This window comes from Verrucomicrobiia bacterium (genome assembly GCA_019634625.1).
Lineage (GTDB): Bacteria > Verrucomicrobiota > Verrucomicrobiia > Limisphaerales > CAIMTB01 > CAIMTB01.
Window position 1 is genome coordinate 1 of record JAHCBA010000012.1, and the last position, 115,343, is coordinate 115,343.

General features: G+C 65.9%; 96 protein-coding genes, 4 tRNA genes and 3 rRNA genes (1 of these 103 running past the window's edge). 59 read left to right on the forward strand and 44 right to left on the reverse strand.

The window, feature by feature from the left end:
* Window positions 1-45: 45 nt before the first annotated feature.
* A complete protein-coding gene (locus KF833_09145; GenBank protein ID MBX3745465.1) occupies window positions 46-669 on the forward strand; it encodes a DUF1080 domain-containing protein in 624 nt (207 codons plus the stop codon).
* Window positions 670-675: 6 nt separating this feature from the next.
* Here KF833_09145 and KF833_09150 read toward each other — a convergent pair whose 3' ends face one another.
* Window positions 676-1,530, reverse strand: a complete 855-nt coding sequence (locus KF833_09150; GenBank protein ID MBX3745466.1) for a hypothetical protein — start codon at window positions 1,528-1,530, stop codon at window positions 676-678.
* Window positions 1,531-2,264: 734 nt separating this feature from the next.
* Between KF833_09150 and pxpB the strand changes: the two genes are divergently transcribed.
* From pxpB to KF833_09165, 3 genes are read left to right on the forward strand one after another with little or no spacing between them, the layout of a single operon-like run.
* On the forward strand, window positions 2,265-2,936 hold the full coding sequence (pxpB, locus tag KF833_09155) for a 5-oxoprolinase subunit PxpB (GenBank protein MBX3745467.1): 672 nt from the start codon (window positions 2,265-2,267) through the stop codon (window positions 2,934-2,936).
* A complete protein-coding gene (locus tag KF833_09160; protein ID MBX3745468.1) occupies window positions 2,933-3,820 on the forward strand; it encodes a biotin-dependent carboxyltransferase family protein in 888 nt (295 codons plus the stop codon). Before pxpB ends, KF833_09160 begins: the two co-directional genes overlap by 4 nt.
* Complete coding sequence (locus KF833_09165; GenBank protein MBX3745469.1) at window positions 3,817-4,581, forward strand: LamB/YcsF family protein; 765 nt, start codon at window positions 3,817-3,819, stop codon at window positions 4,579-4,581. Before KF833_09160 ends, KF833_09165 begins: the two co-directional genes overlap by 4 nt.
* On the opposite strand, the gene KF833_09170 is transcribed toward KF833_09165, so the two are convergent.
* A complete protein-coding gene (locus KF833_09170; GenBank protein MBX3745470.1) occupies window positions 4,538-4,837 on the reverse strand; it encodes a Dabb family protein in 300 nt (99 codons plus the stop codon). The two genes, KF833_09165 and KF833_09170, sit on opposite strands and share 44 nt — an antisense overlap.
* On the opposite strand from KF833_09170, the gene KF833_09175 reads away from it, so the two are divergent.
* Window positions 4,836-5,960, forward strand: a complete 1,125-nt coding sequence (locus KF833_09175; protein MBX3745471.1) for an alpha/beta hydrolase — start codon at window positions 4,836-4,838, stop codon at window positions 5,958-5,960. The two genes, KF833_09170 and KF833_09175, sit on opposite strands and share 2 nt — an antisense overlap.
* Window positions 5,961-6,027: 67 nt before the next feature.
* Window positions 6,028-6,990: a DUF3616 domain-containing protein gene (locus KF833_09180; protein ID MBX3745472.1), complete on the forward strand. Its 963-nt coding sequence runs from the start codon at window positions 6,028-6,030 to the stop codon at window positions 6,988-6,990.
* On the opposite strand, the gene xth is transcribed toward KF833_09180, so the two are convergent.
* The 4 genes from xth to KF833_09200 form a co-directional block, all read right to left on the reverse strand.
* Entirely contained in the window at window positions 6,984-7,751 is a 768-nt protein-coding gene (xth, locus tag KF833_09185) for an exodeoxyribonuclease III (protein ID MBX3745473.1), read from the reverse strand. The genes KF833_09180 and xth overlap by 7 nt on opposite strands.
* Window positions 7,752-7,815: 64 nt before the next feature.
* Entirely contained in the window at window positions 7,816-10,080 is a 2,265-nt protein-coding gene (locus KF833_09190) for a carboxy terminal-processing peptidase (GenBank protein ID MBX3745474.1), read from the reverse strand.
* A gap of 416 nt (window positions 10,081-10,496) precedes the next feature.
* Window positions 10,497-10,973 (reverse strand): hypothetical protein, encoded by a 477-nt coding sequence (locus KF833_09195; GenBank protein ID MBX3745475.1) that lies wholly within the window; start codon window positions 10,971-10,973, stop codon window positions 10,497-10,499.
* 822 nt (window positions 10,974-11,795) lie between these two features.
* Entirely contained in the window at window positions 11,796-12,653 is an 858-nt protein-coding gene (locus tag KF833_09200) for a DUF4338 domain-containing protein (GenBank protein ID MBX3745476.1), read from the reverse strand.
* Window positions 12,654-12,866: 213 nt separating this feature from the next.
* On the opposite strand from KF833_09200, the gene KF833_09205 reads away from it, so the two are divergent.
* The 4 genes from KF833_09205 to KF833_09220 are packed head-to-tail and all read left to right on the forward strand — an operon-like array spanning window position 12,867 to window position 20,397.
* Window positions 12,867-18,062: a LamG domain-containing protein gene (locus KF833_09205; protein MBX3745477.1), complete on the forward strand. Its 5,196-nt coding sequence runs from the start codon at window positions 12,867-12,869 to the stop codon at window positions 18,060-18,062.
* 16 nt (window positions 18,063-18,078) lie between these two features.
* Complete coding sequence (locus KF833_09210; protein MBX3745478.1) at window positions 18,079-18,468, forward strand: hypothetical protein; 390 nt, start codon at window positions 18,079-18,081, stop codon at window positions 18,466-18,468.
* Window positions 18,469-18,518: 50 nt separating this feature from the next.
* Window positions 18,519-18,917: a YjbQ family protein gene (locus tag KF833_09215; GenBank protein ID MBX3745479.1), complete on the forward strand. Its 399-nt coding sequence runs from the start codon at window positions 18,519-18,521 to the stop codon at window positions 18,915-18,917.
* Window positions 18,877-20,397: an amidohydrolase family protein gene (locus KF833_09220; GenBank protein MBX3745480.1), complete on the forward strand. Its 1,521-nt coding sequence runs from the start codon at window positions 18,877-18,879 to the stop codon at window positions 20,395-20,397. The genes KF833_09215 and KF833_09220 overlap by 41 nt, the downstream gene beginning before the upstream one ends.
* A gap of 228 nt (window positions 20,398-20,625) precedes the next feature.
* Here KF833_09220 and KF833_09225 read toward each other — a convergent pair whose 3' ends face one another.
* The 5 genes from KF833_09225 to KF833_09245 form a co-directional block, all read right to left on the reverse strand.
* The gene (locus KF833_09225) at window positions 20,626-20,865 is read right to left on the reverse strand and encodes a hypothetical protein (protein MBX3745481.1); all 240 of its coding nucleotides are present in this window, start codon (window positions 20,863-20,865) and stop codon (window positions 20,626-20,628) included.
* A gap of 489 nt (window positions 20,866-21,354) precedes the next feature.
* Entirely contained in the window at window positions 21,355-22,203 is an 849-nt protein-coding gene (locus KF833_09230; GenBank protein ID MBX3745482.1) for a hypothetical protein, read from the reverse strand.
* Between the two features lie 550 nt (window positions 22,204-22,753).
* The gene (locus KF833_09235; GenBank protein ID MBX3745483.1) at window positions 22,754-24,109 is read right to left on the reverse strand and encodes a Gfo/Idh/MocA family oxidoreductase; all 1,356 of its coding nucleotides are present in this window, start codon (window positions 24,107-24,109) and stop codon (window positions 22,754-22,756) included.
* A 4-nt stretch (window positions 24,110-24,113) separates the two neighbouring features.
* On the reverse strand, window positions 24,114-24,944 hold the full coding sequence (locus KF833_09240) for a sugar phosphate isomerase/epimerase (GenBank protein ID MBX3745484.1): 831 nt from the start codon (window positions 24,942-24,944) through the stop codon (window positions 24,114-24,116).
* A 130-nt stretch (window positions 24,945-25,074) separates the two neighbouring features.
* Entirely contained in the window at window positions 25,075-26,058 is a 984-nt protein-coding gene (locus KF833_09245; protein ID MBX3745485.1) for a PmoA family protein, read from the reverse strand.
* Between the two features lie 116 nt (window positions 26,059-26,174).
* Between KF833_09245 and KF833_09250 the strand changes: the two genes are divergently transcribed.
* The 11 genes from KF833_09250 (at window position 26,175) to KF833_09300 (ending at window position 39,995) form a co-directional block, all read left to right on the forward strand.
* Window positions 26,175-27,203, forward strand: coding sequence for a helix-turn-helix transcriptional regulator (locus tag KF833_09250; GenBank protein ID MBX3745486.1), 1,029 nt, complete (start codon window positions 26,175-26,177; stop codon window positions 27,201-27,203).
* A gap of 56 nt (window positions 27,204-27,259) precedes the next feature.
* Window positions 27,260-27,997 carry a UMP kinase gene (gene pyrH / locus KF833_09255; GenBank protein MBX3745487.1) on the forward strand — a complete coding sequence of 246 codons (738 nt, stop codon included), beginning with the start codon at window positions 27,260-27,262 and terminating at the stop codon, window positions 27,995-27,997.
* Window positions 27,998-28,050: 53 nt separating this feature from the next.
* A complete protein-coding gene (gene frr / locus KF833_09260) occupies window positions 28,051-28,614 on the forward strand; it encodes a ribosome recycling factor (protein ID MBX3745488.1) in 564 nt (187 codons plus the stop codon).
* 96 nt (window positions 28,615-28,710) lie between these two features.
* Window positions 28,711-30,030, forward strand: a complete 1,320-nt coding sequence (locus tag KF833_09265) for a hypothetical protein (protein MBX3745489.1) — start codon at window positions 28,711-28,713, stop codon at window positions 30,028-30,030.
* Window positions 30,031-30,043: 13 nt separating this feature from the next.
* Window positions 30,044-32,326 (forward strand): C1 family peptidase, encoded by a 2,283-nt coding sequence (locus KF833_09270; GenBank protein ID MBX3745490.1) that lies wholly within the window; start codon window positions 30,044-30,046, stop codon window positions 32,324-32,326.
* 482 nt (window positions 32,327-32,808) lie between these two features.
* Entirely contained in the window at window positions 32,809-34,884 is a 2,076-nt protein-coding gene (locus KF833_09275) for a methyl-accepting chemotaxis protein (protein MBX3745491.1), read from the forward strand.
* Window positions 34,885-34,961: 77 nt separating this feature from the next.
* The gene (gene pheA / locus KF833_09280) at window positions 34,962-36,026 is read left to right on the forward strand and encodes a prephenate dehydratase (protein MBX3745492.1); all 1,065 of its coding nucleotides are present in this window, start codon (window positions 34,962-34,964) and stop codon (window positions 36,024-36,026) included.
* A gap of 31 nt (window positions 36,027-36,057) precedes the next feature.
* Window positions 36,058-36,564: an META domain-containing protein gene (locus KF833_09285; protein ID MBX3745493.1), complete on the forward strand. Its 507-nt coding sequence runs from the start codon at window positions 36,058-36,060 to the stop codon at window positions 36,562-36,564.
* Between the two features lie 186 nt (window positions 36,565-36,750).
* Window positions 36,751-38,973 (forward strand): fused MFS/spermidine synthase, encoded by a 2,223-nt coding sequence (locus KF833_09290; protein ID MBX3745494.1) that lies wholly within the window; start codon window positions 36,751-36,753, stop codon window positions 38,971-38,973.
* A gap of 331 nt (window positions 38,974-39,304) precedes the next feature.
* Window positions 39,305-39,760, forward strand: a complete 456-nt coding sequence (locus KF833_09295; protein MBX3745495.1) for a VOC family protein — start codon at window positions 39,305-39,307, stop codon at window positions 39,758-39,760.
* A 49-nt stretch (window positions 39,761-39,809) separates the two neighbouring features.
* Window positions 39,810-39,995 carry a hypothetical protein gene (locus KF833_09300; GenBank protein MBX3745496.1) on the forward strand — a complete coding sequence of 62 codons (186 nt, stop codon included), beginning with the start codon at window positions 39,810-39,812 and terminating at the stop codon, window positions 39,993-39,995.
* On the opposite strand, the gene crtI is transcribed toward KF833_09300, so the two are convergent.
* Window positions 39,983-41,494, reverse strand: coding sequence for a phytoene desaturase (gene crtI, locus KF833_09305; GenBank protein ID MBX3745497.1), 1,512 nt, complete (start codon window positions 41,492-41,494; stop codon window positions 39,983-39,985). The two genes, KF833_09300 and crtI, sit on opposite strands and share 13 nt — an antisense overlap.
* A gap of 64 nt (window positions 41,495-41,558) precedes the next feature.
* Window positions 41,559-41,634: transfer RNA gene (locus KF833_09310), tRNA-Lys, on the reverse strand.
* A gap of 326 nt (window positions 41,635-41,960) precedes the next feature.
* Here KF833_09310 and KF833_09315 point away from each other — a divergent pair.
* Both KF833_09315 and KF833_09320 read left to right on the forward strand, forming a co-directional pair.
* A complete protein-coding gene (locus KF833_09315) occupies window positions 41,961-42,734 on the forward strand; it encodes a 1-acyl-sn-glycerol-3-phosphate acyltransferase (GenBank protein ID MBX3745498.1) in 774 nt (257 codons plus the stop codon).
* Window positions 42,721-43,443 carry a GNAT family N-acetyltransferase gene (locus tag KF833_09320; GenBank protein ID MBX3745499.1) on the forward strand — a complete coding sequence of 241 codons (723 nt, stop codon included), beginning with the start codon at window positions 42,721-42,723 and terminating at the stop codon, window positions 43,441-43,443. Before KF833_09315 ends, KF833_09320 begins: the two co-directional genes overlap by 14 nt.
* A 227-nt stretch (window positions 43,444-43,670) precedes the next feature.
* Here KF833_09320 and KF833_09325 read toward each other — a convergent pair whose 3' ends face one another.
* From KF833_09325 to KF833_09340, 4 genes are all read right to left on the reverse strand, one after another.
* A complete protein-coding gene (locus KF833_09325; protein MBX3745500.1) occupies window positions 43,671-44,318 on the reverse strand; it encodes a phosphoribosylanthranilate isomerase in 648 nt (215 codons plus the stop codon).
* A 10-nt stretch (window positions 44,319-44,328) separates the two neighbouring features.
* Window positions 44,329-45,063 carry a 4-hydroxy-tetrahydrodipicolinate reductase gene (dapB, locus tag KF833_09330; protein MBX3745501.1) on the reverse strand — a complete coding sequence of 245 codons (735 nt, stop codon included), beginning with the start codon at window positions 45,061-45,063 and terminating at the stop codon, window positions 44,329-44,331.
* A gap of 34 nt (window positions 45,064-45,097) precedes the next feature.
* Window positions 45,098-45,976 carry a 4-hydroxy-tetrahydrodipicolinate synthase gene (gene dapA, locus KF833_09335; GenBank protein MBX3745502.1) on the reverse strand — a complete coding sequence of 293 codons (879 nt, stop codon included), beginning with the start codon at window positions 45,974-45,976 and terminating at the stop codon, window positions 45,098-45,100.
* A gap of 62 nt (window positions 45,977-46,038) precedes the next feature.
* Complete coding sequence (locus KF833_09340; GenBank protein ID MBX3745503.1) at window positions 46,039-46,905, reverse strand: type II secretion system protein; 867 nt, start codon at window positions 46,903-46,905, stop codon at window positions 46,039-46,041.
* A 136-nt stretch (window positions 46,906-47,041) separates the two neighbouring features.
* Here KF833_09340 and KF833_09345 point away from each other — a divergent pair, with 136 nt between their 5' ends.
* Complete coding sequence (locus tag KF833_09345) at window positions 47,042-50,149, forward strand: LamG domain-containing protein (protein MBX3745504.1); 3,108 nt, start codon at window positions 47,042-47,044, stop codon at window positions 50,147-50,149.
* A gap of 144 nt (window positions 50,150-50,293) precedes the next feature.
* Here the strand turns inward: KF833_09345 and KF833_09350 are convergent, their stop codons facing one another.
* The 3 genes from KF833_09350 to KF833_09360 form a co-directional block, all read right to left on the reverse strand.
* The gene (locus tag KF833_09350; GenBank protein ID MBX3745505.1) at window positions 50,294-51,106 is read right to left on the reverse strand and encodes a diaminopimelate epimerase; all 813 of its coding nucleotides are present in this window, start codon (window positions 51,104-51,106) and stop codon (window positions 50,294-50,296) included.
* 209 nt (window positions 51,107-51,315) lie between these two features.
* Window positions 51,316-51,906, reverse strand: coding sequence for a CHRD domain-containing protein (locus tag KF833_09355; GenBank protein ID MBX3745506.1), 591 nt, complete (start codon window positions 51,904-51,906; stop codon window positions 51,316-51,318).
* 285 nt (window positions 51,907-52,191) lie between these two features.
* The gene (locus tag KF833_09360; GenBank protein MBX3745507.1) at window positions 52,192-53,133 is read right to left on the reverse strand and encodes an FAD-dependent oxidoreductase; all 942 of its coding nucleotides are present in this window, start codon (window positions 53,131-53,133) and stop codon (window positions 52,192-52,194) included.
* Between the two features lie 477 nt (window positions 53,134-53,610).
* On the opposite strand from KF833_09360, the gene KF833_09365 reads away from it, so the two are divergent.
* Window positions 53,611-54,597 (forward strand): malate dehydrogenase, encoded by a 987-nt coding sequence (locus KF833_09365; GenBank protein MBX3745508.1) that lies wholly within the window; start codon window positions 53,611-53,613, stop codon window positions 54,595-54,597.
* A 42-nt stretch (window positions 54,598-54,639) separates the two neighbouring features.
* On the opposite strand, the gene KF833_09370 is transcribed toward KF833_09365, so the two are convergent.
* The 4 genes from KF833_09370 to miaB form a co-directional block, all read right to left on the reverse strand.
* Window positions 54,640-56,889, reverse strand: a complete 2,250-nt coding sequence (locus KF833_09370; protein MBX3745509.1) for a CotH kinase family protein — start codon at window positions 56,887-56,889, stop codon at window positions 54,640-54,642.
* A 100-nt stretch (window positions 56,890-56,989) separates the two neighbouring features.
* On the reverse strand, window positions 56,990-58,690 hold the full coding sequence (locus tag KF833_09375; GenBank protein MBX3745510.1) for a CotH kinase family protein: 1,701 nt from the start codon (window positions 58,688-58,690) through the stop codon (window positions 56,990-56,992).
* A gap of 246 nt (window positions 58,691-58,936) precedes the next feature.
* Window positions 58,937-59,491, reverse strand: coding sequence for a hypothetical protein (locus KF833_09380; GenBank protein ID MBX3745511.1), 555 nt, complete (start codon window positions 59,489-59,491; stop codon window positions 58,937-58,939).
* Window positions 59,492-59,506: 15 nt separating this feature from the next.
* Window positions 59,507-60,871, reverse strand: a complete 1,365-nt coding sequence (miaB, locus tag KF833_09385) for a tRNA (N6-isopentenyl adenosine(37)-C2)-methylthiotransferase MiaB (protein ID MBX3745512.1) — start codon at window positions 60,869-60,871, stop codon at window positions 59,507-59,509.
* Between the two features lie 148 nt (window positions 60,872-61,019).
* On the opposite strand from miaB, the gene KF833_09390 reads away from it, so the two are divergent.
* From KF833_09390 to KF833_09420, 7 genes are all read left to right on the forward strand, one after another.
* Complete coding sequence (locus tag KF833_09390) at window positions 61,020-61,430, forward strand: YlbF family regulator (protein MBX3745513.1); 411 nt, start codon at window positions 61,020-61,022, stop codon at window positions 61,428-61,430.
* A 403-nt stretch (window positions 61,431-61,833) separates the two neighbouring features.
* Window positions 61,834-63,414 (forward strand): 16S ribosomal RNA (locus KF833_09395).
* A 133-nt stretch (window positions 63,415-63,547) separates the two neighbouring features.
* A tRNA-Ala gene (locus KF833_09400) sits at window positions 63,548-63,623 on the forward strand.
* Window positions 63,624-63,634: 11 nt separating this feature from the next.
* Window positions 63,635-63,711 (forward strand) — tRNA-Ile (locus KF833_09405).
* Between the two features lie 111 nt (window positions 63,712-63,822).
* Window positions 63,823-66,690 (forward strand): 23S ribosomal RNA (locus KF833_09410).
* 88 nt (window positions 66,691-66,778) lie between these two features.
* A 5S ribosomal RNA gene (gene rrf, locus KF833_09415) occupies window positions 66,779-66,894 on the forward strand.
* Together the 16S, 23S and 5S rRNA genes with 2 tRNA genes alongside form the textbook arrangement of a ribosomal RNA operon.
* Before the next feature lie 124 nt (window positions 66,895-67,018).
* On the forward strand, window positions 67,019-68,698 hold the full coding sequence (locus KF833_09420; GenBank protein MBX3745514.1) for an aminoglycoside phosphotransferase family protein: 1,680 nt from the start codon (window positions 67,019-67,021) through the stop codon (window positions 68,696-68,698).
* Between the two features lie 10 nt (window positions 68,699-68,708).
* Here KF833_09420 and KF833_09425 read toward each other — a convergent pair whose 3' ends face one another.
* The 3 genes from KF833_09425 to KF833_09435 all read right to left on the reverse strand — a co-directional run bounded on the left by KF833_09425 (window position 68,709) and on the right by KF833_09435 (window position 72,259).
* Window positions 68,709-69,569 carry a type II secretion system protein gene (locus KF833_09425; GenBank protein ID MBX3745515.1) on the reverse strand — a complete coding sequence of 287 codons (861 nt, stop codon included), beginning with the start codon at window positions 69,567-69,569 and terminating at the stop codon, window positions 68,709-68,711.
* A 100-nt stretch (window positions 69,570-69,669) separates the two neighbouring features.
* A complete protein-coding gene (locus KF833_09430; protein MBX3745516.1) occupies window positions 69,670-71,079 on the reverse strand; it encodes a hypothetical protein in 1,410 nt (469 codons plus the stop codon).
* 61 nt (window positions 71,080-71,140) lie between these two features.
* Entirely contained in the window at window positions 71,141-72,259 is a 1,119-nt protein-coding gene (locus tag KF833_09435; protein ID MBX3745517.1) for an exo-alpha-sialidase, read from the reverse strand.
* Window positions 72,260-72,376: 117 nt separating this feature from the next.
* Between KF833_09435 and KF833_09440 the strand changes: the two genes are divergently transcribed.
* A complete protein-coding gene (locus KF833_09440) occupies window positions 72,377-74,092 on the forward strand; it encodes a beta-lactamase family protein (protein ID MBX3745518.1) in 1,716 nt (571 codons plus the stop codon).
* Here KF833_09440 and KF833_09445 read toward each other — a convergent pair.
* The 3 genes from KF833_09445 to KF833_09455 all read right to left on the reverse strand — a co-directional run bounded on the left by KF833_09445 (window position 74,030) and on the right by KF833_09455 (window position 75,771).
* On the reverse strand, window positions 74,030-75,028 hold the full coding sequence (locus KF833_09445) for a HipA domain-containing protein (GenBank protein ID MBX3745519.1): 999 nt from the start codon (window positions 75,026-75,028) through the stop codon (window positions 74,030-74,032). The genes KF833_09440 and KF833_09445 overlap by 63 nt on opposite strands.
* 44 nt (window positions 75,029-75,072) lie before the next feature.
* Entirely contained in the window at window positions 75,073-75,318 is a 246-nt protein-coding gene (locus KF833_09450; GenBank protein MBX3745520.1) for a helix-turn-helix domain-containing protein, read from the reverse strand.
* Between the two features lie 376 nt (window positions 75,319-75,694).
* Window positions 75,695-75,771, reverse strand: a tRNA-Asp gene (locus tag KF833_09455).
* A 282-nt stretch (window positions 75,772-76,053) separates the two neighbouring features.
* Between KF833_09455 and KF833_09460 the strand changes: the two genes are divergently transcribed.
* The 7 genes from KF833_09460 to KF833_09490 all read left to right on the forward strand — a co-directional run bounded on the left by KF833_09460 (window position 76,054) and on the right by KF833_09490 (window position 84,240).
* Entirely contained in the window at window positions 76,054-77,739 is a 1,686-nt protein-coding gene (locus tag KF833_09460) for a 30S ribosomal protein S1 (GenBank protein ID MBX3745521.1), read from the forward strand.
* A gap of 78 nt (window positions 77,740-77,817) precedes the next feature.
* Window positions 77,818-78,822: a hypothetical protein gene (locus KF833_09465; GenBank protein ID MBX3745522.1), complete on the forward strand. Its 1,005-nt coding sequence runs from the start codon at window positions 77,818-77,820 to the stop codon at window positions 78,820-78,822.
* A 120-nt stretch (window positions 78,823-78,942) separates the two neighbouring features.
* The gene (locus KF833_09470; GenBank protein ID MBX3745523.1) at window positions 78,943-79,338 is read left to right on the forward strand and encodes a BlaI/MecI/CopY family transcriptional regulator; all 396 of its coding nucleotides are present in this window, start codon (window positions 78,943-78,945) and stop codon (window positions 79,336-79,338) included.
* Entirely contained in the window at window positions 79,335-81,656 is a 2,322-nt protein-coding gene (locus KF833_09475) for a hypothetical protein (GenBank protein MBX3745524.1), read from the forward strand. Before KF833_09470 ends, KF833_09475 begins: the two co-directional genes overlap by 4 nt.
* A 509-nt stretch (window positions 81,657-82,165) precedes the next feature.
* Complete coding sequence (locus KF833_09480) at window positions 82,166-82,510, forward strand: Uma2 family endonuclease (GenBank protein ID MBX3745525.1); 345 nt, start codon at window positions 82,166-82,168, stop codon at window positions 82,508-82,510.
* A gap of 93 nt (window positions 82,511-82,603) precedes the next feature.
* The gene (gene fabD, locus KF833_09485) at window positions 82,604-83,542 is read left to right on the forward strand and encodes an ACP S-malonyltransferase (protein MBX3745526.1); all 939 of its coding nucleotides are present in this window, start codon (window positions 82,604-82,606) and stop codon (window positions 83,540-83,542) included.
* Complete coding sequence (locus KF833_09490; GenBank protein ID MBX3745527.1) at window positions 83,539-84,240, forward strand: DNA/pantothenate metabolism flavoprotein domain protein; 702 nt, start codon at window positions 83,539-83,541, stop codon at window positions 84,238-84,240. The genes fabD and KF833_09490 overlap by 4 nt, the downstream gene beginning before the upstream one ends.
* Here KF833_09490 and KF833_09495 read toward each other — a convergent pair.
* Complete coding sequence (locus KF833_09495; GenBank protein ID MBX3745528.1) at window positions 84,210-84,779, reverse strand: ribonuclease H-like domain-containing protein; 570 nt, start codon at window positions 84,777-84,779, stop codon at window positions 84,210-84,212. The genes KF833_09490 and KF833_09495 overlap by 31 nt on opposite strands.
* An 82-nt stretch (window positions 84,780-84,861) precedes the next feature.
* Here KF833_09495 and pssA point away from each other — a divergent pair, with 82 nt between their 5' ends.
* Both pssA and KF833_09505 read left to right on the forward strand, forming a co-directional pair.
* Entirely contained in the window at window positions 84,862-85,881 is a 1,020-nt protein-coding gene (gene pssA / locus KF833_09500; protein ID MBX3745529.1) for a CDP-diacylglycerol--serine O-phosphatidyltransferase, read from the forward strand.
* A gap of 27 nt (window positions 85,882-85,908) precedes the next feature.
* A complete protein-coding gene (locus tag KF833_09505) occupies window positions 85,909-86,847 on the forward strand; it encodes a LysE family transporter (protein MBX3745530.1) in 939 nt (312 codons plus the stop codon).
* A gap of 24 nt (window positions 86,848-86,871) precedes the next feature.
* Here KF833_09505 and KF833_09510 read toward each other — a convergent pair whose 3' ends face one another.
* The 8 genes from KF833_09510 to KF833_09545 form a co-directional block, all read right to left on the reverse strand.
* A complete protein-coding gene (locus tag KF833_09510) occupies window positions 86,872-87,300 on the reverse strand; it encodes a hypothetical protein (protein ID MBX3745531.1) in 429 nt (142 codons plus the stop codon).
* 53 nt (window positions 87,301-87,353) lie between these two features.
* The gene (locus tag KF833_09515; protein MBX3745532.1) at window positions 87,354-88,223 is read right to left on the reverse strand and encodes a type II secretion system protein; all 870 of its coding nucleotides are present in this window, start codon (window positions 88,221-88,223) and stop codon (window positions 87,354-87,356) included.
* A 415-nt stretch (window positions 88,224-88,638) separates the two neighbouring features.
* Window positions 88,639-89,655 (reverse strand): flippase-like domain-containing protein, encoded by a 1,017-nt coding sequence (locus KF833_09520; protein ID MBX3745533.1) that lies wholly within the window; start codon window positions 89,653-89,655, stop codon window positions 88,639-88,641.
* A 29-nt stretch (window positions 89,656-89,684) separates the two neighbouring features.
* The gene (locus KF833_09525) at window positions 89,685-90,296 is read right to left on the reverse strand and encodes a hypothetical protein (GenBank protein MBX3745534.1); all 612 of its coding nucleotides are present in this window, start codon (window positions 90,294-90,296) and stop codon (window positions 89,685-89,687) included.
* A 39-nt stretch (window positions 90,297-90,335) separates the two neighbouring features.
* Window positions 90,336-91,718 (reverse strand): FAD-binding protein, encoded by a 1,383-nt coding sequence (locus tag KF833_09530; protein ID MBX3745535.1) that lies wholly within the window; start codon window positions 91,716-91,718, stop codon window positions 90,336-90,338.
* On the reverse strand, window positions 91,715-91,939 hold the full coding sequence (locus tag KF833_09535) for a DUF2007 domain-containing protein (GenBank protein MBX3745536.1): 225 nt from the start codon (window positions 91,937-91,939) through the stop codon (window positions 91,715-91,717). Before KF833_09535 ends, KF833_09530 begins: the two co-directional genes overlap by 4 nt.
* A 600-nt stretch (window positions 91,940-92,539) precedes the next feature.
* On the reverse strand, window positions 92,540-92,962 hold the full coding sequence (locus KF833_09540; protein MBX3745537.1) for a PIN domain-containing protein: 423 nt from the start codon (window positions 92,960-92,962) through the stop codon (window positions 92,540-92,542).
* Window positions 92,959-93,204: a hypothetical protein gene (locus KF833_09545; protein ID MBX3745538.1), complete on the reverse strand. Its 246-nt coding sequence runs from the start codon at window positions 93,202-93,204 to the stop codon at window positions 92,959-92,961. Before KF833_09545 ends, KF833_09540 begins: the two co-directional genes overlap by 4 nt.
* A gap of 68 nt (window positions 93,205-93,272) precedes the next feature.
* On the opposite strand from KF833_09545, the gene KF833_09550 reads away from it, so the two are divergent.
* Window positions 93,273-94,172, forward strand: coding sequence for a DUF4143 domain-containing protein (locus tag KF833_09550; GenBank protein ID MBX3745539.1), 900 nt, complete (start codon window positions 93,273-93,275; stop codon window positions 94,170-94,172).
* Between the two features lie 272 nt (window positions 94,173-94,444).
* Here the strand turns inward: KF833_09550 and KF833_09555 are convergent, their stop codons facing one another.
* Window positions 94,445-94,882, reverse strand: coding sequence for a hypothetical protein (locus tag KF833_09555; protein ID MBX3745540.1), 438 nt, complete (start codon window positions 94,880-94,882; stop codon window positions 94,445-94,447).
* A 1,160-nt stretch (window positions 94,883-96,042) separates the two neighbouring features.
* Between KF833_09555 and KF833_09560 the strand changes: the two genes are divergently transcribed.
* The 6 genes from KF833_09560 (at window position 96,043) to KF833_09585 (ending at window position 99,765) form a co-directional block, all read left to right on the forward strand.
* On the forward strand, window positions 96,043-97,059 hold the full coding sequence (locus KF833_09560; protein ID MBX3745541.1) for a TerC family protein: 1,017 nt from the start codon (window positions 96,043-96,045) through the stop codon (window positions 97,057-97,059).
* Between the two features lie 357 nt (window positions 97,060-97,416).
* Window positions 97,417-98,259: a hypothetical protein gene (locus KF833_09565; GenBank protein MBX3745542.1), complete on the forward strand. Its 843-nt coding sequence runs from the start codon at window positions 97,417-97,419 to the stop codon at window positions 98,257-98,259.
* A gap of 33 nt (window positions 98,260-98,292) precedes the next feature.
* Window positions 98,293-98,562, forward strand: a complete 270-nt coding sequence (locus KF833_09570) for a hypothetical protein (GenBank protein MBX3745543.1) — start codon at window positions 98,293-98,295, stop codon at window positions 98,560-98,562.
* Window positions 98,563-98,688: 126 nt separating this feature from the next.
* Window positions 98,689-98,937, forward strand: a complete 249-nt coding sequence (locus KF833_09575) for a hypothetical protein (protein MBX3745544.1) — start codon at window positions 98,689-98,691, stop codon at window positions 98,935-98,937.
* Window positions 98,938-99,110: 173 nt separating this feature from the next.
* Window positions 99,111-99,356, forward strand: coding sequence for a ribbon-helix-helix protein, CopG family (locus KF833_09580; protein ID MBX3745545.1), 246 nt, complete (start codon window positions 99,111-99,113; stop codon window positions 99,354-99,356).
* A complete protein-coding gene (locus KF833_09585; protein MBX3745546.1) occupies window positions 99,349-99,765 on the forward strand; it encodes a PIN domain-containing protein in 417 nt (138 codons plus the stop codon). The genes KF833_09580 and KF833_09585 overlap by 8 nt, the downstream gene beginning before the upstream one ends.
* On the opposite strand, the gene KF833_09590 is transcribed toward KF833_09585, so the two are convergent.
* Window positions 99,717-100,100: a hypothetical protein gene (locus KF833_09590; GenBank protein MBX3745547.1), complete on the reverse strand. Its 384-nt coding sequence runs from the start codon at window positions 100,098-100,100 to the stop codon at window positions 99,717-99,719. The genes KF833_09585 and KF833_09590 overlap by 49 nt on opposite strands.
* 5 nt (window positions 100,101-100,105) lie before the next feature.
* On the opposite strand from KF833_09590, the gene KF833_09595 reads away from it, so the two are divergent.
* The 5 genes from KF833_09595 to KF833_09615 all read left to right on the forward strand — a co-directional run bounded on the left by KF833_09595 (window position 100,106) and on the right by KF833_09615 (window position 101,844).
* Window positions 100,106-100,309 carry a hypothetical protein gene (locus KF833_09595; GenBank protein MBX3745548.1) on the forward strand — a complete coding sequence of 68 codons (204 nt, stop codon included), beginning with the start codon at window positions 100,106-100,108 and terminating at the stop codon, window positions 100,307-100,309.
* A gap of 35 nt (window positions 100,310-100,344) precedes the next feature.
* Complete coding sequence (locus KF833_09600; protein ID MBX3745549.1) at window positions 100,345-100,491, forward strand: hypothetical protein; 147 nt, start codon at window positions 100,345-100,347, stop codon at window positions 100,489-100,491.
* 157 nt (window positions 100,492-100,648) lie between these two features.
* Entirely contained in the window at window positions 100,649-101,056 is a 408-nt protein-coding gene (locus KF833_09605; protein MBX3745550.1) for a transposase, read from the forward strand.
* Between the two features lie 120 nt (window positions 101,057-101,176).
* Window positions 101,177-101,419, forward strand: a complete 243-nt coding sequence (locus tag KF833_09610) for an antitoxin (protein MBX3745551.1) — start codon at window positions 101,177-101,179, stop codon at window positions 101,417-101,419.
* Window positions 101,416-101,844, forward strand: coding sequence for a type II toxin-antitoxin system VapC family toxin (locus KF833_09615; GenBank protein ID MBX3745552.1), 429 nt, complete (start codon window positions 101,416-101,418; stop codon window positions 101,842-101,844). The genes KF833_09610 and KF833_09615 overlap by 4 nt, the downstream gene beginning before the upstream one ends.
* Window positions 101,845-102,063: 219 nt before the next feature.
* On the opposite strand, the gene KF833_09620 is transcribed toward KF833_09615, so the two are convergent.
* Together KF833_09620 and KF833_09625 are read right to left on the reverse strand one after the other, a co-directional pair.
* Window positions 102,064-104,709, reverse strand: a complete 2,646-nt coding sequence (locus tag KF833_09620) for a hypothetical protein (protein MBX3745553.1) — start codon at window positions 104,707-104,709, stop codon at window positions 102,064-102,066.
* Window positions 104,702-105,052 carry a PadR family transcriptional regulator gene (locus tag KF833_09625; protein ID MBX3745554.1) on the reverse strand — a complete coding sequence of 117 codons (351 nt, stop codon included), beginning with the start codon at window positions 105,050-105,052 and terminating at the stop codon, window positions 104,702-104,704. Before KF833_09625 ends, KF833_09620 begins: the two co-directional genes overlap by 8 nt.
* Before the next feature lie 130 nt (window positions 105,053-105,182).
* Between KF833_09625 and KF833_09630 the strand changes: the two genes are divergently transcribed.
* Window positions 105,183-105,929, forward strand: a complete 747-nt coding sequence (locus KF833_09630) for a sigma-70 family RNA polymerase sigma factor (protein ID MBX3745555.1) — start codon at window positions 105,183-105,185, stop codon at window positions 105,927-105,929.
* Between the two features lie 66 nt (window positions 105,930-105,995).
* Window positions 105,996-109,496, forward strand: a complete 3,501-nt coding sequence (locus KF833_09635; GenBank protein ID MBX3745556.1) for a protein kinase — start codon at window positions 105,996-105,998, stop codon at window positions 109,494-109,496.
* 116 nt (window positions 109,497-109,612) lie between these two features.
* On the opposite strand, the gene KF833_09640 is transcribed toward KF833_09635, so the two are convergent.
* A complete protein-coding gene (locus KF833_09640; protein MBX3745557.1) occupies window positions 109,613-111,034 on the reverse strand; it encodes an ATP-binding protein in 1,422 nt (473 codons plus the stop codon).
* Between the two features lie 237 nt (window positions 111,035-111,271).
* Here KF833_09640 and KF833_09645 point away from each other — a divergent pair, with 237 nt between their 5' ends.
* The 3 genes from KF833_09645 to KF833_09655 form a co-directional block, all read left to right on the forward strand.
* On the forward strand, window positions 111,272-112,252 hold the full coding sequence (locus tag KF833_09645; GenBank protein ID MBX3745558.1) for a peptidyl-prolyl cis-trans isomerase: 981 nt from the start codon (window positions 111,272-111,274) through the stop codon (window positions 112,250-112,252).
* A gap of 28 nt (window positions 112,253-112,280) precedes the next feature.
* On the forward strand, window positions 112,281-113,996 hold the full coding sequence (locus tag KF833_09650; protein ID MBX3745559.1) for a hypothetical protein: 1,716 nt from the start codon (window positions 112,281-112,283) through the stop codon (window positions 113,994-113,996).
* A 67-nt stretch (window positions 113,997-114,063) separates the two neighbouring features.
* Window positions 114,064-115,343: the 5' portion of a hypothetical protein gene (locus tag KF833_09655; GenBank protein ID MBX3745560.1), read on the forward strand. 10,540 nt of this gene lie beyond the right edge of the window; 1,280 of the gene's 11,820 nt are visible here — the first part of the coding sequence; its start codon is at window positions 114,064-114,066; the stop codon falls past the right edge of the window.

A 115,343-nucleotide genomic window follows, 5' to 3' on the forward strand; every position in this document is an offset into this window, starting at 1 on the left:
AGGCTGGACTGGCCATTGGCCATGGGTTCCGGCAGCGTCCTTCCCATGAACGCCCCCTTGGTCGCCGCAGCCTGCCTCGCGTTTGCCACCCTTGCTTCACACGCCGGTATCGAATCGCTTTTCGATGGCCATTCCTTCAAGGGCTGGGATGGCGACACCAACAAGACTTGGCGCATCGAGTACGGGGCCCTAGTCGGCGGGTCCCTCACTGACACCGTCCCCCGGAACGAATTCCTCGCCACCACCGAGCGCTATACGAACTTCGTCCTGCGCCTCAAGGTCCGCCTCCTCGGCACCGAGGGCTTCGTCAACTCGGGAATCCAGATTCGCAGCGAACGCGTCCCCAACCACCACGAAATGATCGGGTATCAGGCCGATGTCGGGAAGGGTTGGTGGGGCGCCCTCTACGACGAGAGCCGCCGCAACAAGATCCTGGCCAAGCCCGAGGAAGGAGTGGCCGAGCGCGCCGTCAAGGAGGGCGAATGGAACCATTACGAAATGCGGGCCGAAGGACGCCGCGTGGTGCTCACCATCAATGGGGTCCAGACCATCGACTACACCGAACCCGATGAGTCCCTGGCCCAGTTTGGACGCATCGGCCTCCAGATCCATGGGGGCGGCAAGGGTCTGGTGGCATTCAAGGACATCAACCTCGAGCGCCTGCCCTGACCGGGGTCAGGGCGCCAATGGCAACGCCGTGGCCAAGGCGGTGTCGTCCGCCCATAGGCGCAGATCGCCGCCCGTTTCCCGCATCCGCATGTGGAGAGTGGACCATAGCTTCCGGCCCCGGATCTCAGCCATGGCGTGGCGGTTGAACCAGACATCCTCCTTGCCGCGATCGCGCTCGACGGTGAGGCGGAAAAAATCGAGCGCCCCCAGCAGTCCTCCCCACATCCGCACGGCGCCTTCCGTGTGAGCCTCCGCCCGGGCGATCTCGAACTCCGTTTCATCGATCCAGACCGTTCCGTGCAGGCGATTGATAATCCGGTCCATCAACCGCTCCTCCGGAAGCGGGCCCGTTTTCGGCCGGAAGATCAGGACATGGCATCCCCGACCCCGCACTTCTTCACGGCGGTCCCAAGTGAACTTGAACCGCTCGAAAAGCTCTTCGTTGACCAACTGATCCATCCGGTCCGTTGAGGATTGCCCGGGCCCGACCGCGTACTTGTCGCGCCATCTTCGTTCCCGCTCGGACAACGCGGAACTCTCCTCGTCCGACAACCGTTTGCCATTCAAGGCCATCAACCGGTTGTGCGTCATCCCCCGGGTGAGTGTCACTTGGTACTCCTTCTCCACCGTTCGTCGGACGGTTCCGCCACCATCGAGGTTCTCGACGACGGACCACTTGCGGTGGGTGTACACCGGGGCACTGGCGGCCTCGGAGAGGGCCTTGGCCCGCTCGAAGGTGCGCCGCAGCAATCCTTCGACATCCGGCGTCACGGCATCTCCGCCCGTCCCATCTGCCGTCGTTCCCGGGATAAAGTGCAGCATGAGCGCCAAACCCAGCCAGATGGAATGCCGCCCAGACATGGCAACCACCTTCCGGTTCCGTTACCCGGTGCGCAAGGCAGCAAGCATGGGCCTTGGGGCTCAATTAAATAATAGGACTGACAAAATACTGCCGACCGAAATCGTTTAAATAGCCTGTCCATTTATCTTATTGTTTATCGTTGACTGTCCGCGATCAGGTCATCCCCAGCGGTAGAGGGTAGGATGGGATTTCTGGCGGGATACTGGGGAAAATCGAATAGTCCACAATCACATGCCTGACCCGTAGAATAATAGGCCTGACAAACTGAAGTTGACTAAAATCATATAATATGACCGGCCTTTGATTATTGACTTTCTTAAAACATAAATATAATAGGACTGACAAGCTAATGTTGACCGAAATCGTATAAGAAGACCGACAGTGAATTATTGACGGTCCGCGATCAGGTCATCCCCAGCGGCAGGATGGGATTTCTGGTGGGGTACTGGGGAAAAGCGCATAGTCCACAATAAAATGGCTGCCGCTATACTATTTGGTTTTGCGGGTTGGGGGGGCGGAACGGCGGGAATGGGGGGATCTGACGTGATTCGGGCAGGACGGCGGCCGGGGGGGGGGTACCGCTCGGACAGGTCCCGCGGTTGCGGGGATTCAGTTTCCTGTTGTTCGCATAGGCGTTGAATATTTGGGGCAGCCCAAAGAAAAAAGAACTCGCCCGGGGGCCGCTTCCGCGGCTACGAGACGGGCGCGGTCTTGTTCGCCTGCGTCTGTGAGCCTGCGAATCGACAACTACGGACCGGATGCCTGCCTGGTGCGGTTCGCCGACCGGGTGGATGACGAGGCATTCCAACGGTCCCAGGCGCTGTGGCGGCGCCTCGATGAGCATCCGCCGGTGGGTTTGCTCGAGGCGACTCCGGGGTTCACCACGCTCCTGCTTGAATTCGAACCCGGCACACGCCCTGAGGCCGCGTCGATCTCAGGCCTTCTGGAACCGGCCCTCCGCCCCGCCCGCAAGCCGTCTCCACCGCCCCATGCGATCGAAATCCCGGTGATCTACGACGGACCCGATCTGGAACGGGTCGCGGCGGCGGCCCAATTGTCGGTGGCCGATGCGATTACGCTCCACACCCAGGGACAGTACCGGGTGCTGGGGTTGGGATTTGCGCCGGGCTTCGCCTACCTGGGCGGGCTTGACCCGCGCCTGCACACGCCCCGGATCGAGACCCCCCGGGTGAAGGTGCCGGCGGGTTCGGTAGCCATTGGCGGCCCTTTCACCGCGGTGTACCCGTGCGCCACAGCCGGCGGCTGGAACCTCATAGGCCGCACCGAACTGCCCATTCTCGATCCCGTCCGCGCCGCCGCGGGAGTGGCCGCCGCCTTCCGACTCCACCCCGGCGACGCTGTCCGGTTCGTTCCGGTGGCTTCCCAAGCTCCGACGCCGTCATGAACGAGGCTGTCCTCGAACTTCTCGATCCCGGACTGGGGGTTTCCTTTCAGGACCTGGGTCGTCGGGGTTGGAGACGGTTCGGAGTGCCGCCCGGAGGGGCCCTCGACGACCATGCGTCGCGTTGGGCCAACCGGCTTCTCGGCAATCCCCTTGGGGTTCCGGTTCTGGAGGTGCTCCTGCACGGCGCCCAATGGCGGGCCTTGCGCCGTGTCGAGGTGTCCGTTGCCGGCGCGTCGGTTCCCCACGATCCGGCCCAACCGGATCGCTGGCACACGCGGACTCTTGAGGAAGGCGATCGCTTTTCCATTCCGCCTTCGCCGTCCGGCGTCTGGTCGTACCTCGGTGTGCGTGGCGGATTTGTCGCCGATCGCTGGTTCGGCAGTGTCAGCGCCTTTCCCCGCGGCGGCCTTGGGGAACCGTTGTCCGCCGGGGCAGTCCTCTATCGCCGGGCGCAGGCGTGGCCTTCGTGGCCGAGCGGCGTGGGCCAGCGCTGGCTCGATCCCGCCGAGCAACGCGACTACGCCAGCCCTCCGCCGCTCCCGGTCTGGCCGGGGCCCCAATGGAATCTCTTCCCCCAGGCTGCACGGGACGCCCTGTTCGACACCGAATGGCGCGTCAGTTCGCGCTGCGACCGCACGGGCTACCGCCTGGAAGGGGAGCCTCTCCCGGTACCCGGGGAATCCATTCTGAGCGAACCCGTCCTTCCAGGATCGCTCCAGGTGCCGCCCGACGGCCGGCCGATTGTCACGCTGCGCGATGGTCCCACCGTGGGAGGATACCCGAAGATCGCCCTGCTCGATCCCCGCTTCCTCGCATGGCTGGTCCAGTGTCGGTCGAGCCAGTCGATCCGGTTTGTGCCCGTTGGAGATGGTACGAAGTCATGAGCATGCCCACTCCCGCCCTCGGCTGCGATCTCGGCGAAGGCGAGGATCCCGCGCTGACCGCCAGGCTCATGGCACGTCTCGATGCCGTTCACATTGCGTGCGGCGGGCATGCGGGCGACATGGCCTCCATGGCCGTCTGTTTGGAACTCGCCCGCGCCCATGGTGTCCGGGTCGGGGCCCACCCGGGCTGGCCGGACCCAAAGGGATTTGGGCGTCACCCTGCCTTGGCCCCGGACCCTGCCATCTGGCCCGCCCTGCTGCGCGACCAGGTTCGCGCTCTCCAGTCCCTGACGCAGGGCGCCGGTGTACGCCTGCACCATGTGAAGCTCCACGGCGCCTGGTACCACGCCACGGACAGCGACGACGCCCTGGCTGTGGCGCATGTCAGGGCCGTGGCTGATTTGGATCCGGGCCTGGTGATTGTGGCCCGCGCGGGCGGGCGGGTGGCGGCCATGGCGCGGGCGCAGGGGCAACCGGTCTGGGAAGAAGCGTTTCTCGACCGCGGCTACTGCGACGACGGCACGCTGGTGCCGCGTGACGAACCGGGGGCGCTTCTCGAAGATCCCGCCCTCGCGGTGAGGCGCCTGCGCGAACTCCTCGCCCGGGGCGGCTGGCCGGGACGGGGCGGGGCGTGGATTCCGCTCCGCGCCCGGATTCTCTGTGTCCACGCCGATTCCCCGGGGGCCCTCGCGCTGCTGGAGGCCGCGCGGGAAGAACTCAGGCGAAGTCGTACACCACGGCCTTCCGGCACACCCGTTTGAAGACCTTCTCGACGAACTCGACATGCCGCGGATGGTCCTGATAGGCGTCCTGCGTCGCCTTGTCCGGAAACACGAGGTTCAGGGCAACCTGGTAGCTTTGGTCCACGACCGGCCGATGACTGGGCACCATGCGGCCGACATGGAAATGAAGGATTCCGGGCAGGTCACGCAGGTAATGATGGAGCCCTTCGATCAACGTATCCGCCGCCCCCGGCTGATCGGGATCCGTCCAGAAAATCACCACGTGCGAGAACATGACTTCACGCTATCGAGCTGACCCCGCCCGGGCCAAAGCAATTCCGCGGCGCACCGCCCTCGGCCGGCTGGCGGCCCTCCCCATCCTCCCATCCCTCCTGGCGGCCGCGGCGCCGGACCCGGCGGTGCCCCGGCTGCCCCGGGATCAACTGCTCCTCTACCGCACCCGTTCGGGGGCGATTCGGACGGCCCGTTCCGCGGCCGAATGGCGCCCGCGCCAGGAGGAGATCCGGGCGGGATTCGAGGCCATCGCCGGTCCGGATCCCCGTCCGCACCCGGGCACGCCTCCGCCCTTCACCATCGAAGAGGAGACCGATTGTGGTGACTACGTCCGCCGCCTCGTCACCTTCGCGGCCGATCCCGGGGGGCGGGTGCCGGCCTGGCTGCTCGTACCGCGTGCTGCACTCGATGGCCGCCGCTGCCCGGCCGCCCTGTGCCTCCACCAGACTCATGCGGCCGGGTTTCGCACCGTGGTCGGATTGGCGGACAGTCCCGACGACGAATACGCCGTCGAGCTTGCACGGCGGGGGATGGTTTGCCTGGCGACGCCCTACCCGCTGCTGGCGGACTACCATCCCGACCTCTCCGGCCTCGGCTACGCCAGCGGTGTCCGGCTTGCCACCTGGAACAACCGGCGCGGCATCGATCTGCTCCAGTCGCTGCCCTTCGTCCGGCCCGGCCCGGTTGGCGCCATCGGCCATTCGCTGGGCGGCCATACCGCCCTCTTCACCGCCTTTCTCGACTCCCGCATCGGCGTCGTGGCCACCAGTTGCGCCTTCGACTCCTTTGTCGATTACATGGGGGGCGATCTCACCGGCTGGACCCAGACCCGCTATTTTCCGCGGCTCCGCAAATATGTCGGGCGACCCGGGGAGGTGCCGTTCGATTTCCATGAACTGATCGCCGCTCTCGCCCCGCGGGCCCTGTTCGTCAGCGCGCCGCTTCACGATACGAATTTCCGTTGGGAAAGCGTTGGCCGGGTTGCGGCCGCCGCCCGTCCGGTGTACGCCCTTCATCATGCCGCTCATCGTCTGCGGGTTCGCCACCCCGATGTTCCCCATCGGTTTCCGCCCGAAATCCGCCGCGAGGCCTACGACTTCATCGACGAGCACCTCGGGGTCTGAGCCGCACAGCGTGATTGCGGAGTGGCCCGCTTCAGGGGCATGGACCGCCCGGCGGATCGCCGGTGCCATGGCCCTGGTTCTCTTCCTCGTGCTTCTCCAGCCGTCGTTGGGGGCCGCGGAACAGCGCACCTATACCGGTTGCTGCGACGCCTCGGCCGCCGCCCTGGTCAATGAATCGCTCTTTGCCGTGGCCAGCGACGAGGACAACGTCCTCCGCCTGTACCGGCGCGATCAAGGCGGGCCGCCTGTTCGCACCGTCGATGTCTCGTCGTTCCTGGGCCTCCGCCGGCGCGACGAGGCCGATTTCGAGGGGGCCACCCGGCTGGGGGATCTCCTCTTCTGGACCGGTTCGCATTCCCGGAATCCCGCCGGGCAACCCCGTCCGTCGCGCCATGTCCTGTTTGCCACGGTGGTCCGGGGCGAAGGACTTGAGGCGACGCTGGTGCCCGTGGGGGCGCCTTACCGCACGCTGGTGGGAGATCTTGCGGCAGACCCCCTTTACCGCGAGTTCCGGGTGGCCGACGCCGCATCGCGTCCCCCCGAGGCCCCGGGCGGCTGGAACATCGAAGCCCTCGGCACCGGGCCCGACGACTCGTTGCTCATCGGCCTGCGCAATCCCGTTCCCGACGGGCGGGCCCTCATCGTGCCGCTCCTGAATCCGCGCGACGTCATCGAACGGCGGCCCGCCCGGTTCGGTCCGCCGCTCCGTCCCGACCTCAACGGGCTGGGGCTGCGGGCCATGGATCGGGCCGGCTCGATCCATCTTCTGGTGGGGGGCCCGGCGGAAGGCGGGGGACGGCATCGGATGTTTCTGTGGGACGGCGTCTCGGAGCGACCGGAGGCGCGGCCGCAGCTCATTCCGCGCGGATTTCAGGCCGAGAGCGTGCTCTTCCTGGAAGGGAATGCAGCCGGGGGACGATTGGCCGAGTTGTTGAGCGATGACGGCGGCACCCGGATTGGCGGACAGCGCTGTCAGGACATTGCGGACCCGGCGCGGCGTCGTTTCCAGGTGCTGCGGGTCCGCTACTGAAGGGCATCGGGTTCGAGTTCGACCCCGACGGGACAGTGGTCGGACCCCATGATCTCGTTCCGGATGAAGGCGCTCCTCAACCGAGGCCGGAGTGCGGCGGAGACCAGCACGTAATCGATGCGCCAGCCCACGTTCCGCGCCCGGGCGCCCGACATCGGACTCCACCACGTATAGTGGCCGCCACCGGGTTCGAATTCGCGGAAGGTATCGACGAAGCCGGCCTCGATCAGCGACTGGAAGCCCGCGCGTTCCTCGGGTGTGAAGCCGTGATTGCCCACGTTCGACTTCGGATTCGCCAGGTCGATCTCCGTGTGGGCCACGTTGAAATCACCACAGCACACCACCGGCTTGCGCCGCCCCAGCTTCATCAGGTACTTGCGGAAATCCCGGTCCCACGTCTGCCGGTACGGCAGTCGGGTCAGACCGCGCTGCGCGTTGGGCACGTACACATTCACCACGAAGAACTGATCGTACTCCGCCGTCACCACGCGGCCTTCGCGGTCGTGCTCCTCGATGCCGAGGCCGCGCCTGACCGACACCGGCCGCTGTTTCGTGAACACCACCGTTCCGCTGTATCCCTTCCGCTCGGCCGCATCCCAATATGTCGTGTAGCCCGCCGGCCAGAGCGCCTGGACGTCGTCCGGACCGGCCTTGGTTTCCTGAACGCAGAGGATGTCCGGGTCTTCGGCGGCGAGGTATTCCAGGAAGTTCTTTCGCAGCACCGCCCGGAGCCCGTTTACATTCCACGAGATCAACTTCACGCGGCGCAGGCTACCGGAGGGCAGCGGCGGATGCAGGCTCCGCCATCAGTCCCCCTATGCGGACCTATTTCTGGGCGGTGGCGGACCGGCCATCGAAGACCAAACGCTGCCCCTTGGCGGCGAGGAGATCGAGATAGTCGCGCAGGATGTCGAGGGTCTCGCGCAACTGGGGTTCGAGGCGCTCGGGTTCGTCCCCGGCCTTGTCGGCCTTGTCCGCCTCGTCCTCGACCTCTGTGCCGCTGGCGGCGGCGAGGAGCGGTTCGTCGTCCTTGGCGGCCGCTGCGGTGAGCAGCCGGGCGGGTTCATTCCTGGCCACCATGTCGAGGGTCACCTCGAAGATGGGCAGGGGCTGGGGATCGAACTCGCGGCGTTCCTTCTTCCGAGCCTCCTCGCGGGTCTTGCGCTCCTCCTTCTCGGCGAGGCGGACCTGTTCATTGAGGGAGACCGACGGATCCTCGCGCCGGCGTTTGAGTTCCTCGATGTCTTCGAGGATGTAGGCGTATTCGCGGCTGACGGCGACGCGGTTGGCCGAGCGTTCGCGGAGAACGGCGAGGTAGGGATCCACGTGGTCCATCCGCTGGAAACGGAGCGGGGTGGTGCGGTCGGCCGGCAGGCAGTTTGGCAGGTAGGATTCGCCCAGTTCCATGTGGTCAAGGATGGTGGGAAGGGCGATGTCGGGAGTGACGCCGTACTTCTGGGTGGTTCCGCCGGCGATGCGATAGAACTTGGAGACGGTGAACTTGAGCTTGCCCGCATACGGCCCGACGGTGCGCTGACTGAAGAACTGGGTCAGCGGGATCAGGGTCTGTACGGTGCCCTTGCCGTGGGTGGCGGAATCCCCGACGACGACGGCGCGCCCGTAATCCTGAAGGGCGGCGGCGACGATTTCGGAGGCCGAAGCGCTCTGATGTCCGACGGCAATGGCGATCGGGCCGTCCCACACAATCTTCGGATTGTCGTCCTGAAGGAGCCGGGTGTGGCCGTTCTGGTTCTTCACCTGAACCACCGGTCCCTGGGGAATGAAGAGGCCGGTCAGGGCGATGGCTTCCTCGAGGATCCCTCCGCCGTTGCGGCGCAGGTCGAGCACCAGGCCTTCGACCTTCTCCTCCTTCAGGCGATGGATGAGCTTCTCCACGTCCCGGGCGCAGTTTTCGTAAAACTGGGGCAGGATCACGATTCCGAGGCGCGTGACCCGGCCATCCTCTCCCGGGAGGTCCACCAGACGTGCCTTGGCGAACTGCTCGGTCAGGGGGATGTCGTCGCGAATCAGGCGGATCTCACGGCGGGCACCGTCCTCGGAATCGGCCGGAATGATGGTGAGGCGGACTTCGGTGCCCTTCTGGCCGCGGATGAGTTCGACGACCTTGTTGAGGCGCATCTCGACGACATCGACGGGTTCGCCGTCGCCCTGGGCGACGAGGACGATGCGGTCCTTGGGTTTCAACTGACGGCTGCGCTCGGCGGGTCCGCCGGGGACGAGGCTGCGGATGCGGGTGTAGCCGTCATCCCATTCGAGGAGGGCGCCGATGCCGGTGAGGGAGAGTTTGACGTTGCTGATCTCGAACTGGCGGGCCTCGGAGGCGCTCATGTAGTCCGAGTGGGGATCGAAGGCGTTGGCCAGGGAGGTGAGGTAGAGGGAGAGGATCTCCTCGCCGTCGTACTCCTTCATGGTCTTGAGGAGGCGCTGGTAACGCTTGGTCAGGTTGGTGACCACCTGCTGGGGATCGTCGTTGGCAAGCCGGCCCTGGAGGAGATCGAACTTCACCCGCAGACGCCAGAGTTCCTCCGCCTCCTTCTCATTGCGAGGCCATGGGCCCTTCGAACGTTGGGGGTTGAACCGCTCGTCCGTCGTGAAATCCACCGGGGCGGCAAGTTGTTCGAGGGCGAAGGCGGTCCGACTTTCGAGGCGTTCGAGGTAGCGCTGGAAGATCACGTAGGCCGGGGAGGCGTCGTTGGCCTGGGTCAGGTTGTCCAGGCTCTCCGCATAGCGCCGCCCGAACTCGTCCACGTCCTCCTGGGTGAAGACCAGCCGGCTGTAATCCAGGGTCGAGAGGTAGTTGGTGAAGAAGGTGCGCGACATCGCATCGTCGAAGGGCGCCTGCCGGTAGTGGCCCTGGACGAGCACCTCGGCGGTCGCGCGGGCGATCCGGCCGGCCTCGGAGGCGGTGAGGCTGACCGCACGCGGTCCGGAGGCCGGGGGCGGAACGGATTCGAGAAGGGGCTGGTCGCGAGACCCGGAGACCTGCGCGTGTTGGGGCGAGCGCGACTGGGTGAGGCCCGCCAGGGAGATCGCCGCCACCAGCATCGCTTGGATCACAAGGGTGTTCATGCGAAGTACGCCGGCAATCTGCCGCCATCGGGGGAGGAAGCAATCATCGATCTCGGGGGGGGCCTTGGGATCCGGTGCTTCCCGGAGGAGTGGGTGGGGAGGCGGCGAATCGGAGGGACGATCACTGCGAGTCCTCAACCCAACGCTCCCCAACGCTCCACACCGTTGCGGCCTCGTGGAACCCGGCCCTCCGAAACGACGGTTCGCGAGGTTCGCACCTCCCCCCACAACGCCGGGATGCACGGCCTGGGTCAGCAGTTCTCATTTTGGAAGAGTGGCCTGAGCGCGAGGGTGGACGCGTGGGTAGTGGAAGGGTGGCGTGATCGACGAGGAGGGCCCTGGACGAGGGCGGAGGGGAGATTCGGGCAGGCGCAAGCCCCGCGGACCGAAAGGCCGCGGTGGGGCGGAGAACCCGGTCAGGCTTTTTTCGAGTACGGCCCCAGTTCGAGGCCTCGCATCATGAAGTCCAGGAGTTCGCTCCAGCCGGGAAAGTGGATGTAGAGGGTCAGGGCCCGGACATGTTCGAAAGAACGTCCGGCGGAGAGCCTGGCGCGCAATAACCTGTAGGGCTCATCGAGCCAACCCAGCGCGGCATGCACGAGAGGCCAGGGTTCAAGGAGGTGAGGACCGCTGCCAGTGCTTCTTGCCGTATTCAAGTTGTGATCGAGATGATAGCCCTTGGTCTTGAGGGTGTTGTTGTTCTCGTTCTCGATCTTTAACAGGCTAATGCCGAGGCTGCCAGGCTGGCGACGTTGGTTTCGTCGATCTTCCAGTCGTTGACCCAGGCATTGTAGTGATCTCGTCTGGCCTTGGGGGTTTGGTGACGCGAAGCTCCGAACCAGTTGACCTTCAGAGCATCTTTCCCCCTCGGCCAAAGGGGCGCCGTGGGTCATCGGTAGGTGTAGGTGAGCGTTTCGGCGCTTCTCGCGAACGCGCATCGCAAGGTGCGCGGTCGGTCAGGTTGGAGATCGATCCAACGGTAGAGGGCGATATGGGACGAGGGCTTGGCGGTGAAGAGGAAATGGCCGTCGTGGAGGAGGACCACTGACGGCAGAAGGGTTTGATGGGCACAGATGTCGTCGCCCAGAACCGTGACGGGTCCGCGTGGCGACGGTAGAGTTCGAAGTTGGCCTGGAGCCAGCGCTTGGCGGCAGCGATCTCGCAATCCTGCTTCTCGTGGCCGTCCTGGGGGCGATGTATTCGGGACGCAGGCGAAGACTTCGGCACGACCGGGAGCCACCATGACCGAGGGTCAGGGCCGTGTGAAAATAGATCCGCGGTCCCTTCTCGGGAGTGAGGTGCGAGCAACACGGTCCGTGGACCTTCGCCGAAGAACGGTAGCCGGTGCCGTCCAGCGCGATGAGGCGATGGACTGGTGGACCCCGTGAAAGTCCTCCAGCAATCCTCGTCCCACCAGAGCATCAGGACCCGGTCGGAAAATCGGATGCAGCCTCAGGGGACCGGATCGAGCATCTGTCGGACCTGGTTGTCGCTGGGAATACGGGTGATGCCGAAGAGGCTCTGGGCGTTGTCGCAGCCACGTGCCTGGCGCATCGCCTTCTGGTAGGCGAGAAGGAGGCGACTGGGTGAAAAAACCGCGAGGCGCTCAAGCCGAAGTCCTCCATCGCGTAGGACTTGTTGGTGCGCGACGCCGGGTCATGGCGGCAGCAGTGCCTCGCGCAGGTGATCCCGCCGCCGATTGAAGAAGGGTGGGTTCATGGGCAAAGGCGCTGGCGCCAGTGCAAGCCCAGCGGGCGTACGAACACTTCCTTGGCGGTGGTGGAGGCGGTGTCGGAGGGGCCATTGCGTCCCCACTGCCGGTGGTTCGCCCCAACGGCAGCCGCGGCGGCGGTGCGAGGTGCCGGCAAAGCGGGATCGACGAAGGTCTCCACCAGGTCACGCCTTGTCCGTAGCGTTGGCGCCAATCCGGTCAGACGGCCGAGGACCCGGGCCAGGACATGGCTGGCCAGGTGGGGCACACGCACCCAGGCCGGGATGAGGAAGCGGGTATTGTTGGTCAGTCGCCAGCGATGCCGATGACGTTGTTCCTCGTTCAGCCGATGAAGGCGTCGCGCGGCCTGACAATGCCAGGCGGCCAGGCGAAAACGCGCCGCCAGGGCGCCCGGTCCGGGACAGACCAGGTAGCCGATGTTTTCGCCGACGCGGTTGCGAAAACCCAGGTAGTGATGGCGCTGGAGCGGTGCCCGAAGAGCGTCTTCGCGCGAACCTGGAGCCACGGGATCGATGCGCACCGGCTCAGGCTCGCCAGAATCGGCTTCCAGAACGCTGCAGTCAGCTCGATCTGGACCAGTTGCCGGTTGCGTCGATCGTTGACGCTGGGACGTTGACGCGAAGGCAGCCGAATCCAGCCACGAGCCTCCAACTTGAGAGCGAGCTGCGGCAGGCCATATCTTTGGGACGCTGGCGTGTCGGTGTGCCAATCCCAACGCTGGCAGAGCTCTCTGTGAAATCCGGGTTCCGATGCCAATCCGGATGGTCGGCGAGCAGTTGCGGATCTCGGCCAGTTCCGCCGGGGTCAATCGCCGCCCCTGGATGACTTCGTCGACGACCACGGGCCTTGGCTATATCCGAGGAAGGGGTGTGAGTCCCGCAAAAAGTGAAAAAACTTTGGGAACACCGGCGTCCCATGGCCCGATCCCTCTGCTCGTCCACCCTCGCGCTCAGGCCACTCTTCCAAAATGAGAACTGCTGGGCCTGGGTTCGGGCGCGTTGCATTCTCATCCGGTTGGGTGACACCCTTCACCCACGGCCTCCCCTCCCCTGCCATGTCGTCGTTCCATCCGATTGCCCCGGCGCTGCTTCTCCTGCCCGTCGCCGTTCTCGCGCTTTCCCTTCCGACCCTTGCCCAGCCAGCCATGCCGCATCGCGTGGCCACCGACGCCGGTGGCGGAAATCTTCCGGGCGTGAGCGGGTTCGAGTTGTTCCGGAACGGGATCTACTGGTGGAAGAGCGGTGCCCAGAACAGCGAAGTGGCCCGGCGTGAGGGCACCCTGGTGGTGAATGCAGCCCTTGGGATCCGCGCCCCGATCGAGTGGGTGGCCCCCGCCTCGCGTTACCTGGGCCGGGGATATGACTTCTCGATCGACGGCGCGGTGCGGGACGATCTGTTCATCCACTACGCCGCCAACGGACTTCTGCGCCGCAAGCCCATTGCCTCCGACTTCACCGATGCCCTCGCCGACTCCACCCGGTTCCTGGTGGACCGGTTCTCCGGCAACCCGCCCCAGTTCAGCCGGGTGCCCGTCGCGGCCAACGGGGCCGTCCTCCTGTGGCGTGGTGACCTCTGGTCCTCGCACGCCGCCAACGGCCAGTTCACCATCCATCGTCCGGGTCCCCTGACGAGTTTCGTGTCCTTCTCGGCTGCCGGTGGTCCGGTGAAACGGATGGCGGTCGTGGAAGTGCTCCAGAACAACGGCTCCCGGCTGAAGGACTCCCTGCTGGTCCTCACCCAGGACCGGCTCCTGTACCTGTTTGACCTCGATCCCTTCAACGGCACCCCGCACCTGCTGGCCCGCAACGTCTGGGACTTCGGGGTCCGCAACGAATCCACCCTCGGCGGCGGCGGCCTGATCATCGCCCGCAACCACACCACCGCGATCTACGCCGCCACCGGGGACCTGTCGTCGTCGCGCATCAACGGACGACTCCTCCGCTTCTCCGCCCGCGACCGCACCTTCACGGTCGCCTACAACACGCAGAGCCCGAACCTCCAGGTCCGCGGCGTCGCCGTCACTGCCGACCGGCTCTACCTCACCGTGACCCCCCTCGACTGCGGGGGTGGCTTCGGCTGTCGGTACCGGGATCACGATGCCCAGATCCTCAGTCGCCATGCCCCGGCGCACAGCGACTTCGTATCCGGCAGTTTCGGCACCATCGCGGATCGCCTCACCGCCGGCGGATCGCTCGAAGGGTTTCACCTCCGTTCCGACCGGCGTTGGCTGTACTGGACCACCGGCGACGACATCTGGCGCATTCCCGCCGACGCCCAGCCCATCGAACGCGACTTTGAGGTCCTCGGCCTCGAGGTTGTGCAGACGACGCAGGATCTGGACAACTCCACGCGCCTGGTGGCCAACCGGCCCACCGTGGTCCGCGCCTATGCCCGGCTGGCCCGGGACACCACCGGCGTCGGACGCTATGCGGTCAACGGTCAACTGCGCGTATTCCTCGACGGGCAGCCCCTGCCCGGCTCGCCCCTTTCGCCGATCAACCAGCCCACGATTGGTGCCACCGGCAATCTCGCCACACTCCGGTCCGGGGCGGACAACGGCTTCCTCTTCGAACTCCCCGCCCACTGGGTCCAACGGGGCCGCCTCCGGGTCGAGTTCACTGTCAATCCCGGCATGGGCATCCCCGAGACCGGTCCGAATCCGCTCGGCAACAACACCGTTCCCTCCGCCGACATCGAAGTCCTGCAAAGCGGCTCGCCCTGCCTTGTCTTCGTCCCCGTCCACACCGCCGCCCCCAATTACGACCCGCGCGACCCGGCATCGGGATTCGGTGCGATCCTCGCCCGCGCCCATTCCCTCCTGCCGGTGGACCGCTTCCGGTTTGCGCTCAAGGGGGACCGCATCAGCCGGCCGGTCGTGAGGATCAAGTCCGGGCCGCTGGGACTCCCCTACCCCGCCATCGACTACGAGCCGTTCGATGTTTCGGGCGGGTACGAGGACGTCATGACCTGGCTCTCGCTCTATTCCGCCTTCGAACGCGACCCCCGCGACTGCGGCGACACCCACTACGTGGGAACCGTCCACTGGCTCGCCAACACCACCTCGGCCGCCGGATCCGTGGCGCTCGGCCTCGCAAATCGCCCGGACACCGGGGTGGGCGTCGATCTCGTCGTCAAGATGGAACCGCCCGGCGTCATCCCGGGTGTCCCCCCGTGGGGAGATCCCCGGGGCGGCGAAACCCTGGCCCACGAACTCGGCCACAACTACACCCTCCGCCACATCGACCAGACCCTGTCGCCCCTGGGCTGCGACGGCGGACGTCCCCTCCGGGCCGGTGCCTATCCCCTCGACGCCTGCACCATCGGCATCGTGAATGCGGCGACCCTGACCTCGGAACTCGCCGACCGCACCACCCAGTACGGGTTCGATCCCCTGACCGGCAACGTCATCGGCCCCACCAACGCCGCCGACCTGATGAGCTACCGGTCCTCCACCTGGCTGTCCAAACCCACCTTCGACACCCTCCTCGGACGCATCCCCGGCGTTCGAGGCGCCGCCGCACCGCACCTCGCGAATGCCCGCATCGAACCCCTTCCCGAGACCGTCGTGCTGGTCCACGGAACGCTCGATCTCCTCCTGAACACCGCGGTCTTCCGCCCCTGCTACCGGCTCCCCACCGCGACCTTCGACCCCGCCAAGGTCGCTTCCTCCCTCCATCCGCCCCCCGTCGCCCACGACTGGAGGCTTCTCTGGGTGGATGCCGGCGGAACTCCGCTGGGCGAGTTCCCGCTCCTCTGGGAACGCGCCGAGGACGGCGACCCGAACCGGGCCGTGTGGACGCAGTTCCTTCCCGACCGGCCCGGGGCCGCCCACCTCGAGATCCGCCGCGGCGGGGTCCTCGTCGCCGAGTGCCGGCCGTCGGGCGCCTCGCCCTCGGTCAAGCTGCGTCCGCCGTCCCTCGATGCCGCCACCCATCGGCTCACGGTGGAATGGCAGGGCTTCGATCCCGACGGCGACCCGCTCGTCTATGCCATCCAGTTCAGCGCCGATGACGGGGCTGCCTGGCAGACCCTGCAGGTCGGTTATCCCTACGAAAGTTTCGCCACCGACACCCGGCTCCTGCCGGGCGGCCACGCCTGCCGCCTCCGGGTTGTCGCCAGCGACGGTTTCCACGCCGGGTGGACCGAGTCCGAACCGTTCTCCCTCCCGCGTCATGCGCCGGTGGTGGTTCTGAACGGCATCCAGGACGGCGAACGGTTCCCGTTCGGTGCCGTCCCGCGACTCACCGCGGTGGCGTACGACGCCGAGGACGGCAGCCTCGATCCCGCCCGGCTCCACTGGCAGCTCGACGGTCCCCAGGCCCGCACCGAAATCGGAACGGCCGTCGCCCTGCGCGATCTGCCGCCCGGCCCCTATGTCATCCAGGTGACCGCGGTGGATGCCGACGGCCAGGCCGGCCAGGCCTCCGTCTTCTTCGAGATCGAACCCATCATCATCCCCGCCACTGCCGCGCCGGTCCTCGACGGCGATTGCGGGGACCCTGCCTATGCCGACGCGCCCCTCGTGCGCCTGGCGCTCGCGAACGGCGGGTACGTCAACGGACGCATGATCCAGGCCGACGGCGCGCTTCATGCCTGCGTCTCCGACCTGCGATTCGGCGTCTCGTCGGCAGCACCCGCCAGTGTCGGCCTTCGTGTGGACCGGCGGGCGAATCGCGAGGCCCCCCCGGAACCCGCGGATCTGCCCGGGTTCTTTGTGGACGAGTACGGAACGCCCTTCGTGCGGCACGGCGACGCCATGGCCACCCCGGAGACGGGATTCGTCGGCGTTGTCGTGCGCGGTGAGTCCCGTTGGAGCGCCGAACTCCGGATCCCGAATGCCCTGCTCGGCGGCTGGAACCGGGAGACCTCCGTGCTCCTGATCCATGCCGGCTCCTCCGATCCCGTCGCCGATCGCACCTGGCCGCCGGACGCACGCGGGGACCGACCCGAACGCTGGTCCCCGGCGTCGCTGGGTCCCCGGGCGACACCCGCCAATCGTTCGCCCGTCGCCGTCGCCAGGGGACCGTCCATGGGCGTCCCGATCGCCGGCGCCCGCGTCCACCTCGACGGCACCGGCAGCTTCGATCCGGACGGTGACCCGATCGCCTACGAATGGACTCAAGTCGCCGGCCCCACGGTGGCGCTCGACGGCTCGTCCACCGCCGCCCCGTCGTTCGTGGCGCCGGACCTACCCGGGGAGACGGCATTCCGATTCCGGCTCGTCGTGCGCGACGCCACACTCGCCAGCGAGCCCGCCGAGGCGACCGTTGTCTCAGTCCCCGTGGTGGCCGCGCCGGCACCGGTGCCGGCGGGGGGTTCGAACGCCGCCGGGCTTCCGGGCGAAGGCACCCCGTTCACCCTACTCTGGCCCGGCGCCCCGGGAGACCGGTGCGCCATCCAGGCCAGCCACAACCTCATCGACTGGGAGGCGTCCGGCTTCGCCACCGTCGATTACCTCGGTCGCATCCGGTTCTTCGTGGCCGCGGCGGACCGGTCCGGGCACCGGTTCTACCGTGCCGTCGCGGCCCCCCTGCCCATCCCGACCGATCCCCTGGGCGCCCTCGCCTTCAACGGCGTGGACGGCTTCGTGGAAGTCGCCCATCGCGCCGAACTCAACGCCTACCCCCTCACCCTGGCCGCCTGGGTCCGGACCTCCCGCAACGAGCCCATGGTGGACGGCATCGTCGGCAAGTATGCCGACGGCTCGTTGAACGGGTACGCCCTGTTCCTTCACGCCGGACGACTCCGCGCCTTCTATTTCGGGCCCCAGGGCGGCCGGATCTGGGACGGTGGCCTCGGTCTCGACGGCGGTCCCGTTGCCGACGGCGAATGGCACCATGTCGCCCTGGTGGTCGATGCGGCAGGTGGACGACTGATCGTGGACGGAACCCAGACCGCCTCCCTCCCCTGGACCGGGACGCCGGGCCCGCCCACCACCACCGCGCCCTTGCGAATGGGCCGCTATCACACCTATCCCAACGCGCTCCTCGGCCACCTCGATGAAGTCGTTCTGTGGAACGTCCCCCGCACGGCCGCCGATCTCGACGCCCTCCGCCACCTGCGGCTCTCCGCCGATGCCCCGCCGCAACCCCTGGCCCTGTGGCACTTCGACGAAGGCGAGGGACTGTCCACCGTGGACGCCACCCCCAACGGTTTCCTGGGACTTCTTCGGGGCGGCGTCGAGTGGATACGATCGGAAGTGCCCCTGGGTTCGGGATCGGACTGGCCCACGGGCGGCGGATCCTGGTAACCTGCGACCCGCGCCCATGCGCACGTTCCAGATCATCTTCAATCCGACCAGCGCCGCGGAACTCGCGGCCATGCCCAAGAATCTCCAGTTGCACATCCTGGGGGAGTTCCGGGGCCTGCCGACCGAGGCCATGAGCACCGACCTCGAGCGGTTCGGGAAGCTGGAACGCGACGGCCGGGTCCTGCACCGGATGCGGCTCGGCGACTACCGGATCTACTTCGAGCGGCATCCGCTCGGCCTGGTCGTTCACCGCATCCTCGGGCGGAATTCGCTCAAGGACTTCCTGTTCCGCTCCAGCCTCCCCACCGGTGAGGACGAGGTCCTGCAGGCGAACCCGAAGTTCTGGGAACTGATCGAATCCGCCCGGCACAAGGAAGCGCCCCGCTCACCGGCGGCCCAGGCGTGACGGGTCCGCAGTAACGGGTCCGGCGCAGCGGGGTCCGCGAGGGCCTCTGCCTGGTCAACGCCATGCACATCACCGCGAGCGTCTTCATCAACGACGACGAGTCCGGCCTGCACCATGACTACGAGACCTGGCTCGAAACCCTGGCGCCCCATGCGCCAACCACCCGCTACCAGCACAACCGGACCGGCGAGGACAACGCCGACGCCCACCTGAAGCGCCAGATCATGGGGCGCGAGGTGGTCGTCGCCATCACCGGAGGCAAGCTCGATTTCGGGCCCTGGGAACAGATCTTCTACGGCCGGTTCCAACACCCCGATTGGGTTGTCCAGGGATCTCACCCTCCCGCCTCACCCATCATGGCCGATGCTCGACACTTGGGCGGCGACGGGCGTATTCCTCGCCCATCCCATGAAAACCCCCGCGAAGCGAAAGGGCTGGTCGCGCCGTGAAGCGGTGGCCGGGTCCGGCCTGGCCGCGGTCTCCCTGTTCGGTCTGGGGGGCACAAGGGCCGGGCACGCGGCAGGCGCGCCAGGCACGGAGGGCGCCGCACCGGCGGATCCGTTGTCCGAGGCGGTGGCCTCCACGCCCTTTGCCGACACCCACGAGCATCTGGTCGAGGAACAGCGCCGGACGGGTTGGACCCAGCCGGTGCCGCTGCTGCCCTGCGCCGACTGGGCCCTGCTGTTCAGTCATTACCTCAATTCCGATCTGCGCGTGGCCGGGATGTCGGCCGCGGATCACCAGCGGTTCCTTGCCCCGGACACCCCCAGCGACGCGAAGTGGCGTCTGCTGGCTCCCCACTGGCCAGGGGTCCGTCACACCGGGTACGGCCGCGCCGTCCGCCTCACCGCCCGCCAGTTGTATGGGGTGGACGATTTCGAGGAACGGACGGTCCCGCAGTTGGCGGAACGGTTCCGGGCGATGGTGAAGCCGGGCTTCTACGAGACCGTGCTGCGCGACCAGGCCGGGGTGGAGTCGTGCCAGGTCAATTCGCTCGAGTCGTACTTCATGGAATCGCGGCAGCCGCAGCTCCTCCTCCAGGATCTGAGCATCGTGCATTTCGGGGCGTTCTCGGGATCGAACTGGACCCGGATGACCGACGCCGATGGCGGTCTGGCCGGCGATCTGGCCGGGTGGCACCGGGTCATTGACCACGCCTTCGACCGGCACGGACCCTACGCGGTGGCCGTGAAGTCCCAGACCGCCTACCAGCGGCGCCTCGATTTCGCCGACGTTCCGGCCGAGACCGCCGCGCCGGTCTTCGCCAGACTCCGCAACAACGACCCGGTCACCCCCGCCGAAAGGAAGGCCTTTGACGACCACATCTTCTGGTACTGCGTGCGCCGGGCGACGGCGATGGGACTGCCGGTCAAACTGCACACCGGCTACTTCGCCGGACAGAATGGAATGCCCCTCGAGCGGGTGGGGTGGAATCCGGCGGATGCGGCCGAGCTGCTGCGGCGTTCACCGGACACCACCTTCGTGCTGATGCACATCGGCTACCCCTATCAGGAGGCGATGCTGTCCCTTGCCAAGCACTACTCCAATGCGGTGCTCGACCTGTGCTGGGCGTGGATCATCAACCCCGAGGCCTCGGCCCGGTTTCTGCGCGATTTCCTGGTGACCGCGCCGCTGAACAAGGTCCTGACGTTCGGGGGCGATTACATCCCGGTCGAACCCGTGGTCGGTCATGCCGCCATCGCCCGGGACGGACTTCTGCGCACCCTGCGGGGACTGGTCCACGATGGCTGGATGACCCTGCCCGAGGCGGTGGACCTGGTGGACCCGCTGATGCGCGGCACCGCCCGCCGGCTGTTCCGCATCGAGGAGAAACAACGCCGCCTCGCCCGGGCCCCCTGGATGCTGCGCGCCGGGCGGTCGCGTCCGAAACCCTCCGAGACCGGCTGGCATCCGGAGGAGCTGGGCTGAAGCGGCCGCCACGAATCGCTGCCATGCATCTGCGGCGCCTCCTTCGTGGTGCAATCGGATCTTCCCGGACGAGCTTGCCCGGGGATCCGGTTCCATTCCCGAAGCGAACGAAGAAAACATCTGCCTTGTCACCTGCAGTGCCCTTGTCCGCGCAGGCAACGTAAAGGTGGCCGGCCTTGGAGCCGGCCTCCATTCCCGGACACGGGAGAACCTCTGTGCTGCGCGAACTCACTCCAAGAGCCCGATCACCCGGATGAACCGGGTCGTACCGCCGATCGTGTTCGTGACGCTCGTGGCGGTGGTCGGCTCGCCCACGTCCTGCCACGGCTGGCCCACCGCGGCGGTCTGCTGAAGCTGGTAACGCGCGAACCCGGGGTTCCACTCGACCACCACCTGATTGCCGTCGAGGCGGATCCCGCGCATCAGGACACCGGTTGCCGGCCGGAGGCGAAAGGATTGCAGACCCATCAGTGGCCTTGGGAGTGACAGGTGTCCATGAGCCGCGCTGAGTGCGTAGAACAGAGGCGATTCGCCAAAACCGCCCAATCCCCTGGCAACGACTTCCTCGTAGGTCGCACCCAACCGTGCATCCCACGCGCGCACCTGTAGCCAGGCGTAGCCTCCACCTCCGACGTCAAGCACGAGGACACCGGTTCCCACAAAGTACCCTCGAGTTATCAGCGGCGCGCTCGCCCTCTGCCAAAGAACCTCAGCCAGGGCGGGAGCCATGGTCTCTGGTCTGGCGCCTCCGTACAATTCGGCCAAATAGTTGGTTCCTTCGAGAGGGATTCCTCGCGCGTCGAGAATCGGAGCGTCAAGCCCATCTCCCCGCGAGATGTTGCGAAAAGAAAAGTACCCCTGCGCCAGTCCAGACTGCGCGATGAGCAGGCCAAGCATTCCACATTTGAGGAGAGTCATTGCTTTCGCCGGGTTGGGGTTTTCGTTGCGAGGCAACGCCTATTGGGGCCAAGTCAGTCGAGCAAATCGAATATCGCTTTGATTTCGACCGTAAAGAGTGCCTTGGGCTGTGAGCCGATAATCGGTCCAGGTGACGTAAACGTAGGAGCTATCAGCCCACGCGCCGTTGTACTCGCCAACATGACCCTGATAGGCCGGTTCTGTAACGGTGAGCACGTCGTCATCCCACTCCGGATAGTGCCAGTGAAGGTTCACACCTCCCGGCGGATAAACCGGATCGTAATGGCCATTCGTCTTGTTCGCCGCCAAAGTTCCCGCAAATACCGGCGGAAAACTTTGCGTCGTGATCCGAAACTCGGTGCCGAAGGTCACGCTGCCGCCGCTCGCAATCGTCCCCCAACGGCCATACACGTCGATCAGGGAGTTGTTGGACGAGTCATTCCGCCGGTCGTACCAGGCGACGAACAGCCTGGTGCCATCCGGCTTGACGGCGATCACCGGCATCCACTGATCGTTGCTGGCGACACTGTTCACGCGGAGGGGACTGGTCCAGCTTGCGCCGCCGTTGCTGGAGCACACGAAGAAGACATCCGCCCTGTCACTGCCTGTTCCCTTGTCCGCGTAGGCAACGTAAAGGTGGCCGGCCTTGCTGGAAGTCGGATTGGCTGCCGGCACGGGAAAGGGAAAGACGCGAAAGGTGTCGTCCGAAGCCGAAGAGTTGCTGCGCTTCAATGCCAAGTTGCCGGTGACTGCATTTGTCGTGACGAGCTGCCGAACGAGCTGTGCACTCCCAAGTGTTGCGCCCCGATTCTCCACTTTTCGCACCCTGATGTAAATGCTGGCACCGCCGGCCGCAGGCTGTTGTTCGAGCCAAAACACGTACGCCACGTGATTGGCATCGATTACCGGAATAGCCGACTGGACCTGTCCATTGGTCACAGATGCCGCGATCTCCTGAATGGTGTTCCAGTTGGCGCCGTAGTCCGTCGAAACCGTCAGCCACAGCTTCTGGGGCGATCCAAGGGTTGTAAACGTGACATAGACATCCCGCTGTCCGGTGCCCGTGGCATTATCGACGGGGCGAGATCCACCTTGTGGGGGCCAAACGGAGCGGAGAACCCACGTGGCGTCGGAATGAACTCCGGCCGTGTGCGCTGCCAGGTTCCAGTCTCGTCGCGATAGTTCAGTCCGTCCGACAGTTCCACGTAACTCGCCCGCTGCGGAGTGATCGCGCCATTGCCTCCCACGATCTCGTGAGCTGCGTCCCAACGTGTGGAGTAGGCATTGAGGATGGTTGAGCGCGCGCGTTCTTCGGCGTCGCCCGCGGCAGTCGCAGGGATTCGTTGTGCGGGGGCCGGCAACACCGAGTTGAACAGAAGGGCGCCGAAGAGGAGGGGGATGGTTTTCACGGCTTGGTTTCGGCCGATCCGGTTGCGACTCACACCGCGCGGGTGCGACCGGGCATGGCGATGGGGTAACGACCCCGGGCATCGGGCATCACCGGGGGGGGCGAATCCGGGGTGAGCGCGTCGAGATTGGGGGCGAGTTCGAGATTGGAGTTCAGGGCGTCTTCCCAGGTGATGCGCTGGCCCGATTCGCAGGCCATCCTTCCCATGATGGCGGCCAGGTTGGCGAAGGCGCACCGGCGCGTCTCGTTCCAGGGCCGGTCGTTGCGGATGGCGTCGAACAGCAGGTCGTGCTCCGTCTGGTAGGGATCGTTCCGTTCGCCTCCGAACTGCCAGAGGCGGTTCTCGGGGGTGGGCTGGTGACCGCGGAAGAGGCGGGGCAGGGGAACGCCCTCGCCGAGCACCGCGCAGCCGTGGCTGCCGTGGGCCTGGACGCCAAAGAACTCCCAGCATCCGTCGATCAGCCGCCCCTGGGCCACCATGCGGGTGCCGTCCCGGAACGTGTATTCGGCCATGTAATGATCGAAGAGCTGGTCCGGTTCGTCCCGCACCTGGCGGCCGCCCATGCCCTGCACCGACACCGGCCAGTCGTCCTTGACCCAGCAGGCCACGTCGATGTTGTGGATCAGCCAGTCCACCAGGAAGGAACCGTTGAGCCAGGTGAAGCTGCTGTAGTTGGCGATCTGCCAGGCCAGCTCGTTCCAGCCGGGATCGCGCGCCAGCGTCTTGACCGTCCCATGCACCCGGTACGGCCAGACGGTCACCACGTTCCCGATGGCCCCATCGTGAATGCGCTGGACCGCCTCGCGGTTCATGGCGCTATGGCGGGTCATCAGGCCGCCCGCGATCTTCAGGTTGCGCCGTTCGGCCTCCTCGCCGGCGGCCAGGATGCGGCGAATGCCGGGTCCATCGACGGCGAACGACTTCTCCATGAAGACATGGAGACCGCGCGCCACCGCGTACTCGAGGTGGATCGGCCGGAAGGCCGGCGGCGTCGCCAGAATCACCACGCTGCCCCGGCTCAGGCTGTCCATCGCCTGACGATAGCCGTCGAGGCCGACGAACCGGCGGTCCGGCGGGACGTCCACGCGGTCCGGGGACTGGGCCCGGAGGATCTCCAGACTGGTGCTGAGGCGGCGTTCAAAGAAGTCGGCCATGGCCCGCAGCCGCACCGGGCCCTGGGTGGCCATGGCCTGGGCGGCGGCCCCGGTGCCCCGTCCGCCGCACCCGATCAGCGCGACGTCGAGGGTGTGGCTCTCCGCCGTGTACCCGGCCCGCGGCAACGCCCCGGCGAGGGCGGCCCCGGCAACCGCCCTGCCGGATTGACTGAGGAACTGTCGGCGCGGGAGCGGTCCGCCCTGCCGGGAGGGATTCGGAATCGGCTTCATGGGGTCACGCATTGAGCAGGGGACGCAGATGGTCTGCGGACCGGGCGGCCTGATCCACGGTGCCGCATTCGACCGAGAAGACGAGGTCGCGGGGGCATTCGCGGCAGAGGGCGATGACGCGTTCCCAGTCGATCAGTCCGTCGCCGCAGGCACAGCCGACGGGGGTGCCGGTGACCTTGCCGCGCTCGGCTTCGGAGTGCTGCAGGGAGATGTCCTTGGCATGGAGGTGAACCAGGCGGGGGACGATGCGCTTCAGCCATCGGTAAGGATCCTCGCCGGCGAGGTAGCTGTTGCCGGTGTCGAAATTGATCCCGATGGCGGGGCTGCGGACCAGGCGCACGATGCGGTTCAAGCCCGACGGCGTGCGGCTGTACTGCTGATGGCATTCGAGGCCGATGAGGAGTCCGCGCGGTTCGGCAACCTTGGCGGCCTCCATCAGGGTGTACCGCATGAGCACATGGTCTTCTTCCTCGGTGGTCCACGGCTGCTTGGGCCCCTCGTCCGTGTTCACCACCGGCGCTCCGCAGTCCGCCGCGAAGCGGATCGCCTGCTTCAGGTACTCGACACCGATCTCGGGTTTGGTGAGGGGCGTGTGGGCGGACAGGCCGGAGAGAAGGACCCCGTGCTTTTCGCAGCAGCGCCGGACGCGGAACGGGTCGTCGAGCATCGAAACGCTGTGGAAGTAACCCGCTTCGCTGAGGAGTTCCCGGCCCCAATGGACCATCGGCTCGACGTGCGTGTAGCCGAGTTCGGCCGCGGTGCGGACCCCCCACTCGAAGGGCTTGTCGGCGTGACGCACGAACTCGAGGTTGATGCCAAGGTGGATTCGGCCCATCGACGTAAGGAGGTTAAGGGTTCAATTCGAGGTTCGTGGAAACCGGCATCGTCGGGAATCGGGCCCGGGGCGAATCCGTCGATGGCCTTCCCCCCCCCGATGCGCCATGCGTCATGCTTCCATTGCGGTTTCATGGGGAGGGGGGGGCTTCCCGCCACCGTTGCGCCCGGGCGCCGACGGCTTCGGGGGACCAGGGCCCGGCCGATACGAGAACGAGATAGTCCAAACGGAACCGTTCCCCGGCGCTCAGCAGAAGTGGTTCCCGTTCGAGGCCCAGCGTGGCGGAGAGGTAGGCAAAGGGGCTTGCCATGGCGAAGAACGCCGGATCCCCCCGCGGGTTCGCCGGGTGGCCGACCACCGCCACCGTCACCGGCTGCCCGGGCCGCACGAAGGAAACCCCGCTCCACGGATGCACACCCACCTCCTGTCGGCCGCCCGCCAAGTCCGGGGAACCGCCCGCCCGGAAATGCCGCGCCACGGGATCCAGGTCCGCCGCGAACCGCAGGCCCAATCCGAAATAACTCGATCCGGTGAGGGTGACCGTTTCGGCGCGGCCGCCGACCACGAACTCCGAACGCCAATGCAGCGCCACCTCTCCGCGGGCCGGATCCGGGACCAGCGTCAGGGTCCGTTCCTCCACCAGCAGCGCATGGCGGGCATCGTCGGGGAGGAACGCCTCCGACGAGGCCAGCCAGTGAAGCGTCTGGCGCAGGCGCGCCCGGGGTTGCCCATGGGGGCCGGTTCCCAGTTCGGGCGGCGCAGTGGCCACCGGTTTCTGGATTCCGGACCCCGAGACCTCCTCCCAGAAGTTCAAGCCGTTCACCCCGATGGCGTACATCAGGCCGTGGTGGTGCAGGTGATCGGACGGGGCGTCGCGCAGAAGGTTCTCGCCGTCGAGCGTGGCCAGAACGCGCACGTACGGCTTGTGGGCCATCCGCGGGAAGGCGTATTCGAGGATGACATGGGGACCGTAGCGGACGGTCCACGCCGTCACCTCCGTCGAGGCTTCAACGGACAGGCGCCTGTCCGCCCCCGACGCAGGCCATGGCATCAGGATGAGCACCCCTGTGAGGGCGGTGAGCAGGATGGATCGGCATCGCGTGTCGGGCTTCATCAGGACCCCTCCGGGCGCCGGCAAGTCGCGGCCCATGCACCTTGGCGCCCCCCACGATTTGTTTCGTCCGGATTCGCCCATTGGTAAATATCGAACGACGCTGTCCACCCCGCCCCATGTCCTCCCGACGCGAGCCCTCCGCCATCTTCGAAGGACCCAGTGCGACCTATCACGCGGATCGCTGCGAACCGCTGGTGCAGGCGGTGGCGCGCGGTGAGGTCCGGTTGTCCGCCCTGGCGCACCGGGGCTATCCAGGGCGTGCCCTGCCCGCCACGGTGCTCCCCGAGGTGTCCACGGTGGGCTGCTGGGACGCCCCGGGAACCCAGCGGTGGGGCCTCGATTGGCACCGCAACGAGGGCATCGAGTTCACCTTCGTCTCGCGGGGCCGCACCGCGTTCCTGGTCGAGGGCCGTCGTTATCCGCTCGGTCCCGGTCACCTCACCATCACCCGCCCCTGGCAGAAGCATCGCGTCGGGGATCCGCATATCGGGCCGAGCCGCCTGCTCTGGCTGATCCTGGATGTCGGGGTGCGGCGCCCGGACCAGCCGTGGCATTGGCCGGAGTGGCTGATGCTTGATCCCGACGAGGCCCGGCGCCTGACCACGCTGCTGCGGCACAACGAGAATCCGGTCTGGCGCGCCGACCGGGAGGTGGGCGCCTGCTTCGAAAGCCTGGCGCGCCTGGCGGATGCCGACACCCCCCGCGTGCCGCAAAGCCGGATCCGGATTGCCATCAGCGAGCTGGCCCTGGCCATCCTCGACCTCCTCGAACGCGAACGCATCCCGCTGGATGGCCGCCTGGTCTCCGTCCGCCGCACCGTGGACCTGTTCCTCCAGTCGCTGCCGGAACATCTCGACCACCCCTGGACCCTGGAGGCCATGGCCGCCCGTTGTGGCCTGGGACGAAGCCGGTTCTCCGAATACTGCCGCCAGCTTGTGAACATGACCCCGGGCCACTACCTGACCTTCCTGCGGATCGAGGAGGCCCGGCGCCTTCTCACCCTCGATCCGGAGCGCGGGATCCTCGACATCGCGCTGGCCTGCGGCTTTCAGACCAGCCAGTACTTCGCGACCGCATTCCGCAAGGCCACCGGACTGTCCCCGCGGGCCTTTGCCGACGCCCGCCAACGCGAGCTTGCCATTTGACGGGAAGGGCTTGCGGTTGCTAGGAACGTCCGGGTTTCCATCCGCCCCACCACTGCATGAGCGACGCTTCTCCCGTTCGGCCCACACCCAGGTACCGCCGCATCCTCCTCAAATTGAGCGGCGAGGCGCTCGGCACCGAAGGCGGATACGGCATCGACGCCCAGGCCCTCCTCCAGATCGCCGCCCAGATCAAGGAGGTCCGTGAACTCGGCGTCGAAATCGTGATCGTCATCGGCGGCGGCAACATCTTCCGCGGCCTCCAGGGCAGTCAGCGCGGCATCGAACGCGTCACCGGCGACCAGATGGGCATGCTCGCCACCCTCATCAATGCCCTCGCCCTCCAGGACGCCCTCGAAAAACAGGGCGTCGAAACCCGCGTCCAGAGCGCCATCAGCGTCACCCAGGTCAGTGAACCCTTCATCCGCCGACGCGCCGTCCGACACCTCGAGAAAGGCCGCATCGTCATCCTCGCCGCCGGCACCGGCAACCCCTACTTCTCCACCGACACCGCCGCCTCCCTCCGGGCCGCCGAGATCAACGCCGAGGTCATCCTCAAGGCCACCAAGGTCGATGGCGTGTACGACAGCGATCCCAAGACCAATCCCAATGCCCGCCGTTACGAGCGCATCTCCTACCTCGAAGCCGTCCAGCGTCAGTTGAAGGTCATGGACATGACCGCCTTCGCCCTCTGCATGGACAACCGCATGCCGATCATCGTCTTCAACCTCTTTGGCGAACACAACATCCGCCGCGTCGTGCTCGGCGAACAGATCGGCACGCTCGTCTCCGACTGACCGGCGGCACCCTCCACCCTTTCCCCCTCTCCCAACCCCACCCACCCATCGCCATGTCCATCGACGAAATCCTGCTCGAATGCGAAGAGAAGATGCAGAAGAGCGAGGAACATGTGGTCCTCGAATTCAACGGTGTCCGCACCGGCAAGGCCTCCCCCGCCCTCATCGAAAACATCCTCGTCGAGGTGTACGGCGGATCGCACATGCGTATCCGTGAACTCGCCGGCATCACCGCCCCCGAACCCCGGCAGCTCCTCGTCCAGCCCTGGGACGCCAGCACCGTCAGCCCGATCGAAAAGGCCATCCAGAAGGCCAACATCGGCCTCAACCCCATGGTCCAGGGCCGCGCCCTGCGGATCATGATCCCCGAACTCAGCACCGAACAGCGCGAGAAGTTCGTCAAGGCCATCCGCCACATGGCCGAGACCGGGCGCGTCGCGGTCCGCCAGATCCGCCGCGAAGCCATCGAACACCTCAAAAAGGAGCAGAAGGCCGGCGAGATCACCGAGGACGAACTCAAGCATTCCGAGAAGGAGGTCCAGGCCCTCACCGATCGGTACAGCCAGCGCATCGATGAGCATCTCCACCACAAGGAAAAGGAACTGATGACGGTCTGAGCCGTATCCCGCACGCGGTGCCAGCTTCGGAGGGACGAGCACCGCGAGTCCGCACGGGATGCCATGGATGTCGTGAACCGCGGACCCGCTCTCCCCATGAAGCCACTCCTCGTCATCCCGCTCCTCCTCCTCCTCGGCCCCGGGTGCAGCCAGCTCGCGCAGAAGCGCGCGGAACGGGAACTCGAGATGGTCGCCCGGCACTGGTGCATGACCCTGCGCGCCAGCCAGATCATCCCCACCTACCCGCTCAACGAGGACCTCCAGCCCGGGGACGTTTTTCTCACCGAAACCCCGGCGCCCCGCCAGGCCCGCGATTACAACCGGCGCGGCTATCTCGACCTCGAACATCTCCTGGTCCGGCTCAATCCCACCGGGTACCAGTCCTTCTATGGGGGCGGCTACGGCATCCCTTCGTCCCCCCAGCCACCCCGCCCCTGGCAGTTCCCGGACAGCGCCCGGTGGTCCAACGCCCCGCTGGCCGGTTTCCCGACCTACACCATCGAGGTCAAACGCGGTGGCGGCTTCAACACCGCCTTCCCCATCTCCAGCGTCCCCGTCTCGCTCGCCCTCCTCTCCAGCGCCCAGGGCCGGGCAACGGTGCAACTCACCCAGGCCCACACCTTCGGACTCGACCAGGCGTCGCTGGAGACGCCCTTCCGCGACTGGCTCGCCCGTCACCCGGATCTCATCGAGCAATACGCACGCCCGACCAACCTCCACCAGACGGCCTACCTCCGCCTCGTCACCCGCGTCTTCCTCGTCAAGTCCGTCAATGTCACCGTCACCGGCGACTCCGCGACGTCCTTCACCGGCTCAGGCGGGGTGCCCAGGGAGGTGGTCCTGTCCAGTCTCCACGACACCAACGCCGTCGCCAATTACACCAACTCGATCGGCATCCTCGACCGCATGGTGTCCACCCTCCAGGAAGGCGCCCCCGGCGGAACCCTCAAGCTCGCCGGCGCCTCGTCCCGCGCCATCTCCTTCAACGAAACCTTCGCCCGGCCCCTGGTGGTGGGCTACATCGCCCAGGATTATCCCATCCTGCCCGACGGACGCCTCGGCCATCCGGTCTCGACCAAGGAAGTCCTCGAAGGTCGCGCCCGCGATCCCCTGTCCCTCAGTCTCCAACGGCTCGAGGAGGAACAGGACATGGCCGCCCGCGTGGCCGAGGCCTGCATCGCGCGTCTCGACGCCCTCGGCCCGGATCCCCTCGCCACCGCGATCCGGGACGCGCACCGCTTCAACCTCCTCTCGGCCACCGAACGCGACACCCAGCTCGCCGTCGCCGCCCAGGATCCTCCCGCCGCCCGTCGTGCCCTCTCCGGCATTCTCCACCGCAAGGCCCGGAGCGGTGACGTCCGGGCCCGTTGTGATCTGACCGACTTCCTCGAAAGCCTCGCCCTCCTCTCACCCTGAACCCCGGCCCGCCATGGCCACCACCGACCGACGCGTCTTCCTGTGCCCGGACAATCCGGCCAATCGCCAGCAGCACAAGGACCTTGAGGACGCCAAACGTGGCGGCTGGCAGGTGACCGACGCCGCCCGGGATCCCCTCGACCCGAACCGGCTCCTGGTCACGCTCTCCTCCGGCGGAAACGCCGCCGCGCCGGCACCCGGGGAGGTGCCGTCCCTGGCAGGAGCCGCCGCCCGCCCTCGCCGCGCCGCCGCGTCACCCCAGCCCGCGATTCGCGCCGGATCCCGGTCCTACCGTCTGGATGCCCGACCCGATCCCGTCGATTTCCGCGACCGCCTCTACGAACCGACCCTGGTCGAGGTCCCCAGCGAATGGCCGCTCGAACGTTACCTCTCGGTCTGGAGCGGAAAGGGGGGACGGGCCGCCGCCCAACCCGTCCTCGACCAGGGCGAGGAAGGGGCCTGCACCGGGTTCGGCCTCGCCGCCGTGGCCCACTATCTGCTCCGCCGCCGCAAGGTCTGGCCCGACCCGACACCCGTCAGCGCCCGCATGTTCTACGAAATGGCCCGGCGCCACGACGAATGGGAGGGTGAGGACTATTCGGGTTCGAGCGCGCGCGGCGCCATGAAAGGCTGGCACAAGCACGGCGTCTGCCGCGAATCCCTCTGGCCCTATCAGGCCTCCTCCGCCCTCGGCACCCTCACCCCGGAACGCGCCGTCGATGCCCTGCGACGACCCCTCGGCGCCTACTTTCGTGTCCCGCACCGCGACCTCGTCGCCATGCACAGTGCCCTCGCCGAAGTGGGCATCCTCTACGCCACCGCCACCGTCCACGAAGGCTGGTCCCATGTCGGCCGCGACGGGCACATCCACCCGGATCCCCGCGAGACGGGTGGGCACGCCTTCGTCCTCGTGGGCTACGACGCGGAAGGGTTCTGGCTCCAGAACTCCTGGGGTCCTTCCTGGGGACATCTCGGGTTCGCGCACCTCACCTACGACGACTGGCTTGCCCACGGCACCGACGTCTGGGTGGCCCGCCTCGGGGCCCCGATGGTCTCCGCCCGACCGGCCCGCGCCGGTGGCACCCGGCTCGATCACGCCGGCGCCGCCCTCGATGTCCGCCGCGCCCACCTCCAACGCCACACCGTGGCTCTGGGCACCGACGGATGTCTCCGCCCCGGCGGCGAGGTGGGCAACCACGAGGGGGACATCCGCCGGCTGTTTGGCCGGCGCGGCGACATCGAGTCCCTCACCCGTTCCTGGTCCCCCAAACGCATCCTCCTCTACGCCCACGCCGGACTTGTCCCCGAACCGGATGCGCTCCAGCGCCTCGCCGAGTATCTGCCCGCCCTCCTCGAACACCAGACCTACCCTCTGGCGTACTTCTGGAAGTCCGACCTCTGGTCCGCCCTCGCCAGTGTCTTGAAGGAGGCCCTCCGGCAACGCCGTCCGGATGGCGCCCTCGACACCGCCAAGGGCTTCCTGCTCGAACGTCTCGACGACACCCTCGAACTGGTCGCCCGGCCGGGCGGCCGGCGGATCTGGGAGGAGGTCCGGGAAACCGCCCGACTTGCTGCGGAAAGCGCCACGGGCGGCGCCCGGCTGGTTCTCGCAAGGCTCCTCGAGTTCATCCGGCGCCATCCCGGTGTCGAAGTCCACTTCCTGGCCCACGGCGCCGGCAGTTTCCTTCTCGGACCGGTCTTTCGGGAGTTCTGCCAGGCCGGGCACCACGCCGCCTCCCTCCAACTCTGGGCCCCCGCCTGCTCCCTCGATTTCTTCCGCGCCCACTATGCCGATTCCCTGTCCGCCGGGGCCGCCCGGCGGGTCGCCCTTTACACCCTGAAGGACGACTCCGAACGCGCTGATCACTGCGCCCACCTCTACCACAAGTCCCTGCTGTACCTCGTCGCCAACGCCCTCGAAGACCGCCCCCGACGTCCCGGTCAGCCCGGCACCCCCCTGCTCGGCCTGGAAACGTCCCTCCTCGAACAGGCGGCGAGTCTGGGTATCGACTCCGACGGGGTCCGTCGTGAGGACCCGCCTGCCGTCCGGCTTCCATGGGGCCCCGATGCCTGGTGGATTCGCACCCCCAACAACCTCCCCCCGGGCGACCCTTTCGCCAGCACCGCCCGCCGTCACGGCGACTTCGACGACGACCCGGCCACCGTCCGCGGCACCCTCGCCCGCATCGTCGGGGCCGACACCGGTATCTCGTCCTCCGGCGAAGCCATCGACTTCCACCCCACCCGTTCCGGTCTCGACGCATGGCGCCGTGATCTCGATCAGGCCCTCCGGTAAGGCCACTGGACCATGATCCGCCGCACGCGCAGGTGACGGCACCATTGCGGTTACCGGTAATAAGGCAGGCGCTTTGTCGTTGACGCACCCCTCCGGGGCGCGACAGAGCGCCTGACCGCCCACGGTGGATGGATGACCTTGTCTCCCCCTCCCCATACCAAAGCAAGATGCCTGGCTACTTAATGGGAGGGTTAGTCAACAAATTAAAATTAAGTACCAGACTTTTTGACTTTCCCCATAGTCAACAAACACCCCAAGCAAGATGCCTGGCTACTTAATGGCAAGGTTAGTCAACAACTTAAAACTTAAAACTAAGAACCTGACGCTTTGATTTGGACTGTTGCGGGAAGGAAGGGAGGGAGCGGCAGGGCATCGCCCAAGGGTCCGTTCGCCCCTCGCGGGTCAAGTGGTCGCCCCGCCGGACCGATACCCTGCATGGGAGCGATTGGCGCTCACATGGGCGGCCCTTTCCCCGATGACCTATGAAGCTGCGCACGCAGATTGCCCTCCTGTCCCTGAGCCTGGTCGGGGCCAGCACCCTCGTCGTCCTCGCCACTCTGGTTTTCGAGAACCGCAGACTCGAACGGGAATCCAGCCGCATTCTCCTGCGTACCGTCGAGGATCAGGTCGGGCAGGTCACCGCTGGCGCGTACCGATCGGTCCTGGCCACCGAAGCCCGCAATCAACGGCGCCTGGACCACAGCCTCGGCGTCGCCCGTGCCCTGCTCGAATCCCATGGCAGGCTCGGGTTCGGCACAGGGGAGACGAGCTGGAAAGCGGTGAACCAGTTCACCGGAGAGGCCAGCGAGGTCTCCCTGCCGACGTTCCTTCTGGGAGGTGTCCCCATCGTGGCCAACACCGACGGCCTCACCCCCTCCCCCCTCGTTGATGACGTCCGGCGCACCACCCGCGAATTCTGCACCCTGTTCCAGCGGATCAACGACGCCGGGGACATGCTCCGCGTCGTCACCAGTGTGCTGCACACCAATGGAACACGCGCGGTCGGCACCTTCATCCCCGCCCTCCAACCCGACGGCACCCCGAATCCCGTTGTCCGCGAGGTCCTCGCCGGTCGCACCTTCCGCGGCCGCGCCAGGGTGGTCGGTGAATGGCATGCCACCGCCTATGAACCCGTCTGGGACCCGACCCGCACCCACGTGATCGGCATGCTCTACGTCGGACTCGAACTCCGCGACATCAACCGCGAGTTGCTCGCCAGCCTCCAGGCCATGCGGGTGGGTCAGTCCGGCTCGATGTTTGTCCTTGGCGCCAGCGGGGCCGACCGCGGCCGATACATCCTTTCCCCGGGCGGACGGCGGGACGGAGAAGCGGCCTTGGAGGCCCGCGATGCCCTCGGCCAACCCTACGTCCAGTCGCTCCTCGCCAAGGCCGGGAACCATGCGGAAGGGACCGTCACCCTCGACCGCTATTCCCTTCCGATCGCCGGACGGACCACCAACGCCGCCGTCCATGTCGCCGCGGTCACCTACCACGCCCCGTACGACTGGGTCATCGGCGTCGAAGCCCCCGAACAGGACTTCGCCGAAGTCCTCGACACCATGGCCTCCGCCCAGGACCGCCTTCTCCGACGGGTGTCCGCCGTCGCTGCCGTCATAGGCATCCTCGGGTTGCTCGCCGGCACGGTGCTCGCCCGCCGCATCGAACGTCCCATGGCCCGTGTCGCCAACACCCTCGAAGGCGCCTGCGTTAGCCTCACCGACGCCTCGTCCCACCTTGCCAGCGCCGGACAACAACTCGCCGAGGGAGCCAGCGAACAGGCCGCTTCGGTCGAGGAAACCAGCGCCTCCCTCGAGGAAATGGCCAGCATGATCCGCGGCAACGCCGGGAATGCCGGCCGCGCCAAGAACCTCGCCGCCTCCACCCGGTCCGCCGCCGATCGCGGCGCCCGGGAAGTCCAGCAGCTCCAGACCGCCATGGAGAGCATCCAGTCCTCCAGCGATGACATCGCCCGGATCCTCAAGACCATCGACGAGATCGCTTTTCAGACCAACATCCTCGCCCTCAACGCCGCGGTCGAAGCCGCACGCGCCGGTGACGCGGGCATGGGCTTCGGGGTCGTCGCCGACGAGGTGCGCGCCCTCGCCCAACGGAGCGCTGGCGCCGCCCGCGACACAGCCGCCCGGATCGAAACCGCTCTCGCCGCCACCGCTCAGGGCGTCGAGGTGGGCGGGCGCGTGGCCGTTGTCCTCAACGAGATCCACCAGGGCGTCCGCCAGGTGGACGAGATTGCCGCCGAGGTCGCCAGCGCCAGCCAGGAGCAGAGTCAGGGCATCGCCCAGGTCAACACCGCCCTCTCCCAGATCGACAGGGTCACCCAGGTGACCGCCTCCTCCTCCGAGGAGGTTGCCGCCTCCGCCGGCGATCTCACCTCCCAGGTCGCCACCATGCGTGAATCGCTCGAAGCCCTGCGGATCATGTTCCAGGGTCGCGATGCGCGATCCCGGGCTGCCTCCGTCCCGGTTGCCGCCACTGCGCCCCGTTCCGTCCCGCTCCGTGCCCGCGCCGGCAAACCGGCGCCCGCCCTGGCGCGCGGCTGATGCCCGGGACCGGCGGTTCCGCCTCCGCGGAAACGCCCCTTGTTCCCCGTGTCGGGTCCGGAACACACTGGGTCGCCATGACCCTTGCGGAATTGCGCCTGGCCATTGACCGATGCGACGCCGAGATCGTGCGGCTGCTCAACGAGCGAACCCGCCACGTCCTCGAGATCGGCGCCATCAAGCAGGCCGCCGGCCAGGAAATCTACGCCCCGCAACGCGAACGCATCGTCCTCCAGCGCATCTGCAAGCTGAACAGCGGTCCCATCACCGACGCCTCCCTCCAGCACATCTACCGCGAGATCATGTCGAGCGCGCTGGCGCTCGAGAAGCCGATGACCGTCGCCTACTTCGGGCCCGAGGCGACCTTCACCCATCAGGCGGCCATCCGCCGCTTCGGCTCCAGCCTCCGCTACGCGGCCATGAAGACCATCTCCGACGTCTTTACCGAGGTCGCCAAGGGCCGTGCCGACTACGGTGTCGTCCCGGTCGAGAACTCCACCGAAGGGGTCGTCACCCACACCCTCGACATGTTCGTGGACAGCGAACTCAAGATCGTTGCCCAGATCATCCTCCCCATTCAGCACTGTCTCCTCGGCAAGGTCGCCCGGCGCGAGGAGATCCGGCGCCTCTATTCCCATCCCCAGGCCCTCGCCCAATGCCGGCAGTGGGTCCAGGTCCATCTCCCCGGCGCCGAGGTCATTGAGGCCTCCTCCACCACCCGCGCCGCGGAACTGGCCGCGCGGGGCCGCCACACCGGCGCCATCGCCAGTTCCCTGGCCGCCGAACGGTACGCCCTTCGCATCCTCGATGCCGACATCCAGGACAACTCGGCCAATGCCACCCGCTTCCTCGTCCTTGGCCGCCAATGCGGCGCCGCCACCGGCAAGGATCGCACCAGCCTCATGTTCAGCGTCGTCGATGCCGTCGGCTCCCTCCACCGTGCCCTCGCCCCCCTCTCGAAGCATCGGGTGAACATGACCCGCATCGAGTCACGCCCCAGCAAACGCAAGGCCTGGGCCTACTTCTTCTTCGTGGACGTGAAGGGGCACTACGACGATCCCCCGGTCGCCCGCGCACTCGCCGAACTCGGCCGTCACTGCAGCTTCGTCAAGGTCCTCGGCTCCTACCCCGACGCCGGTTGATCTCCGCCCCATGAAGCCCCGTCGCCCTCCCATGATACACACCGTCACGAGACCCCCTCGCTTCCACCTGTTCCGATGGTTCGCCCGGCTCATGGTCATCCCTGCCCTTGCTGTGCTCACCGCCGGTTGCGCCTCGAACTCCCCGTCCGACACCGCCGCCTTCGCCCCGGCCACAGGCGCTTCGGTCGCGGCCCTGCGGGACGCCGACCTTCGCCTGGTCCGCTGGGTCGAGGATGGCAAGCGGGTGAAGCCTCCCGCCGACACACCCGTTACCGTCCGTCTGGGAGAGGCCGGACGCCTCTCGGGGCGGGGACCCGTCAACCGCTACTTCGGGACCTTCGGATTCCTGGGCGATGGTTCGGTCTCGTGGCCCAACGCGGCCATCGGTTCCACCCGCATGGCCGGGCCGCCCGAGGCCATGGACCTCGAAATGCGGTTCTTCCAGACCCTCACGCGGACCACGGCGCTCGAGACCACCCCGGACGCCGTCCGCTTCCAATCCGCCGATGGCAGGAACATTCTGGAGTTCAGCCGGTGAACCGATTGGCTCCACGCGCGGTCAGCGAGCAAGGGAATGGAATCGGAGGGCCGAGTTCAACGATGCCGCAGGAAAGTGGAGCAATGGAACGGGGACTCGCGGAGCTCGTCCCTCCGAAGGGCTGCATTTTAACCGAAACTTCGGGGAGGCACTTCGGTGAACCTTGGCGGCCGGTGTAGTCCGGCCGTGGTCACCACGCTGTACGCCCTCACGCTCGCCCTGGGTTCGGCCCTGCTCTTTGCCGCCCAACCCATGGTGGCCCGCATGGCCCTTCCCGGCCTCGGCGGCTCCCCGGCGGTCTGGAACACCTCGATGGTGTTCTTCCAGGCCGCCCTCCTCGCCGGGTACGCTCTCGCCCACGGCGTCGCCCGACGCTCTGCGCCCGCCCCGCAGGCCCTTGCCATGGCCGTCCTCCTCGTTGCGGCCATCCTTTCTCTCCCCATCGCCCTCGTTCCCGCCGACGCTGTCCCGCCCCCCGACGCGCCGGTCCCCTGGTTGCTGGCCCGCCTCGCCCTGGAAGCCGGACCCCCGGCCGTCGCGCTGGCCATGGCGAGTCCCCTTCTTCAACGCTGGTTCACCCGCGCCGCCGGCCCGGAAAGGGATCCCTATTTCCTCTACGCGGCCGGCAATGTCGGCAGTTTTGGCGCCCTGCTCTCGTACCCGTTCCTGGTCGAACCGCTCCTCACCCTCGAGGTCCAGGCACGCTACTGGAGTGTCGGGTTCGGGATCTGGTCCGGGTTCGTCCTCCTGTGTGCCCTCGCGCAACGGCGCCAGCGGGTTCCGGTTCCCGCCCATTCGTCCCTGCCTTCTCCGACGGAATCGTCGCCGGCCGAAACCCATGGGGACGTCATCCCCCTTCGGCAACGACTGATCTGGATCTTCCTCGCCGCCGTGCCGGTGAGTCTGCTGCAAGGTTGCACGCTGTCCCTGACCACCGACGTCGCGAGCGTGCCGTTGCTCTGGATCGTCCCGCTGGCGATCTACCTCCTGACCTACGTCGCCGCCTTTGCCACCCACGGGCGGCCCCTGATCCCGCCGGCCCGGCGTGCCCTTCCCTTTCTTGCCGTCGCCCTGCTCTTCGTCGTGCTGAGCCGCGCCACCGAACCGGTTGGCGTGCTGATCGGACTTCACCTCGCCTTCCTTGCCGCCGCCGGGTTGGTCTGCCACGGGGCCCTGGTTTCCAGGCGTCCGCCGCCGGCCCAACTGACGGGCTTCTACCTGGCCATCGCCTTCGGGGGCCTGCTGGGGGGTGCCTTCAATGCTCTCCTGGCGCCGCTGATCTTCTCATCCCTTGCCGAGTACCCGCTGGCCATCGCCATCGCCTGCGCCGCCCTTCCGCGGCGGCGGCACCCGCGCCATCGAACCGGCGTCGAACCGCCCGCGTCCCTGGGTGCCGATCTCGCGGGTCCCGTGGCCCTCGCCGGGGTGACCCTGGTTCTCGGCCTGCTCATCCCGTGGGCCCAGGAGGCCCCCCGCCTGCGCAGCGCCATCGTGTTCGGTCTCCCCGCCATTGCCGCCTGCGCCATGATGGACCGGCCCCGCCGCCTGGTGCTGTCGTTGCTCGCGCTCTTCCTCGCCGGTTCCTGGCTGAACCCCCGTTGGTCCGGCACCGAATACTCCGAACGAAGCTTCTTCGGCGTCACCCGGGTGACCCGCGACGCCACGGGCGGGATCCGCCAGTTGATGCACGGGAACACCCTGCACGGCCGCCAGTTCCTCGATCCCGATCGTCGCGGCGAACCCCTCGCCTATTACCACCGCGAAGGACCCCTGGGCCGCATCTTCGCCGCCCTCCGGGAAAATCCCGGACCCCGGCGCATCGGGGTCATTGGTCTCGGTGTCGGCACCATGGCCGCCTACGCCGAACCCGGTGACATCTGGACCTTCTTCGAGATCGATCCGGCGGTCATCCGGGTGGCCCGCGATCCCGCCCGGTTCACCTTCCTCGCCGACTGCCAGGCCGACGACTGGCGCATCATCGAGGGCGATGCACGCCTGCGGTTGCGTGAAGAACCCGACGCCGCCTTCGACCTGATCCTCCTCGACGCCTTCAGCTCCGATGCCATCCCCGTCCACCTGATCACCCGCGAAGCCCTTTCCCTGTACCGCGCCAAGCTCCGGACGGGCGGCTGGCTCGCCGCCCACATCTCCAACCGGTACCTGACCCTCGAACCGGTCTTCGCCGCCCTGGCCCGGGACGCCGGCTGGATCTGCCGCGCCGCCGAGGACGTCCTCGAGGACGACTTCCCCGGGAAGGAACCCTCCCACTGGGTCGTCCTGGCCGCGGCTGACAGCGATCTGGGGTCACTCCCGCGACGCTTTCCCTGGCTGCCCGCCGGCCTCGATCCCCGCGTGTCCCTCTGGACCGACCAGCGTTCCAGCGTCTTCGAGGTCTTCCAGTGGCGGTGAGTTCCTGACGCTGCCAGGCAGGAGGCCGTGCATCCCGGAGTTGTGGGTCGAGGCGCGAACTTCGCGAAGCGTTGCCTCGGAGGGCCGAGTTCCACGAGGTCGCAGGGGAGTGGAGCGTTGGATTGAGGACTCGCAGAGCTCGTCCCTTCGATTCGCTGCCTCCTCACCCACAACTCCGGGATGCACGGGGCAGGAGGCGGGCCCCTGTTCGGGCCTTGCATTTTCATGTCCCCGCCGGTGGGAATGCTTCGTCGTTGCGGGGTGGCCGATAGCGGCATGCGCCCTCGAACGAACCGCCATTGGAAGACCCTGCCGATTCCCAGGATGCACCATGAACTACCCGACCCTGAACGCCTATCTGACCGTCGAAGACGCCGCCCGTGCCATTGAGTTTTACCGGGAGGCCTTCGGCGCCAAGGAACGGTTCCGCCTGACGGACCCTTCGACCGGCCGGATAGGCCACGCGGAGATCGAGATCGAGGACGGCCTGCTGATGCTGGCGGATGAGAATCCGGCATGGGGCAACCGTTCCCCCAAGACCCTTGGGGGCAGTCCGTGCAAGATGAACCTGATCGTGGCGAATGCGGACGCGACATTCGCGCGCGCGGTGGCGGCCGGGGCCGTCGCGCAGATGCCACCCACGGACATGTTCTACGGCTTCCGCAACGCCGGGGTGCGCGATCCGTTCGGCCATGAATGGATGATCCAGCACAAGCTCCGGGACGTCAGCCCGGCCGAGATGCAGGCCGGCTGGGAGAAGATGTTGAGGACCGGGGACTGCGCCTGATCGGTTCTTCCAAGGGCGCAGCTCAAGCTCTTGTTGGCGAAACTGCTCCGTGAGCGCCGATCGGACCTGGCCGATGCTGCCCATCCATTTTGCAGAGGAAAGAGCCCGGCAGAATGAACGCGAGGAATGGGAACGATTCCAGCAAGTCGCCACCCTCGCGGGAGCCCCGATCTCCCTCGACGAGGCCCGTCAATTCACCGAGGCCCTGGAACGACGGAACGACTATTCGCCCTGAGCGGGTTGGGAATCCGGACGCAGGTCGCGGTCCCACTGGACGACCTTGCGGGCGACGAGCTGGCCGCAGAGGACGACCATGGGCATGCCGCCGCCGGGGTTCACCGAGCCGCCCACGAAGAAGAGATTGGGGTACTTGGTGCTCTGCTTCGGGGCCTTGAAGGCGAGGTTGCGGAAGCGGTCGCTGACCACGCCGTAGATGGAACCCTTGTTGGAATAGTACTGCTGGCGGATGTCGAGCGGGGTCCAGCAGTGCTCGAAGACGATGTGGCGGCGCAGGTTTTCGAGGCCCATCCGTTCGAGCTTGTCGAGGAGCCGCTCCTTGAAGGCCAGGTAGTCTTCCCGGGTGAGGGGATGGTTGTCGTCGATGTAGGGAATGTGGGGAAGGATCTTGAGGCCGTCGCAGCCCGGCGGCGCCACCGTGGGATCGGTCCGCGACGCGGCCACGAGGTAGATGGTGGGATCGGACGGGAGCTGGCGTTTCCGGAAGACGGTGTGGAAGTGTTTTCGCTGGTTCCCGGAGAAGAAGAAGTTGTGATGCGCGAGCTGGGGGTACTGCCGGTCGAGGGCCAGTTCGAGCACCAGTCCCGAGCAGGCGGGTTCGAAGCGGTCGAGGCTCCGCAGGAATGCCTTGTCCTCGCGCAGCAGGCGTTCGTAGGCGGGGATCACCTCCATGTTGGAGACCACCAGGTCCGCGGGATGAAACGTTCCGTCGGCGACGACGCCGGTGACGCGCGGGCCGTCGGTCCGGACTTCGGTGATCTCGCTGTTGAGGCGGACCTCGATCCCCAGTTCCCCGATCAGGCGTCCGAGGCCGAGGGCGATGCCGTAGAGGCCGCCGTCCACGTACCAGAGGTCATGCCGGAACTGGATGGTGGGCAGGCAGTTCATGAAGGCCGGCGCGTGGTAGGCCGAGGAGCCGACGTACTTGATGAAGTAGTCGAACACGTCCTGGAGGTACCGGGTTTTGAGGAAGCGCGCGGCGCCGCCGTGCATGGTCCGGAGCAGGTCGAACCTGGGGAACTTCGACAGGCCGTAGAACTTCCGAAAGTCGCGGGAGGTGTCGAGCCCCTGCTCGAAGTAACCGGCCTCGACCAGATCGTAGAGATCCGAGGAGTACTTCAGGAAACGCTCCACCCGGGCGGGGTCCTCGCCGACCTTGCGGGCCTCCTCCGCCATGCGTTCCGGCTCGGGGTGGAGGTCGAGGACGGTTCCGTCCTCGAAGAAATTGCGCCAGTGGGGTCGCAGGGGGCGGATCTGGAAGTAGTCGCTCATCCGCTTCCCGGACCGTTCGAACAGCCGTTCGAAGAGGTGGGGAAGGGTCAGGATCGACGGGCCGAGATCGAAGGTGTAACCGCGGTCCTTGAGGACATTGAGTTTGCCGCCGATGCGGGCGTTTTTTTCGTGGACGGTGACGGCGTAGCCCTCCTGGGCGAGGGAGATGGCGGCCGACAGGCCGCCCAGGCCGGATCCGATGACGATCACCCGCTTGGGTTGCATGGGGGTATAGGCTTTGGTGAACCGGATTCGGACGGGCCACAACGGATTCCGGGGATTCCTGAGGTGGTGGGTTGGGTGGGACTCGAACCCACGACCAACGGCTTAAAAGGCCGCTGCTCTACCGATTGAGCTACCAACCCTTTTCTGCGGCAGGTCCCGGTGGTTGGGGCGCGCCGTGTTCCGAAGAAGGGGCACGCTAGAGGGCGGGAGGATGGGGTCGCAAGGGCATTTTGTGGCCGGCCGAACGCGGAGGAACTCCTGCCTTGCTAAGCCCGACGGGCTTCTGTTTCCCTCGGCGTCAAGTGCGTTGAACTCGTCGATCTGCATCCACGCCAACAGCACCGGCTCCCCGTGCGAGAGGGTTGCGTCCCACACGGATCGGGGGGCGGTTTCGGAAGGTCCCCAGCCTGTCGCCGTCCTTGGCGCACGGGCTGCGGAGGGCACGGAGTGCGGTGCGCCGACGCCCGTGCACGGTCCCTGGCGGCTGCCGGCGCGCCGCGAGGTGTGGCGCCAGCCGATGCCGCACCTGCCGCGCTGGCGTCAGCGGTGGATCATGCGGACGATCCTGGCGTTGTTCGGGCGGGATGTGCGGGCGGTGCACGGTCGGGAACGGCTCGATGCGGCGGGAGACCCGTTCATCCTGGTGGCCAACCATAGCACCCGGCTCGAGGCGCTGGTCCTCCCGGTCCTGTTCGCCTATCTGCGGGAAGGGCGTTTGATCTCGTTTCTGGCCGATTGGAACACGGCCCTGATTCCCGGGATCGCGACGATTTTGCGGGATGGCGAGTCCATCCTGCTGGTGCGCAAGCCGGCGAAACCGGCGTTCCTCAACGTTTTCAAACCGTTGTTTCAGCGGAAGGGCCCGGCTTTTGAACGGGCGGCAGGCGCGCTGCGGCGGGGCCGGTCGGTGGGGATCTTCCCGGAGGGCACGACCAACCGTCACCCGACCCGGCTGTTGCGAGGCTTCGACGGCGCGGCGCGGCTGTCGCTGGAAACAGGCCGCCCGGTTCTGCCGGTGGGCGTGCGGTTTCCCGGGCAGGCTGCCGACCGCCCGATTCGCGACCGGACCCCGATGGAGGTCCATTTCGGCGCACCCTTGGTTCCCGACGGTCCCACCCCTGAACCCACCCGCGATCAGGTCCGAAGCTGGCATGAGCGGGTCATGCAGGAAATCGCCCGGCTGAGCGGAAAACGATGGGAAGCCGGGGCCACGCGAAGGAAATATCATGGCCTTGACTGAACGTTTGCGGGTTGTCCGCGTTGAATCCGAAGCCGAAAGGGCGTTCGCCATCGAAGTGATGCGGGCGACGTACAAGCAGGAGAAGAACTGGATCACCCGCGACGAGAAGCTGTTTCCGGACGACGAACTGGGCAATCCGGCGGTGTCGTGGTTTGTGGTGTTCGACGAGGACCGGCCGGTCGGGACGCTGCGGGTGCTCTACGATCTCCCGCTCGAGCTGTACCAGGAGTACGGCTTCAAGACCCTCGGGGGCATCGACATCGAAGAATTCATCCGCCGCAATCGCATCGCCGAGATCGGGCGGTTCGCGGTGCTGCCCGAGTATCGAAGCCGGATGGTGGTGGTGGGGACCCTGATGCGCCAGGCCAGCCTCGAGACGGTCGAGCGCGGCTATACGCATTACGTCACCGACATCTTCGAGGGCGAGGCGCACAGCCCGTACAACTTCCATACCCGTGTCCTCGGCTTCCAACCGGTGGCCACCCACGACACCGGCGAGTTGAACTGTCCCAATCGGCGCATCACCCTGATCCTCGATCTCGCCGCGGGGTACCATCGATTGAAGGCCCAGGGTGGCTGGCTCTTCCGCTTCTTCACCGAAACGTGGCCGCCTCACGTCCACGAAAAACTCGGAGCCCGCCCGCCCGGAGGCGCGCCGCCTTCCGAGTCGCGCCCGATCCTGCCGCGGGTCGTTCCAGCCCCCGTCTGATCGGCCCCGCCCCAACCGCCGCCGGCGGTGTTTAGTCCCCGGCCATTCCCGGCCGGGAAGGCGCTTTCGTGGGCCGCGTGCCTTCCGACCCGTGCATCCCGAAGTTGTGGGGAGAGGTGCGAATTTCGCGAAGCGACGTCCCGGAGGGCCGAGTTCCATGAGGCCTCAGCGGAGGGGTGCCATGGATTGAGGACTCGCGGAGCTCGTCCCTCCGATCCGCTGCCTCCTCACCCACAACTCCGGGATGCACCGCCTTCCGACCCTTTCGCTGCGGCAATGAAGTCACGTACCCTGGCGGGATCCTTTCTTCCGGGAGCGCATTCGACGCCGCTGGAGACATCGACTCCGTAGGGGCGAACGTGGAGGACCGCCCCGGCCACGTTGCCGGGGTTCAGTCCGCCCGCCAGGATCACCCGGCCCCCTCGGACCACCGCGTCCCGAGCCAGATCCCAGTTGAAGGTCCGTCCGGTCCCCCCGTGGGATCCGGCGACATAACTGTCGAGCAGCCAGGTCAGAGGACGGTAGGCCTCCATCCGGTCGAGGGCGGCGGGGCTGTCCACACGGAAGGCCTTGATGACCCTGGCCGACCCGAACCGGCGGCAGAAGTCCGGGGATTCGTCCCCATGCAGTTGGAGCGTGTCCAATCCCGCACGTTCCAGCGTCCCGGCGACGGTGGGGAAATCGGCATCGACGAAGACGCCGACCCGCGCGATCAGGGGGGGCAGGGTGTCGGTGATGGCGCGGATGGCGTCGGGGTCGAGGTAGCGCGGGCTCCCCGGGTAGCACATGAAGCCGAGGGCATCGGCGCCGGCCTCGATGGCTGTCCAGGCGTCTTCGGCCCGGGTGATGCCGCAGATCTTGACGCGGACAGGCATGGGCGGGGCGTCAGTGCAGGCCGAGGACATCCTGCATGTCGTAAAGGCCCGGGGGCTTGCCGAAAACCCAGCGGGCGGCCCGCAGGGCTCCGGTGGCGAAGGTCTCGCGGCTGCTCGCCTTGTGGGTGAGTTCGAGGCGTTCGCCGTTGCCGGCATAGATGACCGTGTGGTCGCCCACCACATCGCCGCCGCGGAGGGCATGGACACCGATTTCGGCGGATGGACGTTCGCCGACGATTCCGGCGCGTCCGTGGCGCAGGACCTGATCGAGTTGCCATTGACGCACGGCGGCCAGGGTTTCGAGCAGGGTGGTCGCGGTGCCGCTGGGGGCGTCCTTCTTGTGGCGATGGTGCATCTCCACGACTTCGAGGTCGAAGGAGGGGCCGAGAATCTCCGCCGCTTTCCGGGTCAGCCAGAAGAGGGTGTTGACGCCGGTGGAGAAATTGGTGGCGAAGACGATGGGGATGCGCGAGGCGGCCTCGTGAAGTGCGGTCTTCTCCGTCTCGCCGAGCCCGGTGGTGCCGACGACGGCCGCAATGCCCCGCTCGGCACACAGTCGCACGACCTTCGGGGTGACGGAGTGGAAGCTGAAGTCGATGAGCACGTCGGTGCCGGGAAGGGCGGCGGACAGGTCGTCCCCCACGTCGATGCCGGCGGTGACCAGCAGATCGGAGGTGCGGGCCGCACACGTCAGGAGGGCCTGTCCCATGCGGCCCTTGGAACCGTTGATCAGAATCTTGGTCATGAAATCGTGGGAGATTGGGTGGATGGGCGCGCCGTTACTTGAGCAGGCGCAGGGCGCGGAGGGTGGCGGCCAGTTGCTCGCGATGCGCGGACGCCATCGGGCACAGGGGCAGCCGGTACTCCTCCGCCATCATCCCCATCATGGCGAGGGCCGCCTTGACCGGGACGGGGTTGGTCTCGAGGAAGAGATCCTTGAAGAGGGGGTAGAGCTGGGCGTGCCGTTTTCGCGCGCCAGCGGGATCCCCCGAGGCGAAGGCTCGGACCATGCGGGATACCAGGCGGGGGGCGACATTGGCGGCCACGCTGACCACGCCCTGGGCGCCAACGCTCATGAACGGCAGGGTCAGCGAATCGTCGCCGCTGAGAATGGTGAAACGGGGTCCGCAGGCTGCCCGGAGCTGGCTCACGCGGTCGGCATTGCCACCGGCTTCCTTGATGCCGATCACGTTGCGGCAGTCGGAGGCGAGGCGGCGGACGGTGTCCACGGCGATCTCCACCCCGCATCGGCCGGGGATGCTGTAGAGGATTACCGGCAACCGGGTGGATTCGGCGATCTCGCGGAAATGGCGGTAGAGGCCTTCCGGGGTGGGCTTGTTGTAGTAAGGGGCGACCTGGAGGGTGGCGTCGGCCCCGAGTCGCGCCGCCTCTGCCGTCAGATAAACCGCCTCACGGGTGGAGTTGGCGCCCGTTCCGGCCATGACTGGGACGCGTCCTTTCGCGAACTGCACCGTGAGCTCAATGACCCGGAGGTGCTCGGAATAGTCGAGGGTGGGGGATTCCCCGGTGGTTCCCACCGGCACCAGACCGTCCACGCCCCCTTTCAACTGCGCCTCGACCAGGCGCGCGAGCGCTGCTTCATCGAGTTTGCCGTCGCGAAAGGGGGTGACGATCGCCGTATGAGTCCCGGTCAACATGGGGCCGCGAGCATGCGCCAAGGCGGGACCCCGGGAAACGGCATTCTTTGGAGGCCGCCACCCTATTCCCGACGGGTGGCCCGCTCCTGCATCCAGCCAACGTCCCGATTGTTGGGGGACGGTTGATCGAATGGAATGATGACGCCGGGGCGCAGTCCTGGGGTGGTGCGGGGATCCAGCCATTTGCGCAGCTCCGAATGGCCGTCGGCGAAGGAAAGCCCCCCCGAACCTCCGTGGTAGCTCGCCGGCAGATCGATCATCCGGAACTGTTGTGGCTGGTTCGGATGCCCGGTCATGTCCACCACGAACATGCCGTCGTTGATGCTGTCCTCACGTTCATCCAGGAAGACAAAGGTCCCGGCCGGTCCCGGGTCCGCCATGTCCGTTGTCTTCCGGTAGATCCGCCAACCCGGCCCCGACCAGCCCATGTCCCGACCTTCTCCGCGTCCGCCGACCCAGTTGAGCATGGACATGCTGCGCACCCGGGGGAGGAGAGTGCCGCGAAACCGGACGGTACTTCGGTCTCCCGGGCACTTGAAGATGCCCTCGCTTCTGCCGCAGTAGGGCCAGAGGGGGCTGGCATGGATCCAGAGCGTCGGGTCCCAGTTGTCCCGGTTGTTCCCGTCGAAATCGAGCCAGTCATTCATCCAGGCGTGGGGACCATGCTTCACGAAGGGGAGTTCCTCACGACTGTCCTCGGCGTACATCCGCCACGCCAGGAGGAGCTGGCGGTGATTGTTCATGCACCCGATGGCCTGAGCCTTCTGCCGGGCCTTCCCCAAGGCTGGGAGAAGCATGCTGGCGAGGATGGCAATGATGGCAATGACCACCAGCAGCTCGATGAGCGTGAATCCGGTTGCGGCACCGACATGCCGCCGGGCATGGGGCTGTGCCGGGGCCGGGCGGAGGTCTGCGTGACAGGGGTTCATGGCAGTTGCAATTCGGGATGAACGACAGGTGCGGCGCACGGCCAGCCGACCCCATCGTCGTTGGTGATTCTTCACGGTTCGGTCATGGTGCCGACACCCGATGGAACCAACCTAACCGTTCGAGCTTTGTTTTCCGATGCGAACTTCGAATCTTTCACGTGACATTCTCGCCGTGGTTGCGGCGGGTGTGGGATGCCTCAACCTGACCGTCAACGCCGCCATCACCGGCCAGTGGGACTTTGCGGGCGGCGACCTTGCGGCCAGCACGGGGCGGGCCTTGGAGTACCTGGACGGTGAGGGTGGCGCCACCGCAAGCCAGACGCGATTCGGCACCACCTCGGCGCTGGGAATTCCCGACATCGGCGGGCAGCCGGCGCATGTCATGGGATTTCCCCGGTCCCTGCCCAGCATGGGATACGTGGTGTATCCCAATGCCGGACCCAACGGCGGAGGCCTGTTTGTCAACCAATACACGCTGATCTTCGATCTCCTGTTTCCGGCCGAATCCTCGACCCAGTGGCGGGCGTTGATCCAGATTGACGACCCCAGCAACGCCAACGACGCCGAGCTGTTCATCAACCCGTCCGGAGCCATCGGCATCTCCGGCTCCTACCAGGGAGCCGTCCAGGCCAACACCTGGCACCGCATCGCGTTCGCCGTGGACCTCGTTGCCCCGGGCGGCCCCCAGCTTCGGAAGTACATCGACGGCACCCTGGTGGGGCAGCAAACCCTGGGCAGCGGTGTGGACGGTCGCTGGGCGTTGAGTCCCAGCGGGGGGGCGTTCGGAGAGTCGGCCCTGCTCTTCACCGACAACAACGAGGATGGCGGCCATGTGCAGCCGGGATTCGTCAGCAGCATCCAGATCCACGATGAGGCGCTGTCCTCCGCCCACCTCGCCGCCCTCGGCGCCCCCAACGGCGACCGCATTCCCGCCACGGTCTCGGTGCCCGCCTCCATCACCTCGCTGGAACCTGCGCCCGATGCCATCAACGTCATGCCCTCAGCCCCAGTCGAGGTGGTCATCGCATCCGGTTCATCCCCCGTGGCGCCGGCCTCTGCCAGCCTGACCCTCAACGACCAGCCGCTGCCGTTGTCGATCATCGAGGAGGATCGACAGTTCCGCCTTCAAGGGACCCTGCCGGCGCTGGCGGCCGGCTCCGTCAACACCCTGCGTCTCGCCTACACGGATCCCGCCTCCGGCGACGTGGTGCGGATCTGGATGTTCCGCATGGCCCCCTACGCCGAGGATCTGGTTCTGGAAGCTTCCCTGGGCACGGGTCTGGTGGCCCACTGGCCGCTCGACGAAGGCCTTGAGAATCCCCATACCACGCTCGTCACCGACGTGGTCAGTGGCAATGCCGGGACGCTGAGCAGCCCGGACCCGACAGCCGCCTGGAGCCTGGGCGCGGATGCCCGCCTGGGCGGCGCGCTGCGGGTTGATGGGGAGAATACCTACGTCGTCATCCCTGCCAGCGAGACGCTGGACCTGAACTCGGACCAGATGACGCTGGCATTATGGGTGAACCTCGCCCAGTTGCCGGCCGACCTGTCCGAGGCGTTTGGCGGCATTTTTGATTCCGTGGGCGATTCCTACGTGCTGTACCTGGATCGCGGTGCCAACGAACTCCGGTTCAAGGTGACCGCTGCCAACGGTCATGCCGCCCGGCCCGGCATTCCCGCCAACCGGCTGGCCACCGGCACGTGGCTGCATGTGGCGGCGGTTTACGATGGCCGGGCCGGTGCCACCGCGGGCGAAGCGCGGATTTACCTCAATGGCCAGCTCATGGATCGGCATGTGGGCAACGACGGGGGTGGAGGCACCGGCTTGTTGGGAGCCGTGCGTGCCGGCCAGGTCGCCGGCCTCGGCCGCAACGGCGATCAGGCCACCGGGTTCTTGAATGCCACGCTGGACGACATCGCCGTCTGGAGCCGGGCGTTGACCGACGACGAACTGGGTTACCTGGCGGCCGGCAGGGCCGTCCCGGCACCGCAAACTCCAGATCCGCTGACGATTGTCGCCCAGCCCCAGGCCGGACCGGCGCTCGAAGGAAGCCTGGTGGTCCTGCGGGTCGGAGTCGAAGGCGGCTCCGCGCCCTTCGCCTTCCAATGGCAACGCAATGGCGTGCCCGTCGCCGACGCCACCACGTCCCAGCTCGGCCTGGTGGCTGGAACGGACACCGCCGGGACGTACACCGTGGTGGTGACGGATGCCTCCTCCTCCTCCGTGGTCAGCGAGCCAACCGTGCTCACTGTCGTCGCTCTCGCCCCCGAACCCGCCCAGTCCCTGACCCAGGGGCTCGCAGCGCACTGGCCGTTCGATGATGGCGTCGCCTCCCCGCTGGCCACCAACGTCGTGGACGTGGCTCGCGGCACGCCCGCCTTTCTGACCGCATCCCAACCCCAGGACGCATGGTTGGGCGCTGACGCCGGCCGCTTCGGCGGCGCACTGCGGTTCGATGGGCAGAACGTCCATGTCACGGTCCCCTCGTCGCCCAACATGAACCTCGGTTCCGACCAGGTGAGTGTTACCGCCTGGGTGAAGCTCAGCATGCTTCCCTCCGAACTCCCGGAGGCCTTTGGCGGCGTCTTCGACTCTGTTCCGGACGACTACGTGCTCTACCTCGACCGCGGCAATCGGGAACTGCGCTTCAAGGTAACGGTGGGTTCCGGACATGCGGCGCGGCCCGGCATTCCCGAGGAACGGCTCACCCTCGACGAATGGATCCATCTGGCCGGGGTGTACGACGGGCGCGCCACCGAAGGCGCAGGGGAGGCGCGCATTTACCTCGACGGCGAATTGGTGGATGCCCATCTCGGCAATGACGGAGCCGGTGGCGCCGGACTGACCGGTCTGGTGCGCTCGGGTCAGACCGCGGCCATCGGTCGCAATGGTTCAGAGGCCCGCTATTTCCTGGAGGCGGCCATCGATGATCTGGGCATCTGGAGCCGGGCGCTCTCCGAGGCCGAAATCCAGTATCTCGCCGCCGGCAATGCCATCCCCGGTCCCATCCCGTCCGTCCCGTTGGAACTGACCGGGTTTTCGGTGGACGGCGGCTTCCTCACCTTCTCCTGGAACGGCGGTCAGCCTCCGTTCCAGGTGCAACGCCGTACCCGGTGGACCGGCTCCGAATGGGAAAACGTGGGGGCTCCGACCGAGTCCCGCATGGCCACTCTGGCGATGGACGGCGAAGCCGGGTTCTTCAGGGTGGTGGCCACGGGGACGCCCGACCCGGCCCGGCCTTGAGCCGTATCCATGCAGGAAGGGGGATGGCGATGGCGCCGCAGAGTCTCGGGCAAGCCGACGAGTGAGCGAGGCGCGTGTCGGGAACGGTGCAGGCAGCAGGCAGGACGAGAGCCCCCCTGGTTTGCCGGGCCTTCAGGGTTCGCGTCAGAGTTCGATCCGGCCCTCGAAGACGAAGGTTGCCGGGCCCTTGAGGCACACGTTGTCGAACTGGCCGTCGCGTTCTGTGAAGGACACCGACAGTTCGTCGCCGCCTTGCACCCGCACACGCACCGGTGACGGGAAACTGTGGCGCCGGGCGCTGACCAGTGCGCTGGCGGTCACCCCGGTGCCGCAGGCAAGCGTTTCCCCTTCCACCCCCCTCTCGAAAGTGCGAACCCGGATCCAGCCCGGTTCCAGCACCTCGACGAAGTTCACATTGGTGCCCGCAGGCCCGAAGTGGGGGTGGCGGCGCAGTTCAGCGCCGGTTTCGAGCACCATGGCCCGGTCCGCGTCGGGGACAAACACCACCGCGTGGGGAACGCCCGTGTTTACGAAGTCCACTTCGAGGGGTCCTCCGGAGGTTTCAATCCCATCCCCAAGCCTCAGGCCGCGAGGTGGCGTCAGCCGGATGCTGACCAGTTCCCCGTCGTAGGTGCCCTCAATGATCCCCGCGGCGGTCTCAAAGGTCACCGAGGGCCGATCCCAGCCGGTGACCTTCCGGATGAACCTGGCGAAACACCGCGCCCCATTGCCGCACATCTCGGCCGCCGATCCGTCCGAGTTCCAGAACTGCCAGGCCCAGTCCGCCCGCCCCGTCGAACTCGGAACCAGCAGCATCAACCCGTCAGCCCCGATTCCAAAGTGGCGATGGCACAGCCGCGCCACCTGCCCGCGGGTCATCACCACCTGCCCCGCCCGGTTGTCCATCAGGACAAAGTCGTTCCCCGCCCCGGTCATCTTGGTGAACTCCAAAACCATCGCGGCGGCAGGTTAGGCGTCCGCCCTGCGGAGCAAAGGGAATTATCACCGGCGGAACATCAGGCGCTTGCCCCGGGCACGGATCCCCTGTCGCACCGGGACGCCGAAATCAAAAAGCGGCCCCACAGGGGGCCGCATCGGCTTCGGGGCCTCGCGGACGAAGGGCGAGGCGTCGGACGGGAAGGTAAAGGGCTCGAAGCGCCGTCGGCTCAACGCTGCATCCAACGCCGGACGCCCACCACGGCGGCCAGTGCCGGAGCGAACAGCAGGACCATGGGCGAATGATCCGGCACCGACGCCAGGTAGCCGCGAATCTCGCCTCCAGGAAAGGTGGTCGTGTGGATGTTCACATAGGCCTTCCCGGCGAACATGGCCGCCAGCAACCCCGCCTCGGCCGTTTCCGGCGTTGACCCATGGTTGCCATAGAACGCCGCGGTGTAGCTGGCCGGATCGGAAAGGTCCCATGTCCCATTGTAGGCCCCTTCGGTGAGGCCCACAGGAAACCCGGGGAAGGTCACCGGATAGGTGGCCACTCCAACGTTCCCCGTGTTCGGCTCCGCCGTGGGCGCATGGATGTGGGCAACTGTGGTCCCCGCAACCAGGTCCGCGAAAACGATCGAGACGGTGAGCGTACGGACGTCGCCGTCGTACTTGACCACAGCGCTTCCCGTCCCCGGCGATACCACCCCTTCCGCCAGGGCGGTCAGGCTGGTTGCAAAGGTGTGACGCGCCCCTTGGGCGGATTGGCCGAGCACGCACAGCGACGCGGCCCCGAGCATGGCGATGAAGGAACGATTCATGGTGACCCGACAGGTAAGCAAATATGGTGCGAGGGGCGATCTCCCGTCCGGTACCGCCCCGATATTGCTGCATTTCCAACAAGAAAGAGTGTCCCGGGGAGCAATTCCTCCCCGGGGCGCAGTGCTCCAACTGTAAAACTTCCCGACACTCCGGCGTGGCGTCCCGTCCATGGAAGCTCTCTGCAGAGCAGGGAACCTTTTGTGTTGGATGAGCTTCTCAATGAGGGAGGACGTTCCTGGCAGGCTGTAAGGGAATACGACACCCTTCGCCATGGACCTGACAGGCTAGGTGAGGACTTCGGCAAGTGCCGCACCCGCGGCGTGCCCGGAGAGAGCGGCGGCTTCCACGCGAGGGCCCCCGAAGGCGTCACCGGCGAATCCCAAGGGCGCAGGTGCCCTCACGACCACAAACGGTTCCGGATGGACACGGAGCGGGACGCTGTATCGCCAGCGATGCAGGTAAGTCGTGGCGACCGGACTTCCCAGCCAGGGCTTTGCCGCCGCCAGCATCATCGCGGTGACCTCCGGTTCCGGCGTTTCCCAGTGGTCCCGGCTGAATTCCTGTCCCGCATGAAGGGTCACCACCGGAGTCGAGGTCGCGGAAACGCCCTTGAGGACGTTGTCCGCCATCCACAGGAGCGGTTCTCCGCTCATCCAGAGACCGCCGGGCTCAGGGATTTGGCTGGGGCTGGTTAGCGTTGCCAGCAGGGTGAGGCACGGCGCGTAGTCGATCTGAGCCAGATCCGATCCGGCAGGGTCTGGAATGGTCACATGGCCTTCCTGAAGCAAGGCGAGACTCTGGGGAACGGGCGCTGTCAGCAGCAGGGCCCGGGCAGTGTGGACAGATCCATCTTCCATCGAGACCTTCCAGCCGGACTCGGCAGCTTCGGCGCGGACGGCCTTTGCCTGGAGCCGGACGTCGAGGCCTTCGGCGAGATGTTTGGCGATGGAAGCCATTCCACCATTCCCCCGGTAGCGGGGCACCCCGTTGTCCCGAAATGTGCCGTCCGGGGCATGGAATCCGGTGGACCACTGACGGGCCACCCCTGCCTCCACCCAGTCCCGCACCAGCGCCCGGAACTGGGAATCGTGGGCGGTAAAGAACTGGGCACCAAGATCCGCCGTGTGATCACCGAGGCGGCGCGTTGCCAGGCGTCCGCCAACCCCGCGGGCTTTCTCGATCAGGCGCACCTTGCGACCCCGGTCGCGGAGCACTCGGGCAGCCACGAGTGCGGAAAGGCCAGCGCCCAGGATCAGCACATCAAGGGAATCACTGTCATTGTGGGTGTTCATGGTCTGGCGGCATGATGCGAATGGACCGCCTTCCACCCAATGTGATTCTGATCGCCCGCCGTCCGGAGTGCCCACGGGGCAGGGGTAGGACAGTTGGGTCTTCCAAACATAAAGTCAGGCATCTTATTAATGACGCCAAAACAAATGGTCAGGCAGTGTATAATGGTCAGGCAGTGTATTGATGACGCCCGATCCTCCGGGATCCACGGGGATCTGTCGCCGGGGATTCCTAAACAAAAAGGCAGGCACAAAGTTGATGACGCCAAGAGAAGGTCAGGCATATAATTGATGACGCCCCACCCTCCGGGATCCACGGGGATCTGTCCTCGTGTCCTCGTGACGCCGAGGCGCTTGCAGGTCTGTCAGGCCATCAGGTAAGCTGATGCCTCAACCGAACCTGACATTAGTTCCATGAAAACTCCCATCCGTGTCGCCGTCACCGGGGCCGCCGGCCAGATCGGCTATTCCCTCCTCTTCCGGATCGCCTCCGGCTCGATGTTTGGACCCGATCAACCGGTCATCCTGCACCTCATCGAGATCGAACCGGCGCTTCCGGCACTGCAGGGAGTGGTGATGGAACTGGACGATTGCGCCTTTCCGCTCCTCAAGGGGGTGGTGCCCACGGCCAGTCTGGACGAGGGATTCAAGGGGGTGAACTGGGCGTTGCTGGTGGGGTCGGTTCCCCGGAAACAGGGGATGGAGCGCAAGGACCTGCTGGGCATCAACGGGAAGATCTTCATCGGCCAGGGACAGGCCATTCAGCGGAGCGCAGCCACGGACGTCCGGATCCTCGTGGTGGGCAACCCGTGCAATACGAACTGCCTGATTGCCATGAACAACGCCCGGGCCATCCCTGCGGACCGGTGGCTGGCCATGACCCGTCTGGACGAGAACCGTGCCAAAACACAGTTGGCGAAGAAGGCCAGCGTGGACGTCACCGCCGTCTCGCAACTGGCCATCTGGGGCAATCACAGCGCGACGATGTACCCGGACTTCTTCAATGCACGAATCCACGGCAGGCCGGTGCCCGAGGTCATCGGGCACCATGAGTGGCTGCATGGCGAGTTTATCACCACGGTGCAGCAGCGCGGCGCCGCGATCATCAAGGCCCGGGGCGCCTCCTCCGCCGCCAGTGCGGCCAATGCGGTCGTCGATACCGTGCGCTCCGTGGTCCAGCCCACCGCCTCCGGTGACTGGACCAGCATCGCGGTTTGCTCGGACGGCAGCTACGGACTGGAGAAGGGCCTCATCTGTTCGTTCCCCATCCGCAGCGACGGGCGACGGTTGGAGATTGTGCAGGGCGTCCCGCTGAATGAGTTCTCCCAAGCCCGCATTGCGGCCACCGTGAACGAGCTGAAGGAGGAACGGGAGATGGTCCGGGAATTGATACCGGCCTGAAGGACTTCAAGGACTTCCCGCCAGGGGAGGCCGCTCGGGGCCTCAGCGATTCGGCTGGCCGGGCGTTGGCCTCATGAACTCCCAACGTCCGGCTTCCCGCGCCGACCGCCCGTACGCGACGTCCCTCCGCTGCGGACCAAAGGCCACGAAGTCCATCACCGCGTTGCCTCGGTCGTCGCGATCGACCAGCAGTATCTGCTCACCGTCCGCGGACAGCTTGAAATTGGCGTGCAGGCCGGGTTGATCCCCGCCGTCCTCATCGGCCCAGACCAGGAGGAAGCCCCCGGGCGCAAGGGTCGTTCCATCGGGTATCCGCCACTTGCGCGGGCGTTCGGGATTGTCGCTGAGGAACCAGCCGGACAGGTCCACAGGTGCGTCCGTCCGGTTCCAAAGCTCGATCCAGTCGTCGAAATGACCCTGGGGGTCGGCCAGGGTCGTCCCGTTCGACGCCATCAGTTCGTTAATCAAAACTGGGCTGCCCCCGGCCACAGGGGGCGCGAAGGTGATCTCGAAGGTCTCCTGCTCCGCCCGGGCCGGCGCGAAGGAGGCGGCATGGGCGGCATTTCCTGAGCGGGCCTCCACATAGTAGCGAATGCGGGTGCTCACCGGCGCCGGCGGCAGCTCCACCTCGAAGTCCAGCGTTTCCCCGCCGCTTTCCCCCGAACTGCCGGGCCCGCCTGCGACCATGGCAACCGGTGTGAACGGGCCGGTGTCACCCTCGCGGCGGTGCAGCCACACCGAGTCGATGCCCTCCCCTCCGTACGGTCGAATCGTGGCCACAATGCGTGCAGCCCGGGAGGAGTCCGCCAGGGAGGGGCCCATCACCGACACGATGGACGGTGGAATCGGGCGGATTTCCACGTGGTTGGCAAGGTAGGCATGACGCAGGCGGACGTGATTGGTCAACGCGGTCAACGCGGTGCGGAACGCCGCCATCGTGAAGCCACGCCGCGTATCCCCCTCGAGGGCGTCCTCGATCAGGGCCCTCTGGCGGTCCATCAGGGGGACGACGGTCTCCACCCGGAACGACTCGTCCAGCACCGTGCGGAGGTGGGCCAGGTAGCGTTGACGGAGTTCCGGGATGGCGAGAAGGCGGCTGATCACCGGGCGATTCGCATTGCCCACGCCTTGCAGGGGGTTGAGTTGGGCGCGGGCTGTTCCGAACGCCTCATTGCCATCGTGCTGGAGTGGATGGAGTCGCCCGCTCTCCGGCTCGAAGTAGATCCCGTAGTCAGCCCCCTTGTTCCAGTAACTGTCGTCGTCCGTGTACACATTCTCGACCGCCAGGAACCACAACCAGCGATCGACCGCCAGGACCTCCTCCACCCGGTCGCGGAAGGCCTCGGCCGGGGCGTTGTTCAGAACGTCGGCGGCATGAATCAGGTTGGCCCAGGCGTTGGAGGTGCCGTCCTTCTTCAACTCGTAAAGCGCCTGATAGCGGGCCGGGTCGTCGCCCAGGTACATCAGGGCCCGTTGGCCGCTGGCAAATCCCCCTCCTCCCCCGCCCCCCGGTCCTCCTCCTCCACCCCCTCCGCCGCCCCCGCTGGGCGCCTTCCAGCGGTCCCCGCGGTTGCTGGCGAAGTATTCGCGGATCAGTTCGCCGTCCGTCTGTTGGGCCAGCACATAGACACCCCAATATTCGTCGTTGATATACAGTTGTGCGAAACCCGCCCGAGGCCCCACGGCGTATTGCCGGAGCGCGTTGAAATAGAGGGGCTCGCGCATCAGCGTCGAATCGCTGAAGGCGTTGTTGAGGTTCAGGGTCCGGTAGCCCTCCAATGCCCGGTCCGGATCGGAGTAGTCGATCTCGATGTTCAAGGACTTCTTGGCGCCGCTGAGAAAATAGGAGGTGTTGCCCTTGTACCGGACCCCCACGCCGGCGTACTGCACGCCTTCGAACTCGAGATCTGCCGCCAGGTTGATCGCCGTGGCGTAGTTGGCCGTCAGGCGGGAACGCCAGTCGGCCTGGGCGAACCGCAGGTGGAACGTCCGGAGTACCGCCGCGTCGTACAACCCTTCGGTCGCCACCCCCCGCAGGAACCCGGCCCCCGCCCCTGGGTTGACGACGATCGGTGCCGTCCAGGCCACTTCGCCAGACCCGGTTCGGACGGTCCCCATGGACGGCACATCCACCCAGCGTACAAGGTCCTCCGACCTCTGAAACCGCCACTCCGTGCGGGCATCGTCCGCCATCCCGACCCGGAATTTCTGCTCACCGACCTCCCAGCGCAGCCCGGGCCCGGCCAGGGTCGCCGATTGCGCCGTGCCCAGCATCAAGACGACCAGGGCCACGGCCGGTGCAGCTTTCGACCAAGGGGCCCAATCCTGGCAGGCGCCGCGGTGACGAAGGCGTGGCATGGACGAAAAGGGGAAGGGGGTGTGGACGCACGGATCAGGATTTGTCCGGTCGCCGGAGGGCCGGCAGCGGGGCCGTCTGCACTTTGGGGTGGGACAGCAGGTAGGCCCGGCGCCGATCGGCAAACGTCTTGAGGCTCATTGCACGCTGTGGCCCGCGAAATCCGCCTCCGCCGTCGCCACCGGCTTCATCATCCGTCAGTCCCCCGATGAACCGCTCGTAACTGTCGAGCTTGCGGGTGTCGATCCGCACATCCTCGGCGATCCGCCCCTGCAACTCCGAGGCGAGCGGACCCAACCGGTCCCAGTCCAGCCAGTGCTGGGCCATGTCCCGCACGTAACCCAGATAACGGGCTTGCAGGGCCGGCACGGCCAGCAGGCGGCTTCGCAGCGGTTTGCCGGGATCGTCGAGGCCGACCAGCGGATCGAGTTCGATGCCACCCCCCCCTGCGCCCCCGCCGCCGAAACCCGGCCCGCGCGGTCCCATTCCGGGTCCCCCGCCGCCGGCGCGGAAGGTCTCATTGACGTCATGGGGGATCAGGTGGAACCGGCCGCGCGTGTCCTGACACAGGTTGTAGTCACTCGCCCGCACCCAATAACCGTCGGCGTTGATCAGGACGTTTTCGAGGGCGAGAAACCGGAGCGTGCCGTCGATGTCGAGCAACGGTTCCAGCGCCGCTTCGAGCCGGTCCAGGGGCGTCTGGTTGAGCACCCGGCAGAGGCGGATGAGGGCCGTCCACGACTTCTCGTCGTTCCTGCTCTTGATCTCATAGAGCGCCCGGTAGGGAGAGGGATCCTCACCCAGATAGGTCAGGCCTGCGTTGCCACGGGGACTGCCGGGAACTTTCCATCGCGCCACCTGCGTCGAGTCGAACCAGTCCCGGGTGAAGTCCGTGTTGAATTGCTGGGCATTGATGTAAACGCCCCAGTTCTCCCCGTTGATGACCACACGCACAAAGTTGGCCCTGGGGGCGGGCAGGTACTCACGGGAGATGTGCAGGGCGAGCACCGTCCGGAGAAACGTGGGATCTGTGTGCGAGTTCAGGAGGTTCAAAGTCCGATACCCTCCTAACCGTTGGTCCTTGCGCCACTCGTTGAGAGCCAGATTCAGGGAGCGCTTCACGCCTTCCCCCACCGTAAAATACGACGATGCCCCGCGAAAATGGACCCCCACCTCATCGAGCACCTGGCCGTCCACCGTGAGCCGTGCCGGGACTTCCACATCGGTATTGTAGAAGTCCGAGAGTTCCCGCTCCCAATCCGCACTCTCAAAGTCCAGAAACAGGGTTCGTACCGTGTCCGGATCGTACAGTGGGGCATCACCTGCCGGCGCCACATCGGACGGAGCCAGCCGGATGCCGGGACTTGGAGCTGCGGCATCCCCGGCCGGTCCGCCGAACCTGGGGCCCCGGGGCCCACCCCGGCCCGGACGGGTGTCCGCCGCCAGGAATTCCCGCGCCGCGGCCCTTTCCCCGGCATCGAGGCGCTTGTCTCCATTCCTATCGAACTGGGACAAAACCTTCCGCTCCGCGCTATTCGGTCCGCCAAATCCGGGGCCACCAAATCCCGGGCCGCCCCCGGGTCCCCCAGGGATCCTTCCCCCCTGCCCGAACGACGGTGCCCCATCGAATCCGTCTCCCGGACCGGGGCGCTGGGCCGGAGGAGGGGTCTGGGCGCAGAGGTGCACGGTGACCAGTGCGGTTGCAGCCGAGAGTCCGAGGGCGTGGAAGCGTTTCATGGAGTGCCTTGCGTGGATCACGGGCGCCCGCGAAAGAGTTCGATCCCAGGGGCCATTCCAAAATAGCGCCCTTCGGGAGGTTCCCCGGTTCCGGGTCTTCTGTCGCAGGCTGCCAACCCGTGCGTCGCCACACCCGCTTCCATACCGCCTCTGCCCGGTACAGGGCTTCCGCTCGATGACGGATGGACGGTCTGACGGGACGGATCCCGGAGTGGCGGGGACGACGCCGGGACGACGGAGGCACTGTCACCGGATGGGGAAGACCGTCAGGCCGAGGATCACCAACAGCAGCGCCAGCCCCAGTTGCCCGAAGGCCGCACGCCGGATCCTTCCGTCCGTCGCGCTGAGCCATTCCAGCAGATCCCGCATCCGCCATGGCGAAATCGTGAACCAGATCCCCGCCACGATCCAGGCGTAGGCCAGACCTGCGATCACCCAGCGCCATTCCGAGGGATGCCATCGCGCCGTGTCCACCAGCAGCTTGGCCAGCAGCAGCAACACAAGGGCGAGCCCCCGGGCCGCCAGGAGATCTGACACATAGACACAGGTCAGCACCCCGATCGCCGCGAACCCCAACAGCAGGTAAGGCTTGTAGGCCGAAAAATCCGCCAGGGTCTCGTTTCTCACATTCCACAGGAACCACGCAGTGGCCAGGGCCATCAGCAGGTACCCGATCGGCTTCGAGCGGGGAAACAGCCCCGACCAGCGTCTCCAGCCCTCCGGGTCGCGCAGTTGCCATACCGGCGCAACCGCCATTCCAAGGCCCAGAAGCACAGACAAACCCGCCAATGAGAGTGACATAGTGAAACTTGGATTTCAGTCCCCGTCGAGACCCGCCAGGACAGGCTCCGCGTACAGAGTGAACGACCCGACACGGGTCACACGCACGTCGAGCAGTTGGCCCACGTGCCTCGCAGATCCCTCCAGCACGACAATCTTGTTGCACCCGGTCCGACCTTCGAGGCGGGCGGTGTTACGGTGGCTCGGACCCTCGACCAGCACTTCCACCGTCCCCCCTAGCAATGCCTCGTAGCGGCGGGCGCCAATGGCGTTCACCAGCTCCAGGAGTCTCCGGTGACGTTCCTCGATCACCGCCTCCGGAACCGGATTCGGCAGACTCGTTGCAGGCGTGTCCCGCCGCGGCGAGTACTTGAAGAGGTACGCCTGGTCGAACATCGCCTCACGAACCGCGTCCAGCGTCGCTTCGAAATCGTCCTCCGTCTCCCCGGGAAATCCCACGATGATGTCCGTGCTGATCCCTATGCCGGGTCGCACTTCCCGCAGCCGTGACACGATCTCCAGAAACCGCGCCCGGGTGTAACCCCGGTGCATCGCCTTCAGGATGCCGTCGCTCCCGCTCTGCAAGGGCAGATGGGCGTGGGAACAGAGCTTCGGCAGACGCCCGTAAGCCTCGATCAGATCCCTGCCATACCCCTTCGGATGAGGCGACGTGAATCGAATCCGGCGAATCCCCCGGATCGAGTGGACCGCCTCCAGCAACTGAACAAAAGGGCTGTGCCCGCCCCTTACCGGAATCATCCGCCGCCCATAGCTGGTGACGATCTGACCCAGAAGCGTCACCTCCTGCACGCCCAGCCCGGCCAGTCGCTCGCACTCGGCCGTGATCTCGCCAATCGGACGGCTCCGCTCCCTGCCCCGGGTGAAAGGCACGATGCAGAAGGTGCAGTGTTGGTTGCATCCCTGCATGATGCTGACAAACGCCTTGACTCCGCTCGGACCCTCCCCGGCAAAACGCAGATGCTCGCGAATCTGGCCTTCGCTGCCCGGCTCCTCTCCGGTGTCCACCACGCGCTCGACCCGGCCAGAGCGCAGGGCGTCCAGGTGGTCGGCTGCGTGATGCAGCTTCTGGGTCCCGAGCACGAGGCGTACCTCCCGGCCCTGTTCCGTCAGGGAGGCACCGCGGCTCTGCGCCATGCATCCTAGATACCCTAGGATCGTCTCCGGACGATGCCGCCGCGCTGCCCCAACCAGAGCCTGCATCTTTCCAAGAGCCTTTTGCTCGGCCAGATCACGAACGCTGCAGGTGTTCAACAACACCACATCCGCCTCGCTCTCGGAGCCGGCCAGCTCATACCCCCGGGCCGCGAGTTGCGCGAGGACCGCCTCGCTGTCGCGCTCGTTCATCTGGCAACCGTAGGTCTTGATGAAAACTCTCGGCATGGCTGCTCTGGTCCCGGCACGCTACGGGACCCGGGGTCTCGCTGCCAAGGGCAAGCCCGTATCCAGGGGGCAGCCGACGGCGGTTGCAGCGTTCCAGCGGCTATGCTCGAATCCGCCCTCCAACCAGTCCAAAGACATCGGAAAACCCATGAAAAACCTGCATCCCAACGTCCGCACCAAACTCGAAGAGCTTTGCCAATCCATCCTGGAACAACCCGACTTCGAACAGTGGCGCCTGCGCGTGGACCAGTTCCTCGTCAACGACGAGGCCCGCGCGCAGTACGTCGCGGTCAGCGAACGCGGAGAACACCTCCACCACAAACAAACGCAAGGCCTGGAATTGCCCCCCGATGAAATTGCCCAGTTCGAAGCCGAACGGGAACGCCTCCTGGCCAACCCGGTCGCCCGGGGCTTTCTCGACGCCCAGGAAGCCCTCCAGGAGGTGCGGGATGGTATTAACCAGTTCGTGGGCAAGACCTTGGAACTCGGACGACTCCCCGACGGCGAAGAACTCTCCGGCGGAGGATGCGGACAGGGATGTGGATGTCACGGCTCCTGAACGCGAAAAAACCCCTCCCGAAAGGCCTTGGAAACCTTCGGGAGGGGCCGCCAACACGAAAAAATGCAAGAATCCTAACCACATGCTGCGCAACAGCTTGCGTCTAATGGTGAACGCGACACGAAAACTTTTTTCAAAAACCCCTTGTCGGCCGGCCGACGGTCAGGCATAACGTCTCCGTCGTTGGCGCTTGTCACTCAGCAGTGAGCGGTGAGCGCGATTGAGAGAAAAAGACCGAAGGTCCTCGACGCAAGTTGGTGGATCGAAAGTTTTCGTCGTCTCGATCAGCGTTCTTTGAGAATTGGTTTGTGCGATAGCAGGCATCTTGTCGGTCCTGAGCTACGGAGCGAAGGACGACGTTAAACGTTCTTGGCCTTTGAGGCCGAAAAGAATCACTCAGACAATTACGGAGAGTTTGATTCTGGCTCAGAACGAACGCTGGCGGCGTGGATAAGACATGCAAGTCGAACGCCTGTTTCAAGGTAGCAATATTTTGGAGCAGGAGTGGCGCAAGGGTGCGTAACACGTGGGTAATTTGCCGCGAAGCTGGGGATAACTCGTTGAAAGACGAGCTAATACCGAATGTGGTTCGGAGGGGTTCGCCCTTCCCAACTAAAGCCGGGGACCTTGTGAAAGCAGGGCCTGGCACTTCGCGATAAGCCCGCGGCCTATCAGCTAGTTGGTGGGGTAAAAGCCCACCAAGGCTAAGACGGGTAGCTGGTCTGAGAGGACGACCAGCCACACTGGAACTGAGACACGGTCCAGACACCTACGGGTGGCAGCAGTCGAGAATTTTTCACAATGGGCGAAAGCCTGATGGAGCGACGCCGCGTGGGGGATGAAGGGCTTCGGCTTGTAAACCCCTGTCATTTGCGAACAAGGGCGCCAACCTAATACGTTGTCGCTTGATAGTAGCAGAAGAGGAAGGGACGGCTAACTCTGTGCCAGCAGCCGCGGTAATACAGAGGTCCCAAGCGTTGTTCGGATTCACTGGGCGTAAAGGGTGCGTAGGTGGTGGACGAAGTCGGGTGTGAAATCTCCGGGCTCAACCCGGAGACTGCGCCCGATACTGGTCCGCTAGAGGGTGGGAGGGGAGACTGGAATTCTCGGTGTAGCAGTGAAATGCGTAGATATCGAGAGGAACACCCGTGGCGAAGGCGAGTCTCTGGACCACTCCTGACACTGAGGCACGAAAGCCGGGGGAGCAAACAGGATTAGATACCCTGGTAGTCCCGGCCCTAAACGGTGCGCACTTGCTGTGGGCGGAATCGACCCCGTCCGTGGCGGAGCTAACGCGTTAAGTGCGCCGCCTGGGGAGTACGGCCGCAAGGTTAAAACTCAAAGAAATTGACGGGGGCCTGCACAAGCGGTGGAGTATGTGGCTTAATTCGATGCAACGCGAAGAACCTTACCTGGCCTTGACATGCAGGTGGTAGAAACCTGAAAGGGTGACGACTCCGCAAGGAGAGCTTGCACAGGTGCTGCATGGCTGTCGTCAGCTCGTGTCGTGAGATGTTGGGTTAAGTCCCGCAACGAGCGCAACCCCTGTGTCCTGTTGCCACTCCCGCGAGAGCGGGAAGCACTCTGGACAGACTGCCCCGTCCAAACGGGGAGGAAGGTGGGGATGACGTCAAGTCAGTATGGCCCTTACGGCCAGGGCTGCACACGTACTACAATGCCCGGTACAGAGGGAAGCAAGGCGGCAACGCGGAGCAAACCCCTAAAACCGGGCCCAGTTCAGATTGTCGGCTGCAACTCGCCGGCATGAAGCTGGAATCGCTAGTAATGGCGCATCAGCTACGGCGCCGTGAATACGTTCCCAGGCCTTGTACACACCGCCCGTCACATCATGAAAGCCGGCTGTACCCGAAGTCGCCGCGCCAACCCGCAAGCATGGAGGCAGGTGCCGAAGGTATGGCTGGTGATTGGGATGAAGTCGTAACAAGGTAGCCGTAGGGGAACCTGCGGCTGGATCACCTCCTTTCTAAGGAGATCGTTCGGATCAAACCGGACGAGGTCGGACCGGATGCAAATTCGGTGATGTCGCTATCGCACAAACCAGTTTTTAGGAACACGCCAGACCCGGAAGGGGCCGGAAGCGGCCTGGGCTGAACGGCGGGGCTGTAGCTCAGTTGGTAGAGCGGTAGCTTTGCAAGCTATAGGTCAGGAGTTCGAGTCTCCTCAGCTCCACCAGGACCTTCAGCGCGCCTGTAGCTCAGTTGGTTAGAGCACGCGCTTGATAAGCGCGGGGTCACTGGTTCAAGTCCAGTCAGGCGCACCAATTTGCCTGCGTCGATCGCGACGCCGGTGGGTTCTTTGACAACTATACATGGAATCAGCAGGGCAGTAACAGAATCGTCGAGTTCCATGGGATGGCCCATGGACCGGTTTTGATCAAGCTACTAAGAGCACAAGGTGAATGCCTTGGCGCCAGAGGGCGATGAAGGACGCAGCAAGCTGCGATAATCCACGGGAAGCCGCAAGCAGGCTCTGATCCGTGGGTCTCCGAATGGGGCAACCCGGTTCCGGTCATGCGGAATCACCGCCGGATGAATGAATAGTCCGGCGGAGCGAAACGAGGCGAAGTGAAACATCTCAGTAACCTCAGGAAAAGAAAACGAAAGTGATTCCGTAAGTAGCGGCGAGCGAAAGCGGAAAAGCCCAAACCCCGGCAACTTGTTGCCGGGGGGTTGTGGGACCCTGATGTGGCATGTCTAGCGCTAGCGTAACGGCCTGGAAAGGCCGGCCAGAGACCGTGACAGCCGGGTGCGCGAAAGCAACGGACAGCCTAAGGGTATCCCAAGTAGTGCGGTGCACGTGAAACTCCGCGCGAATCTGTCCCGACCACGGGATAAGGCTAAATACCAACTGGCGACCGATAGTGAACTAGTACCGCGAGGGAAAGGCGAAAAGAACCCCTTCTAGGGGAGTGAAATAGAACCTGCAACCCTGTGCTTACAATGTGTGGGAGCCCGAAAGGGTGACCGCCTGCCTTTTGCATAATGAGTCTGCGAGTTATTGTCGGTGGCCGCCGTAGCCCCTCAGGGGCCGTGGCAAAGCGAAAGCGAGTGCGAACAGCGCGACCCGGTCGCCGGCAATAGACCCGAAGCGGAGGTGATCTACTCATGGTCAGGTTGAAGCTGGGGTAACACCCAGTGGAGGACCGAACCCGTGGATGTTGAAAAATCCTGGGATGAGCTGTGGGTAGGAGCGAAAGACTAATCAAACCCCGTGATAGCTGGTTCTCTCCGAAATAGTTTGAGGGCTAGCGTCGGGTAAGTACTCCGGGGAGGTAGAGCACTGGATGGCTTAGGGTCCCCACCAGGATGCCAAAACCAATCAAACTCCGAATTCCCCGGATCCCAGTAACCCGGCAGTCAGACTGTGGGGGATAAGCTTCATAGTCGAGAGGACAACAGTCCAGACCGCCGACTAAGGCGCCCAAACGCCGCTAAGTGGAAAGGATGTGACGTCGCTGAGACAGTGAGGATGTTGGCTTAGAGGCAGCCATCATTTAAACAATGCGTAACAGCTGACTCATCGAGCGATGTCGCGCCGAAAATGATTGGCGATAAGCGGCGTGCCGAATTCGCGGGTCTCCTCGGGTTTCGACCCGGGGGGGCGGTAGGAGAGCGTGGCCGTTCCAGCGAAGCCGTTCTGAAAGGCGCGGTGGAGGGGCGGCCAGTGAGAATGCAGACACGAGTAGCGATAAACCGGATGAGAATTCCGGTCGCCGTAAACCCAAGGTTTCCTGGGGCAGGTTCGTCCTCCCAGGGTTAGTCGGGAGCTAAGGTGAGGCCGTAAGGCGTAACCGATGCACAGCAGGTCAACATTCCTGCACCGGCTGGGGGTAAGGTGACGGGTGACGCAGAGAGAAAAGCGCCTATGTCATTGAAAGACAGAGCCTAGGCTTCGGCCGAAGCGCAGCGCCGGACAATCTGCCAAGAAAACCCCGTCTCCATTCCCTGGCCGCCCGTACCGCAAACCGACACAGGTGGGTGGGTGTAAGTGCACCAAGGCGCGCGAGAGAAACCTCTCTAAGGAACTCGGCAAATTAGCCCCGTAACTTCGGGAGAAGGGGTGCCCACTTCGGTGGGTCTCAGTAAATTGCGCTTAGCGACTGTTTAACAAAAGCACAGCACTCTGCCAAGTCGTCAAGACGACGTATAGGGTGTGACACGTGACCAATGCGGAAAGATCAAGGCAAGCTGTCAATCCCGCGCAAGCGGGGTGAAGCGGTGAACCCAAGTCCCCGTGAATGTCGGCCGTAACTATAACGGTCCTAAGGTAGCGAAATTCCTTGTCGGGTAAGTTCCGACCTGCACGAATCGTGTAACGACTGAGCGACTGTCTCGGAGAGGATCTCGGCGAAACTGTAGTTGCGGTGAAGATGCCGCATGCCCGCAGTAGGACGGAAAGACCCTATGCACCTTCACTGTAAGCTGGTATTGTGTTCTGGTTAGTAATGCGTAGCGTAGGTGGGAGACTTTGAACCGTCGGCTTCGGTTGACGGGGAGTCGAAATGTGAAACACCACTCTTTGGTAACTAGAATTCTAACCCCGACCTGTCAGCCAGGCGGGGGACAGTGCTTGCCGGTCAGTTTGGCTGGGGCGGCTTCCTCCCAAATGGTAACGGAGGAGCGCGAAGCTTGGCTCAGCACGGTTGGCAACCGTGCGTTGAGGGTATGGCTAGAAGCCAGGTTAACTGTGAGACCAACAAGTCGAGCAGGTGCGAAAGCAGGCCCAAATGATCCGATGGTTTAATGTGGAATTGCCATCGCTCAACGGACAAAAGGTACGCTAGGGATAACAGGCTGATCGGGCCCAAGAGTTCATATCGACGGCTCGGTTTGGCACCTCGATGTCGGCTCATCGCATCCTGGGGCTGGAGAAGGTCCCAAGGGTCCGGCTGTTCGCCGGTTAAAGCGGTACGCGAGCTGGGTTCAGAACGTCGTGAGACAGTTCGGTCCTTATCCACTGTGGGCGGAGGAAACTTGAGGGGTTCATTCCTTAGTACGAGAGGACCGGGAATGACGCACTTCTGGTGTGGCAGTTGTTCCGTCAGGGGCATCGCTGCGTAGCCATGTGCGGAAGGGATAAGCGCTGAAAGCATCTAAGTGCCAAGCCCATCCCAAGATAAGGTTTCCCTGGCCGCAAGGCCCTGAAGACTCCGGGTAGACCACCCGGTTGATAGGTCAGGCGTGCAAGCGCTGTGAGGCGCTCAGCGGACTGATACTAATACGTCGTGAGGCTTGATCGTCCATTGGACGATTTTAACGGCGAGTCTGTCTGCCGGCGGTTCCATGTATAGTTGTCAGCGAATCCACACGTGGGTTCTTTGCAAGTTTTCTGGTGGCGATCAAGCTGTGGTCCGACCCGATCCCATTCCGAACTCGGCCGTCAAACGCAGTATTGCCGATGGTAGTGCATGTATAGCTTGCGCGAGAGTAGGTAGCCGCCAGTTCTTTTCCGGCGCCCGTTGACCCTTGTCAGCGGGCGCCTTTTTTTTCGGGAGAGGATTGGCGTTGCGACACGGGCCCAGGGGCTTGCGTATCCGCCGTGCCCCCTCCCGGCGGGGAGGCTGCCCCATGCGTCTCGGAATCGATTTCGACAATACCATCGTTTGCTACGACGAGCTTTTCCGGAAGCTCGCCGTGGAGGACGGGTCGATCGCAGGGGCGTCATTGACCACCAAGACGGCAATTCGCGATTCCCTCCGGAGTGCCGGCCGCGAGGCGGTTTGGACCCGGATGCAGGGTGTTGCGTACGGGCCCCGCCTGGGTGAGGCGAAGCCCTTTCCCGGGGTGCTGGGTTTCATCCGGCTCTGTATCAGGGCGGGGTGGCATGTTTTCATCATTAGCCACAAGACCCGGTTTCCTTATCTGGGGGAGCGGCATGACCTCCATGCCGCGGCGTGGGCTTGGATCGAGCGGGTCGGTCTACTGGGTGGGGCGCCGGATGGGCTGTCGGCGGCGGATGTATTCTTCGAGGGCACGAAGGAAGCGAAGTTGGAACGGATTCGATCGTGCGAATGCGACTTCTTCGTGGATGATCTTCCCGAGTTTCTGGGCGATCCGCGATTTCCGGAGGGTGTGCAGCGAATTCTCTTCGATCCGTCCGGGGAGCATGGGGCTGACATGCGGTTCTGCCGGATGAGGAACTGGGTGGAAGCGGATGAACTGGTGGGACTGACCCGGAATGGCCCGGGGCGGGAAGGGATTTGGGGCGACGGACGGGATCGGTTCCTGGTACCGCTCTTGAAGAGTGCGGGGATCGACCGGAACGCGCGATGGGAGGTTCTTACAGGCGGGGCGAATAATCGCGTGTGGCGAATAGAGGGTCCCCGGTCTAGCTGGGCTTTGAAGGAGTACTTCAGTCGGTCGGTTGGAGGGCGGGATCGGTTTGAATCCGAGCGGGCGTTCTACGAGTGGCTGCGTGTTCGTGGTATTGGGAATGCGCCGGTTCCCGTGGGTTGGGACGAGGAGAACCGGCTTGGCTTGTTCGAATGGGTGGAAGGGCGGCGGGTGGCTGTCGAGGATGTGGGTGAGGACCTGGTTCGTATGGCGATCCGGTTTGTCGCCGACGTCAACCGGGGGCGCGGGGAAGGGGGTACGGGGGAGATTCCCCATGCGGCGGAGGCCTGTTTTCGGATCTGCGAGCACGTCGCATGCATCGAGGACCGTGTACGGCGTTTGGAGAGGTTGGAGGATGGATCGGAATTGTATTGCGAGGCTGGGGCCTGGATCCGGGAGACGGTTCGCCCGGCGTGGGAGCAAACGTTGAATGTGCTGAGGGAGAATGCGGGAGGGGAGTGGGACCGGAGCTTGACGGACTGGGAGCGGTGCCTTTCGCCGTCGGATTTTGGCTTCCACAATGCGCTTCTTCGGGCGGATGGGCGGGCAACGTTCTTCGATTTCGAGTACGCGGGCTGGGATGATCCCGCCAAACTGGCGGTGGACTTCCTGTGGCAGCCCCGAGTCCGGGTGCCGCGGGTTCACTGGAACCTATGGATCCGGGGGCTTGACGAGGCGCTGGGGTGGAAAGGGGCTCTCCGGCGCCGGGCGGGATGGTTGTGGCCTGCCTACCGGGTCAAGTGGTGTTGCATCGTTATGAACGAGTTTCTTCGGAGCGGGCGCGAGCGAAGGGTGTTTTCGACAGGCGGGGAAGGTTGGGAAGATCGCCTCAGGGGGCAATTGGAGAAGGCCCGGGTGTTGATGGCGGGTTGGAGGGGCGATGACGGTTTGGGAGCGGAATCGGAAGGCGGGTGAACGTGTGGAATTACTGACGAAGGATGGTGGTGCGGTCCGCCAGCCAGACCACGTCGCGATTGTTCGCCGAGGCGACGTTGAGTTGGAGCTGATTGTTGTAGCGGACCGGCGGTTTGGTGCGGGAATCCGTCCATTTTTTGATTTCGGCGCGGCCGTCGGCGAAGGTGATTCCGGCGGCGCCGTTGTGGTAGCTGGCGGGGAAATCGATGATTCGCGCCTGCGCCGGGTTTTCGACCATCATGTTGGCGAAGCCTCCGGCATTGATGCTGTCCGGATGCTCATCGAGCAGGACGTAGAGTTGGGAAGGACCCGGAACGGCCATATCGGAGGACTTCAGGTAGGTCTTATACCGGGTCTGATTGTCGTTCATGCTGGGGGGCATGAGCCAGCCGCCCGGTCCGCCCATGGCCTGGCTCATGCCCATGCTGCGAACACGGGGGACCCGCTGTCCGCCGATGGTCACCGCGCTCATGTCGGCGGGGCATTTGTACACCTCGGCGGAGGGGACGTAGGGTGCGAACCTGGCCCGCTGCGGATCGATGAGGTCCTGCTTGTTGGTGTTGTCCCGGTTGGAGGGAGCGAAGTCGAGCCAGCCCCAGACCCAGGCGCCGGGTTCGTCGCGGCTGTTGCCGGGCGCTGTCAGGCGGTCGTTGTTGTCGTCCGGGTACATGATGTGGGCCAGCTGCAACTGCTTGAGATTGCTGAGGCATTTGATGCCCTGGGCCTTCGATTTTGCCTTGGCGAGGGCCGGGAGGAGCATGCTTGCCAGAATGGCGATGATGGCAATGACGACCAGAAGTTCGATCAGGGTGAAGCCGGGAGAGTCGGCACGGCCCATCGCAGTACGGTACGCCGGGGTGGAGGAGGACATGGGTTGGCTTTTAGAGGGAACGTGGGCGGCGCGCAATCGTGGAGTCTGGAGGGGGCGGGGGATGCATCCCGGGATCGGGGTTGGGATCACCTATCCGCGATCAGGACGGAACCGACTCGACGATGGCCTCGTGGGTGCTGAAGCCGACGACGCGGAGGCGGGTGCCTGCCGGGAGCATCTCGCCTTGAGTCACGACATCGAGGAGTTCGTCGCCGAACCGGGCTTTACCGCCGGGCCGGAGGACGGAGACGGCCACGCCTTCGGCGCCGAGGCGGGTGGCCTTGAGCTGGCCGATGTCCCGATCGGACAGGGCACCGCTGGTGCCGGCGGAGACGAGGATGTGGTAGATGGAAGTCCTGGGGAGGACGGAGCCGAGGGCCCAGATGCCGAGGCCCGACAGGACTCCGGCGATGGCGAGATTCTGGAGGGGCAGATGGAGCTGGGGGACGGTGGGGATGCGGGGCATGCCCGGGTAGAGATCGGTTGCGGCCATGACAAGGGAGATGAGCACCATGACGGCGCCGCTGATGCCGAGGGCGAGCGTTCCCGGGAACAGGAAAAGTTCGAGGGCGATCAGGACGACGCCGAGGGCAAAGACGAGGATCCATTCGAAGCCGGAGAAGCCGCCGATGTAGCCGCCCAGGAAGTAGAGCAGAAGGGCAACGACCGCGATGGATCCGGGGATGCCGAATCCCGGGGTTTTGAATTCCATGTAGATGCCGATGAGGCCCAGCGCGAGGAGGATGGGGCTGATGGCGTTGAGCCAGAAGGCGATCTGTTCGACGCCGGTGGGTTCGACGTGAAACACCGTCGCGGAGGAAAGGCCCAGGTGTTCGAGCAGATCGTCGAGGGACACCATGGTTCCCGACGAAAGCAGCGGCCTGGGGGGCTCGCCATAGGAGCGTTCCGCCTGGCGGTTGGTCAGGGTGAGAATCTGGCCCTTGGGGTTGATGACGTCGCCGTCGAGGGTGAGTTCCTTTTGCCGGTCGATCATGGCCTCGATGACTTCGACGTTGTGGCCGTTGCTCTCGGCCTTCGTACGGATGAGCGCCTTGATGCTGGACGTCATCTTGGCTTCGACCGACTCCGGGAGCTGGGCGGGGCCGCCGCCGGGGATGATCATCATGGGAGCGGCGGCACCGATGACGGACTCTTCCGCCATAAAGATCCGGCGGGTCCCAACGGCGATGAAGGCTCCGGCGGAGAAGGCCTTGCGATTCACGTAGGTGATCGTCTCCCCCGGGAATCGGGAGATGATCCCGATGATTTCCTCGGTGACGTCCACCCGGCCGCCATTGGTGTCCATGTCGATGATCAGGGTCGAGGCCCCCGCCTCCATGGCCTCCTTGACGCCGCGGCGGACGACGTAGGTGAGGGGCGGCATGATGTCCTCGCGGATGGGAATGACGTACACCCGCTGATCCGGTGCCGCGAGGGTGACGTCGTCGGCCGGTCGTGCGGTCAGGCCGAACCCCCCGAGGAGCATGCAACCCAGTGCCCAGAACTTCATGGTGGAATGATGATCGCGTGCGCGGAGGACCGCAAGGATGGCGGGGCGGATGGGAAGCCTCTCATTCCGAGGCGCCAAGGATGGCGCTCTCGGGAAAGACGGCGCGACGGATGACGGTGCGTTCGTCGCTGGTGAAGGTGACATGGATGCGTCCGTCGCGGGTCTGGATGGCGGTGGGGTAGGAAAAGGAGCCGGGTCCCTCGGCCAGGTTGCGGCGATGGGGCCAGGTGAGGCCGCCGTCCGTGGAGATGGCGGCGGTCAGGGGCGTGCGCTGGTGGTGGCTGTCGTTGTAGAGGAAGAGCAGGTGGCCGTTGCGCAGACGGATCAGTTCGACCGAGGCATTGGGGTTGGGGAACTCCGTCTCGACGCCTGGGGACCAGGTGCGGCCGCCGTCGCTGGATTCGGTGCGGACAACGTTTCCGTCGTCGCCCGGCAGATAGTCACCGCCGCGCCGGCACAGGGCGAAGAGGCGGCCGGGTGCGAGTTCGACGACGGCGGCCTGGAGATTGCCCATGCGGGAGAAGACGCGGTTGGACTCGGTCCAGGCGCGGGTGGCGGGATCGAAGCGGAGGAAGAGCGAGCTGGTGTCGGGGTCGGTGCGGTCGGGATCGCTGCCGGTCTCGTGGTAGATCGGGAGCAGGTAGGCGCCATCGGCGAGGACGATGGGGTGGGATCGGACCATCATGCCCGCCTCCCAGGCGACGATGAAGGTGTCGCTCCAGGACTCGCCGCGGTCGCGGGAGATTTTGGCGCCGATGCGGGAAGTGCTCCAGGTGGCGCCGGGGCGGACGACAAAGAAGAGCCAGACGGTTTGGTCGGGGGCCTGCCAGACCACGGGATTGCCCATGGAATAGAAGGGATTGCTGGCGATGACGACGGGTTCGGACCAGGAGCGCGATCCGCGGGGGAGCTTCATGCCGAAGACCTTGCTCTCTCTGGAGTATTCCCCGTCGCCTCCGTAGTACGCGAGCAGCAGATCGCCGTTGTCGAGTTCGGTAAAGCTGGACGGATGTTTGTACGGGCCGGTGGGCGTTTCCGGGCCGACGACCTTCTCGATGGCGATCGGGGCAAGGACCGGGGCCCCGACGGCCGCGGCCTCCGCAAGCGCGATCGCCAGGGCGAGGAGGGCGGCGCGCCCTGGGGCCAGCAGGAGCAGAGGCTGGTGGACGGAGCATCGCATGGGCGGACGGGTTGTAGCGCGAGTGTCGCGGGCGGACGACAGAAAAGCGCGTAAGGATGCGGGGACGGGATCGAAGGGCTCGCCGGGGCGACGTGGGTGGCCGTAGGCTGGACGGCCATGAGGCTTGGTCAAGCGGGTATCGGGAGCGGCGTGATGGTGGCAGCGGCCCTTTCCCTGGCAGGCATGGGCGCGGGAGGGGAGACGGCGCAGGGTTGGGAATGGACCGATGCGCTGCGGGCGCAGGTGGAGGCGGCGATGGAGCGCTGGGACCGTCCCGGATCTCCGGGAGTGGCGTTGGTATTGGTGGGCGAGGGACGGGTGTTGCTCGAGCGCCATTGGGGGATGGCCAACCTGGAGCACCGCGTTCGGATCGGGAGCGGGACGGTGTTCGATTCCGCTTCGGTGGCCAAGCAATTCATGGGAGCGGCCATGGCAATCCTGGTGCGGGAAGGCAGGGTGGGATTGGAGGACGATGTCAGGCGATACCTGCCGGAGATGCCGGACTTCGGGGAGACGATCACCCTCGGGCATCTGTTGCACCACACGGGCGGGTTGAGGGATTGGCCGGGGATGTTTCGGCTTGGGGGAATGGACCTGCGTGAGCCCATCGACCTGGAGATGATTCTGGAGATGGCGGGACGGGCCCGGGATTTGAACTTCCCACCGGGCGAGCGGTACCTCTATTCGAACACCGGGTACAACCTGCTGGCGCAAGTCCTGGAACGGGTCACCGGACATTCCCTCAGGGCATGGACCGACGAGCGGTTGTTTCGTCCACTGGGCATGGTGTCCACCCACTTCGGGGAGGACCCGGCCGAGACGATTCCGAACCGGGCGGAGGGGTACGGGCCGGCAGGGGAAGGGCGTTTTCGGCGGGTGATGGGGCCGTTGGCGGCACGGGGATCCAGTTCGCTGCACACCACCATCGCGGACTTGGGCCGTTGGCTGGTGGAAATGGAGACAGGTTCGGTGTTGGGGCGGGGCACGATCGAGTTGATGGAGCAGCCGGGGCGAACCCGGAGCGGTGGCCGGGTGGAGTATGGGTATGGGGTGGCACTCGACCGGCATCGGGGGAGGCAGGTGGTGGTCCACACGGGGAGTTGGGCGGGCTATCGCAGCATCACCTGGCGCGTGCCCGAACACCGGTTCGCCCTGGGCATTCTGGCCAATGTGACGACGGTCGATACGACCTCACTGGCACGGCGGTTGACGGACTTGATCCTGGGAATGGACGGGACGGCCTCCGAAGGGCGCATCGACGCGCCGGATCGGGAGGGGACGGGGGAAATCGATGGGGCGGCGTGGACGGATTACGAGGGAACCTATCGATTGGGGCCGGGCTGGTTGTTGACGATTCGTCGGGAGGGCGGGCGGTTGGTGACCCAGGCGACCCGGGAGGCGTCGGCGGCGATGACCCCGATGGGCTCCGGCACTTTCCATGTGGAGGCGTATCGGCAGGGCATGGAGTTTGTGAGGGACGAGGAATCGGGGCTGGTAACCCATCTGCGGTACCGGGGGATTCGCGCCCCGAAGCTCGAGGGTGCGGAGACCGAGGCCCCGCGGCTCCAGGTTCTCGCGGGCGAGTATTGGAGTGAGGAACTGCGGGCGATGCACCGGGTGGAACTGCACGACGGCGCACTGCGTTGCTGGCAGGGGCCCTACCGGGCCACCCGCCTGCGGCCGGTGGCGAAGGACCACTTCGAGACCGGGAACGGGATGTCCATCGAGTTTCGGCGCCATGGCAACGGGCACCCGGTGGAAATGCGGTACTCAGCGGGACGGGTGTTGGATGTCCGCTTCGTCCGGGGAGATTACCCAGGGGAATCCCGATAGTGGAGCCACAGGCAGGCCCATGTTCTTGGCATGACCATCGATGGCAGCCAGAAGCCAGAAGACCAACTGGGTTCGCAAAAAATCCTCCCGGTCTGCGATGGGTTGATTTGATCCACGCAGCAATTCCATGATCGGGAGGATTCCTGGGCCTCCGTCACTTTCGTACTTGCAGGCTGGCGGCGTGGCGGTCGCCTGGCACAAGTCCTCTTGAGGCAACCGCATCCACCAGGACCGGTCCTGGGCGGGACGACGGTCGAACCGTTCGATGACCAGTACCCTGTACTCCCCGAACCGTTCCATCCGGGAGTCCGCCACCGGGATGCCGAAGGCCGACAGTATCCGCCCGCACAACCACTCGTTTTCGACTGAGGTCGACAAATTGATTCCCATCGGGGCTGGTCCGATGGGCAGCTTCAGGATGTGTGTGGTGGGCGTCGCGCCGGTCGGTCGGTGCCACGCGCCGTCATGCCAGAGCAACGCCGTCTTCTCCTGAGCCCCGGCCAGTGAAATGCGAAACTCGTCATCCTGCCCGGGCGCGGCGCTGGCCTGGCCCAAACATCTGGAAAGTTCGTCAGCCACCTGCTTTCGGGAGAGCCGTTGTCCGTGGATGGATCGGATGCCGGCCGGTTCAGCCTCTTCGGGGAGAAGCTGCAACGCGCCCACGCAGTCCCGCCCGATTTCCGCCAGGAGATCAAATGCCCTTGCAGAACGGGTTCGGTATCGGTGCTGGATGCGTTCCCGGATGGATCGATTGTCCGGAAGCAGGTTATCGAAGAAGGCCTCGACCCCCTTCCTGTAGGGTTCCCGCGAAACGCGCAGCGGCATGGACAGTGAAATCGGTCGAGCATGCTCCGATTGACGCCAGGAATCCTCATAGATGAATGGGTGGCCGTTCTGACCCCCTGCATGCCAAAGGCCGACCTTCTCACCGTTCATCCAAACGGAGAGCACGCGACGAATCTTCGGGCGGGGCATCGTCGTTACCAATCGGTCTTGGACCCGCTCATCCCACGGGGTCGAACGACAAGTTCCAGGTCGAGTGCGGAGAGGACCGCAAAAATGCGAGACAGGCTCGCGGGCCCAGGGTCCGCCTCAATGCTCGAGATGGAGGGTTGCCGGAGCCCGGCCCGTTCGCCGACGGCGGCCTGGGTCAATCCATGCTCTCGTCGATGGCCTCGCAGAAGTGCCCCAAGCTGTTGAGGTGTTCGAGCGGCGTCCTGGTGCATAAAGGCTAAACAATGGAAGGCATATATCTATTTAACAGAATATCCTCGGGATTTGGCGCGTCCCCAAAGCCGACCCTTTTTCATCTATCCCCTAAATCAGATAAAGCGACTTTATTTCATAAATTGGATAATCGGGATCGTCCCGACGTTCCTGCGATGCCACCTGCTCCTCGCGGCCATAGGCGAGCGCAAGGTGCGCCAGCACGTGCATGAGCGTGTGGCATGGAGCTTCTGAACGAGGGCGCTCCGTAGCGCCGCAGCTTCCCAGGAACTCCAGCCGTCCTGCGAACCACCGGGAGAACGTGCTCGCAAATCCGTCCGTAATTGCCACCCACCGAGGAATAGAAAACGCGACCTGAGGACCGGCAGCGGGGAATGGCGGGAGTGGCGGGGCTCGAACCCGTAACCTCTGCCGTGACAGGGCAGCGCTCTAACCAATTGAGCTACACCCCCGCAACCGAAGGGGACGCGATTATGGGAATCGGGGGCGGCGCGTCAACGGGGTTTTCCAAAAAATGCGCCTTGCCACCGGACGCCCGGTCGATAGCCTGCACGACCCGCCCGGGCCTCGCGTGCGCGAACGCCCACTCAGGGCTGAGAAACAACAGTCAACCCACAACCTAACCGTCAACCTCCGTTGCCTCCGCAACGTGCGGTTCTTCGTTTAGGCAATGGAGTCTTCGCCGGGCCCCGCGCCCGACAGGCCTCCGCTCAAGTCAGAAGGCACCCGTCCGCATGCTCACCATGGAAGAGGCCCTGCGGCACAGCGACCTCCGCTTTGCCGCCGGCCAGATCGTCAAGGGTATCGTCATCGAGGTTCGTCCCCGGGAAGTTCTCGTCGATATCGGTTACAAGAGTGAAGGCGTCATCTCCGCCTCGGAATTCGAGGACATCTCGGCCGTCAAGGTCGGCGACGAGGTTCCCATCTACATCGAGAAACTGGAGGACCGCGACGGCATGGTCGTCGTCTCCAAGGAGCGCGCGGAGTTCAAGCAGAACTGGGAGAAGATTCTCAGCGTCTCCACCGAGGGCGGCACCATCCACGGCAAGGTGAAGGCGGTGGTCAAGGGCGGACTCCTCGTGAACGTCGGCGTCGAGGCCTTTCTCCCGGCCTCGCAGGTGGACATCATCCCCCCCAAGAATCTCCAGTCCTACGTCGGCAACAGCTACGAGTTCAAGATCGTCAAGATCAACCAGGACCGCCAGAACATCGTCCTTTCCCGGCGCGAACTCATCGAGGCCGAACGGGCCGAACGCCGCTCCCGGTTGCTCGAGGAGATGACCCCCGGCGACATCCGCAAGGGCACGGTCAAGAACATCACCGACTTCGGCGCGTTCATCGACCTCAACGGCCTCGACGGCCTCCTCCACATCACCGACATGTCCTGGGGCCGCATCGGCCATCCCTCGGAAATCCTCCGCGTGGGCCAGGAAATCGACGTGGTCGTCCTCGACGTCAACAAGGAGAAGGAGCGCGTCAGCCTCGGCCTCAAGCAGAAACTCCAGAATCCCTGGGAGAACATCGAGCAGAAGTACCAGGTGGGTCAGAAGGTCTCCGGCAAGGTCGTCAACCTCGTCCCCTACGGCGCCTTCGTCGAACTCGAACCCGGTGTCGAGGGCCTCGTGCACGTCACCGAACTCTCCTGGACCAAGCGCATCGCCAAGCCTTCCGACGTCCTCAAGCAGGGCCAGGAAATCGAGGCCGCCGTCCTCGGGATCAATCGCGACGAACAGAAGATCAGCCTCGGCATCCGCCAGCTCGATGCCAACCCCTGGGATGCCACCGGCGAGAAGTATCCCCCCGGCACCAAGGTCAAGGGCAAGGTCCGCAACCTCACCAGCTACGGCGCCTTCATCGAACTCGAGGAGGGCATCGACGGCATGGTGCACGTCTCGGACATCTCCTGGACGCGCAAGATCAATCACCCCTCGGAAGTCCTCAAGAAGGGCGACGATGTCGAGGCCGTGGTCCTCGAGGTCGATCGGCCCAACCAGCGCATTGCCCTCGGCGTCAAGCAGCTGGCGGTCGATCCCTGGGAACAGATCGAACAGCTCTACAAGGTCGGCGACCTGGTCACCGGCAAGGTCACCAAGCTCGCCAGCTTCGGCGCATTCATCGGCCTCCAGAACGAAATCGATGGCCTGGTTCATATCTCCCAGGTCACCGAGGACCGCATCGAGAAGATCAAGAACGTCCTCACCGTCGGCCAGGAGGTCACCGCCCGCGTGGTCAAGATCGACCGTGCGGAACGCCGGATCGGCCTGTCCATCAAGGCCGCCAATTACACGCCCGAACAGCTCAAGGAAGAGCAGAAACTCCTCGACGCCCTCAAGCCCGGCGAGGACCTGGTCGCCCTCGCCTCCGCCTTCGACGCCGCCGACGAGGCCCGCGCCGCCCGCGAATCCAAGGACGACGAATAGCCGCCGCGTCACGCTTCCCTGTCACGGGCGGGTCCACTCCAGGACCCGCCCTTTTTCATTTCCAGCCCTCCGCCCGTCATGACCCACGCTCCGCATCCCCTCACGGCCGCCCTTCTCGATCCCCAGGCGGAAGGCGCCCTTGTCCATGCCGGGCACGATGCCACGCCGGAGATTTCCGCGACCTACTCGTCCCTCCCCGCCGACCGCATGTCATGGTGTCGCGGGTTTCTCGGGATCCCGCCGCTGACCCTCGATCTTGATCTGCCGCGGGAAACGTTCGTCGCCTCCTTTCAGTCCAAACTGGAAACCTGGCTGCACCAGACGTCCCGCCGTCCTTCCGGCTCGGGACCTCAGGGAGGCAAAGGGAACACGGACCCAACTCCGACTTCCGTATGGCCACGCCTGGTGGAACTCGAAACACGTTTCGTCTCCATCTGTCTCGAAGCCCTCGATCGATGGAGTCGCGAAGACGGGGCGCTGGTTTTGTGGGACATCGACGAAACCCTTGTTGGTTCAGGGGCCCGCGTTCGGTTCCTACGCCCCTCGTCCGAAGCCGTCCTGCGCCACGCCATACGGCACTATCCGCACCTGCGTCACGGCGTTCTTTCGTCCCTGGCCCCGAAATGGATTCCCGCCGCGGCCGCTCTGATCGCCACCGTTCTCGATCTTCCAGGACCTTTCGGGGACCCCGAATTCCGTTTCTCGTTCCGCCCGGCACTCGACCGGTTCGATCCTCACCCGTGGCCCGTTCTGCGCCAGGCCCTCCGTGAAGCCGGCCTGCCCGACTGCAGCCCCGGGACCTTTCCGGGCGACTGGCCGTTCTACGTCACCGAATTCAGCCGGGTCATCGCGTTGCATTTTCTCCGGCGTCGCGGCTGGAACGTGAAGGTCATCGACAACGACCTGAACGCCTGTTTCGACCCCGACAATTCCCAGGAGAACCAGATCGGTGAAGCGGCCCGGCACTGGTTGCGGGAGATGCTTGGGGACACCTGCGCCACCGGCCCGCACTGGTGGCCCCAGGACACCGAGGAATGGATCATCGGAAAGATCCGGGAGTTCGGGCTGCCGGATCCCCAATGACCCATACGTCCCGGCGAGGGGAGGCCTGGGCGGGTTCCCAGGAACCGGGTTGCGCCCCCGGGGATCCGGGTCGCAGCCACCACTTGACATGACAACTACCAGGGTCGTACTACTGGGGTAGTGAACTTGCCCGAACGTCCCCATCTCCGTGTCGGAGACCTTCAACTGCGGATTCTCCAGGTTCTCTGGGACGCCGATGAATCCTCCGTCGCCACCGTCCACAAGGCCCTCCAGCCCGAACGCGATCTCGCCTACACCACCATCGCCACGATGCTCCGCAAGATGGAGGACCGGGGCCTGGTCGGGCATCGTGAAGAAGGGCGCACCTTCCTCTACCGCGCCCGGGTCGCCGCCGACCAGGTCGGCCGGAGCATGACGGATCACGTGGTCGAGAGCCTCTTCCAGGGCAGCCTGGCCGGCGCCGTGAACCACCTCCTCCAGACGCGCGAGGTGACCCGTGAGGATCTCAATGAACTCGAACGCCTGATCCGTGCCGCCAAGAGGAGGATCTCATGAGTCCGGATCTCGAATTCTGGGTCCACCTTGCCGCGCTGCTGACCGCGGAGACCGCCGTGCTCGCCGCACTGGCAGCCCTGATCGCCCGGACCCTCCGACATCCGCACCCTCGACGCCGGCTCTGGCAGGCGGCCCTGTTGTCGATCGCCTTCGTCTGGCTGGGCGAACTGATGGGTGGCCGCGACGCCATCGCGGGATGGCAACGCCCTGCCAGGAGCGAGCGTCAGGCGGTGGTGCGACTCCTCGATGCCGATGAGGCCCGCCCCCTGGCCGTCGAACGCCCGTCGGAAGGCGAAGGTCCTGCCACGCCGGCCCGCGGCACGTGGTGGCCCGGCTGGCTCTGGCTGAGCGGGACGGTTCTGCTGATGGGTCGTGGCGTCGTTGCACAGGCCCTGCTCGTCCACCGCGCAAGGCGGGCTCTGCCGGCCGATCCGGACACCCGCAACACGGCCCAGCGTCTGGCCGCAGCCATGGGCCTGCCTGGGGTGACGGTGCAATTCTGGCCGGGACTTCGAGGGCCGATCGCCTTCGGATCCCTGCGACCGTCCATCGCCCTGCCATCCGGGTTTCGAAGACGCTTCGATGCCACCCAGCGCGAGGCCATCCTCGCCCATGAACTCACCCACCTCGCCGCGCGCGATCCGCTGTGGCTGACCGCGGCCAATATCATTGCGGCTCTCGCCTGGTGGCATCCCGCCGTGTGGTGGGTGCGCCGCCGCCTGCAAGCCGAGATGGAAGCCGCCGCCGACACGGGCAGCGCCATGGTTCCCGGCGGGCGCCCCGCCCTGGCAGAATCCCTGGTCCTGCTCGGACGGGAACTCGCCGCACCGACGGCCGGCCGCGGTCTGGGCATGGCCGGGGCCGGTCCCAGGTCCGCCCTGGCCCGTCGCGTCAACGACCTGCTCAACGGGCGGGAAGGATGGCGCCGTCCGTCCCGCACGGAATCCGCGCTTGCCACCAGCCTGGCCCTGCTCGCGTCGGGGATCGTGCTGGTCGTGCCGGGCGTCGGAACGGGTGCGGAGCCTCTTGGCACACTGTTGTTCGCCCGGAACACGGTCGGAAACCGCGAAGTCTCTTCGTCGCCCGCGGCCCCGGCATTCTCCCCCGCTGACCCATCCATACCGGATGCGGTGGAAGGATCGGAACCCCGTGACGGCACAATCCTCCCTCGACCTGAGGCCGATCCTCTCACGGCCTCCGCGCCTCCGGTGGAACTGGTGACACGGACTTACCGGCTGGATCCCGAGCAATTGAGAACTCGCTTGCTGCCCCAGCCTTGGCCGGACGGGAATCCCGAGATCGACGGGGCTGGGATCCGCAATGCCCTGGAAGCTTTGGGTCTCTCCTTCGAACCGCCCCGGTCGGTGTTCTACGGGGGCCGCCCGGGCGAAGCGATGCGCCTGATGATCCGGACTACACCGGAAGAGATCGCCCGTGTTGACGACATGCTGAACCGTGTCGGGTTGAAGGAAAGGCGCGTTCAGTCCGGGGTGCCCGAGTTCGCCGCCGCCGCCACAGACACCGCCCCGGGACCAAGTTCCCCCACTACCGCCCCCGAGCCAACCGTCACCCTCACGGTCCACGTCATCGACATCCCGGAGGAACATGAGAAGGGCCTAGGCCTGGACTGGCTGTTCCGTGACGCCGGGGACCCTGCGGAATCGCCCCGCGTCTCGCCGCCCTCGGGCCAGCAACCCGGCGCCGCCTCGCCCCACGTGGACAATATCCGGATCGAGCAGGGCCGCGTGCAGGACCGCCCGACGCTCCTCACCCGGGACCAGGCCCTCGCCTTGCTGGACCGGCTGCGGAACCGGAAGGGCGTCGAGATCCTGGCCACGCCGCGCGTCACCAGCATGAGCGGGCGCGCCGCCCGGGTCAGTGTTCAGGAAGTCCGTTCCATCGTGACCGGCGTCGAGGCGAACGACGGCACCGGCACACTGCCGGCTGGTGTCAACTACGTCACCGAACCCCTTCCCTTCGGACCCGAAATCGATCTGTATCCGGAGCTTCAGGGCGACACCTGGCACCTCTCGGTGACGGCGCGACTGACGGAATTCGTCGGCTACGACGATCCGGGCCCGATGCAGATCGAGGTGCAGGCTCCCGGCGCCCGGGAACCCATCAAGGCCCAGACTCCTCTCCCTCGCCTCCGCCTTCGGGAGGCGGTGGGCGAGGCCCGCATGGGGGATGGCGCCTTCCTGCTGCTGCGCGGTCCCGTCGCCGAACGGGTGGAACGGGTCCGGGGCACCTGGTTCCGCGCCGCCCGAACCGAAACCCATCGCCACCGGCTCTACATCCTCACCGAACTTCGCCAATGATGGTAGGAAGTCCCGCGGCACGCTGGAGTCCATGCGGCTCGGGCGCATCTCAGGCTCTTGGAATCTGCCCAAGCCACCCCTCGTTGGGACTCGTACTCAGCCCGAAGGGCGGTACTCGTCCTCGACCCCGCAGGCGCACCTCTCTTGAGCGTCGCCTGAGGGCTGGCCCGGTGGGTTTGGTATTTTTCTAAGCTCCAATGCAGCCAGGGAACTGGGGAGGGAGATTAAGATTAAGATTAAGATTAAGATTAAGATTAAGATTAAGATTAAGATTAAGATTAAGATTAAGATTAAGATTAAGATTAAGATTAAGATTAGGATCACGATCACGATCACGAGTCCTCATCCCAACGCTCCACACCGTTGCGGCCTCGTGGAACTCGGCCCTCCGAGGCGATGCTTCGCGAAGTTCGTGCCTCGACCCACAACTCGGGGATGTACGGGGGGGAAGGAACTCCGGCCACGAACCCGTTGACCGTCCTCCTGGCGGTGTCTAGCCTGATGCCAGCATGCCGGGGATCCTGGAACTGCCAGAAGTCCGCCAGCGCGTCTCGCCCCTGACCGTGGACGAGTACCACCGGCTTGACGAACACAACGAGCGCGGCCGCAGAACCGAGCTGATCCGGGGCATTGTGATCGAGAAGATGTCCAGGTCGCCCCTGCACGCCGCCCTCTACGCGGAGGCGGGTGTGAACGAGTACTGGATCGTCCTGGGTGCCACGCGCCAGATTGAGGTGTACCGCAGGCCCGAAGGCGGCAGCTACCGTGAGCGGGCGATCTTCGACGTGGATGCCCTTCTGGAAAGCGCCGTTGTTCCCGACGTCCGCCTTCGCGTGGCCGAGCTGTTTGCGTGAGTTCCCGTTCTTCCCATCGCCACGCCGGCCGGCCCCAGTCTCACCCGTCGCACTTGGCCCGGGTGCGGTCGGTGTGGTTGGATGCGCGCGTCGATGATCAAGACCGCATTGATGTTTGCCGGGCAGGGGGCGCAGTCGGTGGGTATGGGGCGCGATCTGGCGGAGGCGTTTCCCTCGGCCCGTGCCTGGTTCGAGCGGGCGAATGAGGCGCTGGGGTATGACCTGACGCGGGTTTGCTTCGAGGGTCCGGATGCGGATCTGACCCGGACGGAGAACGCCCAGCCGGGGATTTACCTGGTGGGCTGGGTGGCGTGGTCGCTTCTTCAGGAACGTCTGCCGGACCTGGGGTTCGAGGCGGCCGCCGGTTTGTCCCTGGGTGAATTCACGGCGCTCTCCGCCGCGGGAGTGCTGGGGTTCGAGGACGGTCTGCGCGTCACTCGTGCGCGGGGACGGTTCATGCAGGACGCCTGCGAGGCGACCCGCGGCGGCATGGCGGCGATTCTCAATCTGGACGAGGCGGTGACACGGGAGATCTGCGAAGCCACCGGGGTGGAACTGGCCAATCTGAATTGTCCCGGACAGCTGGTGATTTCCGGGCCGGAGGCGGGTCTGGCGGCCGCCTGCGACCAGGCCCGGGCGCGGGGTGCCAGGCGTGCGGTGCCGCTGCCGGTGGCCGGGGCCTACCATTCGCGCCTGATGGCCGGGGCGCAGCCGCGGCTCGCGGGCGAGCTTGCAGGCCTTGAACTCCAACCTTCCAGCGTGCCGGTCGTGTCGAATGTCACCGCCCGGCCCCACGGCGATCCCCAGTCGATCCGCGACGTGCTGGTCCGGCAGGTGTGCGCGCCGGTCCGATGGGAGGAATCGATCCGCTGGCTGGGGGATCAAGGCTTCACCCGCTTCATCGAATTGGGGCCGGGCAAGGCCTTGTCCGGCTTCCTCAAACGGATTCTTCCCGAGGCGGAATGTCTGCGGGTGTCCGATGTGCCCAGCCTCGAGGCCACGGTTGCCGCCTGTTCCGCCCCGGCCTCATGAATGTCCTGGTGACCGGCGGCCCGGCCTGGGAGCCGATTGACGGGATGCGGCGCCTGACCAACGCCTCGACGGGAGCCTTGGGGGCCCGGCTGGCCGGGGCGCTGGCCGCGGCGGGACACCGCGTGACCTTCCTGCGGGGCGAGCTGGCCAGTGCCGTTGTGCCGGTCGTGCCGGTCGGAATGCTGGAAACCCTTCCCTTCGGCACCAATGACGACCTGTCCCGGAGGCTGGAGGAATGGCCGGACCGCGGCGCCATCGGGGCGGTGTTCCATGCGGCGGCGCTCTGTGACTTCCGGGTGGCCGCCGCGCGGCTGGCAGACGGGACGGACTGTGCGGCAGCCAAGATCCCGACCCGCTCGGGGCGGGTGATTCTCGAATTGGAGCCGGCGACGAAGGTGCTCGCCCGGCTGCGGGCCTGGTTTCCCGGGGCGCGACTGGTGGGGTGGAAATACGAACTCAACGGGACGCGCACCGACGCCCTGGCCGCCGCGTGGCGGCAGTTGGAAGAGGCACGCACCGACGCCTGTGTTCTCAACGGCCGCGCCTGGGGCGGGGGATTCGCGCTGTGCGAACCACCCGACCGGGTGGTCCCTTTTGGGGATGGCGCGGCGCTGGCCGCCGGACTGGTTCGCTGGCTCGAGACCGGACCGTTCCCCGGGGCGCGGGATCACCAGGAAACCGGGACTGGCAGCACCTGACCGTGTCGCTGGGTGTAGAACACCTGACGCCGGTCGCGTCCGAACTCGTGGACCAGGCGGGTGATCTTCACGTCGTAGCAGCAGTATTCGGCGATATCGAGGAGGCGCCCTTCACGGAACCACCGGAGGGCCTGAAGCCCGTCGGCGGTCTTCTCCGCCCCCAGGGTGGCCGAGGCGACCGAATCCAGGGTGAGCCGGTGGTTGAGGATCTTCTGCAGTTCGACCAGCAGATCGAGGGTCGGAACCTGGGTCAGGTCCAGGACGGTGTAGCCGTGGAGCACCTCGTAGTCGAACCGCAACTGGTTGAAGCCGACGACGAGGTCCGCCCGGCGCAGTTCCTCGATCAGGGCATTGACCTGGGCTTCGGGGTAGATGCGATACCCGCCCCGGGCGGTGCTGTAGGTCACCCCGAGGCTCATGCGCATGTCGCGGATGCGGTGCCAGCCTCCCACCTCCTCGGCGGATTTCTGGGTCTCGAGATCGAAATAGACGATGTTCTTCACGCGACGGCGGCTCCGATGTTCGGGACCCGGGGCCATCGGGACAAACCGAAACTGACGGGGAGGGATTGGCAGCAGCGGGCCGAGCGCCTAGCCTCGCGGCGCCGGTGCATCCCCGCCCATGGAGCGATCCGATCCAGCGACACCGCCTCCCGACGACAACAGCCGGCTCAAGATCTATCTCCTGCCGAACCTGATGACGGCGGGGAACCTGTTCTGCGGGTTCCTGGCGCTGACCCGCATTGTGGAGGCGGATCCGTTCGTCCCGGGGTTCGCGACGGTGATCCGGGAGGCGCTGTTCTTCATCCTGCTCGCCTGCATCTTCGACATGCTGGACGGGCGGGTGGCGCGGATGGGCGGGCTGGAGAGTCCGTTCGGACGGGAGTTCGATTCCCTGGCGGACGTGGTGTCCTTCGGTGTGGCGCCGGCGTTCCTGGTGCACCGGATCGTGTTGGCGGATGTGTTCGAGAACCACCAGGAGATCGGCTGGCTGATCGCCTCGATCTATCTCTTGTGCGGCGCCTTCCGGCTGGCCCGCTTCAATGTGCTGGCGCACTACAACGAGGGCGGGGCGACCCGCGAGTTCATCGGATTCCCCATTCCGGCGGCGGCCGGAGTGGTGGCGTCGCTCACCCTCTTCATTCTGTGGTGGTCCGAGAAGGACTTCGCCCGCGGCTGGTGGCGGTACCTGCTGCCCATCATCCTGGTCTTCCTCTCCGTCATGATGGTCAGCCAGGTCCGCTATCCGGCGTTCAAGAACCTCAACTGGCGCACCAGCACCCCCTTCACCAAGGCGGTCATCATCCTCGCCCTGGTCGGCGTTTTCCTGATCCTCTGGCAGAAGATTCTCCCGGTGGTGCTGCCTCTCGTCTTCACTTCGTATCTCGTGTACGGCTTCGTGCGGCCCCACATCTCGCGGCGCATGCGCCGCGAGATCGAGTACGAGGATGCGGAGGACGAGGACGATGAGGAGGAGGCGCAACCCGAAGCGACGCTCTCGGATTCCAATCCCGACAACGCGGACGGGGATGCCCATGGTTCCGATGTGGATGCCGAAACCCCGGCCCCCAGGAAGCCGGAGGAACCCGGCACCTCTGGCTCGTCCGACTCTTCCGACTCGTCCGGCAAGCCCGGTGTCTAGGCGACGCGGTCCCCGTTCCAGCCCGCCATGCCTGACCTGTCTGTCCTGATGATTCCGTGGGCGGTCGGCTTCCTGGCCGGCTATCTCGCCTGCATTCCGGTGGGGCCCGTCAACGTGACGATCATCAACGAGGGGGCGCGGCGCGGTTTCCGGCACGTGCTGTTCATCGGGTTGGGCGCGGTGCTGATGGAGGCGATCTACTCGATGGTCGCCTTCGCCGGTTTCGCCCGGCTCTTCACTTCGACCTGGGTACGCGCGGTGATGGAACTGGTCAGCTTCGTGGTGGTCAGCGTGATCGGCGTGAAGTACCTCCTGACCCGGGAGATGCCGGCCACGCCCCACGCGGTCGTGGTGGTGGAGCAGCGCCTGCACCCGCACACGGCGTTCATGACCGGGTTTGTCAGGGTCCTGGGCAATCCGGTGACGCTTCTCTTCTGGGTTGCCTTTGCCGCCGCCTGCGTGGCCCACGAATGGGTGGACACCACATGGGCCTCGAAGGGTGCCGCCGTTGGCGGCATCGCCATGGGATCCTTCGCCTGGTTTGCCAAGCTCGGGTACGCGGTGTCACTGGGGCACCGGCGATTCTCGCCCAGGGTGCTGCTGCGCACGGCCCACATCTCGGGGGCGATCCTGATCGCGGCGGGGCTCTTCATGGGGGGCCGGCTCGTCACGGCGCTGGCCCGACACCATCAGCTTCAGAAGCCCAAGGAAACGCGGGCGCCGATCCTGGATCGGGCGCATCCCGGAGTTGTGGGTGAGGAGGCAGCCAATCGGAGGGACGAGCTCCGCGAGTCCTCGATCCAACGCTCCACACCGTTGCGGCCTCGTGGAACTCGGCCCTCCGAGGCGACGCTTCGCGAAGTTCGCACTCTCCCCACAAATCCAGGACGCACGATCCTGGATCGGGCGCCCGCGAAGAAGGTATTGGCGGCGCAACGGACGCGCCTTGGGTCGTCGAGTCCGTGAACGGGCTCGAGATTGGGCCCGCTGTTACCGGCCGGTTGGGGGCGGCATGCGGCCGATGCGACGGAGCATCTCGGCGGCGCGCTGAGCCTGGGGATCGCCGTTGGCCATGGCGTTGGCGACTTCCATCTGCAACTGGCGCATGCGGTCGATCTCGTTGCCGTCCTGCCGGCCCTGGGCGTTCATCCTCAGAATCACGTCCGCCGCCTGCACATAGTTCTGCGCCCGCATGGCCGATTCATATTGTTCGGGTGACGCCGGGGATCCATCGCCGCCGATCACGAAGGCATCGGTCGTCGATTCCTCGTAGCCGGTGTCGGCGTAGGTCTCGTCCGTCTCCTCCTCGGCCGGCATGTCCGCCCAGGAATCCTCCTGCTCACGGCTGCAGCCCGGACCCAGGACCAGGGCCATTCCAAGGAAGGCGCTGAGGGTCGCCTGACGCATCGGGTTCTTCATGGCTCGCGAATTCGATCTGACTCGATCTGACGGCGTCGATCCGACGGTGCGGGTCAATACCCGCCCGTGGGACTGCCGGGGACGTAGAACAGATCATTGGGAAGTTCCGCCGGCCGGAACCGGGCGCCGCCGCTGCGCACCCCGGCCATGTCGTAGTACTTCTTGAACTTCATCAACTCGGCGTGACCGCCGATGGCTCCGACGATGGCGCCGCCCTTCACGTCCATGGTGGTGGAGGTGGTGTTGCCACCGGCGTGGCGCTGGGAAATCCCTTCATGGGGCTGGTTGCCGGCATCGTTGAACCAGAAGGCATCGTACTCGTTGGCCTCCCAGAGCTGGATGTTGGAGGGCCTGAGGCTGGTCACCTTGTAGGTGCCCCCGTTCGGAAGCTGGTTGCCGAGCCCGCTGATGGCGCCATTCCAGGTGTAGCTGGTCAGCTTGAGCGCGCGCTGCGCGTAGAGATTGGCCAGACGCCCCATCGACTCGGCCTGGTCCTTGGGACACACCAGCACATCCCGGGTGGAGAGGAAGGGCGCAAGTTGCCCCTTCTGAAACCAGGGAAGCTGATTGGTGTGCGCGTACGCACCCCGCCGGCCCGCCGCCGAAGGAATAGGCCGGTTGCCGTCGATGCGCGTCGCGTAGCACCAGTTGTTCGGACCGTCGGGGATGCTCCCCCAGCTCGGGTGCGGCATCGATTCCTCGTTGTCCCCGGTGTAGAGATGGGTCGCCAGCAGGATCTGCTTCACGTTGTTCAAGTCCTTGGTGAGCAAAGCCCTGTCCTTGGCCTTGGCCAGCGCGGGAAGGAGCATGCTCGCCAGGATGGCGATGATGGCGATGACCACCAGAAGTTCGATCAGCGTGAAGGCGCTGCGGGAGGCGCTGCGGGCAGGGCCGGGCAAGGCCGGACGTTCGGCGTATTTCATGGGCTTGGGCTGGCGTTGACGCATCGTCGATTCCCCCGTCCTGCCCCCCGGGCCGCCTGGGGCTGGGGCCTCCGCAACGTGGCAAATCCGCCACGAAGAAGCTGCCGGCTGGGAGAATCTTGCGGGGGGATACCATGGCGCTTGGGCAGATGGGAAGTGTGTTTCGGCGGGCACACACCAGGGGAGCAGGGCGACTGACGAAGGCCCGAGGGGTCTGGTCTGAGGTTTTAGGACAGGATGAACAGGATGGAGCGGAGCAACAGACAGGGAGCTCTCGACCCACAGCGAAACCCGGCAGACTGGCGGCACTTCTGGATCCTGTTGATCCTGTGAATCCTGTCCAAATAACCTCGGATCATCCTTGGGGACTCGCGGAGCTCGTCCCTCCGAAGCAAAGCCGTGGGGCGAATCCGGCTCACGCAAGATCCCGCAACCGAACCCGATCCAGCAGCAGCAGCTTCCACCCGATCGACGCAAACACCACGTCGCGCAATCGGCGGATCAGCGCGTAGGCGGCTCCGAATGTCTCGTCCACCCCGGCCATGCGGCAAAGGAACACGATGCTGCCCTCCTGCACGCCAAGGGCTCCGGGGATGAAGACCGTAAGGCCCTTGGCCACCCCCACAAACGCCTCGATGGCCACCGCCTGCTCCACGCTCAGTGGCGTCCCGGTGAGCACGGCGAACACCAGGATCTCGGTGGCGTCCAGCAGCCAGCCCAGACCGTAGAACGCCAGCGCCCCGGCGAACCGGTACGGATGGTTCCGACGGAACCCCACGATCCGCGCGTCCAGCCCGTCCCATTCCGCCAGTTTCCGTCCCCACCGGGTGTCGCCGGCCCGAAAGCGTCGGACGACGCTGTTCAGCGAGGCGAAGAGGCCCCGGCGTTGCAGCGCGACCCACGCCAGAAGGGCGACCGTTCCGATCGCCAGCAACCCGCCCATCGCCTGCCGGAAGGCGGCTGGAGCGGTGCCCAACGCGAGAAAACACCACGCGCCCAGACCCAGGAACGCCAGCTGGCTCACACTCTGGAGGGTCTTGGAAATCACCGCGGCCGGCACCCCGTCGTGGCCGGAGACGCCGTGGCGACGCAGGAGCAGGACCTTGACCGCCTCGCCCCCGACATGGCCTGACGGGATGACGTTATTGACCGCCTCGCCCGCCCAGCGAATGCGCAGGAACCGAAGCCAGCTCAGCCGCGGCGGATGGCCGAAGCAACTGCGCCACCCGGCGGTATCGGCGAAATAGACCAGCAGGTAGGGAACGAAGACCAGCGGCAGCGCCCAACCCAGCCGGGCCAGAACACGGAAGGTGCCGGGCCAGTCCACCTGCCACGCGAACCACGACAGGGCTGCCAGACCGCCGACGACCAGGATCCGGCGGAGCCAGCGGCGACCGCTCGATTCCCGCGTTGACGACGGGCCGGAACGCACCGGGGGGCGGGGAGTGGGAACCCGCCAGGCTAGGCGACGAGGGAATGCGGCTGATCCGCGGTTTCGAGAAAGCCGCGGAGCCGCTCGAGGGCCGCAGACCAGAACGCCTGCAACCGATGCACCTCGTCCATGTTGGTCAGCCGGCTGTGCTCGACCTGCACCAGGGTGCGATCGACACTCCGCGGCCAGAGGTGGATATCGAGGTGGGTGTGCCCGTCGGTCCAGGTGACGCGCAGCGACTTGCAGGGGGTGGCTTTGCGGATGTGCCAGCCCTCGGCATCGAGCCAGGCGGCACGAAGCCCGTCCTCGGCCCACGCCGCATACACGCGGGTGGCGCCGGCCCGGATGATCTTGCTGCCCTTGGCGGCCAGTCCGTCCTCGCGCTGGTGCCGGTCGCGCAGGCTGCGCGCCTGCTCGTACACCTCCGCGATCATCTGCTGCCACCAGCCGTTCGGCTCGGTTCGTCCGACCACCGCGACAATCTGCTGGTGCGTCATCTCGCGCGCGCCCGCCGTATCGAGGAGGTCAAACCAGTCGCCCCAGCCCTTGCCGGTGGCCTTCCGCACCGCGGTGTCGGTGACACCCTGACCGCTTCTCCGGACATGGTCTGAGGTCGCGCTGCGCTTGCCGTCATGTTTCATACGCTCGAATTCCTTATCGGATCGTTCTCCGAATTTCTTCTATACAAACTTTCCCGGGTTGAGAATGCCCTTGGGGTCAAAGGCACCCTTGACGAGGGCATGCAGCCGGCGGCTTCCGGGCGAAACCGCCTGCGTCCACCAAGGCTTCTTGGCCAGACCGATGCCGTGTTCCCCTGTAATGACCCCGCCCATCGCCAGCACGCCCTCGAACAACTCGTTCAAAGCCGCGTCGCGTCGCCGACCGTACCCCGGCGACGACTCGTCCACCATGATGTTGACGTGGATGTTGCCGTCACCCGCGTGCCCGAAGCACGCCACCGGGAACCCGTGTCGCTCGCGCAGTCGCTCCCCGAGCCGGAACAATTCCTCGATCCGGCCCCGTGGAACCACCACATCCTCGTTCATCTTGATCAAACCTGTGTCCCGAAGCCCATAGGAAAATTCACGGCGCAACTGCCAGAGCCGTTCGGTCGCCTCCGGCCCCCGCGCGGTCCGCACAAAACGCGGCTTCGCCCGGTCCACAATCCGGGCCAGATCCCGTAATTCCCGCCGCACCGAGGCCTCGTGACCGTCCAGTTCCACCATCACCACAACCCCGCACCCGGACAGCCGCGCATCCCCCGTCCGCCGCCCCGCCGCCGCCAGGGTGAACCGGTCCGCCACCTCGACCGCGCTCGGCAGGAATCCCCCCGCGAAAATCTCCCGGATGACCCGTGCCGCCGCCCGCATCGATCCGAGTCCCGCCGCCATGCAGGCCCGCCACGGCGGCTTCGGCAGGAGCTTCAGGGTCGCCTCGGTAACCACCCCCAGCAGGCCTTCGCTTCCCACGACCAGCCGCGCCAGATCGAACCCGGTCTTGTTCTTGTGCGTCCGGCTCCCCAACTGCACCACCGTCCCGTCCGCCAGGACCACCTCCAGCCCGAGCACGTAATCCCGTGTGACCCCGTACTTCAAACACCGCGGCCCCCCGGCATTGCAGGCGATGTTGCCGCCCAGGCTGCAGTCGGCCCGGCTGGCGGGATCGGGCGGATAGAACATTCCCTTCCGCTCGACCGCCTCCTGCAACGCCAGCGTCCGCACACCCGGCTCCACCACCGCCACGAAGTCCCGGGTGCTGATCTCCCGGATGGTCTGCCAGGCGTCCAGACTGAGCACCACGCCGCCCTCTGCCGGAACGCACCCCCCCACATACCCATGCCCCGCGCCGCGTGGCGTCACCGGCACCCCGTGGCGATGCGCCCACTTCAGCACCTTCACCACCCCCTCGGTGGCCCGTGGACACGCCACCGCCTCAGGCGTCCGGGCGGCCCACCACTTGTCCCCCGCATGGGCACGCCGCGTCGCCTCATCCAGGCACAATTCGCCGGGCGCCAGCTCCCGAGCCAGCCGCTTCAGGGCCGCGGCCCCGGCGTGCGCCTTCATAACTCCGCCGACTCGCTCGCCGCCAGGAGGGTTCGCGCCTCGTCCGCGCGCTCGGCCGGGACCTTGATCTGAATGCCGCCGGCCGGCAGCGAATAGCCCTCGATCGACAGCGGATCGATCTCGGGATCGACCTCGGCGGGAATGCCGGCCGCATCGAGTCGGGAGCGGATAAGCTGCGCTTCGGAAACGACCAGCGTTTCGAACACGGTTTCTAATTCCACGCCGCCAGCGTGCGCCAACCGATTCCCCGAATCAATGAACAAGATGCCGATGACGGGCCCGCAGTCCGGTCAACGATCCAATCGACCCAACGGTGGAGCGCACCGCGCCGATCGGTGGGAAAGGAGGCGCCTTGGATCACGTTCGGATGCACTCCCGGATCTGCTGCCGGACATGGCAAACCATGGCGCGGATCCAGCCCCAACGGGGAATTGACACCAGGCAGCATCTTGCTACCCCGCGTCCATGGGCCAGCCAGTGAAGCTTTCGGACGCCATCCGTGCTCGATGCCCGGGTCACCGCCGAACTCTCCCAGCGATCCCTTGCCGGCACGAAGCGATCGGCAGGGGATCGAAGCCGCTCTGGTCGATCATCAGCGGATCGCCGTTTCTGCCCTGGCCATGGAATACGATGGCGAGCGGACCTCCCTCGGACTCACTCCCGTCCCCACGTATCGCGACGGGGCTCGTGATCGGCATTCCACCGTCGCCGCGCCGCGTCCGTCGCCACCACCCACGCCTCCGGCCGGGCAGTCTCCACTGGACCGGGACCAAACTATGGATTGCCCCCTGCGTCCAGGGAACGCATGGCGGGCAGAGTCTTCATCCTTCGTCCTTTCCTCGAAACGGGTTGATGACGCGGACGGCGTCGTAGGATTGGCCGGGGTTGAGGTCTTCGGAGAGGAGTTCGGTGCATCCTCCGGCGGCGGCGGCGGCCAGGATGGCGGCATCCCAGTAGGCAGTCTGGTAACGATCCTTGAGGCGCAAGGCAGCCTGCATGACCGTGACGGATAGCTCCACGACGGTGAAGCGGAGCCAGAGTTTGATCAAAGCCGTGGCATCGGCATGGGAAAGCGGCTGTGACCGGGTCGAGCGGGTGGCTTGGACGTAAAATTCCTGAAGCACTTGGACAGACAGGGTGAGGTCGTCGCGCCGGAGAATCTCTCGCGCCTTTTCCGCCTTGGCGCGTTCGTGGCTGCCGGGACAAACGGCGTAGAGGAGAATGTTGGTGTCAATGAAGGTCATGAACGCTCATGGATGGCATCGCGGGAGAGGTTCTCGGCAGAGGTAAAGCCGGGGTGGCGCCGCCAAAGGGAGTCGAGCAGGATTTCCTGCTCCTGCTTCAGATCACGGGGAGCAGGCGTCTCGGTTGCCAGGGTAAGAAGATACTTTTTCACGAGGGCAGAAACGGAGGCGTCGCGCTGAGCGGCGGCGATGCGTGCCTTGCGATAGGTTTCGTCATCGAGCGCGATGGTGATGTTTCTCACGAACTCACAGTATCACGTGATCACGTTTGCACAAGCCTAAACTCTGGTCGTCCCAAGGGCCTCGGTGAATGGCAAACGGGTCCGATGAACCACGCGGACGGGTGTTGCTTCGGCAAGAGTGCGAGAAGGCCTGGCACCGCCCGCCCCCGGAAATAGATCGGTTGATCGAGGGGCGGCGGCTGCGGTTTGTCCTCACCGGGTCCAGCGCCCGAAAGCTTCGCGGCCAGGGGGTGAACCTCCTTGCGGGTCGGGCGCTGACGCGTCACCTCCACCCGCTGACTGCCGCTGAACTGGGGAGCGACTTCGATCTGGAGCGCAGCCTGCGTTGGGGAGGGCTTCCGCAGGCCTGCACCTCGTCCAACCCGGCCGACTTCCTCGCCGCCTATGTGCACACTTATCTGCGCGAGGAAGTGCAACAGAAGGGACTGACCCGGAACCTGGCCGCCTTTGCCCGGTTTCTGGAAGCCGCCAGCTTTTCGCAAGGGGGTGTGCTGAACATGGCCGCCGTGGCGCGGGAGTGCGCGATCAGCGCCAAGGCGGCGGAAAACTGGTTCACCGTGCTGGAAGACCTGTTGATCGCCGTCCGCCTCCCGGCCTTTACGCGCCGGGCCAAGCGGCGCGTCGTGTTGCATCCGAAGTTCTACTTCTTCGACGCCGGAGTCTTCCAGACCGTGCGCCCACGCGGGCCGTTGGATGCGCCGGAAGGCATCCACGGTCCGGCGCTTGAAACGCTGTTCCTGCAGCACCTTCGGGCCATCAATGACTGCCTCGGTTTGGGTTACACCCTGCACTATTGGCGGACCCCGGCCGGCGATGAGGTGGACTTCGTCCTGTATGGTCCCCACGGCGTATTCGCCTTCGAGATCAAGCTCTCGCCACGGACAGCCAGTTCGTCTGCCGGGCGGTTTCCACATGGCCGTCGGCGAAAAGCATCATCCGCCAGCCGTCTTTCTCGCCGTAGCCCATGATCCCGGCGCCGGTCGTCGGCGGGTAGTCGTGGAAGTCACCCAGGTACGTCTGCTGGGCCGGCCCCAGGGTGCGGCCCGCCCGTTTCCTGGCGATGGTTCATCCCGGGCGAGTCCGCTGGAATCCCGCCACCCGCCGTCGCCAACCGGCCACCGCCACCACGAAATGCCTTGACAGGTGCCCGATGACATCCGCCCGGGTCGTCCCGGCATCAAGACGTCAACTCCGCGCCTTCCGGCATGCCACCCAGGCGCACATCGGCCTATCAACGCCGTCACCGCGGCGGCGGCGAGGCTGGGGTGACGGTGTTGGTCACCGTGGCGAATGCCTGAAGTCGAAGGGTGGCCTTCTCCGCGGGGATCCAGAACACCCCGTTGGTGTTGTAGCCGCGTCCGAAGCCCAGTCTGGCCGCCTCCTCGTAGGCACTTCGGGCCGCGACGAACTTGGCGGGGTCTGTCCGGACGAACAGGCGGTTGGCCTCCCCGATGATGAAGTAACGGGTCGCCACGCTGTTCAATGGCCCGTTGGCCAGGATCGCGTCTCGAGCGGCTCCCGTGACGCCGCCACTCGGCAACGGCTTGCCAGCCCGTTCCAGGTCCGCCTGGAGCGCGCCTGCCGCCGCCTTGAACTCCCCGATGCATTCCTCGGCCCTGTCGATGGCGACTCCGTAGTCCGCCGCCACCAGAGCGTTCCATGCGGCCGCGGTCAGCATTTCATGCTTCGCCTGGGCGAACGACGGGTACAGCGCAACCGTTCCTCAAACTCTGGGAACAGGAGGTCTTCGAGCTGTTCCTGGCCGAGGGTAAGATCACCGAAGAGGTCGTCGCGAACATGCGCTCCTGGAAGCATTCGGCCTTCAGCGTCGAGCAGAGCGTGCGGCTGGAGGCAGGGATACCGCCGGCATCCAGCGCTTGCTCCAGTACTTACTTCGTTGCCCCTTCAGCCAGACTCGGATGATCCGCCTCCGCCAAGGCTACGGCGGGACAAGTCGAGGTCACCGAGGCCGGGAAAGTCATCGACAAGAGCGACCACAACGCGGTACGCCGTTTTCCCGAGCCGGGGGACGAGGAACTCCTGGCCGGACCTTCGTGCAACTTCCAGGTGTTCGATCCCTTGGATTTAAACCGACCCGCTGACCTGTCCCAAGTGCGGTGCGACCATGCGCATTATCGCCTTCATCGAGCGGCATCAGACGGACGTGATCGAGAAGATCCTGAGGTCCCGCGCCTGCGGGACGGCCTGTGGGAGCCAAGCCCAGCGCGAGCTCCGCCTGTGCCGGCGCTCGTGGCGGCGGAAGAGGAGTGAAGCTCAATCCAGGGAAGACTCGGTGGGGAGAATCGCGCCGCTTTGCGGGGTGCGGTCCGCCCAACGGGGGGACGCGCCCTCAAACGACCCGCGACCCCCAGCCGGGAGTTGGTCGCCGCCTCCCCAACCGCAGGGCTAGGTCCGACGAACCGGCGGAGCCCCACGGCCGTCCCCCGGGGGACGGCCGTGGGGAGGATTCCGGCCCGTTTCAGACCGACTGCCACCTTGAAAGCCCCCTCCCAATCCGCCATCCTCGCCCCACCTCAAAAAGCAAATTCCTATCAGTCCTGCGTCCGCCGACGGGCAAAGAATATTGGGGTTTAGTCACTCCGGCGGCAGCTTGACAGAATCGAGGCCGCTTTGCTCTGATCGCCGCGCCTCTCCAGGGGGGTAGCCAGGGCCTCAAGGCCCCGCGGGTGTCGTCAGTACGGATGCGCTTCACGGCGTGTGAAGAATGTCCCGGCCCCCGCTGCATGCAGTCTCGCATGCCAGGCAAGACCGCGAAGGTGACCTGTCAATATCAATCAGGCTGGCTCGCCACAGCCTCCTTCGCAATTCGATGTCCTCATGTTGGTAACCCCCCAGATGTGGTCGCTGTTCGCGATCTTCGTTGCCGTTGCTCTGCTGGTCGACTTCTATGCGTTGAACAAACAGGGAGCGCACAGCGTTGGCATGCGCGAAGCGGCGATATGGTCCCTGATATGGGTGGCGACGAGCCTGCTGTTCATGGGATGGATGTGGTGGTACGTGGGAGGCCTGAGCGACGATCCCGCAATGCAGGCGATGGCCGATACCAAGGCGCTCGAGTTCGTGACGGGCTATCTGGTCGAGAAAGCCCTGGCCGTCGACAACGTCTTCGTGTTCCTGATGCTGTTCACCTACTTTGCCGTCCCGCCGGAATACCAGAAGCGCGTATTGATGATAGGCATCCTGGGCGCTCTGGTTCTTCGTGCGGTGATGATCCTCGTGGGCGCATGGGCGATAGCGCGGTTTCACTGGATTCTCTACTTCTTTGGCGCGTTCCTTGTGTTCACCGGTATCAAGATGTGGTGGGCCGCAGGCCAGGAACCGGACCTGGAGTCGAACCCGGCGCTGAACTGGGTCCGGCGTCGCCTGCAGGTGGCCCCGGACTACGACGGCGAGCGATTTACCACCAGGATCGACGGCAAGAGGGTGCTCACGCCGCTTGCGGTCGTGGTCATGCTGATCGGGATCGTCGACGTCATCTTTGCGGTGGACTCCATCCCGGCAATCTTTGCCATTACGACCGATCCCTTCATCGTGATGACGTCAAACGTGTTTGCCATCCTGGGGCTGCGGGCGATGTACTTCCTGCTTGCCGGCGTGCATGAGCGCTTTCACCTGCTGACCTATGGTCTGGCAATTGTCCTGGTGCTGATTGGCACGAAGATGCTGCTGCTCGACATCTACAAGATTCCCGTGGTCTGGTCGTTGGCAGCCACGGTGACCGTGCTGGCTGTCACCATGATCCTGTCGCTACTCATCCCACCAAAGGGCGCAGCCCCCCGTGGCGCATACCCGTTCAAGGCCAAGAAAGCACCAGGCACGGACGACCCGAAATAGCTCAGCGGCTCCGGCGCGCCGGTCGCGCGCCGCTCGCGGGAGCGAACACCGGCGTTGGTGTCACGAAGCGTGAGGCGTCGAAGGACGCGAAGTCCACGAAGGCAAAGGCCGCGCCGAATAGGCATAGTGGTGCACATGCGATGGACAAGCAGGATGTATTGGGCATGCAAAGGGTGCGCCGAGGGCGCAGCGACAAGCTACTGGGAACAACCTTGCCAAGAGGTGCGTGGGGTAGACTAGCAGAGCGAGCAAGATGGCTTTGCGAAACAGATGGTGCAAGAGGCGTTCAGAACTATCCAGTGTCTGGACCATGTTGGCCGAAGAACACCAACTCAAATACAGGAAAGGGATGTTGCCATGAAGTGTCACGAAAAGGAGATTGGTGGAGCGATTGGCAGTGGAACACGGCGTTGCAGAAAGGAGGATAGTGGCAACGCATCTGGAGGGGAGAAATGCGGCCTGTTCAGAGCGACGGCGGGTGGCTACACGGTAGTGGAGCTCTTGGTAACGGTAGGAATCATTGTTATCCTTGGGGGACTATTGCTTGGAGGGGTGCATATTGCGGCCCGACGGAGCAAGGACGTGGAATGCAGGAGCAACCTGCGACAGCATGGGGTGGCCTTGTTGGACTTCGTGGCTACGCATTCTGTGTATCCACTGGCTGGAAACGCGGACAAGCAGCATCCGGAGCACACAGTGAATTGGCGGAAATCGATCTTAAATAGCAAGGACTTAGACGGAAAACTGACAAGCTGTCCAACGGCAATTGAGCCAGTGGGGCGGCAGGAGGCGTTCATATCCTACGGCTACAATGACCGAGGAGTCATCGGGTCCGGTACGGATGCTCCGCTTGGGCTCGGAGGGAAGGGCGTTATGGGAAGTAGTTCGAGGTGGCCGCCCGTAGGCGAGCATGAGGTAGTCAGGCCTAGTGAGATGGTGGGTATTCTTGACGCAGCAACGGCATGGAGGGGTTTGATTGACGACGGGAGGAGCAGCTACAGCGGCCGCTATTTTTATGCACCCGGTTCGGAGGCGGGAAGGGACAGAATGATGAGCCGCCACCAGGGCCGCGTGAACGTTGTGTTCGTGGACGGGCATGTCAGCGCACCGAGGATCAAAATGGTGTTCGTGGAGGCGGACCCAAGCGGCCTCGCGATATGGAATAGGGACGGAGAGCCCCATGGCGAAAGGTTAGACTAGAATTCTGCCACCCATGTATCCATGGGCCAGCCAGTGAAGCTTTCGGATTGCATCGCGCTCGATGCCCGGTTCACCGCCGAACTCTCCCAGCGATCCATTGCCGGTCAGATCGAGTATTGGGCCAACCTGGGCCGGGGCATCGAACAAGTGATCCAGCGGGCTGCGCTTCATCCATGCGGAGGTGCTGGCTGCCGAACCCGGTCTGGAGCCTTACGCCTGGTGGCTGTCGTTGAGAAGGGGCAGCCCGTCCGTTTGAATCCACCCGTTCCCCGGTGGCTCCAGCCATGGTTCGGGTCGGCGTGACCGGAGCCTTCGCCCGACTCCGGTTGAACGGAATGGAACGGCGGCGTTGGCGCGTGGGCCCCCCCGGCTTGGCGCCACAGCCTGGCGCGCTTGCATGATGACATCACGGAAGTCACGCGTGACCGCGTGAACGTGCAGATTACGATTCGTGACGTTCCTCGTGCGGTCCGGGATGAACTGGCGGCGCGCGCCGCCTGCCAGGGCCGGTCGATGCAGGAATTTTTGCAGGAGTTTTTGGGTGCCGACCTGGAGCGGTTGGCGGCCCGCCCTCAAAGGGAGCAGATGCTGTCAAGCTTGCGCGAGCGCAAGGCACTGGCGGGTACACGGGTGGCGCCGGATGAAATCCTGGCGCAGCGAGATGCGGCTCGACGGTGAGTGCGGTTGGACCTCCGTGTTCCAGCGGTGTCGGATGGCGGGAGAGAGCCAGTTTGTCCGGCGTCCCTGTTCCCCATGGCCGTCGGCGAAGCTCAGGTGGGCTCCGGAGCGGGGGCATCGGGAGCATCCAGGCGGTATTGCGTTCACGGATACGAGGTAATACCCTGGCTCTCATGGCGACGATCACCTGCAAGCTGCCCGAGGCTCTCGACGCCGAGCTCGAGGCGGTGGCAGAGAAGCGGGGGGTTTCCAAGTCGGAGGTGGTTCGCGAAGCCATCGAAGCGAACCTGCCTGAGCAGAAAAGGCGGGCCGGGCTTTCCGCCTTCGATGTCATGAAGCCGGCGGCGGGAATCCTGAAGGATGGTCCGTGCGACCTGGCCACCCACCCGCGGCACATGGAAGGGTTCGGGCGTGACTGAGGCCGCCATCCTCGACACGGGCCCCCTGGTCTCATTTCTCCATTCGAACGAGCAGCACCATGGGTGGGTGGTCGATCGGCTCAGGGAGTTGCCACCCCGGTTTCTCTCCTGCGAGGCGGTCCTCACCGAATCCTGCTTCCTGCTTGGCTTCCATCCCCGTGCGATGGAACAGATCGACGCATGGTTGGAACGGGGCGTGATCCAATTGCCGTTTCAGTTTCTCCCGGAACGCCCGCGGGTCATGCGCCTGATGCACGCCTATCGGAACGTGCCCATGTCCTTTGCGGATGCGTGTCTCGTCCGCATGTCGGAACTGCATCCCAGCCTGCCGGTGTTCACCCTGGACAAGGACTTCCGGGTCTACCGGAAGAACGGCCGCCAGCGGATGGAAACCATCATGCCCGAGTGAATCGGGCCGATTTCTCGCGTCCCCACGTTTCCGGATGCGGCTGGCCGTCGTTGTTCCTGGCGATCGGTGAACCGGTCGTCGTTCACGCCGATGAAGGGGATGAGCTTGAGCTTCCAATCGTTCATCATCAGCCAGCCGTACTTCTCCCCGTAGCCCATGATCCCGGCGCCGGCGGTGGCCGGGTAGGCGTGGAAGTCGCCCAGGTACATCTGCTGGGCCAGCCCCAGGGTGCGCAGGTTGTTGCGGCCATCGGTCGCGAGGGCCGCCCCCCTGCCCCGGGACAACGCCGGCAGCAGCAGACCGGCCAGGATCGCGAGGATGGCGATCACGACCAACGCTGGTGGACACGGATGTCCTGCTGGATGTCGCCCTGAAACGCCCGGAATTTCATCGCGATTCCGCCGCAATCCTGGACTGGGGCGAAGCGCATTCCGGCAGTCTGGCGGTTTCGTGGCACAGCCTGGCAACCCTGTTCTACCTGGTACGACCCGATGCCCGGCCCTTCATACAGGACCCATCGAGTTCGCCGATCTCCCGGCCGTAGGACGGGAGGCCATGCTGGCGGCCCTGAGTTTTCCCATGGCGGACTTGGAGGACGCCATGCAAGCCGCTGCGGCACTCGCCTTCGGAACATATTTCATCATGACCCGGAATCTGGCCGACTATCGTCCATCGCCGGTGCCCGTGTGTTCGCCGGTTCAAGCCATCCGGCGGTTGCGGACGTGAACCGCGTCGGCACAAGCCTTGCACCCGCCGTCTTCCGGTTCCCCCACCTCGACCTCGGCCGCGTTGCGCGCCCCCTCCTCCTGTTGGACAGCGGCGATGACCATGAATGGGGGATGTGGTCCGAGGAGTTGCCATAGCGAGAACCCTTCACCTCGCGTTGCCCAAGCTGGCGAGCGCACCGTTCCTCAAGCTCTGGGAACAGGAGGTCTTCGAGCTGTTCCTGGCCGAGGGTAAGATCACCGAAGAGGTCGTCGCGAACATGCGCTCCTGGAAGCATTCGGGCTTCAGCGTCGATCAGAGCGTGCGGCTGGAGGCAGGGGATACCGCCGGCATCCAGCGCTTGCTCCAGTACTTACTTCGTTGCCCCTTCAGCCAGGCTCGGATGATCCGCCTCCGCCAAGGCTACGGCGGGACAAGTCGAGGTCACCGAGGCCGGGAAAGTCATCGACAAGAGCGACCACAACGCGGTACGCCGCTTTCCCGAGCCGGGGGACGAGGAGCTCCTGGCCGGACCTTCGCGCAACTTCCAGGTGTTCGATCCCTTGGATTTAAACCGACCCGCTGACCTGTCCCAGGTGCGGTGCGACAATGGTTCGGGTCGGCGTGACCGGAGCCGTGGACAAGGCTTGGTTGCCGGCCTTCGGACCCTTTGACATCTTGATGCAGCATATTCACACTTTGATGCATGCGAACGACGGTTTCGATCGAAGACACGTTGCTTCAGAAGGCTAGGGAGGCCTCGATCCGTCGCGGTTGCACGCTCAGTGAGGTGGTGGAGGATGCGCTCCGGGTGGTTCTGGTGAGCCAGCCCAAGTCGATGGCGAGGATTCCGGTTCCGAGATGGACGACCTGTTCCGGTGATGGCGTGCGCGCCGGGGTGGACTTGAACCATTCGTCCGCCCTCCTGGAGGCCATGGACGAGCCATGATGTTGCTGGATGTCAACATCCTGGTTCACCTCCACCGGGAGGATGCGGACCAGCATGACGCGATTCGGGATTGGATCGGAGCCACCCTCGTCGGTCATCGGCGGATCGCTGTCACCGACCTGGCCTTGAGCGGATGCATGCGGGTGGTGACCCACCCCAAGGTCTTCAAGCAACCCTCCCCCCTTCATCTCGCGCTTCAGTTCGTCGAGGAGTTCCGTTCCCATTCCCGGATTCACGTCCTGAATCCTGGACCGGGGCATTGGGAGCGATTCATCGAGCTCTGTCGCAAGGTCGATGCCCGGGGAAACCTGGTCCCTGACGCCTACCACGCTGCTCTGGCCATGGAACAGGATTGCGAATGGATTTCCCTCGACCGCGGATTCGCGCGATTCCCGGGCCTGTGCTGGCGGCATCCGTTGGATTAGTCCGGGGCTCACGCTGGAGGCCCGCTCCCGAGACCGCGTCAGGTCGTCCCGGGTGAGAGCTCCATGGCCGGGATTTCGAACAACCGCAGATCGTCCCGATCATGCCCCTTGTCTCACCCTCCGAGCGTCGCCTCGGAGGGCCGAGTTCCACGAGGCCGCAAGGGTGTGGAGCGTTGGATTGAGGACTCGCGGAGCTCGTCCCACCGATTCGCTGCCTCCTCACCCACCACTCCGGGATGCACCGCGGGACCGCCACAACAGCAGAACCAGCCCCGCCAGCAGCAGGGTTCCCACCCCGGGCTCCGGAATCGACGGCACCGTGAGCGGATCGGCCGGGGTCAGCTGATGATCGGCGAATTGCTGCGCCGTCTCCAAAACCACCGCCCCGGTCACCGGAGTGACCAACTGATACCGGGCCGCCAGGCGCACGGCCTCCGAGTGCTTTCGAGCCCGGCGCCGTCGTTCCACCTCACCGTGGGCCCACAACCGCGCCAGATGCCCGGTGGTCTCGACCGCGTGCAGCCCCTCCGGCGGCGTTGTCAGCGTGTCGAGAGTGCGCTCCCACTCCGAACCGAGCGTCCCGCCCCGGGTCATCAACCCCCGAAGGTCTTCCTCCAACGATCCGCGGCGTGGATGCGCACGCACCCCGGGAAGCCCGTCCAGATCCTGAAGGAGTTGGTTCGGACCCGGACGCACCGGCAGGGCGACGAGCGTGACGCCGGACCCATGGCGTTCCCACCGCTGACGCAAGGCCTCCGGGGAGGAGATCGCCACGGGCTGCGGCCCATGCACCCAGACCATCATCGAGTCCGGGCCCGCCCCAATCGCATCCCTCGCAGCGAGGAGCGCCGGGACGTTGTCGGCCCCTCCGCGCAGTCGCATCCCCTCCAGGCGTGCCGACCAGCCCGTTGCCACGCCTCCAGTCCCGCCCGGCGGCAGGAGCCATACCGGCTCGTCCGTGGCCAGCAGCACCCCCGCCCACGGAAGCTCCGCCACCGCCTCCTCCAGCGCCGCGGCCGATTCGGCGAGGAACCCGGTCATCCCCACAGAACCGTCGAGGACGAAGACCACCCGGTTCGGGACGACAACGGGCACGGGGGCCAGGGTCTGCCGTACCACGGGCGCCCCCTCGGCCCGCCGGTCCCGGGTCCATGCCACGGTGACTTCCGGCCTCCGGTGCACCCGCACCCGCGCGTCCCCGGAAACCAGGGTCTGCTCGTCCAGCAGGCCCTGCAGGGAATGCGCCTTCGGTCCCGCACCCAGCAACGGCGAATCGGCCTCAACAGGTCCGGTGGACTCCACCCAGACGGTGTGCCGCAGCGCCCCGCCAATGTTGAAATTCCGTTCCAGAAACACCGGCCACCGCCATTCCGCCCGGGCCCCGGCATCGAGCGGCAACGGCGCCGTCCAGCCGATCCGCGTCTTGATCGTCCCGCCCCGCCGGGGCACGGGAAAGCACTGGACCAGGATGCGGTCGGGACCGCAGGTGTTGACCAGCACGGGATCGCGACGCTGCCGGATGGCGACGCTGCGGTAAGCCTCGCGAACGCGGCCCCGCTCGGCGAAGGCCGCTTCGCGTTCCTCGCCCTCGACCCAAAGGGTGAGCCGCGAAACGACCGCACCGGGTGGCAGCAGCACCTGGGCGCGGGCCTCCTGATCGAGGTCCCCGTCATTGCGGAACTCAAGGATCCATTCGCCGTAGCCGATGGCCGCGTCCGCATCGAGCGTGACGTCCAGCCGCGACGTCGTCAGGGACAACCCCTTGAGCCTCCCCCCCACCCGGTCGCCACCCTGATCCGCATCCCAGGTCCACTGGTTCAACTCGGCGAAGGCGCCGCGGCCCGTGCGCACTGCCGGGGCGGGGACGGTGTTGAACGGCCGGCCGGTCACCCGGTAGTAGAGGACACGCGCCTGTTCGGGCGACGGCGGCGGACTTGGAAACATCCACTCGGTCGGATCGAGACCGGCCGCACCCCGGCCCCGCCCGTAGCAGGCGCGGAGCAGGGCATCCTCCTGCCCCACCGCCCGCAGCCATCGCAGCCCGCGCCGCTCCGTGGCGGGGTCCTCCGACAAGGCCCATCCCATGCCGGCGCGGGTGAGCCAGCCCGGGGCATTCAGGGCAACCAACGCGAAGAACCCCAACAGGGCTCCGCGCTGGATCGCCGGAAGCAGTCCCTCCGCCGCGGGCCGCAACGCACGGAGCCGGCGCCGAAGGAAGATCGCGCTCAGGAACGCCAGGACCGGCGCGCAGGGCAGCAGGCCGATGCCCAGGTAGATCACGCCGATGAGACCGAACGGTGTCATGGGCAGAAACAGCACCGTGTAGAATCCGGCCACCCCGAGAGCCAGGCCGTTCCCCCAGCCCAGTCGCCGCGGCGAGGCAACCCGTCCCTCCCGAATGGCCCGCCAGACCTGGAAGTTGCCCAGAACCACCAGCGCCACCAGCAGCCCGTGCAACGGCGTCGGCAGCGGATCGAAGAATGCAGCGGCACACATCCCGAGACTCCACTCCAGGAACAGGGTGACCGCCGGCAGAACCACCCCGAAACCAAGCAGAAACACCATGCCCCAGTCGCGTCGCCCCGACGCCCGGACCGTGGCCAAGGCCGGGTCGGACTTCTCAGGGGGAGAACCCGTGGGAACGCCCGGCGCCGCGTTGTCGGGCAGCCCAATCCGCGCGGTAATGCGCCGCACGTCGTCTCCGGTGACCACTTTCAATCCAGCACCCGCCACGTCCTCCTCCACATGGCGCCGCAGATCGTCGAGCACTTCGTCCGCCTCCGCCTCCGGGAGATTCAGACTCCGCCGCGCCTCGTCGAGATAGCGCTGCAATTCGCCACGGCCCGCGTGGGTCCATTCACTCATGCTGACCTCCTTGCTCCCGAAGAATCCGGGCTCCGGCCTGCAACGTGTCGAGATACTCCTCCATCAGGGTCATGACCTTCCTTCCGGCGGGGGTGAGGGCGTAATACTTCCGGGCGGGACCTTCGGGAGACTCCTCCAGCCGGGTGCGGACCAGTCCCTGGGTGCGCAGTCGCGAAAGAATCGGGTAGAGGGTGCCCTCGCTGACTTCCAGACCGGGCACCCGCACCAGGTGCCGGACCAGTTCGTAGCCGTAACACTCCTTGCGGGCGAGCGCATGGAGAAGGCAGAGCTCGAGCATCCCCTTGCGAACCTGAACCGTCCAGTTGTCGAAAAAATCCGTCATGCAACCTCGTGGCACCAGCTACCTTGCGAAACAAAATAGTGTGGACGGCTGTCTGTCAAGCGTTGCCTCTTCGAAGACTTCGCTGTTGCCGGTCCCAGGTCGGTTGCTTAGCGTGCGAAGCCCTTAATTCGTGGAGGACACCCGTCAACCGAAGACGAACGCCCAGGCTGGCCGCTTCTGTACCACGCATTGGAGCGTTGTTCTCAAGGCGGGCGATCCCCAGGCCCCGGACGCCCTGGCCTGCCTGACTCACCTCTGTCAGACCTATTGGTATCCCCTGTATGGCTGTGTCCGGCGCCACGGCTACTCCCCGGCCGACGCCCAGGACCTGACCCAGGCGTTCTTCGCCAAGTTGCTCGACAAGGACCGGATCGCCCTCGCGGATCCCTCCCGCGGTCGGTTCCGAACCTTCCTGCTCCGGTCCCTCGAGAACTTCCTCCGCACCCAGCACCGCGATCGCAACGCCCGGAAGCGGGGCGGCGGACAACAGTTCGTCTCCCTGGACGCCGGGACCGCGGAGGAACGCTACGCCGAGGACCCGGCCGGCACGGCAACACCCGCCGAAGTCTTTGAACGCGACTGGGCCGCCACCCTGATCGAACAGGTCCTGGACCAGCTCCGACGGGAATTCGCCACCAGTGGACGCCTCGAACTCTTCGATGCGCTCGAACCTCACCTCTGGGGCGACGAACTTTCCACCCCCCACGCCCAGATCGCCGCGCCCCTCGGCATGACCGTCGTCGCCGTCCGCGTCACCCTTCACCGCCTGCGCCAGCGGCTTCACGATCTCCTGCGCCAGACCGTCGCGGCCACCCTCGAGAATCCCGCCGAAATCGACGACGAGCTTCGGCACCTGCGGCAGGTCCTCGCCCGGTAACCCTCCGGACGGCGCGTCGGGCGCGTAACATTTCGCCGCTTTCCGGATAGGCCCCTGAGACGCCCGATGACGGCCCACCCTGCTCCTGCCTCCGAGCGCCGCTGCCTGCGCTGTGGCGCTCCGCTGCGGCGCCATTCCCGCAGCAGCGTCTGCGGGCATTGCCTGCTCGAATCCGCGACCTCCCTCGCTCCTCCGGCGAACCATCCCTCCATTCCGGACCCCGCCGAGGGAGCCGCCCCCACCATCCCCTTCGGCGACTACGATCTGGAACGGGAAATCGCCCACGGCGGCATGGGCGTGGTCTATCGGGCCCGCCAGCGAAGCCTCGGACGCACCGTGGCCGTCAAGCTCCTGCTCCTCGGACGACACGCCAGCCAGGAGAGCATCCAGCGCTTCCATCGCGAGGCCCAGGCCGTCGCCAGCCTTCGCCATCCCCACATCGTCGCCATCCACGAAATCGGCGAATGCGACGGCCAGCCGTTCTTCTCGATGGAGTACGTCGAGGGCCTCAACCTCGCCGAACTGATCCGTGCCGGCCCCCTCGCCCCCCGCGAAGCCGCCACCCACGCCCGCACCATCGCCGAGGCCGTCCATCACGCCCACAACCAGGGCATCCTCCACCGCGACCTCAAACCCTCCAACATCCTCGTCGATGCCTTCGGCGGACTCCGTATCACCGACTTCGGCCTCGCCCGTCCACTCGACGGCAGCAGCGACCTCACCGAAACCGGTCGCGTCCTTGGCACCCCTCACTATCTCGCCCCCGAAGCCGCCACCGGACGCATCGAGGAGGTCGGACCCCCCAGCGACCTCTACGCCATCGGCGCCATCCTCTACGAACTCCTCACCGGCAGACCCCCCTTCCTCGCCCAGTCCATTCCCGAAACCCTCCTGCGCATCCGCGAAACCGACCCGGTCAGCCTGCGCCGCCTGAACCCGGCCCTTCCCGAGGACCTCGAAACGATCTGCCTCAAGTGCCTCGAAAAATCGCCCGCCGCCCGTTACGCGACCGCCCAGGCCCTCGCCGATGACCTCGACCGCTGGCTGCGCCACGAACCCATCCGTGCCCGACCCGTCTCCCATGTCGAACGGCTCTTCAAATGGACCCGTCGCAACCCGCGCACCGCCGGCCTCCTGCTCCTTTCCTGCACCGCCGCTGCGGCCCTGATAGCCACCCTCGTCGTCTCCCACCTCCAGGTCCGTGCCGCCAACGCCCGCACCACCGCCGAAGCCGAACTGAACCGCCGCAGCCTGGTCCGCCTCCATGTCCAGTCCGGCAACCAGCGGGTGGGCGACGGCGATCCGCTGGCCGCCCTCGCATGGTTCGTCGAGGCGCTCGCCCTCGAAGGCGGCCAACCCGCCCGCGAAGACATCCATCGCCGTCGCATCGGCGCGATTCTCCGCCATGCGCCCCAACTGGAACGACTCTGGTTCCATGATGCCTTCGTCCAGGAAGCACTGCTCAGCCACGATCATTCCGTGGTCGCCGCCACGTCGATCGAGGACACCGCGAAGTTCTGGGACGTCGGCTCCGGCCGGCCACGCCCGGGTCCCGTCACGGCCAGTTCCGTGCGGTTCTGCCCGGACCATCGCCAGTTCATGACCTCGGCCCCAGGCCAGGTCATCCAATTCTGGAACCTGTCCGACGGCGAACCCGCCCCGCAGATGCCGACGTTCACAGCGGTGAACTTCGCTCATTACGAACCCACGGGTCGCTGGGTGGCCGCGGTCGATCCCCGGGGAGTCCATCGCTTCGATGTCCGTACCGGTCAACCCGTCGGTGCCCTCCTCGCGCCGGGCCATGAAGTGAATGCGCTCCGGTCCTCGCACAACGGTCGCTGGCTCATCGGGGTCGCCCAGCACGGCGTCATCACGGTCTGGGATGCCGGGGAGGATCCCCCGGCTTCGCGGACCTTCAAAGTCGCCGGCCCGGTCCACCAGTGGATTGTCGATTCCCCGGGATGCCGGCTCGCCAGCGTCATCGGAGGCGCGGCCCTGGAACATATCGTCCGCCAATGGGACCTCGCCACCGGCTTGCCTGCCGGTCCCGACCTCACCCACGACTCCGGCGTCACAACGCTTCATTACAGTCCGGACGGAACCCGGCTCGTCACCGGCACCTGGGGCGGCTCGGCCCAACTCTGGGAGGCCGCCACCGGCAACCGGATCGGTCCGCCCATGACCCATCAGGGTGGCGTACGCTCCGCCCGGTTCAGCCCCGACGGTCAATTCCTCGCCACCGCAAGTTGGGATACCACCGTCCGGTTTTGGGACCCTCACACCGGCCATCCCCAGTCCCCATGGCTCCGCCACGGCGGCTTCGTGTCGTCTCTCGCCTTCAGCTCCGACAGCGCGCGTCTCCTCACCGGCAGCCAGGACACCGCCGTCCGCCTTTGGCGCCTCGCCACCAACAACCCCGCGCGCCTCCACCTCGATCACGGCAGCCAGGTGGAAATGCTGCGCTTCGACCCCACCGGCCAGTTCCTGGTCTCGTCCGGTCGCGAAGGCACCGTGCATCTGTGGGACCGCCTTTCCGGCACGCTCCAGCGGACCCTTCACCACCCCGCCGCGGTTCCCGATGCCCGCTTCAGCCCCGACGGCCGCCATCTCCTGACCGCCTGCGAGGATGGCACCGCCCGGTTGTGGAACCCGCGGACAGGCGAACCCGTCCATCCCGGCGTCTCCCACGGCGCACCCCTGCACAGGATCGCCTTCAGCGGGGACGGAAGCCGATTCCTGACCACGGGCAGAACGAGCCGCGAATTGAGGATCTGGGATGCCGCCACCGGCCTGCCCGCGTCCCCTCCGTTGGTTCACCCGCTCCCCATCGCCGTCGCCGCCTTCAGTCCCGACGGCGCCCGGGCACTCACGGCCGATCGGGAAGGCGGGTTGCAGATCTGGAACGTCTCCACCGGCCAGCCCGCAGGTCCGCTCCTCGCCGTCGGCGGCCCGGTCGCGTCCGCCACCTTCAGCCCGGACGGCGGGCGCGTCCTCACCGGTTGGGCCGACGACACCCAGCTTCCCTCCGGAGCCCAGCTCTGGGACGTCCGGACCGGAGAACGGATCGGCGGCCCCATGATGCACTTCGATGGCCTCTTCCATGTCGAGTTCAGTCCCGACGGCCGCTACATCGCCTCCTGCGGCGAAGACAACACCGCGCGGATCTGGAACGCCGCCACCGGCGATCCCGTCACGCCCCCGCTGCGGCACCGGGCCTACGTCTGGCGCGCCACCTTCAGCCCCGACAGCCGTCTCCTCGCCACAGCCAGCCAGGACGGCACGGCCCGCGTCTGGGAAACGGAAACCGGCGAAGCCGTGACGCCTCCAATCCCCCATCCGGGACCCGTCCATCGAGTCGCCTGGAGTCCCGATTCCCGCGAAATCGCCACCGCCGGGAATTCCACCCAGGCACGCGTCTTCGACCTCTCGCCCCACCCCGCCTCCATCGAGACCCTCCGCCTCCTCTCCGAAGTCCTCGGCTCCCAACGCCTCCATCCCGTCGCCGGCGCCATCCCCCTCTCCACCTCGGAACTGCGCGACCGCTGGGAGGCTCTGTCGCAGAGATAGCGGGTCGGGAGTGACGACTCGCGAATTGGAAGTGCACGGATCTGTGCCTCGTGGTTCCGAAAACCTGGGATTCACCCGGCCAGGTCATGCTCCTGCCGGGGCACGGGTCCGGGGACTTATCCGCGTGCCCGGATCGCGGACTCGACCAGACGCCCCATCTGACCGCACATCATGAGCGGCAGTGAAACCATCTCGAACCTCACGTCGCCGTCGGCGAGAACGTGACGGATCGTCTGGCGCGACGGCGGGTTGAGGTCCAGCCGGCAGGCGACCGGGTTCCCTCGGAGCGCGGCGAACTGGACGAGCGACTTCAAGGAGCCCGCCTTTCCCGCCTTGACCTCGACCGGGAACACCTGGGTGCCGGCGACCTGGAGAAAGTCCACCTCGGCATTGCCGGTCCGGCCTTCTCGCAGCCAGTAATGCAACTCGGGTTTGTGGCCCGGTGCGCTGGCAAAATGGAGTTGTTGTGCCACGAACTGCTCTGCCAGGCAGCCTTCGTTGATGAAGCGCCGGTCGAGCAGATCGACTTCGCGCAGGGACGTGATTCCGGAGGCGCGGTTGAAGAAGCTGAGATCGAGGTTGTAGAGCTTGAAGACGCGTTCCTCCGCATGGGCGCGAAGGGGGACCCCGTCGCCGTGCGAATGAATGGCGGCGAACACCACGCCCGCTTTGATCAGCAGATCCAGTGCACGCCGAACCTCCCGGGCCTGCGATTCGCGGTCGATGTTGGAGTATTTCACCTTCTCGCACACGTGCCGCCCGAGGTAATCCATGACACGCTGCAACCGCACCAGGTCCGTGCCGGTGGCATACTTCGAGAAGTCGTCGCGGTAGGTCTCAATGATCGAGTCGTGAATCTCAAACACCGCGGGGAGATGGTTCTGCTCCAGGAAGACTTGAACCGCCTCGGGCATCCCGCCCACCAACAGGAACTCCCGCAGGAGCCGGAGCAAACGGTCATGGGCGGAATTCGGAAACACCTCCCCCAAGGTGTAATTCCCAAGCAACGCGAGAAGTTGGGTTTCACCCCGCGCAGACAGAAACTCCTCCCAGCTGACCGGACCCAGGTGAAAGTACTCAACCCGCCCCACCGGCATCGGAAAGCTGTGCTCGGCCAGCGTGAATTCGAGCAGCGAACCCGCCGCAACCACCGGCAGGTCGGGGAGTTCCTCAAGAAAATAGCGCAGGCATTGAAGCGCTTTGGGAACCGCCTGCACCTCGTCCAGAAACACGAGCGAATCCCTCGCGTTGACCTCGCCACGGTCCGCAAGGAACTCGATCTCGCGCAGAACACTCCTCGGATCGAGGCTGTCGATGACACGAGCCAGGGAGGGGTGACGTTCCAGGTTCACCTCGAACAAGCGGCGCTTTTTCCGCCCGGCGAACTGCCGGACCAGAGTCGATTTGCCGACCTGCCGTGCACCGCGAATCACCAATGGCTTGCGATGCGGCTTGGCGATCCACCGTTCCAACTGCAGCGCTGCGGCGCGTTCAAACACCTGCACAAAATAGACCCCTGTTATCGGTGAACAATGCATAAAATACGGGGGTGATTCCTGGGCGGTGCCTCCCGGGGTTGTGGGTGAGGAGGCAGCGAATCGGAGAGACGACCTCTGCGAGTCCTCAACCCAACGCTCCACACCGTTGCGAACGGACACCGCCCTGCGCACCGAATGAATGCCACGACAGACCCCGCGTAACGTTCCCCTCCTTTCCGCGTATGGCGGGGGGTAGGCCTCGCGTCCGGATGTGCCGGATGCCCTGCCGAATCGCCCATGCCACGGATTTCCATTCCCCGGAGGAACACCGGCATCCCCCTTGCCGCTCTCGCCATCGCTCTCCTGCTCGGCACGACGGCATGTCACCGGGAATCCCCCTCCGCGGCTGCCCACCCCCTTGCCCCCCATGAACTCGCGCGCATCGGCGAGGCCGTCGTCACCACCGCTCAGTTCCAGGCCGAACGCTTCCGCCACCCGGCGTCCATCTCCGCGGACGAACTCCTCCAACGCCTGATCCGCCGGGAACAACTCCTCGCCGAGGCCCATCGCACCGGGTTCGACCGCCAACCGGAACTGATCGAGGCCTGGAAGGCTTTCGTCACCTCGCGCTTCGAGGATTCCCTGCGCCCGGAACTCGCCCCCGACGACACCCTCCCGGAATCCGAACTGGCCGCCCACCATGCACTCGAAGCCGGGCGCTACCGCACGCCCGAAGCGGTTCATGCCGCACTGGTCCAGTTCCACCTCCCGGGTGCCGCCCCCGAATCGCGACGTCGCGAGATCCTTGAACGCGCCGACGCCCTGCGCACCGCCGCAGGAGGCGACCACGCCACCCCCGAAGCCTTCGCCCGACTGGCCCGCGAACATTCCCAGCACGCCGGCACCCGGCGCAGTGGAGGCGACCTCGGCTGGGTGACCCGCAATCAGGCCGCCCAGTTCCTGCCGCAGTCCGTGGTGGACCAGATCTTCGCCCCCGGCCAACCCGGCACCGTGAGCCCGATTCTCCCCACTTCGGAGGGGGTGTTCCTGGTGCAGATCCTGGAACGCCGGCCCGCCCGGACCCTTCCGCTGGAGGACGTCCGTGAACGCGTCCGCCGGGATCTTCTCGCCGCCCGCGCCGCCGCCGCCGAGACCGCGTTGCTCGCCCGCCTCAATGCCCTTCACCCGGCCGCGATCAACGCCCCGGCCCTCGCCGATCTCGCGCCCGCGGTTCCCTCGGCCCTTGCGGCGCGCCCACCCCGCCTTCCCAGCCCGTGACCCATCTTCCCGCAATCCCGTTCGCCCCATGAATCCTCCCCACGCTCCCCACCTCATGCTCAAGGCCGCCCTGACAGCCCTGCTCGCCGCACTGGTGGCGCCGTCGGCTCGAGCCCAATCCCTCACCCAGGAATTCCTCCTGCAACCCGGGTGGAATGCCCTCTGGATCGAAGTCGATCCGCCCGATCGCTCTCCCGACGCCGTCTTCGCCACTCTCCCCATCGCCAGCGTCTGGACCTGGTCCGAACGCGTGTCAGCCACCGACTTCATCCAGAACCCCGAGACCGCCGGTTGGAACCGCGCCCAGTGGCTGGCCTGGTTCCCTCCCGACAGCCCCGAGGCCCCCCTGGCCAACCTCTACGCCGTCCTCCCCCAACGGGCCTACCTCGTCCGGCTCGCCGGCACGGAACCCGTCCACGCCTCGGTGACCGGTCGCCCGATTCACCGGACCCCCGACTGGAGCGCCGACCGCTTCAATCTCCGGGGCTTTCCCGTGGACGACTCGGTGGCGCCCACCTTCCGCCAGTTCTTCCGATCGTCCTCGGCCCATTTCGATTCCCGAAGCGGCCGGCTGGAACCGATCTTCCGTCTCGGTTCGGACGGCCAGTGGCAGGCCGTTTCACCGGACGACCGGATGCGGCGGGGCGAGGCCTACTGGGTGTCCACCCGCGGACCCAGCGACTTCGTGGCCCCGTTCCATCTCAGTCTCAACACCGGCGACCACGCCACCTTCAACGCCGTGTTGCGCCGGGTCGAACTCACCCTCCACAACCTGCACGCCGCCCCGAAGTCCATCCGCATCGAACCCGCAGGCCCCCACGCCTCGCCCCTCCTGCTCCTCCCGCCTACCCGCCCCGGCCAGACCAACGCACCCCGCCCGCTCGAGACGCACGACCAACCCCTCTCCGCCGGTGCCGGCCAACAAGTCCATCTCGGGCTGGACCGCTCCCAACTCACGAACTCCCCGGCCACCAATCCCACCACCGGCGTCCACGCCACCCTCCTCCGCGTCTCCGACAACGAGGGAACGCTCTATCACGTGGGCGTGACCGCCACCCTGGGGGCGGTCTCCGACTACTCCGGCCTCTGGCTGGGCACGGTGACCCTCACCGATGTGGCGCCGACCGCCGGAACCCCCGGCGAACCCGGGCCGGTGACGGCGAACTTCCCACTTCGCCTTCTGCTGCACGTGGACGCTGGCGGACAAGTGTCGCTCCTGCGGGACGTGACGCTGGTCTATTCACGCACCAACACCCCGGCCGGCTCGCCGGAGAACCTGGCCGGCCTCGCTCCCACCGAGTTGGTCACCGACCCGTCCCGGCTCTTCGCCTACGCGGCCTCGGACCTGCGAAGCGGTGCGGTGCGCGGACGGCGCATCACGGCGCCGCACTTCGAGTTCGCGCGGACGAACGGCCAGTTCACCCTGCCGCTCAGCGGTACGTTCGCCCCGGACAACACCGTCACCGGCACCCTGCAACTCCCCGGGGACCACCCCGGCAACCCCTTCCTCCACCGTTACCATCCCGACCACGGGACCAACGCCTACGCCGTCTCCCGCGACCTCCGCCTCGTGCTGGCGCCCGACCCGTCGCCCCCGCCGGGCGGCGGCGGTGGCGACACGCTGGGCGGCACGTACACGGAGACCTTGTCCGGCCTGCACAAGCTGCCGCTCCAGGTGGCCGGATCCGTGCAACTCCGACGCCTCACCACCCTCGGCGTGCTGAACGCCGGGAGCACCCCTTGAACCCGCCTGCCCTGCCATGAAGCTGAACCCTCACCCTTCCTGTTTCCCCCGGTGGATACGCCGGGCAATGCTCCTGCTTCTGCTCACCGCCGCCAGCCACGGGCTCCAAGCCTACGTCTATTCCGATGCCAACAATTTCAACGCCCCGGCCCCGAATGTTGGGATGTTTGGCAGGGCCTTCTTCACTAACCCCATCGGCGGCAGCTACGACATCGCCGCCGGCTACGTCCTGGCGGCCGACAATGTTTCCGGGCTGGTGATCTTCAACACGGCCAATCCTACCCGGCCGACCGGAGCCCACGCCGACTTCAACGTCGCCTTCGATGTGGACATCAGGTCGATCGATGGCGGCGATACCGGTCAGGTGGCCTTCGCGCTCAATTACGGCCGCCTCGCGGATGCCCCGACCTACGGCGACATCAACACGGGCGGCGGTCTGGTCATCTCATGCATCGGCACCGACAGCGGCAATGGCAACCCCAACAGCTATCTCAGCCGGGTGACTTACCGCGGCAATTTGGTCGGGGAGTCGCAGATCGGAACCGGGGTGTCGATCACGCGGTTCGAGGCCTCCTTCGTCCGAGCGCCGGTTTCCCGGCTCACCGTCACTTATCGCGGAGTGGACCATTCCACCGGCGGTGACCTGGACCGTTCCTTTACCTACGACATGCCCAACTGGGATCCGGCCCAGGACTGGCGGTTCGGCCTCAGCGGATCCACCACCGTCTATCCGCAATACACGTACGGCATCGTGGCCAGCCGCGTCGAGCTGTCCGGCACGACGGCCCCTTGGTATGGGGCCCCGCTGAACTCCCTCACGCCCTACGCCCGGCAGTCCTGGCAGGATTTCCCTGACAACTTCCTGTTCGAGATCGGCTCGAACGAGGGCGTCAACCCGGCCAGCATCACGGTCACGGCAACGTCCTCCGACGAGTCGGTGATCCCGGCGGCCAACCTCGCCATCACGGCCCCAAGTCCCGCTGTCCGCCAGATCAACCTCAACCCCCTGCGCGGCGCGCATGGCACCGCCACGATCACCCTGCGCTCCGATCCCGGCGGCGGGCTCCCGGCCAGCACGGTCAGCTACCAGCACACCGTCACCCCCAACATCCCGCCCTCGATCTCAGCCTTGCGACCCGACAACACCCCCGTCACCCAGCCCTATGGCTTCCCGCGCAGCCTGCCCTTCACCGCACTCAGCCTGCGCTGGCCGACCAACCAACTGCGGCTGGAGGCCAGCGTGGAAAACAACCTGGTGGATCCCCGGAATCTCTGGTTCGAGCCCCGCGACGACACCGGCATCAACTGGAACCTCGTGTTCACCCCGTCCCGGGACGACTCGGCAAA

Excerpts from the sequence above, each read along its gene's own strand:
- KF833_09150 (MBX3745466.1), bottom strand. The coding sequence starts at position 1,530 with ATGTCTGGGCGGCATTCCATCTGGCTGGGTTTGGCGCTCATGCTGCAC.
- KF833_09425 (MBX3745515.1), bottom strand. The coding sequence starts at position 69,569 with ATGTCCTCCTCCACCCCGGCGTACCGTACTGCGATGGGCCGTGCCGAC.
- KF833_09495 (MBX3745528.1), bottom strand. The coding sequence starts at position 84,779 with ATGGCCCCGGGTCCCGAACATCGGAGCCGCCGTCGCGTGAAGAACATC.
- KF833_09160 (MBX3745468.1), top strand. The coding sequence starts at position 2,933 with ATGAACGAGGCTGTCCTCGAACTTCTCGATCCCGGACTGGGGGTTTCC.
- KF833_09390 (MBX3745513.1), top strand. The coding sequence starts at position 61,020 with ATGAAAAACCTGCATCCCAACGTCCGCACCAAACTCGAAGAGCTTTGC.
- KF833_09480 (MBX3745525.1), top strand. The coding sequence starts at position 82,166 with ATGCCGGGGATCCTGGAACTGCCAGAAGTCCGCCAGCGCGTCTCGCCC.
- KF833_09555 (MBX3745540.1), bottom strand. The coding sequence starts at position 94,882 with ATGCTGACCGCGGCCGCATGGAACGCTCTGGTGGCGGCGGACTACGGA.
- KF833_09295 (MBX3745495.1), top strand. The coding sequence starts at position 39,305 with ATGAACTACCCGACCCTGAACGCCTATCTGACCGTCGAAGACGCCGCC.
- KF833_09145 (MBX3745465.1), top strand. The coding sequence starts at position 46 with ATGAACGCCCCCTTGGTCGCCGCAGCCTGCCTCGCGTTTGCCACCCTT.
- KF833_09460 (MBX3745521.1), top strand. The coding sequence starts at position 76,054 with ATGCTCACCATGGAAGAGGCCCTGCGGCACAGCGACCTCCGCTTTGCC.
- KF833_09565 (MBX3745542.1), top strand. The coding sequence starts at position 97,417 with ATGAAGTGTCACGAAAAGGAGATTGGTGGAGCGATTGGCAGTGGAACA.
- KF833_09465 (MBX3745522.1), top strand. The coding sequence starts at position 77,818 with ATGACCCACGCTCCGCATCCCCTCACGGCCGCCCTTCTCGATCCCCAG.
- KF833_09240 (MBX3745484.1), bottom strand. The coding sequence starts at position 24,944 with ATGGGCCGAATCCACCTTGGCATCAACCTCGAGTTCGTGCGTCACGCC.
- KF833_09250 (MBX3745486.1), top strand. The coding sequence starts at position 26,175 with ATGTCCTCCCGACGCGAGCCCTCCGCCATCTTCGAAGGACCCAGTGCG.
- pssA (MBX3745529.1), top strand. The coding sequence starts at position 84,862 with ATGGAGCGATCCGATCCAGCGACACCGCCTCCCGACGACAACAGCCGG.
- KF833_09180 (MBX3745472.1), top strand. The coding sequence starts at position 6,028 with ATGGCCCTGGTTCTCTTCCTCGTGCTTCTCCAGCCGTCGTTGGGGGCC.
- KF833_09365 (MBX3745508.1), top strand. The coding sequence starts at position 53,611 with ATGAAAACTCCCATCCGTGTCGCCGTCACCGGGGCCGCCGGCCAGATC.
- KF833_09265 (MBX3745489.1), top strand. The coding sequence starts at position 28,711 with ATGAAGCCACTCCTCGTCATCCCGCTCCTCCTCCTCCTCGGCCCCGGG.
- KF833_09505 (MBX3745530.1), top strand. The coding sequence starts at position 85,909 with ATGCCTGACCTGTCTGTCCTGATGATTCCGTGGGCGGTCGGCTTCCTG.
- KF833_09380 (MBX3745511.1), bottom strand. The coding sequence starts at position 59,491 with ATGTCACTCTCATTGGCGGGTTTGTCTGTGCTTCTGGGCCTTGGAATG.
- KF833_09195 (MBX3745475.1), bottom strand. The coding sequence starts at position 10,973 with ATGACCCACGGCGCCCCTTTGGCCGAGGGGGAAAGATGCTCTGAAGGT.
- KF833_09560 (MBX3745541.1), top strand. The coding sequence starts at position 96,043 with ATGTTGGTAACCCCCCAGATGTGGTCGCTGTTCGCGATCTTCGTTGCC.
- dapB (MBX3745501.1), bottom strand. The coding sequence starts at position 45,063 with ATGACCAAGATTCTGATCAACGGTTCCAAGGGCCGCATGGGACAGGCC.
- KF833_09345 (MBX3745504.1), top strand. The coding sequence starts at position 47,042 with ATGCGAACTTCGAATCTTTCACGTGACATTCTCGCCGTGGTTGCGGCG.
- KF833_09645 (MBX3745558.1), top strand. The coding sequence starts at position 111,272 with ATGCCACGGATTTCCATTCCCCGGAGGAACACCGGCATCCCCCTTGCC.
- KF833_09210 (MBX3745478.1), top strand. The coding sequence starts at position 18,079 with ATGCGCACGTTCCAGATCATCTTCAATCCGACCAGCGCCGCGGAACTC.
- KF833_09550 (MBX3745539.1), top strand. The coding sequence starts at position 93,273 with ATGGCAAACGGGTCCGATGAACCACGCGGACGGGTGTTGCTTCGGCAA.
- KF833_09610 (MBX3745551.1), top strand. The coding sequence starts at position 101,177 with ATGCGAACGACGGTTTCGATCGAAGACACGTTGCTTCAGAAGGCTAGG.
- KF833_09620 (MBX3745553.1), bottom strand. The coding sequence starts at position 104,709 with ATGAGTGAATGGACCCACGCGGGCCGTGGCGAATTGCAGCGCTATCTC.
- KF833_09235 (MBX3745483.1), bottom strand. The coding sequence starts at position 24,109 with ATGAAGCCGATTCCGAATCCCTCCCGGCAGGGCGGACCGCTCCCGCGC.
- KF833_09440 (MBX3745518.1), top strand. The coding sequence starts at position 72,377 with ATGAGGCTTGGTCAAGCGGGTATCGGGAGCGGCGTGATGGTGGCAGCG.
- KF833_09580 (MBX3745545.1), top strand. The coding sequence starts at position 99,111 with ATGGCGACGATCACCTGCAAGCTGCCCGAGGCTCTCGACGCCGAGCTC.
- KF833_09635 (MBX3745556.1), top strand. The coding sequence starts at position 105,996 with ATGACGGCCCACCCTGCTCCTGCCTCCGAGCGCCGCTGCCTGCGCTGT.
- KF833_09515 (MBX3745532.1), bottom strand. The coding sequence starts at position 88,223 with ATGAAATACGCCGAACGTCCGGCCTTGCCCGGCCCTGCCCGCAGCGCC.
- KF833_09640 (MBX3745557.1), bottom strand. The coding sequence starts at position 111,034 with ATGCATTGTTCACCGATAACAGGGGTCTATTTTGTGCAGGTGTTTGAA.
- KF833_09530 (MBX3745535.1), bottom strand. The coding sequence starts at position 91,718 with ATGAAGGCGCACGCCGGGGCCGCGGCCCTGAAGCGGCTGGCTCGGGAG.
- pyrH (MBX3745487.1), top strand. The coding sequence starts at position 27,260 with ATGAGCGACGCTTCTCCCGTTCGGCCCACACCCAGGTACCGCCGCATC.
- dapA (MBX3745502.1), bottom strand. The coding sequence starts at position 45,976 with ATGTTGACCGGGACTCATACGGCGATCGTCACCCCCTTTCGCGACGGC.
- fabD (MBX3745526.1), top strand. The coding sequence starts at position 82,604 with ATGATCAAGACCGCATTGATGTTTGCCGGGCAGGGGGCGCAGTCGGTG.
- KF833_09285 (MBX3745493.1), top strand. The coding sequence starts at position 36,058 with ATGATACACACCGTCACGAGACCCCCTCGCTTCCACCTGTTCCGATGG.
- KF833_09190 (MBX3745474.1), bottom strand. The coding sequence starts at position 10,080 with ATGAACACCCTTGTGATCCAAGCGATGCTGGTGGCGGCGATCTCCCTG.
- KF833_09225 (MBX3745481.1), bottom strand. The coding sequence starts at position 20,865 with ATGGGTCTGCAATCCTTTCGCCTCCGGCCGGCAACCGGTGTCCTGATG.
- KF833_09340 (MBX3745503.1), bottom strand. The coding sequence starts at position 46,905 with ATGAACCCCTGTCACGCAGACCTCCGCCCGGCCCCGGCACAGCCCCAT.
- KF833_09525 (MBX3745534.1), bottom strand. The coding sequence starts at position 90,296 with ATGAAACATGACGGCAAGCGCAGCGCGACCTCAGACCATGTCCGGAGA.
- KF833_09275 (MBX3745491.1), top strand. The coding sequence starts at position 32,809 with ATGAAGCTGCGCACGCAGATTGCCCTCCTGTCCCTGAGCCTGGTCGGG.
- KF833_09430 (MBX3745516.1), bottom strand. The coding sequence starts at position 71,079 with ATGAAGTTCTGGGCACTGGGTTGCATGCTCCTCGGGGGGTTCGGCCTG.
- KF833_09170 (MBX3745470.1), bottom strand. The coding sequence starts at position 4,837 with ATGTTCTCGCACGTGGTGATTTTCTGGACGGATCCCGATCAGCCGGGG.
- KF833_09220 (MBX3745480.1), top strand. The coding sequence starts at position 18,877 with ATGAAAACCCCCGCGAAGCGAAAGGGCTGGTCGCGCCGTGAAGCGGTG.
- KF833_09165 (MBX3745469.1), top strand. The coding sequence starts at position 3,817 with ATGAGCATGCCCACTCCCGCCCTCGGCTGCGATCTCGGCGAAGGCGAG.
- KF833_09450 (MBX3745520.1), bottom strand. The coding sequence starts at position 75,318 with ATGCACCAGGACGCCGCTCGAACACCTCAACAGCTTGGGGCACTTCTG.
- KF833_09650 (MBX3745559.1), top strand. The coding sequence starts at position 112,281 with ATGAATCCTCCCCACGCTCCCCACCTCATGCTCAAGGCCGCCCTGACA.
- KF833_09490 (MBX3745527.1), top strand. The coding sequence starts at position 83,539 with ATGAATGTCCTGGTGACCGGCGGCCCGGCCTGGGAGCCGATTGACGGG.
- pheA (MBX3745492.1), top strand. The coding sequence starts at position 34,962 with ATGACCCTTGCGGAATTGCGCCTGGCCATTGACCGATGCGACGCCGAG.
- KF833_09475 (MBX3745524.1), top strand. The coding sequence starts at position 79,335 with ATGAGTCCGGATCTCGAATTCTGGGTCCACCTTGCCGCGCTGCTGACC.
- KF833_09510 (MBX3745531.1), bottom strand. The coding sequence starts at position 87,300 with ATGAAGAACCCGATGCGTCAGGCGACCCTCAGCGCCTTCCTTGGAATG.
- KF833_09350 (MBX3745505.1), bottom strand. The coding sequence starts at position 51,106 with ATGGTTTTGGAGTTCACCAAGATGACCGGGGCGGGGAACGACTTTGTC.
- KF833_09355 (MBX3745506.1), bottom strand. The coding sequence starts at position 51,906 with ATGAATCGTTCCTTCATCGCCATGCTCGGGGCCGCGTCGCTGTGCGTG.
- frr (MBX3745488.1), top strand. The coding sequence starts at position 28,051 with ATGTCCATCGACGAAATCCTGCTCGAATGCGAAGAGAAGATGCAGAAG.
- KF833_09435 (MBX3745517.1), bottom strand. The coding sequence starts at position 72,259 with ATGCGATGCTCCGTCCACCAGCCTCTGCTCCTGCTGGCCCCAGGGCGC.
- KF833_09320 (MBX3745499.1), top strand. The coding sequence starts at position 42,721 with ATGGCCTTGACTGAACGTTTGCGGGTTGTCCGCGTTGAATCCGAAGCC.
- KF833_09270 (MBX3745490.1), top strand. The coding sequence starts at position 30,044 with ATGGCCACCACCGACCGACGCGTCTTCCTGTGCCCGGACAATCCGGCC.
- KF833_09420 (MBX3745514.1), top strand. The coding sequence starts at position 67,019 with ATGCGTCTCGGAATCGATTTCGACAATACCATCGTTTGCTACGACGAG.
- KF833_09445 (MBX3745519.1), bottom strand. The coding sequence starts at position 75,028 with ATGAACGGTGAGAAGGTCGGCCTTTGGCATGCAGGGGGTCAGAACGGC.
- KF833_09600 (MBX3745549.1), top strand. The coding sequence starts at position 100,345 with ATGGCGGACTTGGAGGACGCCATGCAAGCCGCTGCGGCACTCGCCTTC.
- crtI (MBX3745497.1), bottom strand. The coding sequence starts at position 41,494 with ATGCAACCCAAGCGGGTGATCGTCATCGGATCCGGCCTGGGCGGCCTG.
- KF833_09245 (MBX3745485.1), bottom strand. The coding sequence starts at position 26,058 with ATGAAGCCCGACACGCGATGCCGATCCATCCTGCTCACCGCCCTCACA.
- KF833_09205 (MBX3745477.1), top strand. The coding sequence starts at position 12,867 with ATGTCGTCGTTCCATCCGATTGCCCCGGCGCTGCTTCTCCTGCCCGTC.
- KF833_09540 (MBX3745537.1), bottom strand. The coding sequence starts at position 92,962 with ATGACCTTCATTGACACCAACATTCTCCTCTACGCCGTTTGTCCCGGC.
- KF833_09615 (MBX3745552.1), top strand. The coding sequence starts at position 101,416 with ATGATGTTGCTGGATGTCAACATCCTGGTTCACCTCCACCGGGAGGAT.
- KF833_09375 (MBX3745510.1), bottom strand. The coding sequence starts at position 58,690 with ATGAAACGCTTCCACGCCCTCGGACTCTCGGCTGCAACCGCACTGGTC.
- miaB (MBX3745512.1), bottom strand. The coding sequence starts at position 60,871 with ATGCCGAGAGTTTTCATCAAGACCTACGGTTGCCAGATGAACGAGCGC.
- KF833_09325 (MBX3745500.1), bottom strand. The coding sequence starts at position 44,318 with ATGCCTGTCCGCGTCAAGATCTGCGGCATCACCCGGGCCGAAGACGCC.
- KF833_09175 (MBX3745471.1), top strand. The coding sequence starts at position 4,836 with ATGACTTCACGCTATCGAGCTGACCCCGCCCGGGCCAAAGCAATTCCG.
- KF833_09625 (MBX3745554.1), bottom strand. The coding sequence starts at position 105,052 with ATGACGGATTTTTTCGACAACTGGACGGTTCAGGTTCGCAAGGGGATG.